This is a genomic window from Aliivibrio wodanis (genome assembly GCF_052920805.1).
The window spans coordinates 2,018,496-2,133,838 of record NZ_JBREXA010000002.1; the positions used below are offsets into that span (position 1 = coordinate 2,018,496).

Consider the following 115,343-nt stretch of genomic DNA (forward strand, 5'->3'; position numbering starts at 1 on the left):
ATATCGACCATATTACAGAACCATTTGGTGAGGAAGTCTATCGAGCAACACCAAAAACCATCTGTAAAAATTATTGCTCACATCAAAATGATGAAGAATCACCTTACGCTAAACAAGTAATTTCAGCTCAAAATGCCTTCTTAACTAAACAGATGATGTATAGCAATATCTGGGGTGGTGGTGTTTGGCGTAATGGAACCGGTTGGAATGGTACTGGCTGGCGTGCACAAACCCTAAAGCGTCGAGATACTGGTGGTAAAACGGGCACAACTAATGACTCTGTTGATGCTTGGTACAACGGTTATGGACCAAATATCGTAGCAACTGCTTGGGTTGGCTTTGATAATCCATCACGTCGTTTAGGCTATACCACTAAAAATAGTAATATGAAAAAATCAGAAATGGCGTCTGGCGGAGAAGCCGGTGGTAAAACAGCTATTTATGCATGGATTGATTTTATGAGAGTTGCTCTGGAAGGTGTTCCTGAACAAAGAGAGCGCACACCTGCGAATATCATAAAAGTTAAGATCGATCGAGAAACGGGTTTACTTAGCAACAAAAATGACGCGACTAGTATGTGGGAGTATTTTGCAGAGGGTACAGAACCAACAGAATACGTAGAGCAAGACTTCCAAGATACTATTTATTCATCAAGTGATGGTAAAGAAGACGAAAGTTTATTTTAGTTATTCACTAACTACAATAATTTGAGTAATTCAATTAAAGAGGGCGCTAATCACTGTGCCCTCTTTTTTTATTATACTCATGCCAATTATTAGAATATCTAGTTTAATTACATTGATATAAATCGAGTGAAGAAAAGATCAAAAACGTATGTAAAATTTTCTTAAATTACCATCAACATTTTCTGCTCAATTTCTTTTGCAAGACCTTCATAACGAGACCTTAACGGTGAGCCTGGTCGATAAGCGAGTACTATCTGGCGATGCGGTACCGGATCACTTGCGGGTAAGTAACAAACACCATCTCGTATTTTCTCTTTTGGCACTGATAAATAAGGCATCAAAGTAATACCACCGCCTGCAGCGACCATATTACGTAATGTTTCTAAACTGGTTGCTTTAAAGTGATCATCATCTTTTGCTCCTGCGGCAAAACAAAAGCCTAATGCCTGATCTCTTAAACAGTGACCATCTCCTAACATTAGAACAGACTCACCATTCAACCGAGACATATCAATTGAGCTTTCATTTGCCCATTTATGATCGATAGGAACAGCAAGGACCATAGGCTCATCGTAAACAGGAACCTCAATAAATGCACTGGTCTCATTTACTGACGCGAGGATCATGCAATCAATTTTCCCTTCTTCTAACATTTGAACTAACTGATGTGTTTGAGCTTCATGTAGATATAAGTTTAAATCAGGGAACTTTTCTTTCAGAGTTGGAATTATCCAAGGAAGAACATAAGGCCCAACAGTAGGAATAAAACCCAAATGTAGTGGGCCTGCCATACCCTTTCCTTGCTGATTAGCTAGCTCTGAAAATCGCTTTACTTCAAGTAATATACATTTCGCTTGCTCTACTAACTGTAAACCTGCTTCAGTAAATAACACCTTACGACTGGTTCTTTCTAATAAGGTTAACCCAACCTCTTCTTCTAGCTTCTTGATTTGTCCACTTAACGTCGGCTGACTAACAAAACAAGATTCTGCCGCCTTACGAAAATGTTTATGCTCAGCAAGTGCGACCAAGTACTCAAAATCACGGATATTCATGTATTACACTCCTGACAGCTTTGATTCATAATATGACAATATAGTTGATAGATTTTAACGATTGAAACGATAACACCAAACGATTAGAACTATCAAGCAAGCTTTTGCATAATAGCTACATCAACCGGGCAGACCCCGAATAAGAAATTCAAAATTAATTAAAATTTAAAGGACATCATTATGTTTACATCTAAAGAAGGTCAATCAGTTCCTCAAGTTACTTTTCCAACACGTAAAGGCGATGCTTGGGTTAACGTAACAACAGAAGAACTATTTAAAGACAAAACCGTTATCGTATTTAGCCTTCCAGGTGCATTTACTCCAACGTGTTCTTCAAGCCACCTACCTCGTTACAACGAGCTGCATTCTGTATTTAAAGAGAATGGTGTAGATGACATCTTATGTGTTTCTGTAAACGATACGTTTGTAATGAACGCATGGAAAGCAGACCAAGAAGCAGAAAACATTACGTTTATTCCAGATGGTAACGGCGAATTCACAGATGGCATGGGTATGCTAGTTGAGAAAAATGACATCGGTTTTGGCAAGCGTTCATGGCGCTACAGCATGCTAGTTAAAAACGGCGTAGTTGAAAAAATGTTTATCGAAGAAGATGTTGCAGGCGACCCGTTCAACGTATCTGATGCTGATACGATGCTGAACTACCTAGCTCCTGAACACAAAGAGCAAGAGTCAATCACAGTATTTACAAAACCAGGTTGTCCTTTCTGTGTGAAAGCAAAACAAAACCTAATCGACAAAGGTCTTAACTACGAAGAAGTTGTATTAGGTAAAGATGCAACAACAGTAAGCCTACGTGCAATTACTGGTCGCACTACAGTTCCTCAAGTATTCATCGGTGGCAAACACATTGGTGGCAGCGAAGAGCTAGAAACGTTCCTAGGTTAATCTATTAAGATAGACCATCAACTAGCCCACCACTTTGTGGGCTAGTTGATCACTTCAAAGATTAGAAAACACAGCAACGCCAAATACTCAAACTAACCTATTATTCTGACTGACTTAAAAATAATAATAAAAGTCGGAGGGGTTCGTTCACTCAAAATAAAGCGATTACGAGAGAATTATTATGAAACAAGTCAATGTAGATGTAGCTGTTATCGGTGGTGGTACAGCAGGTTTAGGCTCTTACCGTGCAGCAAAAGCACATACTGACAGTGTTGTTATGATTGAAGGCGGACCTTATGGTACCACTTGTGCTCGTGTTGGTTGCATGCCATCAAAGCTATTAATTGCAGCAGCAGAAAGCGTTCATCAAATTGAAAAAGCTCCTCAATTTGGTATTCACCCTCAAGGTGAGATCGTGATTAACGGCCGTGAAGTCATGGACCGAGTAAAATTTGAACGTGACCGTTTTGTTGGCTTTGTTTTAGAAGGCGTTGATGAAATACCAGCAGAAGATAAAATCTCTGGTTACGCTAAATTTTTAAATGACAATACACTACAAGTTGACGACCACACTATCGTCACTGCAAAACGTATTGTTATCGCAACAGGCTCTCGCCCTGCTTACCCTGCAGTATGGAATGAGTTAGGTGATCGTTTGATCATCAATGATGATGTATTTAATTGGGATGATTTACCTAAATCAGTCGCTGTATTTGGTCCTGGCGTAATTGGCCTTGAACTTGGTCAATCACTTCACCGCCTTGGTGTTGAAACTAAATTGTTTGGTTTAGGTGGTCAAGTTGGTCCGGTAACAGACCCTGAAGTGATGGCGTATGCCAACAAAGCCTTCAACGAAGAATTCTATCTTGATGCTGATGTGAAGATTGAAAGCATGAAGCGTATTACCACTGAATCTGGTGAAGACCGTGTTGAGATTATGTTCATCAATAAACAAGGTGAACTAGAAACTAACCTTGTTGAATATGTATTAGCAGCAACAGGTCGTCGCCCAAATACCGATAAATTAGGTCTAGAGAATACCTCTCTTGAACTAGATGCTCGCGGTGTACCAACGGCTGATCACTATACGCTACAAACATCACAACCAACTATTTTCATTGCGGGTGATGCAAGTAACCAGCTGCCACTATTACACGAAGCAGCAGACCAAGCGCGAATTGCGGGTGATAATGCAGGTCGTTTCCCTGAGATCCGTGCAGGCCTTCGCCGTTCGAAAATCTCAGCAGTATTTTCTGATCCACAAATTGCGATGGTTGGTGAAACGTATAAAGAAATTACAACCCGTTTAGGTACTTGTGGTTGCTTCGCAACAGGCGAAGTCTCTTTTGAAAACCAAGGCCGTTCACGAGTAATGTTACGTAATAAAGGTATTTTGCATGTCTACGGAGAGCAAGGAACGGGTCGCTTCCTAGGTGCCGAAATGATGGGGCCAAATGCAGAGCATTTAGCGCACTTATTAGCTTGGGCACATCAGAATAAAATGACAATATCAGACATGCTCGATATGCCTTTTTATCACCCAGTGATTGAAGAAGGCGTGCGTACTGCACTTCGTGATTTAAATGCCAAATTACATTTAGGCCCAGAAACAATCAAGCACTGTATGGATTGTGGTCCTGGCTGTTAATCGCCTTTAGAATTAAAAGAATACAAGACCAATGTTTGCGCATTGGTCTTTTTGCATTTAAAGTTCGTTTTTATTTATTGTTAATCGAGCATTAAAATCATGTCATGTAAAACTTGTCGCTCAGACATCTTTAAGCAAAAATTAGGTCGCTGCACTCGTTGCATGAAACAGTTAACCTTTCTTTCTATCGGAGGCTGGCTTACATGGTTAGAGTTTTTCCAAGCAACGCCTTACCAAATAGAGGCTATTACAACCTTTATGGTTAGTTCTGCATTTAGTGGCTTACTTACTCTGCACTTGATTATGATGGGATATTATCGATGGATTCGTCCTTCAGACAAAAAGACGTCATATAAAAAATAAAACCCCAATATCAATCAAGATGATATTGGGGTTTCTTAGAATCTTTCTAAGAAAAAGCAGTATTAATAAGATTAGTACTTAATTAAAAAGTTCACCACTTTTTCTTTTTTTCTTCTGCTTAATTAGTTAAGTGTATCGCATAACTATTTTTAGTTAACGTTATGCTACATTCGTTCTAATAATTACTTGCTCTTGAAGATTTACCTCTAGAGCAACTTCATCACATGCATGCTGACGAGGGCACTGATCACAATCTTTTAGCACTTTTTCAGGCAGCAATGAACGAGAAGTTGGAATAAAGTCTTGCTTCATAAAGAACTCAGGAACGCGAGTTAATACAAAGACCTTCTTAATCGCCATCTCACGTGCTTTTTCAACCAAATGCTGAACAATGGCTTTACCTTGACCTTGACTCTGCCAACCCGCTTCAACACCTAGTGAACGAATTTCGGCCAAACCTGAGTCATACACATATAAAGATGCACAACCAGTCACTTCACCATGATGCTCAGCAACAGCAAACGAACCAATATCTCGCACTAATTCATTACGATTACGCGGTAAGTTTTCACCAAGACCAGCCCAATAAGTCACCATGCCTTCTAGTGCGTCTAAATCGGTTAATCGTGCAGGACGAACTTTAACACCCGTTGAATCACGCTCTTCTAAACGCTTACCCGCTTGCTCAACTGCATGAGCAACCTGCTCTGGTGCAACCCCACCAAGCGCATTACGTTTTGCAAGACACGATTCAATCGTTAATATTGCATACACATCATCTTCTATCACTTCAGAGAACGCTTTTAGCTCAGCAATAGAAAGCTCTTCTAGTGCGCAACCTTTTTCAATCGCTCCGACAACAGCCACACCTACAATATGGTGCGCTTCACGGAATGGAATACCTTTCGCTACCAAGTAATCCGCAAGCTCTGTTGAGTTTGCATAGCCTTGTTTTGCAGCTTCAAGTGTACGCTCACTATTTATTTTAATGCCTTCAAAACACAAAGCTGCCATTTCGATACAATCAGACCAACTGTCTAACGCATCAAATAAGCCTTCTTTGTCTTCTTGCATATCCTTGTTATAAGCCAACGGCAGCGCTTTCACTGTCATCATCATGCCAGCCAATGCTCCGTAGACACGGCCACATTTACCACGAATAAGTTCTAATGCATCTGGGTTTTTCTTTTGTGGCATTAACGATGAACCTGACGTTACCGTATCTGCCAACTCAATGAAATTTGATTCACCTGAGTTGTAAAAAATCATATCTTCAGCAAGACGTGATAAATGAACCATTGAAATAGAAGCAATCGACATTAACTCCATCACATGATCACGATCCGATACCGAATCTAAACTGTTACGCGTTGCACGTTGAAAACCAAGATTACGAGCTAATTTCTCACGATCCATTGGATAAGCGGTACCCGCTAGAGCACCAGAACCTAATGGGCAAGTATCTAAACGATTGATCGCATCTTCAAGACGAGAGTGATCACGCTCAATCATTTCAACGTAGGCTAAACACCAATGTGCAAACGTCACAGGTTGTGCTCGTTGTAAGTGCGTATAACCCGGCAGTACTGTTGCTTGATGCTCACTCGCCACATTAACCAATTGGTTAAGAAGTAAATCAAGAGTACGAAGAAGTTGATGGCCTTGTTGACGACACCAAAGTTTTAAGTCCGTCGCTACTTGGTCATTACGAGAACGACCCGTGTGTAATTTTTTACCCAAATCACCCACTTTACCGATCAGCTGTGTTTCAACCCAACTGTGAATATCTTCTGCATCAGAAAGTAAGATCTGCTCTGGATCTTCCATTACTTCCAATTTTAGTTCATTCAGTGCTAACTCAAGTCTTTGCTGCTCAAGCTCTGAAATAACATTGACAGAAAGCAGTGCTTTAGACCATGCAATAGAGCCAACAATATCTTGTTCTGCAAGGCGATAATCGATACGAAGTGAATCGTTAAACTGTTTAAATCTTGTGTCTGCTGCCTGACTAAAACGTCCGCCCCATAATGCCATGGTGTTTCTCCTAAATGCACAGTGCTCACTGCTTTTTGCAAATATTAATTCTGATTCAATTCAGTATTTTTCTTGATGATTTAAACTTACGGCAATTCACGATAAAAATAAAGGTTTAATTCACTTTATTTACATACTTATTCATTAAACCGTAAGTCATCTTCATTATAATCGTTTAGACAAAAAAAATCGAAGCGCATTTAGTAACTAAATGCGCTTCGACTAGTGTAAATCAAATTGTTTATCAGTTGTTATTAATTATATGTTAACCACTAAGGCCTGTTAATGTGAGCCTTAGCTTACTTACTATTTAGTGCACGAATGCGGCTTGATAGTGAGTAAAGACGAATAAAACCTTCAGCATGGCTTTGGTCGTACACTTCATCAGCACCAAACGTTGCAAACTCTTCAGAGTATAAACTGTTATCAGAACGCTTCTGAGTTACCGTTGCTTGACCTTTATATAGCTTAATCACAACATCACCATTCACATCTTGTGCTAGCTCTTCAGTCGCCGCTAAGATTGATTTACATAGTGGAGTGAACCAACGACCATCATAAACAAGATGAGACGCTTTAATACCTAGCTCTTCACGGAACTCAAATGACGCTTTATCTAGAACCAATTGCTCAACAGCACGCAATGCTTCATTAATGATCGTACCGCCCGGTGTTTCATAACAGCCACGAGATTTCATGCCTACTAAACGGTTTTCGACGATATCAATACGACCAACGCCATGCTTAATGCCTTTCTCGTTTAGGTAAACAACCACTTCATAAGGTGTCATCGTTTTACCATCAACAGCAACCACTGCGCCTTTTTCTACTTTAATTGACACTGTTTCTGATTCGTTTGGTGCTTGTTCTGGATCAACCGTCCATGCCCAGCAATCATCATTTGGTGCATTCCATGTATCTTCAAGAACACCACCTTCTGTAGAGATATGCCATGCATTAGCATCACGAGAATAAATCTTAGTTAATGATGCTGAACAAGGGATATTACGCTCAGCAAGGTAATCAAGACACTCTTCACGACTCACTAAATCCCACTCACGCCATGGCGCAATTACGTGTAGATCTGGTGCTAATGCAGCAAAGGCACCTTCAAAACGGATTTGATCGTTACCTTTACCTGTACAACCGTGACAAAGTGCATCAGCACCCACTTGGCGTGCTACTTCTACTTGTGCTTTTGCGATAATAGGACGAGCCATTGAAGTACCTAATAGGTATTTACCTTCATAAAGCGCACCTGTTTTTAGTGTTGGGAAAATATATTCTGACACCATTTCTTCTTTTCAGAGATCAGCGATATAACATTCAGAAGCACCCGATGCGATAGCTTTGGCTTCAATTCCCTCAAGCTCTTCTTCACCTTGACCAACATCCGCAACAAAAGCGATAACTTCACAGCCGTAGTTTTCTTTTAACCATGGAATAATTACTGACGTATCTAGACCACCAGAGTATGCAACAACAACCTTGTTTACTTCTACTTTCTTGCTCATTCTATTCTCCTTGATCCGCATACTCGCGGTGACTGTATTCTTAAAATTTAAAACTAAAAAAAGTATTCATTGCCTATTTAGGCTGAAACTGTGTGCCAATGCTGTTTCCAATAAACAACTCAGCTAATTTTTCTGGAGAGCGCCATGAAGCCACTTCTATCGCTCTTCCTAATTCTTGTGCCGCTTCTAGTGCCGCACGAACTTTCACAATCATGCCATCGGTAATTACATCTTGTTGGATCAGTAACTCAGCTTGCTCTGAATCCAAATGGGTGATCAATTGCTTTTCACTATCCAAGACACCAGCCACATCCGAAAGTAAGACTAAATCAGCATCTAATACCGCCGCAACAGCGACTGCGGCTTGATCGGCATTGACGTTCATTAACTCACCTTGAGCAGTAATACCAATCGAGCTAATAATAGGGGTGACTTTCGTTGCTAAAATAGCATTCAACACGGTTGCATCACCTGCGGTCGCTAAACCAACATTACCTAGCTCAGGATTCAGTTGACTGATATGACATAAACCGCCATCAGCCAAACTCAAGCCAATTGCACTTACGCCATTCTTCATCGCTTGGCCTTGAAGCATTTTATTTGCCGTACCAGCCAGAGCTCCGGTGATATAACCAATTTGATCTTTTGGTGTAACGCGTAAACCTTCTTTTTTAATGGTTTCAAGTTGAAGTTTATCCATCAACTCATCCACTAAATAGCCACCACCATGAACAATAACCAACGCACGATTTGCTTTCTGTTGATAGCTTGAAACCGTTTTAAACAATTGTGTTAACGTTTCAGTTGATGACAATACGGCGCCACCTAACTTAATAACTAAAGGACGTTGCTTCATACTAAATACCATACTTTATATTAAAGACGTTAACATTGGAAAGCCAAAACGAATATTAATGCACTGCATTGCTTGGCTTGAGGCACCTTTTAATAAATTATCAATCGCAGAGACAACAATTAAATGCTCACCTTGCACTTTCCAGCCAATATCACAAAAAGGCGTTTTTTCAACAGATTGAATTTTTGGCATTTCATTTCCAAGTAAACGAACCGCAGGCGTTTCTGTATAAGCGTTATTAAATGCCTTTTGAATGTCCGCTTCTGTTACGCCTTTTTCTAACTTAGTGGTAATCGTCGCTAAAATTCCGCGCTTAAAATTACCAAGATGAGGCGTAAAAATAACATCACAGCCTAAATTCGCTGCAATTTCAGGCTGATGACGATGATTAAATACACCATAAGGCTGAAGACTAACCTCACAAAAGCTACTGGTTAAATTAGCTTTACGACCCGCCCCAGTAACGCCACTGGTTGCATTAATAACAGGCCATTGATTTTTATCTAATAAGTTAGATTCTACTAATGGTTTTAGTGCTAATTGTGACGCCGTTGGATAACAACCCGGAACGGCAACCAATTGAGCCTGAGCAATCGCTTCCTCATTCCATTCAGCCAAACCATAAACGGCTTTATCTAACCACTCTTCATATTGATGTTCAAAACCATAATACTCAGAATAGAAACCCTCTTGTTTTACACGGAACGCACCAGATAAATCAAAAACTACACAATCATGCTCTAAAAACGTCGCCGCTAAATCGTGGCTAACTTCATGAGCTGTCGCAAGCAACACAACATCAGATTCTTTAGCAACTTGAGTAATGTCCAACAACGGCTGTAATGCGTCATCGACAATACCCTTTAGTGAACCATAAAGATCACTGATAGCTTTTCCTTTATCCAAGCTATTTTCTGATACGTACAAACCCGCTAAAGGAAAAGGTGTGGGTGCTTAAATATCATCAGTGCTAATTCTGCACCTGTATATCCGCTTGCTCCGATGATGGTTGTTTTCAACATAATACGTCCGTTTATCTCTTCATCTATTGAAGGAAAATGCCATTCAAGGTAACTTGAGCGTTACACATATTCGATACTGACTTTCCTTTTTATAATTTAGTTTATTCATTAAAATTAAACTAAACTGTATTTCTATTCACTTTATGTGATTTAATATGTGTTTTACAGGGTTCTATCTTTTGTGTCAACAGTGGATGTATGAATAAATGAAATTTCCAGAATTTAAAGAGTATTATCAGCAACTCATTTCAACCTCATCGATCAGTTCGACCAACTCAAGCTGGGATGAAGGCAATGCCGAAGTCATCCATAAGCTAGCGCAATGGTGTGAAGATTTAGGGTGCGAAGTAGAGATTGAAGAGATTGAAAAAGGCAAACTCAATCTATTGGCTAAATTAGGTTCAGGCGAAGGTGGGTTATTACTCGCAGGACATACAGATACTGTGCCTTATGACCAAGGACGTTGGAACTATGAGCCTCATGCCTTAACCGAAGCTAACGATAGATTCTATGGCCTTGGTACTGCTGATATGAAGGGCTTTTTTGCTTTCATCTTAGAGGCGGTTAAAAATATCAATTGGAAAGACCAATCTAAGCCCCTTTATATTCTGGCAACCTGTGATGAAGAAACCACCATGCTAGGGGCTCGTCATTTTGCTTCAAATACTCAAATCAAACCGGATTACTGCATCATTGGTGAACCGACGAGCTTAAAGCCTATTCGTGGCCATAAAGGTCATGTTGCTAATGCCGTTCGAGTTACAGGAAAATCAGGACACTCTTCTGATCCTGCTCATGGAGTCAACGCCTTAGAGATCATGAATGAGATCATGTTCGCCTTAATGAACTTAAAAAATAAGTTAGTTAAGGAATACCACAACCCCGGTTTTTCTATTCCATATCCAACCTTAAACCTTGGGTCATATCCATGGCGGAGATAGCCCTAATCGTATCTGTGGCTGTTGTGAATTGCATTATGATGTTCGTCCATTACCAGGGATCAGCCTTGATGGCTTAGACAATATGCTGCGCGATGCACTAAAAGAGGTTGAAGCAAAATGGCCTGGTCGTATTGATATCACCCCACTTCATGACCCTATTCCAGGTTACGAATGTAGCGCAGACAGCCCAATTGTGACCAGTACTGCTGATATTTGTGGTCAAGAAGTAGAGACAGTGAACTATTGTACCGAAGCGCCTTTCTTACAAGATCTTTGTCCAACGCTCGTTTTAGGTCCTGGGTCAATAGAGCAAGCTCACCAACCTGATGAATTCTTAGCATTTTCTTTTATTGACCCAACTATTAATGTATTGACTAAATTAATGTATAAGAACTGTTTCTAGCTGAAATTAATTTACAAAACTCGTCAATCTAAACATAGATATTCGATGATCTACGGCAAAGTATTGTTTAAAAAACCATCGTTTATTCTGCAATATTTGACGTGACGCGGTAAATTCGGATAGATTGGATGTAGAAAAAATTTAGGATGTAACAAAATTACAGTATAGGAAGTATGTATGAATGAAAAGTACGCTGCTTTAAAAAGCAATGTAAGCATGTTGGGTCATTTACTTGGTAATACGATTAGAGACGCACATGGTGAAGAGCTATTAGCTAAAGTTGAAACCATTCGTAAGCTGTCTAAAACAGCACGCGCAGGAAGCGACGATGACCGTAATGCACTTATTGAAGAAATTAAAAGTCTTCCTGATGATCAACTCACTCCAGTTGCTCGTGCATTCAGTCAGTTCCTAAATTTAACCAATATGGCAGAGCAGTACCATACGATTTCACGTCATTGTGAAGCGCACGTATGTGAACCAGATGCTATTAGCACCCTATTTTCGAAACTAAGTCAAAATGACATTAGCAAATTAGATACGGCACAAGCTGTTCGTGAACTCAATATCGAACTCGTATTAACTGCGCATCCAACCGAAATTGCACGTCGTACTATGATCAACAAGTTGGTGAAAATCAACGAATGCTTATCAAAGCTTGAGCTTGGTGATATTTCTTTCTCTGAGCGTGAGAAAACTGAACGTCGCCTTGAGCAACTGATTGCACAAGCGTGGCACTCTGATGTTATCCGTCAAGAACGCCCAACACCATTAGACGAAGCAAAATGGGGCTTTGCCGTTGTTGAGAATTCACTATGGCAAGGTATTCCTGACTTCTTACGTGAGTTTGATCAACGTTTAACAAGTCACTTAGGCGAAGGTCTTCCAATTGATGCTCGCCCTGTTCATATGTCTTCTTGGATGGGTGGAGATCGCGATGGTAATCCATTTGTTACCCACACAATCACACGTGAAGTGATGCTTCTTTCACGTTGGAAAGCCGCTGATCTTTATCTAAAAGATATTAATGAATTAATCAGTGAATTATCCATGGTGAAATGCTCTGATGAAGTTCGTGAGCTCGCAGGCGATCAACATGAACCTTACCGTGCAATCCTCAAACAACTTCGCGTTCTTTTAGGTGATACATTAGAAAACCTAGATGCACAAATGAAAGGTGAAGTAGTATCAAGCAAAACGATTTTGACCGACGCTGCACAGCTTTGGGATCCTTTGTTTGCATGTTACCAATCTCTGCATGCTTGCGGTATGGGTATTATTGCTGAAGGATCTCTACTTGATACACTTCGTCGCGTAAAAGCGTTTGGGGCTCATCTTGTTCGTCTTGATATTCGCCAAGAAAGTACTCGTCACTCAGATGTATTATCAGAGCTGACTCGTTACTTAGGCATTGGTGATTACGATCAGTGGAGCGAACAAGACAAAATCTCTTTCCTTGTGAACGAGCTAAGCTCTAAGCGCCCTCTTCTACCTCGTAATTGGGAGCCATCTCCTGAGGTTCAAGAAGTTATCGATACCTGTAAAGTCGTTGCTGAGCAATCTAAAGAAGCGTTAGGCTCTTATGTTATTTCAATGGCTCGTACTGCATCTGATGTATTAGCGGTTCACTTATTACTTCAAGAAGCTGGTTGTCCATTCCGTATGGATGTTTGTCCACTGTTTGAAACGCTAGACGATTTAAACCGCTCAAAAGAAGTGATGGAACAGTTATTCTCCATTGATTGGTATCGTGGATTTATCCAGAATCATCAAATGGTCATGATCGGTTATTCTGATTCTGCAAAAGATGCAGGTGTAATGTCAGCAGGTTGGGCGCAATACAGCGCGATGGAAGCACTGGTTGAAGTGTGTGAGAAAGAGAGCATTGAGCTTACTTTGTTCCACGGCCGTGGCGGTACTATTGGTCGTGGCGGCGCTCCAGCACATGCAGCTCTTCTGTCTCAGCCACCGAAAAGTTTAAAAGGCGGTTTACGCGTAACAGAACAAGGGGAAATGATCCGCTTTAAATTGGGTCTACCTGAAGTTGCTGTAAACAGCTTTAATTTATACGCAAGTGCAATACTTGAAGCTAACCTTCTGCCACCACCAGAGCCAAAACAAGATTGGCGTGATCTGATGGAAGTGCTTTCTGAAGTGTCATGTGAAGCCTACCGTAATGTGGTTCGTGGCGAAAAAGACTTTGTTCCTTACTTCCGTGCAGCAACACCGGAGTTAGAGCTAGGTAAACTTCCGCTAGGTTCTCGTCCTGCTAAGCGTAATCCAAATGGTGGCGTTGAAAGCTTACGTGCGATTCCATGGATATTCTCATGGAGTCAAAACCGTTTGGTTCTTCCTGCGTGGCTAGGTGCTGGTGAAGCAATTCAATATTCAATTGATAAGGGTCACCAAGAGCTATTAGAAGAGATGTGTCGTGAATGGCCATTCTTCTCTACTCGTCTTGGTATGCTTGAGATGGTTTACACCAAGTGTAATCCACAAATGTCTGAATACTACGATCAACGTTTAACAGACAAATCTCTATGGCCACTAGGTGAGCGTCTACGTAATCAATTACAAGCGGATATTAAAGCGGTATTGAACGTAGAGAACAGCGATCACTTAATGGAAAGTGACCCATGGGGTTCAGAGTCAATCAAGCTACGTAATATCTATGTTGATCCACTAAACATGCTACAAGCCGAACTGCTGTTCCGTACTCGTCAACAAGAAGAGACATCACCAGAGCTTGAAGAGGCCCTAATGGTTACGATTGCAGGTATTTCTGCAGGTATGCGTAACACTGGTTAAGCCTAATCATTAAAACAACCTTCCTATTATTCAAAGGTCACTTCGGTGGCCTTTTCTTTTATCTTTTAGACAAATACCGACGACACAAAAAAACCGCTACAGTGAGCGGTTCTTCATAAATTATTCTTAGAAGGAGCTTAACCTTTAGGGCGAACACCTAATGTATGACAAAGCGCATAAGTGTGTTCTGCACGGTTTAGCGTATAGAAATGGAAGTCTTTCACACCTTCACGGCTTAAGATACGCGTCATATCAATCGCATGGCTCGCACCTACCATTTGACGAGTCACTGGATCATCATCCAAGCCTTCAAACTGCTGTGCCATCCAACCTGGGATCTTCACATTGTTCATTTTGGCAAAGCGAGAAGCTTGTTTGAAGTTTGAAACGGGTAAAATACCTGGAATGATCTCAACATCAATACCAGCAGAGACACAGCGGTCACGAAAACGAAGGTAACTTTCTACATCAAAGAAGAATTGAGTAATAGCACGATTCGCACCCGCATCCACTTTACGTTTTAGGTTTAACAAATCAGCTTGTGCACTTTTTGCTTCAGGGTGAACTTCAGGAAATGCCGCTACTGAAATATCAAAGTCATGTTGAGATTTCAACAATTCAACCAAATCTGATGCATACATTTCAGGTACACCACCTCCTGCTGGAATATCACCACGTAAAGCCACGATATCTTTAATACCATTTGCCCAATAATCATTAGCAATATCTACAAGCTCTGAGCGGCTTGCATCAATACAGGTTAAATGCGGGGCTGCAACCAGACCTGTTTGTTCTTTAATTTCTTTAATGATTGAGTGAGTGCGGTCACGCTCGCCAGAGTTAGCACCGTAAGTTACCGATACAAATTTTGGTTTCAGTGTTTTTAAGCGGTGAATAGAGTTCCACAGTGTTTCTTCCATTTTTTCTGAACTTGGTGGAAAAAATTCAAAAGAAACATTAATACTGCCATCTAGTTCAGCAATATTTTGATTTAGTGACTCTAAGTGGCTTGCGTGTGAATAGGCCATGTCTTGCTCTCCCTGTTGTAATGCAAAAATGTGGCATTACAAAATATATCATCCGTGGCGACATCATTTAGACGTCTATATGTCTACAGAATGTATGTTATGGAGTTCAAAGTCAAGAGGCTGATTATGAATTTTTCTCAAGTAGCTATTGAGTTATTTTCAAGATGAAATAAAGAATATGAAAAAGAAGGGAGTTAAGCAAGATAATTGATAGATAAAAAAAACGCCAGCACTAGGCTGACGTTTAAATTATTAGTTGGCTATTGATTACTCAGCAGCAACAACTTCTAATTTCAATGTAGCAAATACTTCAGAGTGAAGTTGGATGCTAACTTCGAAAGAACCAGTAGTACGTAGAGCGCCTTCAGGAAGACGAACTTCGCTTTTCGCGATTGCAACGCCAGCAGCTGTAGCAGCGTCAGCGATGTCACGATTACCGATTGAACCGAATAGTTTACCTTCGTCACCAGATTTTGATGCGATAGTAACTTCTAGAGCGTTAACAGACTCAGCGCGAGCTTCTGCAGCAGCTAGTTGCTTAGCAACGTTAGCTTCTAGTTCAGCACGACGAGTTTCAAACATCTCTACGTTAGCTTTAGTTGCCATAACAACCTTACCTTGTGGGATAAGGAAGTTACGTGCGTAACCAGCTTTAACGTTAACTTGGTCGCCAAGGCTACCTAGGTTACCGATTTTATCAAGTAGAATAACTTGCATTATCTTAGTCCTCTATAAACTTATTAAACCGCTATCGACTTACAGATGCTTATCTGTGTACGGTAGAAGTGCAAGGTAACGAGAACGCTTGATAGCGCGAGCTAGCTGACGTTGGTATTTAGCACGAGTACCAGTGATACGGCTAGGTACGATTTTACCAGCTTCAGTGATGTAGTTTTTTAGAGTTGCTACGTCTTTGTAGTCAATCTCTTGTACGCCTTCTGCTGTAAAACGGCAGAATTTACGACGACGGAAGAAACGAGCCATGGGCTATCTCCAGATCTAAATTAATTTAATATGCTCAGCATGTAACACTACTCTCGCCACGCCATTTCGGCCTGTCTGATAAGTGATAAAACCACCTACCGTAACGTTACTGCTTTGAGCCAAGTTTGCAGTTAAAGCTTGAGACCCTTGTCCACTAACTACCACGTTCATTCTGCAATAGACTTCACGTGATAAGCCAGCTTCCTGTTTAATCGAACGATGCTCAATGACAAAATGACAATGAGGTATGCCCGCAGGACTTAGACTTCGAACCGGAGCCTTAGCGATAATACCGCTCAACTCCAATCGATTGGTCATCAAATCAATTACTCAGCAGCAGCTTCTTCAGCGCGTGGTGCAGCGTCTTCACGCTTAGCAGAACGCTCTTCTTTAGCTTTCATCATTACTGATGGCTCAGTGATCGCAGCTTTAGTACGCATGATCATGTTACGTAGAACAGCATCGTTGTAACGGAATGCAGTTTCTAGTTCATCAATTACAGACTGCTCAGACTCAACGTTCATAAGAACGTAGTGTGCTTTATGCAGTTTGTTGATTGGGTAAGCCATTTGACGACGACCCCAATCTTCTAGACGGTGGATAGTACCACCAGCTTCTGTGATTGAACCAGTGTAACGCTCGATCATGCCAGCAACTTGCTCGCTTTGATCAGGATGCACCATGAATACGATTTCATAATGACGCATTGGTTGCTCCTTACGGATTATTCAGCTTCCACGATTGGCTCAGTCATCCCAAGGGAAGCAAGGAACTAAAAATAAGACTGAGAATTAAGAACGGCGGATAGTATAGAAAAACAGCGTTATTGGCAAGAAAAAGATACCTAAATCACAAAAATATTTTCTTTGATTCAGTAAAAAAAAAGAAGGCAATGAAATACTCACTACCTTCACTCTTAGCCACTTGTTTTATAGACTATTTAAGCTTTATAACGAACGTTGACGTACCGCTTCAAATAAACAGACACCTGAGGCTACAGAAACATTTAAGCTGCTTACAGAACCTGCCATAGGGATTTTAATCAAGTCATCACAAGTCTCGCGAGTTAAGCGACGCATACCGTCACCTTCCGCACCCATAACAATCGCTAACGGGCCTGTTAATTTAGCTTGATAAACATCATGCGTCGCTTCACCAGCAGTACCAACGAACCATACACCTTTCTCTTGTAATGCGCGCATAGTACGAGCTAAGTTAGTTACACGAACCAAAGGAACAACTTCAGCTGCACCGCAAGCCACTTTGCTTACTGTCGCCGTCATTGATGCCGATTTATCTTTAGGTACGATAACCGCCGCGACACCAGCACCATCAGCATTACGCAGACAAGCACCAAGATTATGAGGATCAGTAACACCATCAAGCACTAAGAACAATGGGTTCTCAGTCTTGTTAATGATGTCATCTAAATCATGTTCATTTAACTGCTTAGCAGGAGTAACACGAGCAATAATACCTTGGTGATTAGCACCATTTGCTTTGTCATCCAACGTTTTACGTGGTAACTCTTGGATTTTAAATCCAAGATCAGTCAACTCTTTGATAATAGGTAATAAACGATCGTCTTCACGGCCTTTTAGTACAAATATTTCAATAAAACGGGCAGGGTCACGCTCTAGTACTGCTTTGGTTGCGTGGATACCAAAAAGAAATTCATTACTCATGTTATCGCTTCTTTCTATTACAAATTAGTGGTTCTAATGAGGCAAGTTTACCTCATTATCGAAGGATTGCTTATTCTGCTTTTGGTTTAGGCTTTCGTGCGCGCACTTTTTTCTTGTGCTTTGGTTTTGGCTTTCTTTTTGCCTTAACCTCTTCAGCAGAACCATCTGGGCGTTTCGTAGGTTCAACCATGGCTTGAGCTTTTGATTTCACTTTGCCCTTACCTTTGGACTTACGATCACCTAATTGACCACGACCTTTTGGCTCAGATTTATCACCTTTTGCCTTTGGTTTAAAATTTGGGTCACGACGAGGCGCTTTTTTATCATCACGCTTTTTCGCATTGTCTTTGGCAGTTTTACCTTGACCACGCGCTTTACGCATTGAGGTCGTGCATTCAAAGTCAATGTTTCGATCATCTAAATTAACGGCAAGAACTTTAACTGTAACTTGATCACCCAAACGGAAGATTTGACCCGAGCTTTCACCCGTTAAGCGTTGACCTGCAGCATCAAACTGATAGTAATCATTTGCTAACGATGAAATATGAACTAAACCATCAATATGCAAATCATTTAATCGAACAAAGAAACCGAAGCCGGTGACATTCGCAATCACACCTTCTAGTTCTTCACCGATATGATCTTGCATGTATTCACACTTCAACCAATCAGCAACATCACGTGTCGCATCATCCGCTCTACGCTCTGTCATTGAACATTGCTCACCAAATACATCCATATCATCGAATGAATAATGGTAACCACCTGTTGGGGTCCAACGGTCGTTGTTTTGGCCTTTCTCTTTGGCAATTAAATATTTAATTGCACGGTGTAACAGTAGATCTGGGTAACGACGAATTGGCGACGTAAAGTGCGCATAACGCTTCAATGCTAGACCAAAGTGGCCTTGATTATCTGCGTTGTATACTGCTTGCTTCATTGAACGCAGCAGCATAGTTTGAATTAATTCTTTGTCAGGGCGATCGGCAATCAAATGCACCAATTGACCATAATCTGTTGGTGATGGTGTTAATCCACCAGATAAGCTTAAACCAAGCTCACCTAAGAAATCACGGAAACCTTGCAGACGTTCTTCACCTGGAGACTCATGCACACGGTACAGCGCAGGCTCTTTGGCTTTTTCTACAAAAGAAGCAGAAGCGATGTTCGCCAGAATCATACACTCTTCGATGATTTTATGTGCGTCATTACGAATAACAGGTTCAATACGATCAATCTTACGATCAGCATTAAAAATAAACTTGGTTTCTATGGTTTCAAATTCAATCGCACCACGTGCTTCACGCGCTGTTTTCAGCACCTGATACATGTTGTGTAATTCTTTAAGATGCGGAACTAATGGCTCATAACGTTGAGTTAGCTCTTCATTTCCATCAAGAATATCACTTACTTTATTGTACGTAAGTCGTGCGTGTGAGTTCATCACCGCTTCATAATGTTTAAAGCCTGACAGTTTACCTGACGCAGAGATAGTCATCTCACACACCATACATAAACGATCGACTTGTGGGTTCAATGAGCACAAACCATTCGATAATACTTCTGGCAACATTGGAACGACTTGCGCAGGAAAGTAAACCGAGTTACCACGTTGAATCGCTTCTTTATCTAATGCGTTATCTGGGCGAACGTAATAACTTACATCGGCAATCGCTACCCATAGACGCCAGCCACCAGAAGCTTTCGCTTGGCAGAATACCGCATCATCGAAATCTCGTGCATCTTCACCGTCAATAGTGACTAGTGGTAATTCACGAAGATCAACACGGCCTTCTTTTGCTTCTTCTGGTACTTCTTCTGCTAAGCCTTCAACTTGTTTTTCAACCGCTGTAGGCCATACATGAGGAATATTGTGAGTACGCAGTGCAATATCGATCTCCATTCCTGGCGCCATATTCTCACCAAGAACTTCAATAACCTGACCAGACATACCACGAGCACGGCCACCACGATCAGTAATATTAATCACAACGACATTACCCATACGAGCACCCATTTTGTGCTCATTAGGAATAAAGATATCTTGGTTAATACGTGAATCATCAGGTACAAACAAAACCTTGACCATCTTCAATAAAGAATCGGCCAACAATTCCGTCATTGTGAGGTTCTAATACACGTACTACACGACCCTCTTTACGGCCTCGTTTATCTGTACCCGTTGGCTGAGCGAGTATCACATCACCATGAATGAGCTTCTTCATTTGGTGGAAAGGTAAAAGCACATCGTTGTCTTTACCAACGCTACCTTCAGGACGGATCCAACCGAATCCATCACGGTGTCCAAGTACAACACCTTTTAATACTTCAATTCGCTCTGGTAATGCGTAACACTGGCGACGTGTAAAGACTAATTGTCCGTCACGCTCCATCGCTCTTAAACGACGACGTAAGCCTTCATAGTTATCTTCACCAGATAAACCTAGGGCTTCGAATAAGTCATTACGATTTAAAGGCGCTTCTGCTTTTTGGAAAAATTCAAGAATGAACTCACGGCTTGGAATTGGATTCTCGTATTTTTCTGCTTCTCGATCTTTGAAAGGATCGTTTTGAATAATCTTAGACATAGGCTGACCTGCTTAGTCGGAGGAGATAATAAGGTAATTGTACCTGAGTATAGAAACAACAGATAGGAAAGGATCTGGAATTACAAGCTTAAACTCGCTTTAACAAAATCAGTAATTCGCTGTTATCTGTAAGCATATCCTGAATTGTATAATTATCTAACTCATCCAAAAATGCTTGCTTGGCTTTCGCCAGTGCACTCTTCAATCGACACGCGGATGTTATATGACAGAAATCAGGTGCGCAATTAACCACTTGTAATGGCTCAATAGAACGAATGACATCACCGATAATAATCTGCTGAGCAGGCCTACCTAAGCAAATTCCCCCATTCTTTCCTCGAACGGTTTTTACGTATCCTTCTTGCCCCAATTTATTTATTATTTTCACCATGTGATTGCGCGAAACATCAAATGTTTCGGTCACAATAGTAATACTTGTTAATTCATCCTTAGGCAATGAAGCTAGGTATATCAAGGCTCTCAAGCCAAAGTCAGTAAAGTTTGTAAGCTGCATATCCTCTCCTTAGTCTCTTTTTCATTGTAATTCTTCTCTTGACTAAAAGATATATTTTAGATACAACTTATAACATATATAATAAATACACCTTTAAAGGTAACTACTATGCTCAACAAAAACACTATCGATATCATCAAATCAACCATTCCATTACTGGCTGAAACTGGTCCTGCATTAACCGCTCATTTTTATGATCGTATGTTTACTCACAATCCTGAGTTAAAAGATATTTTCAATATGAGCAACCAACGTAACGGCGATCAACGTGAAGCGTTATTTAATGCGATCTGTGCTTATGCGGGTAATATTGAAAACCTAGCAGTTTTACTGCCTGCAGTTGAAAAAATAGCACATAAACACACCAGCTTTATGATCACAGCTGAGCAATACAATATTGTTGGCGGTCACCTAATTGCAACGCTTGATGAGATGTTTTCTCCAGGCCAAGAAGTATTAGATGCATGGGCTGAAGCTTACGGCATTCTTGCTAACGTATTTATTCAGCGTGAAGAGCAAATCTACCAAGAAAATGACCAATTAAATGGTGGCTGGCGTGGATTACGCGAATTCGAATTAATCGCAAAAGAAAAAGAGAGTGAACACATCACTAGTTTCACTTTTATGCCGACAGATGATCAATCTGTTTCACATTTTAAACCAGGCCAGTACATTGGTATTTACTTAAATCCTGAAGAGTTTGAAAACCAAGAAGTTCGCCAATACAGTTTATCTTCTGCGCCTCAAGAAAAAACATATCGCATTTCAGTAAAACGAGAAGAAGGCGGTAAAGCATCAAATTATCTACACGCCTCACTCAGTATTGGCGATAAGGTAAACCTAACAGCACCTGCTGGAGATTTCTTCTTAGAAGTTGAAACATCAACACCTGTTACGCTTATTTCTGCTGGTGTTGGCTTAACTCCGACTCTTTCTATGCTAGAAACACTTACCCAACATGAAGAAAAAGTAACGTGGTTACACGCAACGGAAAATGGCTCTCAACATGCATTTAAACAACACATTTCTGCTTTAGCTGAGAAGCATGAGCATATCTCTGCCTATACTTGGTATAACCAAGCACAGGAAACAGATACGCTAAATCAAGACTTCCAGTTTAACGGTTTAATTAATTTAACTGAGGTTAAAGAAGAGATCGTCTCTGATAATGGCCACTACTACTTCTGTGGTCCTGTTGGCTTCATGCAACATGTCGCGAAACAATTGATTGAACTGGGTGTCACTGAGGATCGTATTCATTATGAGTGTTTTGGCCCTCATAAAGTTCTATAGATTTATATAAACTAAAATGCAAAAACGGCCAGTGATAATTTATCACTGGCCGTTTTTTAGAGCTGATGAAATTACATATCTAACAAAAAATAGTTAAATACTAAAACTTAGGTTTTACCAGAAGGTATCTCTTCTTTTTGCTCTCGCAATCACATTGCCAGGCATACGCATTTCTAATCCATTCCGAAGATTAGCAATACGTTTATGTTTTCGTCCATCTGCTGTAACTGTGTTATATAGCCATCGATAGGCATCTTCATAGTCTAACGGGCTACCGTAATCACTTAAGAGCAGTTCAGCTAAATGGATCCGAGCGTTTACGTTCCCCATCGCGGCGGCTTCACGCAAGTATGGGATCGCTCGCTCTCTATCTTGCTGCACTAATGTACCCTTGGCATAATATCGACCAATTTGCTCTAATGCGGCAGGTAAGCCTTGCCTCGCGGCATTTTCCATATAATACAAACCAAGATCTACATCACGATCAACACACACCCCCCACGCTAACATATCTCCATAAAGAAATTCATACGCAGGTGAATCAATCTTGGTTGCACGGGCAACAATATCTTCAACTAACTGACAATTATCCACTTTCTTCACACGAGTTAAGTGTGAATTAGTCTCAAACAGCCGAAATAGTTGGTTTTCGGTATAAATAGGGATCGGCTCCCCGATCTCTTCACTAGAGGCATGCATAGGCACTAATGCTACCATGCAAGCCGCTACGAGATTTCGTAGTTTCATAATTCATCAACTCTTTATAACTGTAATCATTATATCGACGTAAGCGGCAATATCTTTAGACAAAATTTGCCCTAAGTGGCAATTTTTTGCCCATACTTTATAAGCCATTGATTAATCGTTGATCAAATAATTGATGGAAATATGAATTGGAAGCTCAAAGCCTCAAAATTTAGGTACAAAAAAACCAGCTACATGAGCTGGTTTTTCTTCATTCTCTAAGCGATTAAGCTTGGAATGGGTGTACTTTGATGATTGTCTCGTTACGGTCAGGACCAGTAGAGATAATATCAATAGGCACGCCTGTTAATTCTTCGATACGCTTAACGTAATCTAGAGCTGCTTGTGGAAGCTCTTCAATTGTTTTCGCACCAAATGTATTTTCAGACCAACCAGGCATAGTTTCGTATACTGGCGTTGCTTCTTCAAATGCCTCAGCAGCCATTGGAGAAACTTCTAGTACAGAACCGTTATTCATCTTGTAACCAGTACAGATTTTTAGTTCTTTTAGGCCATCTAATACGTCTAATTTAGTTAGACAGATACCAGATAGTGAGTTGATTTGAATTGCACGGCGCATAGCAACGGCATCGAACCAACCAGTACGGCGTAAACGGCCTGTTGTTGCGCCAAATTCATGACCAACATCGCCTAAGTGCTTACCAACTGGGTCTTGTTTTTCTAGACCGTCATATAGCTCTGTAGGGAATGGACCTGAACCAACACGAGTACAGTATGCTTTGGTAATACCTAGAATGTAACCTAAGTGACGTGGACCAAAACCAGAACCAGCAGCAACACCACCAGCAGTAGTGTTAGAAGACGTTACATAAGGGTAAGTACCGTGGTCAATGTCTAGAAGCGTACCTTGAGCACCTTCAAACATGATCTTGTCACCGCGCTTACGTGCAGCATCAAGAGTATCAGTAACGTCAATAACCATTGAAGTAAGTAGGTCAGCATAGCTCATTGCTTGCTCAAGTACTTCTTCATAGCTTACAGCGTCTACTTTGTAGTAGTTAACTAATGCAAAGTTATGGTATTCCATTACTTCTTTTAGTTTCTCAGCAAAAGCAACTTTATCAAACAGATCGCCAACACGTAGGCCACGACGAGATACTTTATCTTCGTACGCAGGACCGATACCACGACCAGTTGTACCAATTGCTTTATTACCACGTGCGATTTCACGCGCTTGGTCTAGCGCTACGTGATAAGGAAGAATTAGAGGACAAGCTTCAGAAATGAATAGGCGTTCACGAACTGGAATACCACGCGCTTCAAGTGGCGCCATTTCTTTTAGTAAAGCATCAGGTGAAAGCACTACGCCATTACCGATAATGCATTCAACATTATCACGTAAAATACCTGATGGAATTAAGTGTAGAACGGTTTTTTGACCGTCGATAACTAGAGTGTGGCCTGCATTGTGACCGCCTTGATAGCGAACTACATACTTTGCATCTTCAGTTAAAAGATCTACGATTTTACCTTTACCTTCGTCACCCCATTGGGTGCCCAGAACGACAACGTTATTTCCCATCTTTCCAAGTCTGCTTGTTAGTTAAAAATGGATTCTAGCACTGATAGAAAAATCTTTCAGGTATTTTTAATCGAAATCTCATTTTCACTATCAAAGCACTATCAATATATCGTAACTTACTATTTCTTTTTCTAATTAGATAAAAAGCAAGTTTACCATTATCCATTTGGCTCAAAATTCAAAGCATCACACTACAAATAACGACACCGGCAACAACCAAGCATCCACCAATACGACGCAAGGTATTATCCGGTTGTTCACTCAATTGAGCGACCATGTTACGCCAGCCATTTGGAGCAATTAAAGGGCCTAGACCTTCAACGATAAGTACACCACCAATAGCTAACCATACTGCATTACTCATCACTTACCCTTTTAATAGTTATCTAGCCAGAAACAAAACAAGGCCCCGAAGGACCTTGTTTAAATTAGAGTGAACTAAAGTCTAAAACTAGACTTACTTCCCACCCATTGGATCATTCATGTATTTAAAGAAGTCAGTCTTAGGATCAAGTACTAAGATGTCATTCTTACTATTAAATGATTTTTCATATGCACGTAAAGAACGAATAAACCCAAAGAACTCAGGTTCTTTATTAAACGTATCAGCATACAGTTTTGCTACTTTTGCATCCGCATCACCACGAGTAATCTGTGCTGTTTTATCTGCTTCTGCAATGATTGTTGCTACTTCAAGTTCTGATTGAGCACGAATAACTTCTGCTTTTTCACGACCTTGAGAACGTAGTTTACGAGCAACTGCTTCACGCTCTGCACGCATACGACGGTAAATCGATTCAGAAATCTCTTCTGGTAGGTTGATTTTCTTGATTCGTAAATCAATTACTTCAATACCTAAATCACCCGTACCTTCTTGAGAATCAAGAAGTACAGTTGCCATGACTTGTTCACGCTTCTCAGAAACGATCTCTTTCACCGTTTTACTACCAATCTCAGCTCGTAAACCATCAGATACACGACGTTGTAATAAAGACTCTGCCGTTAAGATATTACCACCACCAGTCGCTAAGTAGAATTGACCCAAAGTCTTTGATCTTCCATTTAACGTATGAATCGATGATAACGTCTTTTTTCTCTGATGTTACAAAACGGTCTGATTGATCATCCATAGTTTGAATACGAGCATCTAACGTATTAACACGATCGAACATTGGCATTTTAAAGTGCAAGCCAGGTTCATAAATACGTGTAATTTCGTTATTGTCTTTAATTAAACGACCAAATCGAGTAACAATACCGCGCTCGCCTTCTGGGATCACAAACAGTGACATTAAGAAAATAGCGATAACAACGATAAGCGTTGGGATCATTAACTTACGCATGATTAATATCTCCCTTCACGAGTTGAGTTACGACCAGTTGTATTAGTCGATGATTCTGGTTGTCCATTCTTCTCTAACTCAAAATCATAATTTTTAGATGATGATGTTGATGTTTGAGGAGCTGACTGCACTGAACCTTGTTGATTACCTGTGATTTTATCTAATGGAAGATATAACAAGTTACCATTTGATTCAGAATCAATCAGGACCTTACTTGTATTACTGTATACTCGTTCCATTGTATCTAGGTACAGACGAGTACGAGTAACTTCAGGCGCTCTATTATATTCAGGCAATAGCTTTTCAAACTGTGCAATCTGACCTATCGCTTCGTTTACTGTACGCTCTGTATAACCTTGAGCTTCTTTCTTCAAACGCTCAGCACGACCTGTTGCTTTTGGTAGAATATCATTGCTGTAGGCTTCCGCTTCACGAATGAAACGCTCTTCATCTTCTCGAGCAGCAATCGCATCATCGAATGACGCTTTCACTTGTTCTGGTGGGCGAGCTAGTTGGAAGTTGACATCAACAACAATTAACCCCATATCATACTTATCAGTAATACGATTCAGAGTTTCTTGAGTACGTTGACGGATCACTTGACGACCACTGGTCAAGATATCATCCATTTTCGCATCACCAATTACAGCACGAAGTGCAGAATCCGTCGCTTGACGTAAGCTGTCATCAGCATTGACTACGGTGTATAAGTATTTATGAGCATCAGCAACACGGTACTGAACACCCATCTCAACAGTAACTACGTTTTCATCTTTCGTTAGCATTAAGCCTTTTGAGTTTAATGAACGAATTGCTTGAATGTTAACTGGCGTCACTTGATCAATAAAGGTTGGCTTCCAGTTTAGACCTGGGTCAACCATACGATCGTATTGACCAAAGCGTAATACTACACCTCGGTCACTTTCACCAATAGTATAGAAGCCAGAGAATACCCAAATACCAATAGCCACTACAGCAATAAGACCTAAGCCAATTGCGCCGCCATTACCAAATGAAGGTAAACCGCTACCACCTTTATTATTTCCGCCTTTGTTGCCACCACCAAACTTACCGCTCAGTTTTTGACTTAGCTTGTTAAATACTTCATCAAGATCTGGTGGACCTTGATCACGACCGCCACGATTTTTATTACCCCAAGGGTCTTTATTATCGCCACCGCCACTCTTATTGTTGTCGTTATTGTTGTTATTTCCAGGCTCATTCCACGCCATTAGAAAACTCCAAAGTAATTATGAAGATAAAGAATTCTGTGAACTCTCATTAGTAATAATAAAATTACTTAATGGAGTCTCTTCACGTTTTTCTAACTTAGACCAATCAACTTGCTGCATACGTATATCAATCAACAAGCTGCCATCATCCTGATATTCTTCTTTTATAATGCTATGCATTTGAAAGAATTTACTTCTAAAACGCCCAACCGACTCAGGTGGTAGTAACAATGTATGCTCTACCATTTGCCCTGCTAATCGTTCCGTTAATGCTTGAAAAAGTAAATCAATGCCTTGGCCTTCCATTGCTGAAACCCAAACACACTGAGGAACCCCTTCCTCATCACGTTCAATTCGTGGTTGTTGATCTTCTAAGTTATCAATCTTATTCATTACGAGAAGATAAGGCACCTCATGGGCATCAATCTCTTCAAGAACAATATCTACTGCTTCAATATTCTCACGAAAACGCTCATCACTGGCATCAACAACATGTAACAAGATATTAGCTTCTTGCGTTTCTTGTAATGTCGCTTTAAAGGCAGCAACAAGATCATGAGGTAAATGACGGATAAAACCGACGGTATCAGCAAGTATTGAAGTACCAACATCTACAACTTCAATCTTACGGAGCGTTGGATCAAGCGTGGCAAACAATTGATCAGCGGCATAAACCCCTGCTTCAGTAATTCGGTTAAATAACGTAGATTTCCCTGCGTTGGTGTATCCGACTAACGAAACGGTTGGGATTTCAGCTCTGATCCTGGCTCGACGGCCTTGTTCACGCTGTTTTGCAACTTTACCCAATCGACGCAAAATTGCTTTGATACGATCTCGCAATAATCGTCTATCAGTTTCCAATTGAGTTTCACCGGGGCCACGTAAACCTATTCCACCTTTTTGGCGTTCAAGATGTGTCCAACCTCGGATCAATCGAGTAGATATATGACGTAATTGTGCTAACTCAACTTGCAATTTACCTTCATAGGTTCGTGCGCGTTGAGCAAATATATCCAGTATTAACCCAGTACGGTCTATTACTCGACATTGACATAATTGTTCTAAATTTCGTTCTTGAGCAGGAGAAAGCGCATGATTAAAAATCACTATATCGGCATTCTTAGCTCGAACTGCTTCGGCAATTTCTAGTGCCTTACCCTCACCTACATAATATTTAGGGAGCGGAGATTGACGGGTACCCGTCACAACACCTAATGTGTTTACCCCCGCAGAAGATACCAACATTTTACATTCGTCGAGATCTTCAACATCCCCTTCATAAGTAAAACTAATATGCACAAGAATCGCCTGTTCACCGGATTCATAACGGTCAAACAAGCATTAACTCCTTAGTCGATTGTCTATTCAGATAGAATAGAACTAATCTTCTGTTTTTTCTTGTGGACGCTCGCCTTGTGGTCGATCACTTGCAGTGTGATGGCTTACAGCACGAGCAGGAACTACAGTAGAGATCGCATGTTTATATACCATCTGGTTTACTGTGTTCTTCAATAGGATAACAAATTGATCAAATGATTCGATTTGTCCCTGTAATTTAATCCCATTTACTAAATAGATAGACACTGGAATCCTTTCACGACGCAGCGCATTCAAAAATGGGTCTTGCAACGATTGCCCTTTAGCCATTTTTTGTTCCTTTTTGGTTTGTAATTGTAATTTTATTTAGCTATTAGTCTTTAGCTTATGACTAAATGCTCTGAAGTTAAACAACATTGATACGTTTTTGTGCTTATTTTCTCTCTAAACGATCTGAGATCGTTAGTAGGGCACCATCAATGTCATCACTATCCAGCCAAAGTTAGTTCTTTCCAGCTACGTAGCCAGGTAATTTGTCGCTTGGCCAATTGACGAGTCGCACACACTCCACGGAAAACCGCATCATCTAACGTGCCCTCCCCATCAAAATAGTCCCACATTTGTCGATAACCTACGCAACGAATAGAAGGAAGGTCAGCATGAAGATCATCACGCTCATACAATGCACGAGCTTCTGCTTCAAAACCATCCTTCATCATATATTCAAAACGCAGTTCAATACGACGGTGAATTTCCGCTCTCTCTTTCGGTGCTATTGCAAATTGATGCACTTCATAAGGTAGAGGCTCACCTTTAATCTGGGTTAATTCTGTTAATGTTTTACCCGAAATTCGAAATACTTCCAACGCTCGGGAAAGTCGTTGTGGATCATTTGGATGAATTCTCTCAGCTGATACAGGGTCAATTTGTTTTAATTGATCATGCATAGCCTCCCATCCAAGATTCTCCGCTTCTTGCTCAATTTGAGCTCTAATGTCAGCATCCGCTGCTGGTAATGGCGAAAGGCCTTCAAGTAGTGCTTTGTAGTACAACATTGTACCACCGACTAATAAAGGTATCTTTCCTTGAGCAACAATGTCTTCCATTTCTTTCAGTGCATCACGGCGAAATTCAGCCACTGAATAGCTTTCCGCCGGATCTAGAATATTAATAAGACGATGAGGAGCCTGTAAAAGTTCATCTTCGTTTGGTTTTGCTGTACCAATATCCATTCCCTTATAGATAAGGGCTGAGTCTACGCTTATCAACTCTACAGGAAAACGTTTTCGTAATTCAATGGCTAAATTTGTCTTTCCTGACGCTGTTGGTCCCATCAAAAAGATGGCTTGAGGTAATGCTTTATTCATGACTAAATGCTTGTATCACTTGAGTAAGATCGATGTTTTTAAGCAATTTATTATTAAATTGGGATAAGTTTGAACCCCATAATTGCTCTAATTCCATCACTAACTGTATCGCTTGAGCGGTACTATAACTGGCTTCTTCATGCTGAATTTGATGAGAAAGCCAAATTATCACCTGTTCAAGAGATGGATTAATGCTATCCAGATACCTTAACAGATTCGGTATCAATTGTTGTAAATTCTGCTGCCTGATTGGCTGACAAACCGCCATAATGATCACGTTAGTATTATTTTTTACTTTTAAATCAATTCCAAGAGGTTTTAATACTGAAGTATAACTCAATACTTTATTACAAATAGTTTCTTCAATACCAACAGAAAGAGGGATCAATAATGGTTGTGCTCTCAGTGGCTCAATATGCACACTATTAAGTTGACCATAACTTTTTACAAACTCAGCATAACGTAAATCCAACAGTTGTAATTGTTCTTGATGCTGCAATAAAGAAAAAACCTTTTCGACAATACCTAACACCTTCCCTAAAGGTTGAGGTTGATTATTTCTTACGAGCGGTGTTGGAATAGATTTACATTTTTCTATCAAAGTAGATTGAACAGGACTACTAACATGCATTTCATTAATTTGATGATTTACAGAAACCCTCTCGTCATCAGAGGTTTTTAGCAATGCTTGATAGTTATTCAGCTCTTTTGAGGAAGGCTTTTCACTATTAAATGTGTGAGCCCTATTAGCAATTCGCGCTGCAGAACCAGATGCTCCTCTCGAGGATAACGAGCTTGAAGGCCAAGAATCAGAAGCTGCTTTATTTGGATAATCAGGAGTCGAATCTACCGCATTTTTTAGCTGTTCTGCTTTAGAGTCTGCACCTATTAAAGAATGCTCTTGTTGATATTCTTGCTGTTGATAATCATTTTGATTCGGTTGGCGAACATATTCTTTCATAGGAGGAAAATACGCTTCTTTATCTTCAATAAACTCCCCTGTTTGTCCATCAACCTGAGCTTTTGACAATAGTGCACTTTGCTGTAGCGCACCATAAATGGCTTGATAGATAAAATCATGCACTAAACGAGCTTGATGAAAACGCACTTCATGTTTTGCAGGGTGCACATTTACATCAACATCGTGCGGATTTATTTCAATAAATAAGATATACGCCGCATATTGATTCGCTAACAAAGAAGTTTCATAGCCTTGTCTAATCGCATGATTAATTAACTTATCTTTCATCATACGACCATTCACATAGCAATATTGAATATCACCTTGCGCACGGGCTCCTTCTGGTGCAGAAATCCAACCGTGAAATTTAAGATCACCATGCTCTAGTTCAACCTCTAATGCATGCTGTAGAAAATTAGAACCACAGACAGCAGCAAGACGCTTTTCAACTTGAATTTTAGTTTGGGCAGCACGATATTGACGAATTGATTTGCCGTTATGACGCAGATTGATCGTAATATCCAATCGACTCAAGGCTATTCGCTTTAATAACTCATCAATATGGGTGAATTCTGTTTTATCAGTACGAAGAAACTTTCGACGAGCAGGAGTATTAAAGAAGAGATCAACCACATCTATTGTTGTACCAATAGGATGCGCTGCAGGTTTTAGCTTTACATCCATATCTCGACCTTCAGCATAGGCTGACCAGGCTTCTTCTTGAGCTACCGTTCGAGAGGTTAATGTTAAGCGTGAAACCGAACTGATCGAGGCAAGCGCTTCACCACGAAAGCCAAGACTAACAATAGCTTCTAGATCATCAAGAGTGGTTATTTTAGAGGTGGCATGACGGCTTAAGGCGAGAGTTAATTCATCTTTTGCAATACCAAAACCGTTATCACGGATACGAATTAACTTACTACCACCTTTTTCTATATCAATATCGATGCGAGTCGCCCCCGCATCGATACTATTTTCAACTAACTCTTTTACAACAGAAGCTGGGCGTTCTACAACCTCACCCGCCGCAATTTGGTTGGCTAATCGAGCTGGTAAGATTTGAATAGGCATGCCTTTTCCTTATTATTTATTTGGAATAATAAGCACCTGTCCTACAGCTAATTTATCAGAACGCAGCTTATTAACAGCTCTGATACTAGATACAGATACTCCGTATTTAGTTGCAATTTTACCTAAGAACTCACCACGTTTCACCGTATGTTTCTTTACTGGAGCGACAATACTTACTTTCAATTTTTGGCCAACGAATAAAGTATCCGATTTCAATTTATTTAACGAACGAATACTACTGGTTGATACTTTATATTTAGCCGCTATTTTACCTAAATATTCACCAGAGCGAACCTTATGGGTAATCGTAACTCGTGTCGATTGAGAGCTAGATGTCTTTTTAGCGCTAGGTTTCGTCTTTGGTGCAACATAAACTGGGCGATTTCCAGGAATAAGTAAAATCTGGCCAATAGCTAAACTAGTACTTTTCAGTTTATTTTCACTCTTAATTTTTGCAGCAGTAGTACCGTACTTTTTGGCAATTAAAGAAAGTGATTCACCAGGGTTTACTTTATGTTTTCTCTGTTGCTGCTTTGCTGCTAATAGCGTTCCTTGTGGTGGATTATCATTAAGATAACGAATAACTGCTTTTGAGATAGCACGAGAAATTTTATCCTGATGGCCACGTTGGAACAGTTGCTTCTCTTCTATTGGGTTAGAAATAAAACCAGTTTCAATTAATATTGATGGAATATCTGGTGATTTCAATACCGCTAAGCTCGCGTTCACAGGTTCTTTTTTATGTAGCTTAATCACTTTACCCATTTCAGATAAAACGTCTGTTGCTAATTTATAGCCCTCTTTTTGAGAATGACTAAACTGTAAATCCAACAATGTTTGGCTAACATTTCTATCATTACTATTCTTAGCTAATACATCACCTGCACCGCCTAACAGTTCAGATTGTTTCTCATGTTTTTCTACCCAACGACCAATTTCAGTATTTGCTCGGCGCGTATTAAGCACAAAAACAGAACCACCTCTTGGTTTAGGAGAGCGGAAACTATCAGCGTGAATAGACACCAATAGGTGAGATTTATTTTTTCTCGCAATATCAGTTCGTTTATTTAAGTTAACAAAGTAATCACCACTACGAGTCATTACTGCTCTCATACCTAGCTGAGCATTGATTAATGCGACTACTTTTTTAGAAATAGCGAGAGTAGCGTGCTTCTCATATTTTCTTGTTGGACCAATTGAACCAGGATCTTCACCGCCATGCCCAGCATCAATAGCAATAATTATTTCACCGTTACCTATAATATGATTCGAATTAGAGTTAATTACAGGTTTTGAGGGTGTCGTTGGTCTACTCTGAGTTGGTGTAGATTTCGAAGTTGAAGAGTGAGGTAAATCCATCACTAGACGATGCCCGTACTGGCCACCGGGGGTCGGTGATAATTTAAATACCTCAGCCGTAACCGAATGCTTCAATTCAAAAACAAGTCGAGTCGTTCCTTTTGATGGTGCAGAGCTTTTGCGTATTTTTGACAAAACCTTACTGTCACTGACCGTTAACGGCAGCTTTGCTTTCACATTGGTATTTTTAAGATCAACCACTAAACGATAAGGACTACTAAGCGTAAAATAGCTATAGTTTGCTTCAGAATTTAGATCTATAACAATACGAGTTTCATCTGGCGATGGCCAAACTCGAATTCCCTCTAGGGTATTAGCAGATACAAAAAAGCTACTTGCTGATAAAACAACAAATAGCGTATACCAAATAACTCGAAAATATTTACCGATTAACACAAATCCAACCGCTGCACTAAACTACATCCATATTCATTATTGCCAGTAATCACAACATGACGAGCTTCACCATCATAGCGAAGTTCAATATCAATATCGGGACTAGGTAATAACCCTTCCCCTCTCTCTGGCCACTCAACTAAACAAATTGCATCATCAGTAAAATAATCACGGATCCCCATAAACTCTAGCTCTTCAGGATCAGCCAAACGATACAGATCAAAGTGATACACTTGCCATTTATCCAATTCATAAGGTTCAACTAGGGTATATGTTGGGCTTTTTACATTACCAACATGACCTAATGAACGAATAAAGCCTCGGCTAAAGGTTGTTTTACCCGCACCAAGATCACCATGTAAATAGATGGTGGTTTGTTGAGTACAAGCTTGAGAGAGCTGTCTACCAAATTCAACCGTGTCGTCTTCAGTAGCTAAATTAAATTCAAAGCGTTCCATTATTCACTAATTTCACTATTTTAATTGTCTAAATTGGTGGACTTGGTATCAAATTCACAATTTATATGTGAAATAGTTAGACACAAGTAACCATGAGTTGCGTTAATTCAATGTCTTTTCATTGCATCGAAGTACGTCTTATCAATCCTATATGATAAACTTTTACTTATCATACTGTAATAAAAAAATGTAATCTCTCTGTGAAAATTGACTATCAAGCACTCGCTACTAACATCAAACTTTGGGCACAAGAACTCGGCTTTCAGAAGGTCGGAATTTGTGATGTCGATTTATCTCAGCATGAAGCGGCTTTAGAGCAATGGCTTGATGCTGGTTACCATGGTTCGATGGACTGGATGGCTCGTCATGGCGTCATGAGAGCAAGACCTAATGAACTTCACCCTGGCACAATTAGAGTCATCAGTGCCCGTATGGATTATTTACCTCCTCAAGCTGGTTTTGCAAGTAATTTAAGCGACCCTACACAAGCTTATATCAGTCGATATGCGCTCGGTCGTGATTACCACAAACTGATCCGAAACCAACTCAAAAAACTAGGTCAAAAAATCGAAGCCGAGGTAGAACAACTTGGTTATCGCCCTTTTGTAGATTCAGCCCCGATATTAGAGCGACCTTTAGCAGAAAAAGCAGGGCTTGGTTGGACAGGCAAACACTCACTGCTACTTGATAAAGATGCGGGGTCTTGGTTTTTCTTAGGTGAACTTTTAGTTGATATCCCATTACCGGTTGATTCCCCTGTTGAGAACCAATGTGGTAAATGTACCGCCTGTGTCACGTCATGCCCAACGAATGCAATATTAGAAAATGGAGTCATTGACGCCCGTCGTTGTATTTCTTACTTAACCATCGAAAACAGCGACGTTATTCCTGAAGAGTTTCGTTCATTAATGGGAAATCGAATTTATGGTTGTGATGATTGCCAACTCGTTTGCCCTTGGAACCGTGAGGCAGATATAACACAACAAAGCGACTTTCATCGTAGAGAGTCTCTAGACAACGCTAACTTACTCTCTCTTTTTGCATGGGATGAAGCTACCTTTTTAAAAAATATGGAAGGCTCAGCAATTCGTCGCATTGGTCATCTTCAATGGTTGCGTAATATCGCAATCGCTATGGGAAACGCCCCACACTCTAAGGATATTGTTTTATCCTTACGTGATCGACTTGGATTAGATAATAACTTAGATATTCATATTCTTTGGGCTATAGAGCAACAAAACTCTAGGCCTATAAATAAAAACAGAAAAGAGCAACGTTTGATTCGAATTATAGAAAAAGGGCTACCACGAGATGCTTAATCTGTGTGTATCTAATTAGCGGCACTACGATTAGAAATAGTCAGATAAATTAACCACAGGCATATTTAGCTATTAAGAATGTGGAAAACATTATTTTGAAGGGTAAACAATACAAAAAATAGAAAAGTTAAACACAAGACGGGAATATGACCAGGATCAAAGAAGTCAAGCAAAAAGATCTTTTAAATCATTAAAAAAAATGCATAGGCTAATAAAAGAACATAAATATCAACAAGATATAGCTAATGTGTTTTTTTTCGATCTATAAATACCAATAAGATCTTTATTACTTACTTTTTTTATTCTGTCAATATTAAATAACTAACAGAGTTATCCACAATTATATCGGTGTGGATAAGTGTGTTAGTTATATGGTAATTAATAGATATAACTAACCCTCTGCTGTTATATTTCGTTAAAAAATACAATAAATACAGATATATAATAGACTGTTTGATTCGTTGATTAGGTATGAATCAGAATATTCTAAAGAACAGGATTTTTACGTGGGGTTAATGCTTCACAGCATTAATTTTAAAGAAAATAAAAGCGCTGAATATAATTCAGCGCTTTTATTTTGTTTGGAGCGACACACGAGGCTCGAACTCGTGACCTCAACCTTGGCAAGGTTGCGCTCTACCAGCTGAGCTAGTGTCGCATGATCAACGCTTATTAAAGCATTCAATCTAAATGTGGTTGCGGGAGCAGGATTTGAACCTACGACCTTCGGGTTATGAGCCCGACGAGCTACCAAACTGCTCCATCCCGCGTCCGGATGCATTGTTTAAGACAATGAGACTATAAACCAATTTCAATTTTCGAGAAGTACTTCATTAAGTACTAAAAAGAAATTGGAGCGACACACGAGGCTCGAACTCGTGACCTCAACCTTGGCAAGGTTGCGCTCTACCAGCTGAGCTAGTGTCGCATGATCAACGCTATAAAGCATTCAATCTAAATGTGGTTGCGGGAGCAGGATTTGAACCTACGACCTTCGGGTTATGAGCCCGACGAGCTACCAAACTGCTCCATCCCGCGTCCGGATGCATTGTTTAAGACAATGAGACTATAAACCATCTTACTCTTCAAGAGAGAAAATGGAGCGACACACGAGGCTCGAACTCGTGACCTCAACCTTGGCAAGGTTGCGCTCTACCAGCTGAGCTAGTGTCGCATGATCAACGCTATAAAGCATTCAATCTAAATGTGGTTGCGGGAGCCAGGATTTGAACCTACGACCTTCGGGTTATGAGCCCGACGAGCTACCAAACTGCTCCATCCCGCGTCCGGATGCATTGTTTAAGACAATGAAACTATAAACCAATTTCAATTTTCAGAAGTACTTCATTAAGTACTAAAAAGAAATTGGAGCGACACACGAGGCTCGAACTCGTGACCTCAACCTTGGCAAGGTTGCGCTCTACCAGCTGAGCTAGTGTCGCATGATCAACGCTATAAAAGCATTCAATCTAAATGTGGTTGCGGGAGCAGGATTTGAACCTACGACCTTCGGGTTATGAGCCCGACGAGCTACCAAACTGCTCCATCCCGCGTCCGGATGCCATTGTTCAAAGTACAATGGGAACTTATTATCCAATATCTCTTTTCGAGAAGAACCTATAAGGCTCTTAAAGAGAAAATGGAGCGACACACGAGGCTCGAACTCGTGACCTCAACCTTGGCAAGGTTGCGCTCTACCAGCTGAGCTAGTGTCGCATGATCAACGCTATAAAGCATTCAATCTAAATGTGGTTGCGGGAGCAGGATTTGAACCTACGACCTTCGGGTTATGAGCCCGACGAGCTACCAAACTGCTCCATCCCGCGTCCGGATGCATTGTTTAAGACAATGAAACTATAAACCAATTTCAATTTTCGAGAAGTACTTCATTAAGTACTAAAAAGAAATTGGAGCGACACACGAGGCTCGAACTCGTGACCTCAACCTTGGCAAGGTTGCGCTCTACCAGCTGAGCTAGTGTCGCATGATCAACGCTATAAAGCATTCAATCTAAATGTGGTTGCGGGAGCAGGATTTGAACCTACGACCTTCGGGTTATGAGCCCGACGAAGCTACCAAACTGCTCCATCCCGCGTCCGGATGCATTGTTAAGTACAATGAAACTTTATCCTATCATTCAATTACATTGAACAATACGTTTTAATTTTTTGGAGCGACACACGAGGCTCGAACTCGTGACCTCAACCTTGGCAAGGTTGCGCTCTACCAGCTGAGCTAGTGTCGCATTCTGATAAGGAGTAGCTCCTCGTTCAGAGGCTGCGAATTATACGAGTAAAACGTGATGATGCAAGCGGATTTTGAAAAAAAAACGAAAATTCTTTAAAATCCGCAGCTTTCGCTCAACAAATAATCAAATTTATTAAATTGTGAATATGTTTTTACGGTAATACTGTAATTCAGCAATGGATTCTCTAATATCATCCAATGCTAAATGTGTTCCTGTTTTTTCAAAACCATCAAGTACTTCCGGTTTCCAACGACGAGTCAGCTCTTTAATTGTACTCACATCAACACAACGATAGTGAAAATACTCTTCTAATGTCGGCATATGCTTATATAAGAAGCGACGATCTTGACCAATGCTATTACCACAAATTGGGGAAATACCTTTTGGTACCCACTTTTCAAGAAAAGCGATTGTCTCTTCTATCGCGGTCGTTTCAGTATGTTCACTCACTTGTACACGAGCGACCAGTCCACTATTGGTATGTGTATTTGTACACCAATCATCCATCTTAGCCAACTCTTCTTCTGACTGATGAATAGCAATAACAGGCCCTTCTGCTAAAATATTTAGCTGAGCATCAGTTACAATGGATGCGATTTCGATGATTTTATGAGTTTCAGGATCCAATCCTGTCATCTCCAAATCAACCCAAATCAGGTTTTGATCATTAATTGCCATAGAGAGTTGCCTATTTTGTAACTAAAAAGGGTATGATACTCGGGCCGATTTATCTTTCAACATAAAACTGAAAGCCAACCTACAAGTGAAATCATTTCGTGGCAAAAAAGACAAAGTTAACTAAAGGCCAAGTTCGCCGAGTACGTTCTAATCAAAATAAACGTATAGAAAAAATAAAGACCACCGTTGAGTGGGATGAATCCTCATTAGAAGCTGCTAAAGAAGGGTTAGTAATTACTCGCTTTGGTCAACATGCGGATATCGAAGATCCAGAGAGCAAAGAAATACATCGCTGTAACTTACGTCGAGGTATTGAAAGCTTAGTATCTGGTGATCGTGTTATTTGGCGTCCAGGTACAGAAGTACTTGCAGGTATATCTGGTGTTGTGGAAGCAGTTCAACCACGAACATCAATGTTAACTCGACCTGATTATTACGATGGCATTAAACCGGTTGCAGCCAACGTTGATCAAATGGTCATCGTCTCATCTATCCTTCCAGAACTGTCACTGAACATTATTGACCGCTATCTTATTGCCTCAGAGACTTTACAGATAAAACCATTAATCGTATTAAACAAAGTCGATTTGTTATCAGACAAAGAATTTATCGATGTTAGACAAATTTTAAGTCTATATGAAGATATTGGCTATAAGGTAAAATTTGTCAGTAAAGAATCAGGTTATGGCATCGAAGAATTAGAAGCTGAGTTAAAAGATCATATCAATATCTTTGTTGGTCAATCTGGCGTAGGTAAATCAAGCTTAGTAAATGCATTGATGCCTGAGCTTGAAATTATGGAAGGTGCAGTATCTGAAAACTCAGGTCTTGGTCAGCACACCACAACTGCCGCCCGTTTATACCACTTCCCTCACGGTGGCGATCTTATTGATTCTCCTGGTGTTCGTGAGTTTGGTCTATGGCATTTAGAAAAAGAAGAAGTTACTGAGTCATTTGTCGAGTTTAAAGACTTCATCGGCGGCTGTAAATTTAGAGATTGTACACATAAAGATGATCCTGGTTGTATCCTTCAAGAAGCCGTATCGAATGGTAAAATTGCCAAACTTCGTTTTGATAGCTACCATCGAATCATTGAAAGCATGTCAGAGAATAAGGCTAATCGCCAATTTTCTCGCAGCAGAAAAGCCGATTAATAACAAAGTAAAGATGTGGTAATATCCACTATTATTGATAACTAGTAGGCAAAGAACGTGTCAGATAATTTAAAAATTGGGTTACAATATTTAACCCCAAAACATGCACTTACTCGTTTGGCTGGCAAATTAGCATCAGCAAAAATGGGTTGGTTAACAACAGCGGTAATAAAGTGGTTCATCAAACAATATAAAGTTGAAATGAGCGAAGCTAAAAACCCAGATCCTGCAGCATATTCTACATTCAACAACTTCTTTGTTCGTGAATTAGAAGATGGCGCACGCCCAATTGATGACAATGATAATGTGATCTCCCATCCCGCGGATGCTTGCGTAAGTCAATTTGGTCCAATTACTGATGGTCAACTAGTTCAAGCTAAAGGTCATGTATATTCTGCTCAAGAGTTACTTGGTGGCGATGCTGAATTAGCTGATGAATTCATGGGCGGCGAATTTGCTACTCTGTATTTATCACCACGTGATTATCATCGAGTTCACATGCCATGCGATGCGACATTACGTAAAATGATTTACGTTCCTGGCGACCTCTTCTCTGTAAATCCATTAACTGCAGAAAACGTACCAAATCTATTCGCTCGTAATGAACGTGTTGTCTGTATTTTTGATACTGAATTTGGCCCAATGGCTCAAGTTCTTGTTGGTGCAACTATCGTTGGTAGTATTGAAACTACATGGGCTGATACGGTGACTCCACCTACTGGCCCTGCGGTTAAAACGTGGCATTACCCACTTTCTGGCGATGATATGATTTGCTTTAAGAAAGGCGAAGAAATGGGTCGTTTTAAATTAGGCTCAACCGTTATTAACCTATTTGCACCAAACTCAGTGAAGTTTGATGCCTCAATGGAAAACGGAGCTCCAACTCGAATGGGTACTCCATTTGCTCATATCGCAAAATAATTAATTCCATTAAGAAATCATTAAATAGCGAACCTTGTGTTCGCTATTTTTTTAGTTATTGCTAAGCTCTATCAAAAGGAAAAGCCATAACTTGATCGATGTGCTTTTCTCCCATTGCCAACATGATCAAACGGTCAATACCGAGAGCAACGCCCGCACAATCAGGAAAACCAGCTTCTAATGCCGCAATCAAATGATAATCGATAGGCTGTTCAATTAAGCCCATTGACTTACGTTTCGCATTGTCTTCTTCAAAACGGGCAAGTTGTTCCTTGGCATTATCTAACTCATGAAAGCCGTTCGCTAGCTCAATACCTTTAAAGTACACCTCAAAACGCTCAGCTACTCGCGAGTCCGTCGGATTAATCTTAGCAAGAGCTGCTTGAGACGCTGGAAAATCATAAACAAAAGCAGGAACGTCTAAACCAATCTTCTCTTCTACACCCATACTGAATAACAATTGCAGTAATGTATCTCTATCTTCTTCGATGTCCGCTATATCTGATAGCCCCAACGGAGCTGCAACCGCTCTTAATTCATCCATAGAAGCCTCTAATGGACAAATACCAAGCACCTTAATAAACGCGTCTTGATATGTCATTCTCTCGGAATCACCACACTGTAGCACTAGTATCAGCAGTTCATTCATTTCATCCATCAATTGATGATGATCGAAGCTTGGTCGATACCATTCCAACATCGTAAATTCAGGGTTATGAAAACGCCCTGCTTCTTCATTACGAAATGCCTTATTAATTTGGTAAATCGCACCACTTCCAGCCGCCAATAATCGCTTCATATGAAACTCGGGACTGGTCATAAAATACAAATGAGCACCATCAGCATAACCCGGTCCAACAAAATCCGTTTGGAAAGTATGAAGATGCACGTCCGTCACAGTCGCATGACTCATCGCTGGTGTATCTACTTCCATCACTTTTCGCTCAGAAAAAAACAAACGAATCGAAGCAAGAATATCAGCGCGTTGCTGTAATTGTTCAATTGATGCGCTAGGCATCCAATATTGACTAGTCATAATTTTACACATTAGAAAAACTTATCCAAAATAATACCTGATAACCCATTTTAAGGTTACCTATTTTTTAACTTCAAAAATACCCTTAACCATCAAAGGGATACAGGTCCGATAAGAATCATTATCATATATAAAGCAACAACTTACATACAAATAGTAGAGAATATTAACAGCTTTAACTAGTTGATAGAGATCACACTATCCGCAATAAACTGCCCCATTAGTGGTACTTGCTCTACAAAACTTTATCCATATCAATTTTTATTACAAAAGCTCACATAGAATAGGTAACAGAATTTTTCAGTTACTATTTGCTCTTTTTTGTCATATGAGCAGGCTAGATTCTCATAATTAGTCACAATCAAGTGATTAGTTTAATTTTTTATCTTTTATCCCGGAGGATAACTGTGAAAACTATAACCACAGATATCGCAGTAATCGGCGCGGGCGGTGCAGGCCTACGTACAGCCATTGCAGCTGCAGAAGCTAACCCAGAGCTAGAAATTGCTCTGATTTCAAAAGTATACCCAATGCGTTCACATACAGTGGCTGCAGAAGGTGGTTCCGCTGCCGTGACCAAGGAAGAAGATACACTAGACAATCACTTCAACGATACTGTTGGCGGTGGTGATTGGCTGTGTGAACAGGATGTTGTTGAATACTTTGTAAAAAATGCATACCGCGAGATGACTCAACTAGAACAATGGGGTTGTCCTTGGAGCCGTAAAGAAAATGGCGAAGTGAATGTTCGCCGTTTTGGTGGTATGAAAGTTGAACGTACGTGGTTTGCTGCCGATAAAACGGGCTTCCACATGCTTCATACTCTATTCCAAACTTCAATGAAGTACCCTCAAATCAATCGTTACGACGAGTATTTTGTTGTTGATATTTTAGTTGAAGATGGTCAAGTTCAAGGTCTGATTGCTATTCATATGGCTGAAGGCGAACTTATCTGTATTAAAGCAAAATCAGTTGTACTTGCAACGGGTGGCGCAGGTCGTGTTTACCACTGTAATACCAATGGCGGTATCGTTACTGGTGATGGTATGGCAATGGCATTCCGTCACGGTGTACCTCTGCGTGATATGGAATTCGTACAATATCACCCAACAGGTTTACCAGGTACTGGCATCTTGATGACTGAAGGTTGTCGTGGTGAAGGCGGTATCATGGTAAATAAAAATGGTTACCGTTACCTACAAGATTACGGTATGGGTCCAGAAACTCCTATCGGTGAGCCAAAGAACAAATACATGGAACTAGGTCCTCGTGACAAAGTTTCTCAAGCGTTCTGGCATGAGCAGCAAAAAGGCAACACTATCAAGCACCCTCTTGGTGATGTAGTGCATTTGGATCTTCGTCACCTAGGTGAAGAGTACCTAAATGAGCGTCTACCGTTTATCTGTGAGCTATCAAAAGCCTACGTTAACGTTGACCCTGCAAAAGAGCCAATTCCAATTCGTCCTACTGTTCACTACACCATGGGTGGTATTGAAACGGATAAGAACAACGAAACAAACATCAAAGGTCTATCTTGCTGTTGGTGAATGTTCTTCTGTTGGTCTTCACGGTGCAAACCGTCTAGGTTCAAACTCACTTGCTGAGTTAGTTGTATTTGGTCGCCTTGCAGGTGAAAAAGCCGCTGAACGTGCCGCTGAATTCACAGTTTGGAATGACAACGCTATCCAAACACAGATTGAAGAAGTTCAAGGTCGTATTGATGCACTACTAGCTCAAGAAGGCGATGAAAACTGGGCTGACATCCGTACTGAAATGGGTCACTCAATGGAAGCTGGCTGTGGTATTTACCGTAAAGAGCACGAGATGCAAGATACGGTTGATAAACTGGCTGAGCTGAAAAAGCGCTACAAAAACATCAGCATCAAAGACAAAGGTAAAGTGTTCAACACAGACCTATTGTACGCTATCGAAATTGGTTACGGTCTTGAAGTAGCTGAAACAATGGCTCATTCTGCAATTCTGCGTAAAGAGTCTCGTGGTGCACACCAACGTCTAGATGAAGGTTGTACTGAACGTGATGATGTGAACTTCCTAAAACACTCATTAGCGTACTACAACAAAGATGCAGCACCGACGATTAAATACAGCGATGTAACCATCACTAAATCTCAACCAAAAGCTCGCCTATATGGTGAAGCGGCAGAAAAAGCAGCAGCGGCAGAAGCTGAAGCGGCGAAAAACGCAGAGGAGAAAGCATAATGACAGCTGGCAATAGAGTCCAAAAAGTAAACATTATGCGTTACGACCCAATGGTAGATGAGAAACCTTATCTACAAGCATTTGACGTACCTTGTGATGATACAACCTCTGTACTTGATGCAATTGGTTACATCAAAGATAACCTAGACAAAAACCTATCTTACCGTTGGTCTTGTCGTATGGCGATCTGTGGTTCTTGTGGCATGATGGTAAACAACGTACCAAAGCTTGCATGTAAAGCATTCTTACGTGATTACCCAAATGGCTTAACACTGGAACCATTAGCGAACTTCCCTATCGAGAAAGATTTGATTGTTGATATGACGCCGTTCATCGAGCGTTTAGAAGCAATCAAACCTTACATTCTTGGTAACGATCGCACTCCAGAGCAAGGCCCTAACACCCAAACTCCAGAGCAAATGGCTAAATACAAACAGTTCGCTGGTTGTATCAACTGTGGCCTATGTTACGCAGCCTGTCCTCAATTCGGCTTAAACCCTGAATTTATCGGTCCTGCAGCACTGACTCTTGCACACCGTTACAACCTTGATAGCCGTGATAATGGTTCTGCTGAACGTATGAAGCTTATCAATGGCGACAATGGCGCATGGGGCTGTACGTTTGTTGGTTACTGTTCTGAAGTATGTCCAAAACACGTTGACCCTGCAGCAGCAGTTAACCAAGGTAAGATCGCATCGTCTCAAGACTTTGTTATCGCAATGCTTAAACCTCAGGAGGCATAAGGATGAGCAACCGTAAACCTTACGTTCGCGAAATGACACGTACTTGGTGGAAAGATCACCCTTTCTACCGTTTTTACATGGTTCGTGAAGCGACAATTTTACCGCTAATTTTCTTTACTATTTGCTTACTTGTTGGTTTAGGTAGTTTAGTAAAAGGTCCTTTAGCTTGGGCTTCTTGGCTAGATTTCATGGCAAACCCTATTGTGGTTGCTTTGAACATTGTTGCTTTAGCGGGTAGCTTATTCCATGCTCAAACTTTCTTTAGCATGATGCCGCAAGTAATGCCTATTCGTATCAGTGGTAAAACACTGGATAAAAAAGTAGTTGTACTTGCACAGTGGGCTGCTGTTGCAGCAATTACATTACTTGTACTGGTTATCGTTTAAGGAGAGTCATTGTGGTAAATCGTAATCCAAAGCGTTCTGACGAACCTGTATGGTGGGGCTTATTCGGTGCTGGTGGCACTTGGTTTGCAATGCTAACACCAGTAACGATCTTAGTTCTTGGTATCTTAGTTCCACTAGGTGTGATTGGTGCTGAATCAATGAATTACCTACGTGTTGCTGGCTTTGGTTACTAGCATCATTGGTGCGTTATTTGTTATCGGTTCTATCTCTATGCCAATGTGGCATGCGATGCACCGCCTACATCACGGCATGCACGACCTAAAATTCCACATCGGAACAGCTGGTAAAATTGCTTGTTACACAACAGCAGCAATCTTTACTGCTCTTTCTGTTGTATTCATCTTTATGATCTAATCTAAAGCTGAAGCAATAAAAAAGGTTGGCTATGATGCCAACCTTTTTTATATCTACAATATAAATAACCTAATAAAAAAGGCCACCGAAGTGACCTTTTCTTTGACGTGTAAATATCAATAATAATTGATATTACTTAACACGACCTACGTATTCACCCGTACGAGTGTCTACTTTCACTACTTCACCGATAGCGATAAATAGTGGAACACGAACAACAGCGCCTGTTGCTAATGTTGCTGGTTTACCACCAGTACCTTGAGTATCACCTTTCAGACCTGGGTCTGTTTCAGTCACTTCAATCTCAACAAAGTTTGGCGGTGTCACTGTAATTGGATTATCATTCCAAAGAGTCACTGTACAAGTGTTGTTTTCTATTAACCATTTAGCCGTGTCACCAACCGATTTAACATCAGCAGCGATTTGCTCAAAGCTTACGCTGTTCATGAAATGGAAGAATTCGCCATCATTGTACAAGTAGTCAAGTTCTACATCGACAACATCAGCAAGCTCAAAGCTTTCACCTGATTTAAATGTTTTTTCTAGTGTTTTACCAGAAAGCAATTTGCGAAGTTTTACACGGTTGAATGCTTGGCCTTTACCAGGTTTAACATATTCATTGTCGATAATTGAGCATGGCTCGTTATCAAACATAAATTTCAAACCGCCTTTGAATTCATTGGTACTTACTGACGCCATGATTTCCTCTTAACATCGTTGAGTTATAAATAATGTCACACATAATAACCCGAAATGACGCTCCTGTTGAGCAAAACTGGCTCAAAGAGATCTCAAATGCGACCTCAGATCCTCATCAACTGCTTTCAACTCTAGGGATTGATAGCTCTCCGTGGGAGAAAGGATTAGAAGCGAAAAAGTTATTTGCGTTACGTGTGCCGACAAGTTTTGTCGATCGAATGGAGTTTGGCAACCCTTTTGATCCTTTATTACGTCAAGTATTGCCTTTAGATCAAGAATTCGAAGTACATGACGGATATTCGAACGATCCTCTCGATGAGCAAGACAACGAACAGCCTGGATTACTGCATAAATACAAAAACCGTGTTTTGCTAATATTGAAAGGAGGCTGCGCTGTAAATTGTCGTTATTGTTTCCGTCGTCACTTCCCCTATCAAGACAACAAAGGCAGTAAATCGGTTTGGCAAAAATCCATTGATTATATTGCTGAGCATCCAGAACTGAATGAAGTGATTCTTTCTGGGGGTGATCCATTAATGGCAAAAGATCACGAAATTGAATGGTTAATAAAACAAATTGAAGCCATTTCACATATTAAACGGCTACGTATTCATTCTCGTCTACCTGTCGTAATACCCAAGCGTATTACTAATACATTATGCAATTTATTTGCAAAGACAAGACTTCAGGTAATTTTGGTTACTCATATTAACCATGCAAATGAAATTAATTCTGAGCTAACAAATAAAATGATCCTGTTAAAACAGTCAAACGTCACTCTATTAAATCAAAGTGTATTACTTAAAGACGTCAATGATACAACAAAGGCTCTCACTGATTTAAGTGAGGCATTGTTCGATGCAGGTATTCTGCCTTATTACCTTCATGTGTTAGATAAGGTGCAAGGGGCGGCTCATTTCTTTGTCTCTGATAAAGAAGCAAAGCGATTAATGGGAGAGTTAATTGAAAACGTTTCAGGCTATCTAGTGCCTACTTTAGCGCGAGAGGTGGGAGGAAGAAAAAGCAAAACCCCACTCGACCTCTATTTAGAATAAAGAAGTGATACCAATTTATAAATGAGTTAAAACACATCATTTTTCAAACATAAAAAACACCGAAGCCTAAACTTCGGTTTTCTTTTATAGCATTAACCTTATTCTAAATTAGAATAACTCTTCCGCTACTTTATAAAGTTCTAGCTTCTCAGGACGACGCATGTTTTCGATTGCATCGATGATATCGTGGTGAACAAGTTGTTCATTTTGGATACCAACACAACGACCACCATGGCCCTCAACAAGCAATTTAACACCGTAGTTACCCATACGAGAGGCTAAGATACGGTCAAATGCACCAGGTTGACCACCACGCTGAATGTGACCCAGAACTGTCGCACGAGTCTCACGACCTGTTTCAGCTTCGATCTCTTTTGCTAATGCGTTTGTATCTGTCATTAACTCAGTAATCGCGATAATTGCGTGTTTCTTACCTTTCGCAATACCATCTTGAATATTCTGAATCAGTGCTTCTTTGTTTAAGCCAGTCTCTGGAGTAATTACGTACTCACAGCCACCTGCAATTGCAGCCATTAATGTTAGATCACCACAGTGGCGGCCCATAACTTCTACAATTGAGATTCGTTGGTGAGAAGACGATGTATCACGTAAACGGTCAATTGCATCAATAACTGTGTTTAATGCCGTTAAGTAACCGATAGTGTAATCAGTACCTGCGATATCATTATCGATCGTACCTGGAAGACCGATACATGGGTAACCCATTTCAGTTAGCTTCTTAGCGCCCATGTAAGAACCGTCACCACCGATAACGATTAACGCATCGATGTCGTGTTTCTTAAGGTTTTCAATCGCTTTTTCACGAACAGCAACTTCTTTAAATTCAGGAAAACGAGCTGAACCTAAGAATGTGCCACCGCGGTTGATCATATCAGATACGCTATGGCGCTCTAACTTCTCGATACGATCTTCAACAAGACCTAAGTAGCCATCATGAATACCAAATACTTCTAGGCCTTCGGTTAATGCTGTACGAACAACACCACGAACTGCCGCATTCATACCTGGCGCATCGCCACCACTTGTTAAAACACCAATCTTCTTGACCATGGTTACCCTCTAATATGGTTGGGAATTTCAATTTCAATTTCTAATACAGCAAGCAGACTCCCTAATCTTCTCACCATTAATAATCTGTAATTTTTTTTCTTATGTAAGAGTATTACCATTTTACTGAAAAAGTTCGTTGATTCACATCAGAATCAATCACGACTATTTCATTTTTCTGTTACGAAAAAACAATAATTGCTAATAATACTACTAATTCTTACTGGTACTGAGTTTGCTCTCTGTCTGAGTCTAGCACAACTGAAAGCGGGTCTTGATGAATAATAATATCAGAATGTGGGAAAACTGTTAAAAGTTCATCTTCTACTTTGTCAGCAATTCGATGCGCTTCAACCAATGGCATTTGATCTGGCAGCTCTAAATGCAACTGAATAAATCGTGTAGGTCCAGCAAGACGAGTTCGTAAATCATGTATCCCTTGCACTCCATCTACTCGACAACAGGCTTCTCTAATCTGCTCTAACTCTTCTTTTGGTAGCTGCCTATCTAATAATAATTGAATTGCTTCGTAGGCCATCTTAAAGGCACTAATTAAAATATAAACGCCAATGACTAAAGCAAAAATAGCATCTGCTTGATGCCATCCATACCAGCTTAACGCAAGTGCTAACATAATAGCGGCATTCATAAATAGATCGGTTTTATAATGTAATGAGTCTGCGGCAATCGCTTGGCTTCCGGTTTGTTTAACCACCAATTGCTGAAACATAACAAGGCCAAAGGTGAGAACAATGGCAAACCCACTGACATAAACGCCCAGTTCAGGTGCAACTACATCTTGAGGACGAAAGAAACGTTCAACACCATTCAATAATAAGAAACAAGCCGATCCCGAAATAAACATCGCCTGAGCTAAAGCAGCTAAAGATTCAGCTTTACCATGCCCAAAACTGTGCTCTTCATCGGCAGGTTGCAAAGCATAACGAACAACCAATAAATTAGTAATCGACGCGCCCATATCAAGTAAAGAATCAACCAATGAAGCCAGTAAGCTTACCGAGCCGGTTACCCACCATGTTCCTAATTTGAATAACATTAAAATTGTCGCAACAATGGTTGCAAGCCATGCAGCAGTGGTAACTAAAGAGGCATATCGTTGAGTCATTTCTTTTCCATTCACCTAAAAATCAACTCTTAGTATAAAGCCTTAATCCAATGACCGTTATTCCATTTATTAATATATTTACAACAAAAAAATCATGAACAAAAAAACGGGCCTTTATTTTTCATAAAGACCCGCTTTAATTTATTAAACTTTTTGAAGATTATTTAGCGCAATCTGCAATGTATTTATCTTGGTTCGCTTTAAACTCTACTTTTTGCTCAGGCGTTAGGATATTCATCATTTCATGACGTTTTTTCATCATCTCAACACGACGATCAATTTGACGCTCTGACATTTTTTCAGCTAAATCACGCACTGCTTGCTCATCAAAGTTGTCAGCTAACATTAAGTTTTGCATTGCTTCATGATCCGCTTTCATTTCAGCAGTTGGTTGACGTTTTTGGCCTTTTTTAGCTTTATGCTCCGCTTTACGAGCATCACGCATTTCATCAAACTTATCTTCTTGAGCATCCGTTAAATCAAGAGCTTTGAATGCTTTTTTATTAGCCTTCATCATACACTTGCCGCCTTCCATGCCTTCACCACGCATGCCACCATGATGATCCTTACCACCCGCAGCAAATACCGATGCTGACGCTAAAGAAAGAGGAAGGATTACTGCGCCTAAAACCATTTTTTTCATCATGTTCATTGTGTTATCTCCGTTACAGAAAATTCATTTTTCATCAAGAGCAGCTCGTTGCTGCTTGGTATGCCATAAGAATAGCCCAACCAAAGTAAATGAGTGTATTTTGAGCGTAAAGCAACGTAAAGGTCATTTTCAAGGTTGGTATTCACCGAGGTATTTGGCGATACTGTAGTTATAGAATATTACGTAGGTAAAAAATAATGGCAAAGATTTTATTAGTTGATGATGATGTTGAACTAACGTCATTACTCAAAGACATTTTAAGTTTAGAAGGTTATAACGTTGTAGAAGCTAGCAATGGGCTTGAGGGTTTAGCAGCGGTAACCGATGATCTAGACCTTATCCTTCTTGATATCATGATGCCAAAAATGAATGGTATGGATATGCTACGAAAACTGCGTGAAACCAATGAAATCCCAGTCTTAATGCTGACAGCAAAAGGGGAAGAGATTGATCGAGTGATTGGTTTAGAACTTGGCGCAGATGATTATTTACCAAAACCATTCAGTGATAGAGAATTACTAGCTCGTATTCGTGCCATCTTACGCCGAACACAAACTAAAGCTAAAGAAAGTAATAGTAGCAATAGCATTAACTATCAGGGAATTGAAATATTTATCGGCAAACAAGAAGCCTATAGCCATGGTGAATTATTAGATTTAACTGGTACAGAATTTGGCCTACTGTCGCAATTTATTCAAAAACCAGGAGAGATCATTTCAAAAGAAGAGCTAAGTCTAGAAGTATTAGGTAAACGTCTTGCTCCTTTTGATCGTGCGATTGATATGCACGTATCTAACCTGCGTAAAAAATTACCTCCATTATCAGAAGGGAAACCACGTATCAAAACCTTACGTGGCCGCGGCTATTTATTTGTAGAGGAATAAGCCTTGTTTACCAAGAAAATAAAATTCCCTCTGGTTTCAAGCCTGTATGGTCGTATCTTTGCTATCTTTTGGTTCACCCTTTTATTGGTGCTTATTGGGGTCGTTATTGGCCCCAATTTTGATCCACGATCGCGTCATAACATTGCGACAGAACATCTAAATAAAATGACAGAAGTTGCTGCTTACATCACAGGAAAATACTCAGAGCGAGAAGGGTTAAAAACAACACTAAAAGAGATCAGCCATAAAGCTCATGATCATGATGAAAATCTAGCTCTCTTTTTTACAACCCCTACCGGTGAGATCCTAGATAAGCCTAGAGAATTGCGAGGACGAAAAAAAGCACTACTCAATTTTTTAACTCTGTCAGATGACCCAGAGCTGCCACAACAAAAACTTTATGGACGAACCATGATGGCTGGCCCTTTCGATATCATCATCGCTCAAGAAAAAGTCTATATGTATGTCGGAAGGTACTGGAAAAAACCACCACCATTTATTCTTCGTATTTTAGATAAACCAATACAACTTCTCTTAGTCACCATGTTGGTTAGTACCCCATTTTTACTTTGGCTTGCTTGGGCATTAAGTCAGCCAGCTAGACGACTACAAAAAGCAGCTGAACGGGTTGCTAGAGGCCAATTTGAAAAAGATGAAGCACTAGAGAAAGGACCAAGAGAGTTCAGAAAAACAGGCCAAAGCTTCAATCAAATGGTTGGGTCTCTAAACACCATGATTTCAGGACAACAAAGATTACTTTCCGATATTTCACATGAATTGCGTTCACCTCTGACACGCTTAAGAATGGCAACCGCACTGGCGACTCGTAAGCAAGGAGAAAGTGCCGAATTATCTCGTATTGATATGGAAGCAGATCGCCTTGAACAGATGATATCTGAGTTATTAGAACTATCACGGATCCAAGTGAACAGCCATCAAGAGCGAGAGAAAACTGACGCCTATTCACTATGGTTTGATATTTTAGAAGACGCCAAATTTGAGGCTGAACACATGAATAAGGTACTTACCTATTCAGGCTTAATTGAAACCCCTATTTTTGGTAATCCTAATCTACTAATGAGCGCCGTAGAAAATGTGATTCGAAATGCCATTAAATACGGCAATGACATTATTACGGTTAATCTAGAGCAGACGTCCAATCACTTTATTATTCATGTCGATGACAACGGCGAAGGTGTTCCTGAAGATGAATTAAAAGATATTTTCAAACCTTTCTATCGTGTTTCTACCGCTCGAGACAGAAGCAGTGGCGGAACGGGGTTGGGGCTTGCGATTACAGAAAGTGCGATACAGCAACACAGCGGAACCATCATTGCGAGCAAAAGTCCTCTTGGTGGATTACGTATGACAATTACTTTACCTATCGAACAATAATAACCTCTGACAACCTGGCTAATCTCAACCTAAGCCAGGTTGTTGTGAGTACGCCCTACCCCGACACCAATCAATTAGATATACTGCGTTTAATTTCCTTTTATTCAAGAGTTCATTATGTTTGAGATTGCGCTGTACGAGCCTGAAATTGCCCCAAACACAGGTAACATTATTCGACTGTCTGCTAATTGCGGTGCTAACCTGCATTTAATTGAACCATTAGGCTTTGATTTAGAAGAGAAAAAACTACGTCGCGCGGGTTTAGACTATCATGATCTAACTCATGTAAAGCGCCACAAGAACTATGCAGCTTTTCTTGAATATTTAGAAAATAACAGTGATTTAGAGCACCGTATTTTTGCTTGCACCACTAAAACCACAGGCCATCACACCACCCCAAGCTATCAAAAAGGGGATGTATTATTATTTGGTCCAGAAACTCGTGGGTTACCTGCTGATTTGATTGATGGCTTACCAATGGAGCAACGTGTTCGTATTCCTATGATGCCAGACAGCCGCAGTTTAAATCTGTCTAACTCCGTTGCTATTATTGTATTTGAAGCATGGCGTCAGATGGGGTTTGAAGGCGGGTTATAACTTCTCGTTTTTCATCGTCCAAATACAAAAATAGCCACTATAAAGTGGCTATTTTTATTAATAAAAAACAAGTAATAAAATGGATTAACTGGATCTAATATTAAATTCCATCACCAGAGATAAACGTCTGGGATTTTCCATTGAATTGCTGGTCCATATCGAAAGACGGTTTTTCTGTACTTGGTCTACCTACAATCTTAGCCGGAACACCTGCAACAGTTGTATGAGGAGGAACTGCTTGAAGCACAACAGAACAAGAGCCAATTTTCGCTCCCTCTCCCACTTCAATGTTACCTAAAATTTTTGCCCCTGCACCAATCATAACCCCTTCACGGATCTTAGGATGACGATCGCCACACTCTTTGCCAGTACCACCAAGAGTAACGTCTTGCAAAATAGAAACATCATTTTCCACAACCGCAGTCTCACCAATGACAATACCTGTAGCATGGTCAAACATGATCCCTTTACCAATTGTCGCAGCAGGGTGAACATCTACCTGACAAGCCACTGAAATCTCATTTTGCAAATAAGTAGCAAGCGCAACACGACCCTGTTTCCACAGCCAATTAGACACTCGGTAACCTTGCAGAGCATGGTAGCCTTTCAGGTACAATAATGGCATTGAATACATAGCCACCGCAGGATCTCGTGTTACCGTCGCACAAATATCACATGCCGCAGCATCGGTAATACTTGGATCTGAAGCAAATGCTTCTTCAACCACTTCACGCACAGCCATAGCAGGCATTGAAGCTGTTGCTAACTTGTTTGCTAGAATATAACTTAACGCTGCCGCTAAATTTTCATGTTTAATAATGGTGGCATGATAAAAGCTTGCAAGCATGGGTTCTTGCTCTGATTGCTCACGCGCTTCCTGAACAATTTTTTCCCAGACTTTATGTTTCTTACACTCATTCATTTTCATACCATCCTTGAATTACGATTCTGACTTTTTATCTCGCGCTAATAAATCTTGCGCTGCCATTCTTGCATCTTTTCCTTGATACAATACTTGATAAATTTGTTCAACTATAGGCATTTCTACACCCATACGCTCTGCAAGTAAAAAGACTTCTTTAGTATTTCTATAGCCTTCAACCACTTGACCAATTTCTTCTTGTGCACTATTAACATCGCCGCCCTGACCTAACGCCAAACCAAAACGACGGTTACGTGATTGGTTATCGGTACAAGTTAATACTAGATCACCTAAACCAGCCATGCCCATAAAGGTTTCAGCTTCTGCACCTAATGCAACACCTAGACGTGTCATTTCAGCCAAACCGCGTGTAATTAACGCCGTACGAGCATTAGCACCAAAGCCAATACCATCAGACATACCCGCGCCAATAGCGATAACATTTTTCACCGCACCACCAAGTTGCATGCCAGTAAAATCATTATTTGCATATACTCGGAACGTCTTTGAACAGTGAATCTTCTCTTGAAGATCTTTTACAAATTGCTGATCAGGTGACGCGACAGCAATTGCTGTTGGCATACCAGAAGCAAGTTCTTTAGCAAAAGTAGGTCCAGAAAGTACAGCCAATGAATGAGATTCACCCAAAGCTTCAACTGCCACTTCTTTTAATAAACGACCTGTTTCAGGCTCTAACCCTTTTGTCGCCCAACACACACGAGAATCTTCACGTAAAAATGCTTTTACATTACTTAGAACTAAACCAAATACATGGCTTGGAACTACTACCAACAAATCACGGCTTGCTTGTACTGCTTTTTCAAGATCAGTCGCCATGATCAGTGACGGTGGAAAAGGTACACCAGGTAAAAACTCTTCGTTCGCACGATCGGCCTCTAAGCGAGCCATGTGTTTTTCTTCATGTCCCCATAAAATCACTTTTGCGCCATTACGAGCAAGAGATATTGCCAGAGAAGTTCCATATGAACCCGCGCCAAGTACGGTCATTGATACATCAGAATAATCTGTTTGTGTTGTCATTATGGTCATCCAAATAAGTATTGAGAATACAAGGAGTGATAAAAGAAAAATGCACCTATTATCACGATATAAGATTCATATAAATATAGAACGTATATCAGATAAAAAGTGCATTTATTCTCTACAAGTTAATCAATAGCGCTAAGTTAATTAAAACTTAAGCTATCAATTATTAAGCTTCAGCTGGTGCTTCTGCGTTTTCTTGAGCTTGGTTTTGTAGGTAGTTCATAAACAATGCATCAAAGTTAACTGGTGCAAGGTTCAATTGTGGGAACGTACCTTTAACCACTAGGCTAGAGATTGTTTCACGAGCGTATGGGAAAAGAATGTTCGGGCAGAATGCGCCTAGGCAATGTGCTAGTTGAGCTTCTTCCATTTTACCAGCAGTAAAGATACCGCCTTGCTGAACTTCACAAAGGAAAGCGGTTTCTTCTTCGTTTTTAACAGTAACTGTTAAACGTAGAATAACTTCGTAAACGCCTTCACCTAATTCACGGCTTTGAGTATCAAGGTCCAGCTTAACATCTGGGTTCCACTCTTTTTGAAACATAGTTGGAGAGTTAGGCGCTTCAAAAGAAACATCTTTTAGAAAGATACGTTGAATTGCGAAGTTTTGTTGTTCTTGTTGTTCTTGTTGTGCAGCTTCAGCCATGAGAAAGTCCTTTAATGTATAATAAATATAGAAGCAGAATAACGATGTCTTATTACTCTGCATGTGTGATATCTAAAAAATGAGCCAGATATCACATCAAAATGAATCAGTTGCTTAGGAAATGGGCAATTACTTTTTGTTTTTTGCCGACTTCGCTTTTACTAACGGTAAGTTAGCTTCATTCCAAGAGATCAAACCGTTCTTAAGAAGTTTAACTTGCTCAAAGCCAGCTTTATGCAAATCGTTAGCAGCAGCTTGAGCCGTTTGACCTGTTTTACATACAACAATAATTGGGGTTGTTTTTGAGTTTTCAAGACCAGCTAAGTTACCTGCTTTAATATCGCTTGGTAAAATGTGACGAGCATCCGTAATGTGACCTGATTTGAACTCATCTTTAGAGCGAACATCTATAACGATCGCTTCTTCACGATTCATTAGGGTTGTTGCTTGTGCAGGATCAATCTCTTGATAGCCTGATGTTTTTTGCTTTACTACGTTTTGAATTAACGCAACAACAATACCAACCCAAACAACGGCTAAAATCATATTATTGGTTACAAAATCGATGATTGACGTTTCCATATTCTTTATCTCTAATGTGTAGATAAGCTGATGCATTCTAGCGATTCAGTTACCATTGGCTCTAAAATTAAGGCGAAAGTATACCCTAGGGTTTGTTTCGAGACTAGCAAGGATAAAAAAACTAACCAATCCAGCGAAAATGCTGTGATATTGGTTTTACAATTGAGAGCAAACACAAACTCTGCCTAGTCAGAAGGGACTCTATCTGAAATAATGCAGCGATGAACATATCTCGATTACATCTCTCTTTTTCTTATCGTCAATTCTGCCTGACAGCGGCAGTATGCTTGAACGCTTTTTCTTCCTACACAAAGTCATGCTAATGACGCAGAACTTAAGGGAATGAAACAAGAAATATCTCGTCAAAGTTCAGTTTTAATAAAGCAAAAAAAAGCGCTTTCTAATCTGCAAACTGATCTAAGGCAACATGAAACTTCTATTGCTAATGCTTCAAAAAAAGCACGTACGGCAGAAAAAGAGCTTACAACATTAAAAAAATCGATTACCGCTTTAAAGCAACAGCAATCAGAGCTTAATCAACAAAAGATTGGGCAGACTGAAGTATTAAAAGAGCTATTAGTTAACTATTATCTGATCCATCACAATAGTCCGTTATCTAATGTCCTTAGTGGCGAAGAAGCTACTCAAATAGATCGCATGACACAATATGCACAACGCCTTTCAGAGACTCGTGTTGCTGCAATATCTCAATTAGAATTTACGAACATGCAGTTGAAAGAGAAAGAAGCAGCTCTTCTTAAGCAACAACAGCGTCAAAGCCAGGTGATAAGTCAATACAAGAAAGATAAACGTCACTTACAAACAGCGCAAAATAAACGTAAGAAAACAGTTTCAAGCATTAAAAAACGTATTTCAAATGAAAACAGCTATTTAAGTGAACTGCAACAAAACGAAAAACGTTTAAAAACAGCCATTTCAAAAGCTAAGATAAAAAATAATGTACCTATGGATGGGCTTAAACGTCAAAAAGGCCGCTTACCTTGGCCTGTGAATAATGCCAAAACCCTACACAGCTTTGGCACTAAACAAACAGGACAATTAACTTGGAAAGGCATGGTGCTTGCCAGTGACTATGGAACCCCAGTTAAAGCTGTTTATTCAGGTAAAATAGTATTTGCTGATTGGTTACGTGGCTATGGATTAATGGTCTTAATTGATCATGGTAAAGGTGATATGACCTTATATGGCTACAATCAAAGCTTAATGAAAAAAGAAGGGGACAAAGTACGCGCAGGTGAAACAATTGCAGTGGTTGGTGACAGTGGTGGTCAAGACAGATCTTCGCTATATTTCGAAATACGCCGTAACAGTAAAGCGCAAAATCCTCGTTCTTGGTTAAAACGTTAGGGCTTAATTAATCAGTAAATTCAGACAGTAAAAAAGCCGCGTTCTCAATTCATATAGAAGGAGAGCGCGGCTTTTTTAATTCAATTTATATATCGGGTGATTATTTTAGGGTTTTATTCGGATCGTCTTCTTTACGCTGAAACTCGCCTTCAAATACATCGCCTTGCTGGTCATTGTGGTTTGTCTGATCAAATGGGTTGCCTTGATTAAAAGGCCTGTTTTGGTCAAATCCACCACCGAAACCTGCATGGAATCCACCTTGTGATGCTCCCATGCCATTAACTTTTACACGACTCATTAATTGTTTTGCTAAATATGCTCTTGGTGCCGGTAATAATACAAGCATACCCAGAGCATCTGTCATAAAGCCTGGCGTTAATAATAGTACGCCAGAAACGGCTAACATTACGCCTTCTACGATTTGCTGTGCTGGTAATTCACCCTGTTGCAATTTTGATTGAACAGACATTAACGTTTGAATACCTTGGCTACGCACCAATGATGCACCAACAAATGCAGTGACCAATACCAATGCTATGGTGGGCCACATTCCTAACATTCCACCGACTTGCACAAACAGCGCAATTTCAATGATAGGAACAAAAATAAACATCACTAATAAAATAGGAAACACAACACACCTCAATTGGATTTAATACGATCTTTCGCTTTCTTGCTTCGTGTCAGTGTAGCAGGCATTAATCACAAGCCACATTTTCTCTCTCTATTATGTTAGATGCGGCACATCCGTCCATTTTTCAAGAAAGAACTCTGTAAAAGAGTGTAAACAGACACTCAAATTATTAACGCCATACGCAAGTTATATAACGTATAAAGTCAAGATATTAACAACTGGTGAGAGCGCTATCTCAATTTGATATAATTTGCAAAAATGAGCACCAAAAGGTGATCAAGTTAACATTTTTACCACTAAAGAGGTGTATGATGACCTCAAAACAAGGCATCAGGTACGATATTGATCACCTTCTGACGAACGGACTCTACTCGCAGATATGGTCACTTGGACAAAATCCAATAATTAAAATATAGAACCTTAAAGGCTTACTATGACTCAGATGCTTGATTTAGAAAAAACAAATACCGCTACTCGTATTGAAGAAGATTTGCTAGGTGAACGTCACGTTCCTTCTGAAGCTTACTACGGTATTCACACCCTTCGCGCTATGGAAAACTTCAACATTTCAAATGTAACTATTTCAGATGTTCCTGAGTTTGTTCGTGGCATGATCTACACTAAGAAAGCAGCCGCTGTTAGCTAACAAAGAATTAGGTGCTATTCCTTCACAAGTTGGTGAGTACATCATCAAAGCATGTGATTTAATTCTTGAAACTGGCAAGTGTATGGATCAATTCCCATCAGACGTTTTCCAAGGCGGCGCTGGTACTTCAGTTAACATGAATGCTAACGAAGTAATTGCTAACGTTGCTCTTGAATTAATGGGCAAAGAAAAAGGCGAATACGACATCGTTAACCCTAACGATCACGTAAACCGCTCTCAATCAACTAACTGTGCTTACCCAACGGGCTTCCGTATTGCGGTATACAACAGCATCACTAAACTGATTGAAGCGATTGAATACCTGAAAGGTGCTTTCGATCTTAAAGATCAAGAATTCCGTAATGTTCTGAAGATGGGTCGTACTCAACTTCAAGATGCAGTTCCTATGACTGTTGGTCAAGAATTCCACGCATGGGGCGTTTTACTTCAGGAAGAAGTGAAAAACCTTAACTACACAGCGCAACTTCTTCTAGAAGTAAACATTGGTGCTACTGCAATCGGTACAGGCTTAAACGCTGCAACTGGTTACCAAGAAGCAGCCGTTCGCCACCTAGCAGCAGTAACTGGCCTAGAGTGTGTAGCAGCTGAAGATTTAATCGAAGCAACGTCTGACTGTGGCGCTTACGTAATGATCCACAGTTCACTAAAACGTACAGCAGTTAAACTGTCTAAGATCTGTAATGATTTACGTCTTCTTTCTTCTGGTCCTCGCGCCGGTCTAAATGAATTGAACCTTCCTGAGCTTCAAGCAGGTTCTTCAATCATGCCAGCAAAAGTAAACCCAGTAATCCCAGAAGTTGTAAACCAAGTATGTTTCAAAGTAATTGGTAACGACACAACAGTAACTTTCGCTGCTGAAGCGGGTCAACTGCAATTAAACGTAATGGAACCTGTAATTGGTCAAGCTCTATTCGAATCTATCGAAATCTTGAAAAATGCATGTGTGAACCTACGTGACAAATGTATCGACGGTATCACGGTAAACAAAGAAGTATGTGAAGCTCACGTATTTAACTCTATCGGTATCGTTACTTACCTAAACCCATTCATTGGCCACCACGAAGGTGACATTGTAGGTAAGATTTGTGCTGAAACAGGTAAAAACGTTCGTGAAGTTGTTCTAGAGCGCGGTCTTCTAACTGAAGAACAACTAGATGATATTTTCTCTGTTGAAAACCTAATGCACCCAGAATACAAAGCAAAGCGTTACGATTAATCGATAACATCTAAGAATGGCGAGCTCACTGAAGCTCGCTTTTTTTACCTCTTAATTACCTTACTGACAAAACACACAAAGTTATCATTCACCTTTTCATTTGGTCATCTTTGCCCTATTAGTAATGACAAATTTAGTAATGACAAATGTAGTAGTGGAAATTTGAATAATTATTTTAAAAAATCATACCAATAAAATTAATTAACTGGTCTATTTATTACGTAAAAACCACTTACAGCCAAAATAAGAATTATTATAAGCAATTGTTCTACAGTGCTAATTTTTCAATTTGACTATTAAGTGATTTCATCAGTAATAAGGAACAGGTAATGACTAGAATTGGTATTAAACTGGAGTAAACTTTATGATTGCTGTACAGCTTCTTGTCGTCTTACTGTTCATCTATTNTAGGTGCACGTATTGGCGGTATTGGTATCGGATTTGCGGGTGGTGCGGGCGTTCTTGTCCTTACCATGATTTTAGGTCTTGATGCGGGTTCTATCCCTATCGACGTTATTTTGATCATCATGTCTGTGATCACGGCTATTGCAGCAATGCAAGTGGCTGGTGGTATGGATTGGTTAGTTGATCTAGCAGAAAAATTCTTACGTAAAAATCCAAAACACATTACTTTCTACGCACCTATCGTGACTTATTTCATGACAATGCTAGCAGGTACTGGTCACACTGCATTTTCTACACTTCCTGTTATTGCAGAAGTTGCTAAAGAACAAGGTGTTCGTCCATCTCGCCCACTTTCTATTGCCGTTGTTGCTTCTCAAATTGCAATCACAGCATCTCCTATTTCAGCGGCGGTTGTATTCTTCTCAGGTATTCTTGAGCCACTTGGTGTCGATTATTTAACACTATTAGCAGTATGTATCCCATCAACATTCCTAGCATGTATGGTTGGCGCATTCGTTGCTAACTTCCTAGGCTGTGAGCTAAAAGATGATCCTGTTTATCAAGAGCGTCTTGAGAAAGGCCTAATCAAAATGAATGGCGCAGGTAAGCGTGAAATTTTACCTACAGCGAAAGCATCTGTTTATATCTTCTGTGTTGCTATCGTCGCTGTTGTCGCTTATGCAACGATGATCAGTGGCAGTGTTGGCCTTATTGAAAACCCAACCATTGGTCGTAACGAAGCTATCATGGCACTAATGCTAACAGCCGCTGCTGCTATTGTTACTTTCACTAAGATTGATGCCTCTAAGATTGCTAATGCAGCAACCTTCAAATCAGGCATGAGTGCTTGTGTTTGTGTTCTTGGTGTTGCATGGCTTGGTGATACGTTTGTCTCTTCTCACATTGGTGAAATCAAAGAGTTTTCTGCAGAGATCCTTGCACAATACCCGTGGATGCTAGCTGTTGTTTTATTCTTTGCATCAATGCTGCTTTATTCTCAAGGTGCAACAACAACAGCACTAATGCCAGCAGCTCTTGCGATTGGTGTTGCTCCAATCACTGCTGTTGCTTCGTTTGCCGCAGTAAGTGCACTGTTTGTTCTTCCTACTTACCCTACGCTTCTTGCGGCGGTAGAAATGGATGACACAGGCTCAACACGTATTGGTAATTTAGTATTTAACCACCCATTCTTTATTCCTGGTGTTGCAACAATTTCAACTTCTGTTGCTCTAGGTTTTGTATTTGGCGGTATTATTCTTTAATTACGAAAATACATGAATACCCTTCAATGGCAGCTAATTTAGCTGCCATTTTTTATATCAGGCTTTTTATGATGTAAGCGGAACCACCAAAATATCAATCGGAGAGTGCTGAATTAACGGACGAGAATAAGAAATAATATTACTTAAAAAATCATGATGATGACCGCATACAATTAACTCAATTCCATTTTCAGCAACGACCATACTAACCTTGTTACTCAAATCGCCTGTCCCTACCCAAAAACTCTCAATAGGGAAGTCAGTGTACTGCTGAAATTCAGTCAACCATGTATTTGACGGTTCATTTAATGGTTTTCGTTCAGGCTCCGATTTTATGTCGACTAGTTCAGGATAAATTTCACCATGCGTTCCATCTACATGAATAAAAGAGACTTTTGCATTAATCAATTCAGCAATAGAGACAGCTCTATCAATCAATATATAGCTCTCTTTTGAAAGATCCAATGCGACAAGAATATGTTTGTACTTCATCACTATGTCCTTTTTATTTATAAATAAAATAAGCATAGTTTTAGTCATGAAAAAATAGTGTCGCAGAGATCTCGAAATGGTCATAAATCAAAAAAACTTCCTAATTGAATGAAAGAGAAATGAGCAGATCATTAAGGCAATTGATACTATACTTGCCGAACTCTTGACCATTTCGATAGTCATACTCGTATCTATTTTTATAAAGACTTTCACATGACGAATTTACTCCGATTTCGAACAGCCCTTTTATCACTCTTTATTCTGTTCACCACTTTTGCACCACAAGCATTGGCGGCATTTGATTTAACTAAATTACAGAACCCACAAAGCTCTTCCTTTGTCACCGTGGATGAAGCGTTTCCCTTTAATTTTATGCAACAGGGGGATCGTGTTTATTTAGATTGGCAAGTAAAGCCTGATTACTATTTATATCAACAGCGTATCTCTGTCTCTGCTAATGGGGCTGAAATTGCTGATTTAGTCATGGAGCAAGGCACACCTCATAACGATGAGTTTTTTGGTGACGTGAATATCTACACAAAACCATTAACCATTACGGTTCCATTAATATCTGTTAATGATAATTCAGAATTAACGGGTTCGTTACCAAGGCTGTGCCAAAGCCGGATTCTGTTATCCACCAGAGATCCGTAAAGTTCCTTTATCAGCACTCACTGCTCCAAGTTCGTATCAAGATGAAGCTGCAAATACTCATCTCGTTGCCAAAAGTGATACCGCGCCAGTTAGCGTAGAAAAAAATACAGCATCAGCACCAGAGCAAAAAGCCGTATCTCAAACCCAACAACAAGAGCTAGCAGATAACCTAGGTGATGCGTGGTGGACGCCCTTCTTATTCTTAGCGTTAGGTATTGGCCTTGCCTTCACTCCTTGCGTGTTACCTATGTATCCAATTCTTACAGGCATTGTTCTAGGTGGTGGAAAACTCTCTCACGGTAAGGCGTTTAAACTCTCTTTTGTTTACGTACAAGGCATGGCGTTAACTTATACTCTGCTTGGGTTAGTGGTTGCTTCGGCAGGTATGCAATTTCAAGCCGCACTACAACATCCTTATGTGTTAATTGGTTTGAGCATCATGTTTGTTCTGCTCGCACTGTCTATGTTTGGTGCGTATACCATCCAGCTGCCAAGCAGTTTACAAACTAAATTAAATGACATCAGTAACCAACAAAAAGGCGGAAACCTAGGTGGTGTTTTTGCGATGGGGGCTATCTCAGGTTTAGTCTGCTCACCATGTACTACAGCACCATTGTCAGGCGCGCTGCTTTACGTAGCAAAAAGTGGTGACTTGCTAACAGGTGCTATTGCTTTATATGCCTTAGCGATTGGTATGGGGATCCCATTAATTTTAGCGGCAGTATTTGGTAATAAATTACTACCAAAAGCAGGCGTATGGATGACTCATGTAAAAACGCTATTTGGTTTCATTCTGCTCGCAGTTCCAGTGTTCTTACTAGAACGCATTCTGCCTCATAGCATCACACCATTTATTTGGTCTGCTCTTGGGGTTGCTGCATTTGGTTGGTTATACCATGTCAAAGCAACCATGCCTCAATCATGGAAAACCAGTGTTGCAGGGATCATCGCGATCTTAGGTATTGTTGGTTCAGCAATTCCTGTAATTGATGCTATTTCAGGGAAAACCAATACAGAAATAAGCGCTAATACTCAGACTATTTCATTTAAGAAGATAAGCACCATTAATGACTTAAATCGTGAACTTGAGGCAGCAAAATCACAAGGGAAACCTGTGATGCTCGATTTTTATGCCGATTGGTGTGTTGCGTGTAAAGAGTTTGAAAAGTACACCTTTCATAATGAATCAGTAGAGCCTTTATTGACTGAGTTTGTTTTACTGCAAGCTGATGTAACTAAAAACAGCCCAGAAGATATTGAATTACTTAAACAACTTAAAGTACTAGGTTTACCAACCATCGATTTTTGGAATGCTGAAGGAAACTATTTATCTGACGCACGCTTAACTGGATTCATGAAAGCAGAACCTTTTATCAACCATTTAAGTACAAACGTGATCAATGTTGAAGAATAATGTTTCTTTATTGAGCAAAATCATTGGTGATACGCGAAAACTTATTTTATAATGCGAATTAATGATTTTTGATTCTACGACTTACGTTTTTTTTGAGGTATACAAATGAGATTAATCCCGCTAAATCGCGCAGAACAAGTTGGCGCATGGTCAGCACAACACATTGTTAACCGTATTAATGCATTCAACCCAACAGCAGATCGTCCATTTGTTCTTGGTCTACCAACTGGCGGTACTCCACTAAACACGTATAAGAAACTTATCGAGCTTCATAAAGCTGGCGAAGTAAGCTTTAAAAACGTAGTAACATTCAACATGGATGAATACATTGGCCTAGACGCTGATCACCCAGAATCTTACCGTACTTTCATGCATGAGAACTTCTTCAACCACATCGATATTCAAGCTGAAAACATCAACCTATTAGATGGTAATGCAGCAGATAACGAAGCAGAATGTCAACGTTACGAAGACAAAATCAAGTCTTACGGCCGCATCAACCTATTTATGGGTGGCGTGGGCAACGACGGTCACATCGCATTCAACGAACCTGCGTCTTCTCTAGCATCTCGTACTCGTATCAAAACACTAACTGAAGATACTCGTATTGCTAACTCTCGCTTCTTTGGTGGCGACATGGAACTTGTTCCTAAGTACTCACTAACTATCGGTGTTGGTACTCTGCTTGATTCTGAAGAGATCATGATCCTAATTACAGGCCACAACAAAGGTCTTGCACTGCAAGCAGCTGTTGAAGGTTCTGTAAACCACATGTGGACTGTATCTGCACTTCAACTTCACCCTAAATCAGTAATCGTGTGTGATGAGCCATCAACACAAGAGCTGAAAGTGAAGACAGTGAAATACTTCCAACAGCTTGAAGCTAAAAACATGGAAAACTTTTAATTTAAAGTGAGCATTCACTTAAATTTAGTTTAAAAAAAACCACCGATTAAACGGTAATGCCGTTCACTTAAGGTTATTTTGTTTGTTTTATGTACAAAATAAAATATCCCAGAAAGCAAAGAACCTAGCTATAGCTAGGTTCTTTAATTATCAAAAGCCTTTATCTATAAAGATTTCACGCTTAAGTAAATGGCATTACCACGCTCTAGCTATATTCTTCAATCTCACAATAACTGAGCTTATAAGCGAGGTAATATCGAACGGTTTCAAGAATGACTTCAGGAGGGAAATGACAGCCTTTAAATATAGGAGCGAGTACTTACTCGTTGGAAATAAGTTGAATTCTACCCGAAACGCTCAAATTTTGCGACAGAACAGGTTTAGGTCAGTCACGCACTCTTCTGACGTGAATTAAGCCGCTACTGTTCAGATAAGGAATCATTGAGATTCCTTACCTTCAAATTTAGTTTAATATCTTCCGGATTAATTTTCTTTGCTTTATTTAAAAGCTTATAACCCATCTCTATATCAGTGGATGAAATTAAGCTAGCAATTTCTTGTAGAACGAGTGGTGATTTACAGTCAGCTAGCATACGCGATAAGAATAAATAGAAAAATGACGTCCCAGTAAGCCCTTGATAGGCATGTAAATACTCTTTATTTAGTATGGTAATGTCAATTTCTTTAATGTGGTTTTCTAAATGGTGTATTTTATTAGTTCTAACGTGAGATAATATCTCTTGTAATTCACAGGTCTTAATGAATTGATTTAGTGATTCATAATATTCAGCTGGTGGAATATCTAATAAAGACAATGAATGTATTTCAAATCCTTTATGCCTATTTCTTTTTATAAATTCACCTTCAGGGTTTCCTCCGAATAATGTTGATATATATTCTCGTTCAGATCTCATCATTCTGTGGAGAATATAGTGCTCAAAACATTCTTTATGTGGCTGAGAAGAAATAATTTTATTTTTCTTTCTTGCTTTAAAGTTTCGCCCTCCAGCATCAATATGAACTTTGTGTTGTTCAGAACCAACACTAGGAACATGACAACCCATGATTACATCAGATCTATTAAAAAACTGTTTAGTTATCATTGACTTGACAAGCAAGCTGTAAACGAAGTTTACATTGTTAAATGGCGGACAATAAGCTTCTTGCTCTCCACCTTGACACAACCAATTGAACGAAATTATATCGTAATTGATTTTATCGTATTTGTTTAATAACGAATGAATGCTAGTAAAATCTTTAGAGAACCAAAATTCATCAACATCTAAATACATTAAATGTGATGCATTGTGTTCATTGAGTGCTTTTTGGGAGAGGTAAGAATAAGTAAGTTGTTGAATTATAGGGTTTTTATCTTTTGTTACTTTATCAATCCAGTCAACCACTTCAAAGGAAACATTTTGATATTGTTCCGTTATTTTAGTTAGAACTTTTAAAGAATCATCAGTAGTACTGATTAATCCCTATAATGATATTGTCAAAGCCCATATACAAATGATGGTGAATCCACTCATGTAAATAGCAAGCTTCATCTTTTGCTACAGCAATTAATGTTACTTGGTGGTCTTCTTTATTTATTTTTGTATTGTGCATTTAATTAGTACTTATAAATTAAAGTGTTATATGGAAATCGTGAAGTATATAGTGGAAAAATATACTATTTTGGAATTAGTGTATAGTCTTATTGGGTAATTTACGGGGGTTCTGTCACGGCTAGCGCATTTTAATCCCCGATTCTAGCAGGGTTGAGCGATAATCATCATCTAGTCCTGCCATTTTCTTTTTACGCGTCATACTCGCTGACTTAGTTTTATCTTGCTTGAATAGAGTCATCACTATTTTTCTTAGCATATTAAAAACTATGGGACCTTTCCCTTTTCGGATACGCGATTCATCTTCTCTAAATGTCATATCTAATGTCCAGTGCATACTCTCAACTTGCCAGTGTGAACGGACACTATGAAGAGCTTGCTTTGCACCAAGTACTAAAGAACTGATGTACCATCGAGTTTCTTTTGTTACCTTTCCAACGATATTTTGTTGCTAACCACTGCGTGTCGATTAATAATCGTTGGCTACATCGACTTTCTATACGACTATGATTGAAGTCATTATCGATAAATTCATCGTAATTATTTTTATTAAAACCTTCCCGTTGACACTTATGCCACCATGCTTCTAGCTCAGCTTGAAGCCCTGAATGGTTTCCTTTTAGTTCTAATACATAATCAGCATTTTGATGAATAACCTGCTTAGCAATTTCTTTTTGGCAACCCATCGCATCAAGCGTGATAATGGTATTCTCAATATCAAGCATACTGAGAAGTTCTGGTATCGCCGTTATTTCATTACTCTTGTCATCAACCTCAACTTGTCCTAAGACAAGTTGATCCTCGTAGCTCCATACACTCACAACATGTAATGCATTTTTTCGCTCTTTCGTTGCAACATCGTCCACATTTCCTTTCCATGTAAACTCGCCGTCGCTCCCTCCCATGATTTCCAACCAAGGGCCTTGCCGCGTTTTTTGTTTCAGCCAACGGTGGCTTTGCTCCACTAATCGAGTAGGAGGAGGCCTCGCGGCCTCCGTCCTCTCACACCACCGTACAAGCGTGGGTCGCATACGGCGGTTCCGAATACATTTTTAGTACCTTATACCCATCAAGTAATGAGTATAATCCCATCTCTCTCAGTTTTACGTTTGGAAGAGCATGATTCACTTGAGGTGTTCTTGAGAGTCTCCACCAACCTTTATCTGACATCGCTAATTTCCAAGCATTTCGCTCGCTTACACCTTCTTGGCGTAACCACATCGCTATGCTGTATCTTCGCTTTCTCTGTTTCAGGCGGTAGCTCCGAAGTCGGCGTCTTATCCAACTGTCTAGAGTTCCCATTACACTCGGTTTTAAAGCCAGTTTAAAGTAGTATTGCCATCCTCTAAGGTATTGAGTTAATTCTTTTATTATTGCCTTTAACTCTCTTCCTCGATTTCGTTTTGTTATCTCTCTGACCCGCTTTTTCATTCTTGCTTTCGCCTCTTTTGATAGACGGATCTGACCTGAATAACTAAAACTGTGACTTAGATAACTGCGCTCCGTTATTCTTGTCGCCGCACTTTTCTCTCGGTTGACCTTGAGTTTCAGCTTATGCTCTAAGAATACTGTGATCGAGTCTTTGACTCGTTCCGCCGCTTCCTGACTACTCACGTAGATTTGACAATCGTCTGCATATCGACAGAACTTATGCCCTCTACGTTCTAACTCTTTATCTAGCTCATCTAATACTATATTGGATAACAAAGGTGACAGAGGACCACCTTGTGGAGTTCCTCTTTGTCTGCGCTCTATTATCCCATTTCGCATCAGTCCACTTTGTAAATATGACCTAATTAACTTCAAGACTCGTTTATCTTCAATGTCTTGTGCTAAACGATGCATCAGTCTATCGTGATTAACGGTATCGAAATACTTTTCTAAATCTATATCTACAACGTATCCTCTTCCTTCTCTGATGTATTGACTCGCTGTCGCTAAGGCATTGTGAGCGCTACGCATTGGCCTAAAACCAAAACTACTCTTTGAGAATTTTGGATCATAAACTTCGGTTAACACTATCGTGATAGCCTGTTGGACTATTCGATCTAGAACCGTTGGTATTCCCAACTGTCTTACACCACCTTTAGCTTTCGGGATCTCAACACCCAAGACTGGTTGAGGTTGATAACTACCTTCTAATAAGGATTGACGCAGTTGTTGTCCACTATTACCTTGTTTCAGTTTATCAATGGTCGCTTCGATGTTGAGTCTATCAACTCCCGCACACCCTTTATTACTCTTCACTCGGCGTAATGCTGCGTTCAAATTAGTTGGAGCGCTAATGCGCTCTAGTAGTTGAGAGGTATTCACCAAGACTCGCCTTTCTTTCTACGCCAGATACGTTTGTTACGCTTTGTCACCGTCAGTGCTACTTGCGGTTTTACCAACTGGGACAGAGTGATGGATTTCATCGTTGCTGTTACTCCACGTATTTGAGTGTTTAGCGGCTGCTTCTTGATATATTCGGTTCAGGCCTTCCTTTAAACTGTACTGGTTTAAAGTACTATGCCGTCGGCTGACTTCTTAACTTCCGTCGAGTGACATCACTGCCGCTCTAGTCTCTTTGAGACAAAGGCTAAGATCTCCCGAGGTAAGACGCTGTTCTTTCCCATGGTCATGCCTGATTTACTGCGACACACTTCTCGTCGAAACATAGGGTTATTCTATCTATAGCTAGGTTACCCAAGTTGTCACAGCCTACTATCAGATTTCTGTTCGTCACCACCATGTTTTGCCATTTGCTTCCTTCAGATTTCACCTCACGGTGAACACCCTTGCATAGGCTAACGGTTCTCGTTCGACTGAGCCCGTAGAGGACTTTCACCTCCTAGAACAACGCCATGCTCGGCGCACTATTATTCAGATATTTGATGTCCAATATTTCTATTAGAGAGAGCATAAAGACACCACTCAGCCAGAGCTAAACATTCATCGAGTCAAGAGCCGCATAGTTGCTTTTACTCCCATCAATGACCACTTTTTCAGGCAACCCATTTTGGGAGATGGCTTTATTGAAAAAGGCTTTAGCCGCCGCTTCATCACGTTTAGGTGTTAGGTAATAATCGATAACATCACTAAGCTTATCAACAGCTCGATAATAGTAGACCCACTTACCTTTGACTTTGATATAGATTTCATCCATTCGCCATGAGCCTGATAGCGCTTTCTTTCTGCGTCTCAGGTTATGCTCTAATATTGGGGTGTATTTGATAACCCAACGGTTGATGGTGGCATGGTCAATATTAACCCCACGCTCTAGCTAATACCGTTCACTTAAGTTTGTTTTACATACAAAATAAAATATCCCAGAAAGCAAAGAACCCAGCTATAGCTAGGTTCTTTAATTATCAAAAACCTTATCTATAAGAATTTCAGGCTTAAGTGAATGGCATTACCAATTAAACAGTGGTTTTTTATATATGAAGTTTATTTGAGCTTAGGCTTTTATTCTCTTTGGCAACTTTATCGATATCAAAGTAGTTAGTACCAAGAAACCAAACGATACCCACAAGCATGCTGCAAACCCGACAATTTGAAATACCAATCCAGATAAAACAGTACCGATTAAACGCCCCATTGCGTTAGCCATATAATAAAAACCAACATCCATCGACACTCCATCGCCTTTGGCATAACTGACAATCAGGTACGAATGCAGCGAAGAATTAATCGCAAATACCGCACCAAAAATCAGCAAACCAATCACAATCGTATATTCAGCCTGCCACTCTATCTGAATGAGATAAGCGATAATTCCTGTCACGACAGTAAGTGCTATAACCCACACTAACGCCGATTTACCATCTGGCACATGACCTTTCGCTTTGCCTGTAATTTTCGGCGCGAAGACTTGCACAAATCCATAGGCAATAACCCATAACGCTAAGAAACCACCAACAAGAGAATGATCCCAACCAAACACACTGCCTAAATAAATCGGCAATGCCACCACAAACCAAACATCTCTTGCACCGAATAAAAATAAACGTGCAGCTGATAGCGTATTGATCTGCTCTGATTTTGAAAACAGCTGAGTAAATTTAGGTTTGGATTTAGCTTTGCCCATATCACCATCAAGCAAAAAAACACTACAAAGAAAAACAATAAAAAGAACCGTAGCCATTGCAGTAACCGCCAGCTGAAAACCAATGGTTGTTAGTAGCAAACCACCTAAAAAGAACCCTGCCCCTTTAAGTGCATTTTTAGACCCAGTAAGAATCGCAATCCACTTATAGAGCGCTCCCTCTTGATCGCTAGGAACTAAGGTTTTTATTGCACTTTTGGCACTCATTTTATTCAGATCTTTGGCGATCCCTGAAAAAGCTTGCGCTGCCATCACCCATGGGATCGTTAACCAAGAGCTCGGTAATGCCAACATTAACAACGCAAATACCTGCATTATTAAACCAACATTCATGGTTTTATTTAGCCCCAATCGAGCCCCTAACCACCCTCCGAGTAAATTCGTTACCACACCAAAAAATTCATAAAACAAAAAGAGAGAAGCTATCGCTAAGGTGCCGTAACCTAAATCATGAAAATAGAGTACAACCAGCATACGCAACGCACCATCAGTAATGGTGAAGTTCCAGTAATTGAAGGTCACCAACATGTACTGGCGTACACTATGGCTTAATTGAGAAAACATAAAATTCATCCGTTCAAATAAAAAAGCCCCAGAAGATAATCACTTTCTGAGGCCTTATCTACAATTGATTATTTACTAGCAAGCGCATCAATGTATTCAATTTGCACAGGTTTTGTGAAAGCACCTGGACGTAGCGCTTGAACCTGCTGCTTAATCACATCTAAATCCCAGCCTAAATCCAATAGTAAATGTCCTGCAAGTAACCCTGTACGACCAGAACCGCCCATACAATGCATTGCTACTTTGCCATTATTTTCTAACACTTGTTGCAGTTCAGGCGTTGCTGATTTCCATTGTGCTGCAAACTCATCACCCGGTGCACAATCGTCTTCAATTGGCAAATAAAACCATTTCATACCTAGACGTTGCACTTCTTCACCAAGAGAGCCTACGCCTTTTTCTGCTAACTCATCTTGGTTTAATGCGGTTACTACCGCTTCTACACCTTGTGCTTTTAATTGCTCTAGAGAAGCAACTAAATCAACACCTTTTGTTCCCGGACAAGGCGTTAAAATCAATGCGCTATTAGTTCCTGTTACTGGTAATTCCCAAATAGGATGTGTCATTTTAAATTCCTTAAATCACGCCAATAATATTAAGCCAAACCAACATTTCTAACTAATTCCGCAGTACGGGTTGCGTAACCCATTTCGTTATCATACCAAGCATAAATTTTTACCATTCGCTTACCAACAAGCATGGTAGATAAGGCATCAACAATAGTTGAACGTTGGTCACCTTTATAATCAATCGAGACTAATGGACGCTCTTCGTAACCTAAAATACCTTTTAGATCACCATAAGCCGCATCCTTTAGTAGCTGATTTACTTCTTCAACGGTGGTGTCTCTTTTTACTTCAAAAATAATGTCAGTAAGAGAGGCATTCGCCAAAGGAACACGTACCGCATGACCATCGATTTTATTTTTAAGCTCAGGAAAGATTTCTACAATCGCCTTAGCAGAACCCGTTGTTGTTGGGATCAAACTCATACCACAAGCACGAGCACGACGAAGATCTTTATGCGGCGCATCTAAAATGGTTTGCGTATTGGTCAAATCATGAATAGTGGTAAATGCCGCATTTTCGATACCTAACTCTTTATTGATAACTTTAACAATTGGAGCAAGGCAGTTAGTAGTACAAGACGCAGCCGTTACGATTTGATGCACAGCTGGATCAAAAATATCGTCATTCACACCAACAACAATATTCGCAACGCCCTCTTCTTTAACCGGAGCAGACACAACAACACGCTTAACGCCCTGCGCTAAATATTTATCTAAAAATGAACGAGAACGATGGACACCTGTCGCTTCAATTACGACATCACAACCAGACCAATCAACCGCATCAATTTCTTTTTCTTGCGTGGTTTTAAGCTTTTGGTCACCGATGATCATAGTACTGCCATCGGTAGTCACTTCATGGTTCCAACGCCCTTGAATTGAATCAAACTCAAGTAAATGCGCTAATGTATGGGCATCACCCGCTACATCATTAATCTGTACAAATTCCAGTTCAGGCCAATCGAATGCCGCTCTTAATGCCAAACGTCCAATACGGCCAAAACCGTTAATTCCTACTTTAATTGTCATCGTTTTCTTTTCCCTAAATGAAGTTAGCAACACGCTTTCATTGCGTTTAATTTATCGGTGTCTTTTTTGTATTGAGCCTGCAAACAATTGGATTGCTTCAAGCCCAAAATAATTTTGTTTAACCAACCTGGTAATTCGGTACTGATTTGGTAATACACCCACTGACCTTCACGCGTATCAACCAACACTCCTGATTGGCGCAGTAGTGCTAAATGACGAGAGATCTTCGGCTGGCTTTCATCTAATGCTTCTGTCAGTTGATTTACACATAAACGGCTTTCACGAGCGATAAGCAACAAACAGCGCATGCGCGTTTCATCTGAAAGCAATTTAAAAAATTGATGAGGTAACATAAAAAGCCTTAAATATGGATATATGCATTTCCATATATATTAAACTGAGAGATAGAAAGATCAAGACCAAAAGACAACCTGTCACAAAAGATTCATACTGAGTGATTTTTCTTATTTCACAAAACTAAATTCAAATAAAAACACTAATTTAATTTATACTCATAAGATAGTGAGATAAATAGTATGGAGAACGAAATGATGGAATTAAACAAATTTTGCTTATCACAATTTAATGAGGCTCTTATTGACCTTAATAAATGGCAAGAATTGGTTGATCTCATTACTGACATTTTTGACGCTGATAGCAGCACTATCGTTAAATTTAATGATCAAACTTTCAGTGTTTTCGTCACCAGTTGCAATGAAAATAACTTCCTCTCATTAAATGATGAATGGTCTTACGAAAGCCAAAGGTTTTTGCCGTGCTATTGTCGACAATAAACAGCAGTTATATATCCCAAACGCACTGGAGAGCGAACAATGGAAAAACTCGCCTCCTGTTGTAAAAGGTCCTGTTCGCTCTTACTGTGGTGTTCCTATTTTCTGGCCAGGTAATGACCTTGTATTTGGCACTATCTGTGCTATCGACACAGCCCCAACCAATTATAAATCTAGCCTCACCAAGCTTTTAACCCAGCTATCTAGGTTAATCACTGCTGATCTTCAAATGGCTTATGACATGGAAATACACCGACAAATGTCGATAACTAATTCAATGACTGGATTATTAAACCGACGAGGACTAGAGGTATTAGCCGAGCAGAAACTTCAAGAAGCGAAAAGAAAGCAGTGCTCAATTGGTAATGCCGTTCACTTAAGGGTGAACGGCATTACTCCTAAAGACCAATAATTAAATAAAAATGGCGATACCCATAATGAATATCGCCATTCTAATTCGGTTTATACCAATGTAATCAATTCAACTAAGTAAACTCTACTCAACCGTTACCGCTTTTGCCAAGTTACGCGGCTGATCGACATCTGTCCCTTTAATTAAAGCAACATGGTAGGCCAATAACTGCATTGGGATGGTGTAATAAATTGGGGCAGTAATATCACTCACATGCGGCATGGTGATAATCTTCATGCTTTCGTCCGCTTCAAAGCCTGCTTGTTCATCAGCAAACACATACAGTAAACCACCACGAGCACGTACTTCTTCTACATTTGATTTTAGTTTTTCTAATAGATCGTTGGTTGGTGCAACCACAACCACTGGCATATCGGCATCAATTAACGCTAAAGGACCGTGTTTTAGTTCACCTGCCGCATACGCTTCAGCATGAATATAAGAAATTTCTTTCAGCTTTAAAGAGGCCTCAACCGCGATTGGATAAAACTCACCACGACCTAAAAACAGCGTGTGTTGCTTGTCTGCAAAGTCAGGTGCTAAGGCTTCAATTTCTTTATCAAACGACAGTGCTTTTTCAATTTCATTTGGCAGTGCATGCAAGGCTTCAACAATCTCTTTTTCTTTCTCTTTTGAGATACGATTTTGTTGTTTACCTAGAGCTGTCACTAACATCAATAATGCTGCAAGTTGTGTGGTGAAGGCTTTCGTTGATGCCACACCTATCTCTGTTCCTGCACGAGTCATGAAGGCAAAATCAGACTCACGAACCAATGATGAACCCGCTACGTTACATACCGTCATTGCCCCCATGTAACCACGCTCTTTTGCAAGACGAAGGGCAGCTAACGTATCAGCCGTTTCACCAGATTGAGATAAGGTAATTAACAAGCTGTTTGGACGAGTAACAAATTTACGGTAACGGAACTCAGAAGCAATCTCGACATCACAGCTCACGCCTGCTAATGATTCAAACCAATAACGAGCCGTCATACCTGCATTATAAGAAGTACCACACGCAATGATTTGCACGTGTTCTACTTTGTTTAGGATCTCAACCGCATTAACACCAATACTTTCAGTGACAACAGAGTCGTTGGTAATACGGCCTTCCATTGTGTTGATTAGTGCTTTAGGTTGTTCGAACACTTCTTTCTGCATGAAGTGACGGTATTGCCCTTTGTCACCGGCATCATGTTCTGCGTTTGATTCTGTTACTTCACGCTCAACTTGCTCGCCACGCGCATCAAATACACGAACATCACGACGCGTAATTTCAGCCACATCCCCTTCTTCAAGGTACATAAAGCGACGAGTTACATTTAATAACGCCAGTTGATCTGATGCTAAAAAGTTTTCACCGACACCACGACCAATCACAATTGGGCTACCAGAACGAGCAACAACTAAACGCTCAGGATCACGACGATCCATTGCTACTGTGCCATACGCGCCATCAAGTTGAGTCGCTGTTTTTTGTACCGCTTCAATTAATGAATTAGAAGTACGTAATTCCCACTCGACTAAATGAGCGATAACTTCAGTATCGGTTTGAGATTCAAATACATAGCCACGTTCTTTTAATAGCGTACGTAGTGATTCGTGGTTTTCAATAATGCCATTGTGAACAATAGTAATATCGCCAGAGACATGAGGATGCGCATTAATTTCAGAAGGTTCACCATGGGTTGCCCAACGAGTATGGGCAATACCAGTACCACCGACTACGTGTGACTCTTCCACCGCATTCGCTAGTTCTTTTACTTTACCCAAACGACGTAAGCGTGTGTAGTTACCATCAGCATCAACCACGGCAACACCCGCTGAATCGTAGCCGCGATATTCTAAACGGCGTAACCCTTCCACTAAAATTTCAGCAACGTCTCTTTGTGCAACAGCACCTACGATTCCACACATGGCAGTACTCCATTATTATATTTTTAAATTCAGTTATACCAATCATTCTAATGCGATTGGTCTAGATAATGAGCTGGCAACAAAAAGCCCATTATTAATATTCTTTATTGAGGAATTAAATCACTGAGCTCTAATGACTCGTACGTTATGTGATTCAATTTTTTTCTGATGTTCTTCGCTTAAATCATTATTGGTGATCAGTACATCAATGCTATCCCATGGCAATTCAACGTTAGGGATTTTTCGGCCAATTTTTTCTGACTCCACCATTAAAATCACTTCACGAGCCACTTCAGACATCACGCGACTTAAACCCACTAATTCATTAAATGTGGTTGTTCCGCGTTCCAAATCAATCCCATCAGCACCAATGAACAGCTGATCAAAATCATAGGATCGTAATACGGATTCTGCCACTTGGCCTTGAAATGAGTCAGAATGACTGTCCCATGTTCCACCTGTCATTAATAACGTTGGCTCATTTTCAATCTCTTGCAATGCGTTGGCGACTGGCAATGAATTTGTCATCACTACTAAGCCATTTCGTTTCGATAATTGATTAATTAATGCCGCTGTTGTGCTGCCACTATCAATAATGATCCGGTTATGATCTTTAATCAGTTCAACCGCTGAAATGGCCAGAGGTAACTTTCGATTCGAAACTTCTTCACTGGTATCTTCTTGAATAATATTCGAAGGCATTAATACCGCCCCACCATATTTACGCATTAGTAAGCCATTCTTCTCTAACTCTGTTAGATCCTTACGAATAGTCACTTCTGAGATATCAAAGAGTTCGGAAAGCTCTTCAACAGTAATTTCACCCTTCTCTATTAATAAAGATAGGATCATATGACGGCGTTGTTTGGTGTTTCTCTTCGACATAAAAAACTCAATAAGTTTCGATTTGAAAGAAGTTTAGTTTCGTTTCGTTTAATTGTCTAGAGCTGGAAATTAATTCGTTTTAAATAATAAGATCTCGGGATCAGTTCTGTTTTATCGAAAACAAGAAGTGAGTTAGAGAGGCAGCGCAGACTTTAGCGTCTAAAAATTGCTCAGGAGGACGTAAGGTGTTAATTTTATTTTATAACTTATGAGGAATATTGTAGCCATGGACGACAACTACACCATTATTATCGCGGATGATCATCCCTTATTTCGCAATGCACTTTTTCAATCCATTCATATGGCACTTAGTGGCGCAAACCTACTCGAAGCCGACTCTCTTGATGCGTTACTTACTGTATTAGAAAAAGAGCCCGATCCAGATTTACTGCTATTGGATTTAAAAATGCCCGGCCAGTAACGGCATGTCAGGATTAATTCATTTACGATCCCAATATCCTGATTTACCGATTGTGGTGGTCTCAGCCAGTGAAGAAGCTAGCATTGTCTCTCAAGTAAAAAGTCATGGCGCATTCGGCTTTATTCCTAAATCAAGCGACATGAAATCTCTTATTTCTGCCCTCAATCAAATTTTGGATGGTGACTCTTATTTCCCAGAAGGCTCAATTAAGAACTCAGCCGCGTGCGATGATCTCGCAACTAAAATAACCAGTCTTACTCCTCAGCAATATAAAGTGCTTGGTATGCTGTCTGATGGCTTGCTCAATAAACAAATCGCTTATGATTTAGAAGTATCAGAAGCCACGATAAAAGCACATATGACTGCAATATTTAGGAAACTAGGTGTTAAGAATCGTACTCAAGCGGTTATTTTGCTACAACAAACAGAAAGTTAACCTTGATATAACACTCTAGCCGTTAAAATAAGTTAGGTTACCTACTCATATTTTAATCCCTCTGCGTAACCTAACCTCTGGGAGAGCCCATGATAAGTATCCTCATTACTCAATTCGTTGTTCTTTGGGCAGTTATCGATCCTATCGGATCAGTGCCTGTCTATCTTTCACAAACCCAACATCTAACCGCTAAGCAACGTAAAGTAGTGGCTCTTAAAGCTGTTGCAATTGCGACTTCTGTACTGCTATTTTTTCTTATTATTGGCCAACTTCTCTTAGAAGCAATGCAAATTCCTCTACCTGCCTTTCAAGTTGCCGGTGGATTAGTACTATTAATTTTTGCGCTAACAATGATTTTTGGTGAAAGCAAGCCAGATCAAGAGCAGAAAATGAGTGAAGATATTAGCCACTCTGATCTGGCTGATTTAGCCGTTTATCCTTTAGCTATTCCATCAATAGCTTCGCCTGGCGCAATGATGGCCATCGTTATGCTAACGGATAACTCTCGCTATTCTTTTATAGATCAATCAATTACTGCCGCGGTAATGATTGTAGTTTTGGTCATTACCTTATGTTTATTACTTGGTGCAACCTTTATTCATAAAATCATTGGCAACGTTGGTGCTGCAATAATTAGTCGCGTAATGGGATTGATTTTAGCAGCGGTGGCAGTAAATAATCTTCTTATGGGTATTAAAGATTTCTACTTTTAATGATTTATAACGCCTTAGACCTTGGTATTAATTAACATAAACTCAACATAATAAATTTCCTACATACCTCACATAAAACGCTCATATTTTGGGCGTTTTTCTTTATCTGCTCGACTAAAGTTGCACTGTTTTCTTACTCACTCACTGCTAATCTCTTTTTGGTTACATTCTATTAACATCAAAAAGGAGCCGGCTATGGCGTTCGAAACAAAAGAACAAGCACAAGCCTATTGGAAGGAAAATCTAGGAATAATGGGAGGGCTACTCTTCGTCTGGTTCGCCGTCTCATTTGGCGCAGGCATTTTATTTGTAGATGCTCTGGATACGATTCAAATTGGTGGCTTTAAATTAGGCTTCTGGTTTGCACAACAAGGTTCAATTTATACCTTTGTTGCCCTGATCTTTATCTATGTGGCTCGCATGAACGCACTAGATAAAAAATACAACGTACAAGAAGACTAGAGGAATTAGCATGGATATCCAAACTTGGACGTTTATATTAGTAGGTATCACTTTCAGCCTTTATATCGGTATTGCGATATGGGCTCGCGCTGGATCAACCAGTGAATTCTATGTTGCAGGTGGTGGGGTTCACCCAATAGCCAACGGCATGGCAACCGCCGCTGACTGGATGTCGGCTGCGTCATTTATTTCAATGGCGGGTATCATTTCCTTTGTTGGTTATGATGGCGCTGTATATCTAATGGGTTGGACTGGCGGCTATGTATTATTAGCACTTTGTCTTGCCCCTTACCTGCGTAAATTTGGTAAGTTCACTGTGCCCGACTTTATCGGTGAGCGTTACTACTCACGCACTGCTCGTATGGTTGCTGTATTCTGTGCCATCTTTGTCTCTTTCACTTATGTGGCAGGGCAAATGCGTGGGGTTGGTGTTGTGTTCTCTCGATTCCTAGAAGTTGACATTAACATCGGCATCATCATTGGTATGGGGATCGTATTTTTCTATGCGGTATTAGGCGGCATGAAAGGCATCACTTATACGCAGGTAGCTCAATTCTGTGTTCTCATTTTCGCCTTCCTTGTTCCTGCTGTTTTCACCTCAATCATGATGACGGGTAATGTATTCCCTCAAGTTGGTATGGGCTCTACAGTTACCGGTTCAGAGGTATACCTACTGGATAAACTCGATGGCTTGACTACTGAGCTAGGGTTTACACCTTATACCGACGGCTCTAAGAGCATGGTTGACGTATTCTTTATCTGTGCTGCACTAATGGTAGGTACTGCGGGTCTTCCTCATGTAATTATTCGTTTTTTCACTGTACCTCGTGTTAAAGATGCACGTATCTCTGCAGGTTGGGCGTTACTGTTTATTTCATTCTTATACACAACAGCTCCTGCGGTTGCCGCGTTTGCTCGTGTAAATATGATTGAAACCATTAATGGAACCGATAACCAAGGTGTTGCAGCTGCGGATGCTCCGAGTTGGTATAAAAACTGGGAAGACACGGGTCTAGTTGGTTGGGAAGATAAAAATGGCGATGGTAAAATGTTCTACTCTGGTGATGAGCGTAATGAAATGGACATCAACCGAGATATTATCGTTCTAGCATCACCTGAACTAGCAAACTTACCAAACTGGGTTGTTGCCTTGTTGGCTGCCGGTGGCTTAGCTGCTGCATTATCAACGGCTGCAGGCTTATTACTGGTAATCTCGACTTCTATCTCTCATGATTTACTGAAAAAAGGCTTTAAGCCAAACATGACTGATAAACAAGAACTACTCGCTGCCCGCCTTGCAGCCATCGTAGCCATCATTGGGGCTGGTTATTTAGGGATAAATCCACCAGGCTTTGTTGCAGAGGTGGTTGCCTTCTCGTTCGGCTTGGCTGCGGCCTCTTTCTTCCCTGCTATTATCTTAGGTATTTTCTATAAGAAGATGAATAAGGAAGGCGCGATTGCAGGTATGGTCGCTGGGGTTACCTTTACTACGGCTTACATCGTTTACTTTAAGTTCATTAATCCTGCTGCAAGCACACCTGACAACTGGTGGTTTGGTATCAGCCCAGAAGGGATCGGTACGCTAGGTATGTGTGTGAACTTCATAGTGTCGATTGTAGTAAATAAAGTAACCGCAGAAGTACCAAAAGATGTTCAAGATCTAGTTGAGTCTATTCGTTATCCTAAAGGGGCAGGTGAAGCTCACGATCATTAATACTTAAAGCAGCATCAAGTTAACTATTCACTCGATTCAACCATCATCAAAATAAACCCTCCCCTTATTAAGGGGAGGGAACAGTATTATAGATCGCTTTACCTACAACGATCACCCCTGAACCCTTTAAGCGCAGCGCCTGAAACCTGTATTTCAAGCTCTTACCCCTCCAACAACCCTAACAGCTGCTGTGGGTCTAACGTCTTACTGCTCGAACTTGCCGACAACACTTGATCAGCCAGATCACGCTTATCATGATGCAAAGCGATGATCTTCTCTTCAATGGTATTATTAGTCACTAAACGATAAACCGTTACAGGCTTTTGTTGACCCATTCTATAGGCACGGTCACTGGCTTGATCTTCCACCGCAGGGTTCCACCAAGGATCAATGTGAATCACCGTATCAGCTTCCGTCAAGTTCAACCCTGTACCGCCGGCTTTTAAACTGATCAAAAACACTGAATTAGTGCCATCTTTAAACGCATCAATTGCCGCCTGACGCTTTTTAGTACTCAATTTTCCATCAAGATAACTGAACGAAATATTCGACTCTGTTAACTGCGCTGAAAAGCGTTGCAAAACTCCAACAAATTGACTGAACACCAATACCTTATGATCACCATCTAATGCTTCTTCTATCAAACTCTGTGCTTCAGCTAACTTGGTGCTTGTTTCCTCTTTCATCGAATCAAAAACCAAACTCGGATCACAACAGATCTGACGCAATTTGGTTAGTGCCGCAAACACCTCAACCACACCACGGCTTGATTCACTCTTTAAATTAGCTAAAGACTCTTTTCTTACCGCTTCATAAGCCGTACGTTCTTTATTTGATAACTCAACATGATGAACCACTTCTGTTTTTGCAGGTAACTCTGTTAATACTTCCGCTTTGGTACGACGCATAATAAATGGGCTCACCAAGGCTTTTAATCTCAACATATCTTGCTGTTGCTTCGCAGCTTGTGAGTATTTAGAACGGAACGATTTAAGATCACCAAGCAAACCAGGGTTTAAGAAAGAAAACAGGCTCCACAACTCAACTAAATGGTTTTCAACAGGCGTTCCCGATAAAGCAAAACGGTGCGCAGCTTGTAATCCAAACACCACTTTTGAACGCTTCGCTTGTGGGTTTTTAATCTGCTGAGCTTCATCAAGCACCGCACAATTCCACTCAATATCATTTAATGCTTCAGCTAAACGCGTCACTAAACCATAACTAAGAACCACCACATCACTTGGGCCAGCCGCTTTAATTGCCGCTAAACGATCATCACACGCTTCTAAATCAATCATCACTAAATTAGGTGTAAAACGTTCTGCTTCTTGTTGCCAATTGGTCAATACCGATTTAGGGCACACCACCAAACTTGGGCCTTGCTCACGGTAATGACTCAATAAGGTTAACCCTTGTAGCGTCTTACCTAAACCCATGTCATCAGCAAGACAAGCACCAAAACCATGTTGTGATAAATGCGCCGCCCACAGCACACTCTCTGTTTGATAATCTCGTAATGGCAGTAACAAATCAGCATCTAACTCTGGTTTTACCCGCCATTCATTAACTAATTGATCCCACGCGTCATCACTGTTGGCCGACATCGACTCGACCAATTTTTGCAACGGATACGCCATGCGTTGATCAACCAAATGATCGTCATTAACCAAGCTATCCAATAAACTCAATTGGCGACGTAACTGCTCAGAAATTAATACCGTTAATGACGAATTATCAGAACTCACGAAACCAGTACGGTGATGCGCTAATAATTGACGAAGATCCATCTCTAAATCGCCATCAATATTGACTCGACCATCAACCTCAAACCAATTCTGCTTTTGATTGATCGACATTGAAAAATTATCAACCCCAATCACCTTTACTTGCTGACTGTCCGCTTTCCAATGCAAAGCCGCACTTAAATCACCATCAATTTGAGTAATAAACTCTAATGCTGATTCACCTTTAATTTGCCAAGTAAACTCTTTGCTTTTTTCTAAACCTAGCTCTTTAACTAACAATTTGGCTTGACGCTTTTCACTAGCAAGATCACGTTGATACCAAATGCCATTAAAACCACTTTCCCACTCAGCTCCTTTACCAGGAGGCCAACTCACGCTGTTATCTTGCGAACCATATTCAATGGCGACATCCAACGACAGTCCATTCCAAGCTAGCCACAGTTGAGGCTCAGTAACACATTCACCTCGTTTGACCGTCCCTTGCTGTTCATCAGTATCAAACCAATGTACGTTATCACCCAAAACAGAAATTAACTCTGCCGTTTGAGTAGCAGGAAAATGCGGATCACGATCTCTTAACTCTTCCAAAAACTCGGTTAACTGCTCAGGCGCATCAATAAAGCGAAACACACTGCCATCAGATTTATACAACCAAGGCTGAGCACAAGTACGCTCGGAATAATAAGGGTATACCTCAAATGCCAACTCTTCACCGACTGAGTGCCACACTAATAGAGGCGTATCTCGATAAAAAGAGACTTGTTCACCATTATGATCATAAAGATTATCAGCATCACACAAGGCATGAGCAACCGGCTTAGTCACTTTTGAGCCACCACCCCATATCATACCGTCATAAGAGGCAGCAGAAAGAATTGCCGTATCACTTGGGCTCAACAGCTCTTTATGTTTATAACCAAACTTATCTAAAGCGACTTTTCGTCCCTGACTCCAACCACGCTTATTCTTAACCTGTATTTTGGCATCAACCTTCATTGCTAACGGCTCAAGTTGCCAAATTAACCGTTCTTTACTTGCAACTTGAGTATTTAATACACCATCAATACGCGTTAGCCACTGCTGCCAAGGAGAAGCGACATGAATTAATGGGGTTTCTTGATCAACCAATCTTGCTAACGCATTCTTGGCTACCTGCGCCAACGCAAAGTTCTCAGTAGACTCAAGTAATGTAGTCACCACTTGATTCTTAGCCAATGTCATTAAGCCAATCCATACATCGGTATTATCACGTAAACGATAAGCTATAATCGACTCAATCAACATTCGCCCCCATGCGATTTGGCCTTGTTTATTTCCTAACGTTTGCTTAGTTACTAAAGAAGCCAACCAACGATCAGGATTTTCAAAGTGTTGAATTAATACCTCATCACTCGCAGTAATAAAGTCAATCGATTGTTGCCAATAGGTCGCAGACAAGGGCGGCATATGATGAAGCGCCATCGTTAAATTCTCTTTTACTTTAGGTAATAAAGAAGGGTCGAGAACACTAACTAAAGCCAAGTCACATAAATGAGTAAAAGAGAGCTTTGATGATTCTAAAGGACGAAATTGGTTTCGATGAGTAAGGTAAGCACTATCAAAGTGAGGTGAATCAAATAGGTGATTACTTTTTATCTTGTTCGCAAAGCACCATTTATCAAATGAAAAATTCACATCAAATTGATTGAGATGCCAATCACCGAGTACCTCTAAAGCCACTTCAAACTCATCTTTATTGGGGCGTTCCATCATCAAGCAATACCAGTTACTCATCATGATTTGAGCAAACATGGTTTCCCACATATAGCCATTTAAATGCCAGCTACTTGAGTCTGAACACAAACTCAAAGATTGTTCGGTTAATTCTGAAAATAAAGTCAGTAACTTGCTTGAAGTAACAAACCAATCATGCCCTAGTAAGAAAGCAAATAGACCAGCATAAGGAGCCTTATCGGTGCCTGCATTAGCCCTCATCAAACTGTCTATACTCTCACTATCAACATGAGCGACAGCAATCAACCCTTTAGCAAATCCTTGAGGTGTGAAAACTATTTTACTCCCCTCTTTCTGCAATAATTTCTGTTCAATTAACTCATCTAAAGCCTGAACAACTTCATTTTCATCCAATGGCGATAGCTGCACAGCGGTTTTTTTTACGTTAGCTAGTGTATTTGATTCACAGCTCAAAACAGAAAAGATCACCATATGTTCAAATGATGTTTGTTGTGCAAAAAGTATTGGGGGAAGCGACATGGGTAAACTCACAAAATAGCCTAAGACCTTGGGAGAATAGCAGAAGGAGTGGCGCAAAAGAAAAGTAATTGACTATTTGTTTACATAATGAAATGGATTTACGCTCCTTCTAATAAACAATCAATGATATAATTATCCGCTTGCTTGAAGGGTCTTCATTGATACCTTTCTCCTTTTATTTAACGCTAACGCTGTAATTTATTATGCTATTAGATTTAAATTTTGTATTCATTTCCTCTTTAGCGTATCTCTTTATCTTACGCAAAGCTGCCCGTAAAATTGGCTTAGTTGATAAACCTAATGAGCGAAAACGGCATATAGGTCAAATTCCACTTATTGGAGGAATTTCCACCTGCTTGATAATCGTTCAATACTTGTATAATAATCCAACTTTATTGCCCCATTCTGAACTTTATATTTTTTGTATTTGTGCTCTCACTTTCATCGGTGCTATTGATGATAAATATGATATCAGCTTTAAATTTAGATTCTTAATCCAGACAATTATATCTATCTTAATGATGTACTTTACTGATACAAATCTAGAATCATTAGGTAATATGTTTGGTTTTGGAAATGTTACATTAGGACATTCTGGCTATATTATTACTGTTTTTGCCGTCATTGGCGCTATTAATGCCTTTAATATGGTAGATGGAATGGATGGCTTACTTGGGGGATTATCTAGTGTTACCTTTGGGAGTTTAGGTTTTATACTGGCATCTCATGGAGAGCAGTCATTAGCTTATTTTTGTCTTATCCTTTGTATCGCAACACTACCGTATATTTTATTTAACCTGGGGGCTTTTGGAAAAAAAAGAAAAGTGTTCATGGGGGATGCTGGCAGCATGTTAATCGGTTTTACCGTGATCTGGTTATTATTGTTATCAAGCCAAAATAACAGTCAACCACCATTACGTCCAGTAACTGCACTGTGGTTAATTGCAATCCCTTTAATGGATATGACGGCAGTAATGATTCGCCGTATAAAACAAAGAAAATCGCCTTTTAAACCTGATAAAGAACATTTACACCATATTTGCCAGCACCTAGGATTAAGCTCTTCAGCTTCATTATTTCTAATTTGTACTAGTGCTTTATTATGCGCAACGTTTGGTATTTGGGCTGAGTCTGTTGAAATATCAGAAAGCATAATGTTCTATTCATTCATCTTATTATTTGGTATTTACTATCTTTGTTTAGCTTATATTTGGCGACTAACTAGTTATATTAAGAAACTTATCGCTAAATTTTAAACACAAAAAAGCTCGCTGATATAGCGAGCTTTTTTTGGTTCATAGTAATCTAAGTAGTGGTTTATTTAGATCTCACCACAACCCCATTCAGGAAAATGTTTACGAACATATGCATTCAATTCTTTTTCAGCAGAAGAATAAGTTCGAGAAACTAGATCCGAAGACGCTTCGCTTCGAAGAGCAGAAACCATGCCTGCACCAACAGTAACATTCGTGTGACGGTCAATAACAACAAACGCCCCTGTTTGAGGAAGGTTTTGGTATTCATCAATCGCTACTTTATCAGTTAAACTAATTGCAGCTAATGCGATTTCATTTAGCTCTAAAGAATCATACTTCTCGATGTGCTGCTCAAGTGTATTCACATCAATTTTATGTTCAAGTTGTGAAATTTTGCCCGCGCAAGATTTAGTTGCAAACTTAAAAGTATATTCTTTCTGTGTACGTAATGGGTTTTCATCCATCCACACAATATGAGCATCAAACTCACTCGTTGTCGATGGTTCATGGCCTTTATGCACTAGCATATCACCGCGAGAAACATCAATTTCATCTTCAAGGGTAATAGTAATTGCTTGCCCTGGTTGAGCGGAATCCAACTCACCATCAAAAGTATAAATAGATTTCACTGTTGATGATTTACCAGAAGGAATGGCTGTCACTTCGTCGCCGACTTGAACAAGACCTGAGGCTAATGTACCGCAGAAACCACGGAAATCTAGATTTGGACGATTCACATATTGAACAGGGAAACGCATGTGCTCAAGATTTTTATCTTGATCAACTTTTACCGTTTCAAGCAGTTTCATTAGTGTTGCACCTGGATACCAATCCATCGCTTCACTTGGGTTCACTACGTTATCACCATTCAAGGCTGAAATAGGTACAAAACGAATATCATCAATATTAAAGCTTTTCGCCATTTCACGGTAATCAGCTTTAATCTGTTGATACACTTCTTGGCTATATTCCATTAAATCCATCTTGTTGATCGCAACAATAATGTGCTTAATACCTAGCAAAGAACAAATATAACTATGACGACGAGTTTGCGTTTGAATACCACGACGAGCATCAACCATTACAATCGCTAAATCACACGTTGATGCACCAGTAACCATGTTACGAGTGTATTGCTCGTGCCCTGGAGTATCTGCAATAATAAACTTGCGCTTATCTGTAGAGAAATAGCGGTAAGCCACATCAATGGTAATGCCTTGCTCACGTTCAGATTGCAGACCATCTACTAGCAGAGCTAAATCAAAGTCACCATCTGTTGTATTAAACTTTTGAGAATCTTTCTCGATAGCCGCCATTTGATCTTCATAAATTAATTTTGAATCAAATAACAGACGACCAATTAGTGTTGATTTACCATCATCCACGTTACCGCACGTTAAGAAACGCAGTAGATCTTTATTTTCATGTACTTTTAAATACGCTTCGATATCCGTAGCGATGAGTTCTGAAGAGTGAGACATTGTTCCTCCGGAATAGAATCGAGAGGCGAGAATCGAGAGACGAGGTGTCATTCGATTCAGCCATAACGTTCCATTAAACTTTTATTAGATAGGTTAAAGTCTTACTTAACCTATCAATTAATATTTCGAATTAGAGCACCAAGAATTTTAGATATTTCTTCGCACTCATCTTTTAATTTGTAAGAAAGCTCTGGCGGTATATAACCAATTCTTTCTCCGATAATAATTTGAGTTTTTAGATCCCGGATAACTCGTTCCTCGTTTCCGGGATGACGACAACTACCATCGCCATAGCGCAAGTGTCACATTAGAACGTAATCCGTCATTCCGGAAGTGAGGGACGAACTATCCGGAATCTGCTTTTAGATCTCGTAATAAAGGTCAGATAGATTAGGGTTAAAATCCAAAATCAACTTATCCTTCCAATCTCGCTTCCACTTTTTCAGCTTTTTCTCTCGTAGAATAGCATTTTCTAATAAATCAAATACTTCATAGTAAACAAGGTCATGAACATGATATTTGCTTGTAAATCCTGGAGTAACACCATTTTTATGCTGCCAAACCCTTTGTTTCAACTGAGTTGTGACTCCAACATAAAGCACCTGTTTATTTTTTGACATCAGAATATAAACATAAGATTCTTTCATACTTATACTCCTTTAGATCCCGGATAACTCGTTCCTCGTTTCCGGGATGACGACAACGACCATCGCCATAGCGCGAGTGTCACATTAGAACGTAATCCGTCATTCCGGAAGTGAGGGACGAACTATCCGGAATCTGCTTTTGCTCTCTCTCGTTTCCGGGATGACGACAACGACCATCGCTATAGCACAAGTGTCACATTAGAACGTAATCCGTCATTCCGGAAGTGAGGGACGAACTATCCAGAATCTGCTTTTGCTCTCTCTCGTTTCCGGGATGACGACAACTACCATCGCCATAGCGCAAGTGTCACATTAGAACGTAATCCGTCATTCCGGAAGTGAGGGACGAACTATCCGGAATCTGCTTTTGCTCTCTCTCGTTTCCGGGATGACGACAACGACCATCGCTATAGCACAAGTGTCATATTAGAACGTAATCCGTCATTCCGGAAGTGAGGGACGAACTATCCGGAATCTGCTTTTGCTCTTCCCTCGCATCTCGAAGGACGAAGTCCACTCTCGCTTCTCGCCCCCTGCTCTTAAATATATTCTTTTGTTATTAATGCGCTAACAATTTGCTCAGCACACTCTTCAATTGATTTGTTCGCTGTTTGTACATGGATCTCAGCGTTGATTGGCGCTTGATATTCTGAATCAATACCGGTGAAATGCTTGATCTCACCTGCGCGAGCTTTTTTGTATAAGCCTTTTGGATCACGTTGCTCACACACTTCTAAAGGCGTATCAATAAACACCTCTAAAAATTGGTCTTCACTGAGTAATTCACGTACCTGAGTTCGATCAGCAATAAACGGAGAAATAAACGCCGTTAACACAATCGCACCAGAATCAACAAACAGCTTAGCTACTTCACCAATACGACGAATGTTTTCAACACGGTCTTTATCACTAAAGCCCAAGTCTTTATTTAATCCATGACGAACATTATCGCCATCAAGTAAATAGCTGTGCTTACCTAGGCTTAACAATTTACTTTCAACCGCATTAGCCACTGTTGATTTACCTGAGCCACTAAGCCCGGTGAACCAAAGTACCACTGGCTTTTGGTTTTTCTGTTTAGCGCGATCTGCATGGGTAACCGTAGAGTTATGCCACACCACATCATCGCTAACTGAATCGTTTTGTTTTACTTCATATGGAGTCATATTGAGAACCGAGATTTGAGATCGCTTCGCTGCGAGAAGCTAGTGTCAAACCTCATTAATCCTTAATTAATTGATATCATTCAAAAAACAAAGCTCTTTGCTTTTCCTCGCCTCTCGCAGGACGAAGTCCGTCCCCGCTTCTCGCCTCTGCTCTTAAAAATACCCTTCGCGCTTTTTCTTCTCCATCGAGCCAGAAGAATCATGATCGATTGCTCGGCCTTGGCGCTCAGATGTCGTAGTAAGTAGCATTTCTTGAATAATTTCTGGAAGCGTTGTCGCTTCAGATTCAACCGCACCCGTTAATGGGTAACAGCCAAGAGTACGGAAACGTACCATCTTCTCCTCAGCAACTTCGCCTTCTTTCAGCTCCATACGCTCATCATCAACCATGATTAACATACCGTCACGCTCAACAACTGGGCGAGGTTTTGATAGGTATAACTCAGGAATTTCAATGCTTTCTAGGTAGATATACTGCCAAATATCAAGCTCAGTCCAGTTAGAAAGAGGGAATACACGAATACTCTCGCCCTTATTCACTTTACCGTTATAGATGTTCCATAACTCAGGACGTTGATTTTTCGGGTCCCAACGGTGGTGTTCATCACGGAAAGAGTAAACACGCTCTTTAGCACGAGATTTCTCTTCATCACGACGTGCGCCACCAAAAGCCGCATCAAAACCGTTCATATCCAATGCTTGTTTTAAGCCTTGAGTTTTCATGATATCAGTGTGCTTAGATGAACCGTGAACAAACGGGTTAATACCCATTTCAACACCTTCAGGGTTTTTATGAACAATCAGCTTCATACCCACTTTTTCCGCCATGTAATCACGGAACTGGATCATCTCTTTAAATTTCCACGTAGTATCAACGTGCATAAGAGGGAAGGGAGGAATGCCAGGTGCAAACGCTTTTTTTGCTAAATGCAGCATAACCGAAGAATCTTTACCAACAGAGTAAAGCATTACCGGGTTATCAAACTCTGCAGCAACTTCACGAATGATATGAATCGACTCCGCCTCTAGCTGCTTTAAATGTGTCATACGTGATGGTGAAATGTTCATTCACTGTCCCTAATCATTAAAAATTGAATTGAAAAAATTATAACCCAAACACCCATAAAATAGCACTGATAGCAGCTACTCCATAAACCAAACTTAGAGGAAACCCTATTTTCATAAAGTCTCTAATACTATATTGCCCCGCATTAAAGACCATTAGGTTTGTCTGGTAACCATAAGGGCTAACAAAACTGGCACTAGCACCAAATGCCACCGCCATAATAAACGCCATTGGATTTGCATCTAAACTTAGCGAGACTCCATATGCGATTGGAAACAGTAACGCAGCTGCCGCATTATTAGTGACTAGCTCTGTTAACCACCACGTTAATACATAAATAATAATTAACGCTGCTAAAGGAGACAATGAACTAGAGTAATGGCGTATTACCTCATCAAGCATCGATAATAAACCGCTATTACTTAAAGCTTGGGAAAGACATAAGGCCGAAGCAATCACCACCCAAATGTTCACTGGTAAACGGCGTATAATTTCAGATGGGGATAAACATGAACTAACCAAAAAAACACCAAGCAATAAAAACATCGCTTTAAATAATGAAACCACACCAAATGCAGCTAATGCGATCGCCCCAAAAAAACCACCTACCGCTAGCCATTCTTTGGCACCACTAAGCATGCTATCAGGTTCAACACCACTTACGACGATAAAGTTCTTACTCACATTTTTACGAGTTTTAAAATCCTTACCAACGGCTAGTACCAAGTAATCACCCGCCTGAATAATAACATCGCCTAGCTTACCAGAAACCGGCTCACCATCTCGCTTAATAGCCACTACCGCGGCATCAAACAAAGCACGAAATCCGGCATGCTTTAAACTCTTTCCCAATAGAATACTTTCAGGACGAACGACCACTTCCGTCAAATTGGCTAGTGGTAAGCCATTCTCATGCGCAAATAAAGATAAGCCATCGAATTGATTAAGTTGCATCACTTTAGTGACATCACCACTAAATACTAAACGATCACCTTCTTGAATTATCTCACTAGGAGCTACCGGGCTCAGCAGCCTCTCTTGTCGAATCACCTCAACTAAAAATAGAGACTCTAAATGCCTTAGTCCATTATCTTCAATGCTTCTACCAATTAATGAAGACCCTGATTTAACTTTCGAATCTATTAAATAATTTTCTACATCTTCACTAATAACATTATGTTCAGGTAAAAATCGACTCAATAACAGCAAGACAATACCACATGATAAAACAACACAGCTTCCCACTAAGGTAAAGTCAAAAAATCGCAGCGAGGGAAGGCCAGCATCAATAACTAAACTATTTACAATTAAGTTAGTAGAGGTTCCTACCAGAGTTAATGTACCACCCAAAATAGCAGCATAAGAAAGAGGAAGTAATAATTTACTTGCAGCGTGATAAGGGTTATTACGAATTGGCGCTAACATAGTAGAAACAACAGCAGTATTATTTAGCAGGGCTGAGGCTATCGTCGTTAACCCGAATAACCGAATCCAGGTCGTGTAATAATTGGGTTTGATAACAGCTTTAGCAATCAACCTGAGAATGCGAGTTTTTTCTAATGCTAATGAGCACACCATTAATAAAATAAGCGTCAATAGCCCTCGATTAGAAAAACTGCCAATGAGCTGCTCCGTTGTTACTGATTCGGAGATATAAAGAACCAACAATGTCGCTCCAAAAATACGCTCAGGGTAATTTTGAAATTTAATAAGGCCCGCAATAGTAACAATAAAGACACATAAAACAAAAATAGACATTATTACAACTCTTGATAAACCGTCAGTGCTTCTTCTAAATCACCATAAAAGGTCAATTCACCTTGATGTAAAATAATCGCGCTATCACAAAACTCTCTGATTTCATCCATATCATGGCTTACCATGATCACATTGGCTGTTTTACTTTTATTCAGTAAGGCTTGCTTTGCTTTGCGTTTAAATTTTTGGTCACCAACCGAAGTCGCTTCATCTATTAAATAAACGTCAAAATCAATCGCAATACAGCAACCAAATGCTAAGCGAGATCTCATACCACTAGAATACGTCTGAACAGGTAGATCATATTTAAGTGCTAGCTCAGCAAATCCCCTCACCTTTCTTTCATATTCATCTAAATCAACTACACCATTTACTCGTCCAATAAAACGAGTATTCTCTCGACCAGTCATTTTACTATGAATCCCAGTAGCAAGAGCAACAGGCCAAGAAATAGATTTATCGGTAATCACTTTTCCTTTATTAGGGTATTCGCTACCAGCAAGAATGCGAAATAAAGTAGATTTACCTGCACCATTTGAGCCCAAAATAGCAATATTTCGCCCTTCAGGTAAGGTCATGGAGATATCTTTAAAAATATACTGATTACCCAATTCAGAAGGGTAATACTTTGTTAAATTACGTAATTCAATCATCTCTTAATCACAATAGTTTTAATTGCTGACGGGTTCCTGATACATAAATCACTAAAGAGTTAAGATCATCGATTGCAGATACATCTGAAGAAAAAGCGACATGGGATAATCTAGGTAATAACAAATCAAGCTCTGTCTTTGCCGATTCCTTTGCTGTTAACTTCTCGATTACCACACCATTTACCTCTAACTCTAGCTCTACAGGAGTTTCTGATTTAGAAAAATAAGCGATTCCTGATAAGACCGAATCATCTAGGGAATAATAGCCATGAACCCACTCATATTTACGATGGGAAAAAACCTCATACCGAACAGTAAACAGCAGCTTTGCTTTCCGGTACAAGTTAACATCATCCATATTCTTACTTAGAACAAGATCAAGCAAATCTTTATCTAGATCTTGTGATGCTACTGTTTTGCTATTGTTTACATTGCTACTTGAATTACACAAATTTAAGTTAAAGTGATGATTAATCATATCAAGAGATTCAGAATACCTTTCTTGAATTCCAACACATCCTAGCAACTCAATAGGAACACCAGAAAGGTACTTAGATTGAACATTACAAAAACGACTCTCGCCAATAAAATGCTTCAACCCTTTGTTGTAATTTGAATGCGTAACAAAATGATTATAATGAGAGAGAACTTGCTCAACGGGATCTCTTAAGAAAGTACATACTGCAAGAGGCGAATAAATTGAACTGTACTTCCTAAACGATACATGACCAGCTAACCAGCTATTTTCTACTTTTAATTCTTGAAAGAAACTGTACTTATCTTTTTTGTCATAAATAACTCGTTTTACCATTTCTGACTGTGTTTTAGGATAATCAGTAAATACGTTGACTTCATTCTCTAGACTTTTTCTAAAGCTAGTGCCTGCAGTTTTTGGTATATGAACAAAAAAACCTCCAGCAGATTTACGACTCTTCTTCGCAATTATTTTTTTAAAAAAATCAAACACACGGACACCTACTGTTTATTTAGTCAACGGTTATTTTTATACAACAAACCACGTAATACACTAGTTCCTTTAGTTAACTGCTTAGAAAATTGACTTACTTTCTGCTCTGTTAAACCTTCCATTTCCATTGTCGGTTCACTCTCCCAATTTAAGCGAACAGGAATATAGCCTTGCTGCTTAAACTCTAGTTCAACCTTTTCCAAGAAAATGTTCGGAATACAGGAATCCAATACAAATGATTGATGCTTTGCTAAATCAACCCAACATGCCACTAATTCAGCCTCTAGTTGGGATTCTAATAGACGCTGAGTTAAACGATAAATACGGTTAGGCTGAAAATCCTCTTTTATTACAGCATCAGACTGTTCACTTATCGCTACTCTTCCTTCAAAAATGTCTTTATACGTTTTATCGCCCGAAATAATAGGCAGTTCAGACGCAGAAAAACAAGAAGAAGCTAATGTAGATTTCCCTGTTCCTGGTGATCCCGTTAACAAGAAAACATAGTTTTTTTTCACTTGAATATGATAAACACAAGAGGAATCACACCCTGCAGCTAACTTTCTACCATGGCTATTAATGACCTTTTTTGCAAAATCATTCAATAAACTAAATACCCTTGCCTGCCTATCTTTCACACCAAACAACCAACGACTATTCTTAGGAAAATCAACACATAACAAGGACGATGGAGAGAGCTTCAACAAAGACAGATGTAACAAATTAGAATAAATCGCATTTAACTCATCACTATATAGCATGATGATGATATCAAACTGAGAGCCTTCACTCTTCCAATGTTCTAAAAATGATTTCAAATCATTATCAAACTTAAGTCCATCGAAAAGCACAACACTTAGTGCATCATCAAAGTAATAGAATTTCTCATAAATAGAGAGGTCATTACCAATAATCGCAAGACGTTTTCCTGATACATTGGCAATACGTAACGATTTAATGCGCTCAGCTATATCATGCTTACTTCTCATGCTTACTTCTCATGCTTACTTCTCATGCTTACCAGACTGTGCTTGCATTCTAATAGGATTAACTAAAGTTAACGCAAGTTCATTGGTTGGATTAAGTTCAATTGCTTTATTAATCAACTTCTCTGCCATCTCACTCTCACCAGATTCAAGCATAAAATCAGCCATTGCAGCATAAATCATAACCTGATTAACACTTGTTCCCATATTCAGACGTTTTCTAAGGTGATTAAATGCAGACATATCAGGAGTTGAAACAGTGGGTTCAGAATAATTTCTTTTCGTTTTCTTTAATAAAAAATAATCTCTTTTTCTTAATTTATCCTGCTCAAACAAACCAAAGAACGCCTGCTCACCTACATAAATAAATGGGTTTAAGCTTATAATTTGAGCTAATTTTGAAAAAAACACAGGATCATGCTGCTTTATTTTATTGGCAATTTTTTCAAGATCATCCAACAAGCACACTGGCAATGCCTTCACTTTCATGTCACTTTCAAGCTTAGACAACCAAACATTCACTTCATTTAGCCATAAACCCTGATTGTTCTAATGAATACTTTGCTTGTATAGAGGAAAGCTTAAGCTTCATTTTAGCAATATGATGACTATATGATGTATAAGACAAAAGTGAATAATCTCTTTCTCTTCCCTCTAGCTCTTGCAGGATAGAATCTAACTTCATTTCAATTTTTTCAATCGGAAAGAAATTACATAGCCGTTTAAACTCTAGCGCAGCAAACGAATAAGATTCATTTATTCTGGTGCTTTTCTGAAAATTCACTCGTAGAGATAAGTCAGGTTTCACAAAGTTTAAGAAATCAGAAACTAAATCGTTAGATCCAGAAAGTGATACGTCATAAGGTCGAATAAAAATCCGATCACTCTCTACATTTAACATTAATCTATCCATTAAATTTAAAATTGGATAATTAATGTGAGATCGAATTTTATAGGCATCACTGCACTGATGTCGTTTTACCTTCTGAATATAAGACGACTGGTGCAGTTCAATTGGGTCTCGAAAATAAAGGAGAATATTACTATTATCCAGTAACTTAAGTAGCTCTGGGATATGCTCAACAAAATACTCAGAAGATAATAATAGACAATCACAACCGCTAAGCTGAAACTCAGACAGCAACACATTAAGCTTACTCTCATCTATAATGTATTTTTGTTCTTCATTTCTTTTTGCTATTAAACCAATGTGCCCATTACTTACTTTATTTTTATCTAAAGCATGTTCTGGATAAAAAACACCATTTTTCTGTAATATTTCACGATGGCTAACACACCAATACTGTATTGCCGACGTTCCCGTTTTACCTGGACCTGCATGAATAATTATTTTTTTCATTTATCTTTTTCATTACCTAAAGGTAAAGTCTTCCCTATCCAAGGTGAGCCACTCACTATAACAAGGATCATGAAGTAAACTGTCTCCCCATGAGGTCTTCATAAAGTTAACCTCACTTGTGAATCTAGCTTGTTTCTCGGGGGTATCTTCAGCTCCTCTGCTAATTGATTCATGGTGAACCATTTCAACATAAGGAGACCAAACGTTATAATAGCCTTTCGCTTGCACCTTTAAACAGAAATCCACATCATTAAATGCAATAGTTAGACTCTCTTCGTTTAAGCCACCTACCTCTAAAAAGACAGATTTACGAACAGCCAAACATGCCGCAGTAACAGCAGATAGATTTTGAACGACTTTCAATCGTTTGAAATAACCGGGGCTATTTTTAGGGAAATACTTATGAGAATGTCCAGCAACGCCACCAAGCCCAATAATTACACCACCATGCTGTATTTTACCATTAGGGTAGTAAAGCTTCGAACCGACACAGCCCACTTCATCCCTAGAGACTAATGACACCATTTCAGATAGCCAATTTTCAGAGATTACTTCTATGTCATTATTCATCAATACTACGATCGAACCACGCGCTTCAGAAACCGCATAATTATTAATCGCAGAGTAATTAAAAGCATGGGGAAAAGAAAGCAGACGAATCTTCCCCTGAGACTCAAGTAGAGAAAAATAATCGATACTTTCTTTCTCATCTGACTGATTATCAACTAATAATACTTCAAATTCAGCATAGTTATTTTTTTCATAAACAGATTGAATACACTGCTCAACCAACGCCTTGCCATTCTTAGTTGGCATAATAATAGAAACCAGTGGGTTACTGTCAGGTAAAGGCCAATTTACTTTATAAGTATTAGGTAATAGCCCTAGCTCAACATTTGCTCCAGATGAAGAAACATGATCTTGTAGCGCTCTTAATCCTGCATTTTCAGAGTATGATTTTTCAGATTCAGCAAACGCTGTTGAGCCTCTTAACGCTCTCCAGTGATATAGAACATAAGGAACATGAATAATATCGCTCGCTTGGCATAATTTTACACAACGCAAAAGCAGATCGTAATCTTGGCTACCTTCATAACCTTCTCTAAAACCTCCCACTTTCATGACTAAGTCACGCTGATACAAACCCAAATGCGATACATAATTCATTGAATACAATAAATCAGGATTCCATTTAGGCTTAAAGTGAGGAGATACTCGCTGTCCTTTATGATTAAACTTATCTTCATCACTATAAAGAACTTGAGCTGTTGGTGTTTTAGTTATCGCAGCTGACATCGCTTTTAATGCATGAATATGAAGCTCATCATCATGATCTAATAAAGCTATATAATCGCCTGTAGCCACAGACAAACCGGAGTTCGAAGCCGCTGAAATATGACCATTAGTTTCACGCTCAACGACAGCAATTCGCTCATCACTTTTCAACTCAGACAAATAAGCAGAAAGAGACTCATTGTGAGATGCGTCATCTACAATAACCAATTGCCAATTAAGATGACTTTGGTTACAAACAGATTGAATCATTTTTTTAAACAGAGAAAGATCAGGGTTATACGTAGGAACAATCAACGAAATACTAATGTCATTGTTACCTTCAACCTTATCTAACATAACTTGTTGATGCGCTACAATCTCATCATAGCTACCATCTAAAGGCATGTTAATAACATACTTTCGATATAATCTAGCTAACCAATCTATGCTTCTTAGTGTTTCACGTAGTCGTAATGGCAATAATCTAATCATAATATTTAACAATTACTTACTGTTTCGTTTGTTATTTAGCTTGTTATATTCGTCATTGATCCAAGGACCAGTAGGATGCACTTTCTTTGCTAACGATATATAAATAAAAGCTTCATCTTCATCATAAAAAAAAGTATCGTTATAAAAATGCCTTAAGTCTTGCAATGTATATCTTTTTGACTCAATAATATCCATACGATACGATTTAAATAGCACTCTAATTTCATCTATTTCAACACCAAAAAAAATAGATCGTAAAATATTATAATTACCATGAATGCTATTTTTTAGTGCCTTGATTGAATCACTATAACGCTGGGTAACAAACGCCTTCGCCTCTTCTATCTCTACAGAATAATCACAACTCTGCTGAAATTTTAAAAAAGAGTTTTGATAAGTCACAAAGTTAACTTCATTTAACTCTACTGTCTGAACAAAATCATTACCAAATGTTTTTATACCTTTTCGGTTTTGCTTAAACGGATGATCATCCTCAGGGTTACCCTTAAGAAGTAAAGAAACATACTCAAAATGAGATCGAATTGAGCGATGTAAAATAAAGTAATCTTTAATCTTTTCAATATCTGTTTGCACTGCTTGTTTCATTCCCTCTTTTCGAGAGGCAATAGAGCCATCCGCCAATAATATAGCAGGCGTTGCTTCAGCAAAAATTGGTAAATGAATATCAATATGCTTTACCACAGAGTTTAAAGGCACTAGTGTTTTTACTAAATTAGATTGCACACCAGATAATGTCTGCGATAACGTTTGAAAAGGCTCTATTGCTGGTGATTCATTTAACCACTCAAAGGCGATTGGGTTATCACAGCCAATCTCATTAATACAGTCAGCAATTTTCTTATTAAAGTCTTTCGAAATCCAAAATTCATCGATATCAATAAACAGTAAATGCGTGAACTCCCCACGCTCTTTTTCTTCAGTAAATGCCTTAGCATAAGTGATATATTGCATAGCAGATCGCACAGAAGTCGAACACGTATCAATCCAATCAGCATTTTTAACTGAGACTTGAGGGTAAGCTTTGCTAATTTTATCGAGCACTTCAACAGAATTATCCGTTGTACGATTAACATACACATCAATGGAATTCACCCCCACAAATAAATGGTGGTGAACCCATTCTGAAAAATAAGCCGCTTCATCTTTAGCTATTGCAACTATTTTTACTTTATTCATATTAGTTTATTTTTTATCTCTTCAGCTAACGCATTCACTTTTAAATAACACTCTTCATTTAAAAACCACATAGTATTAGGAATAGTGATATTTTTAACTATTGTGCTCTTTTCATAGTTAAAAATATTATCTAAAAAGTGATGTGTCATTTGAGCATCTGCACGGTGATCTATAAAATAATTACCTACAGAAATTGATGTCATTTGGCTTTTTCATATGTTCTTTTAAAAAGGAGCCATGAGAGGCCATTAGTCCCTCATAATTTCTGAGAATACACTCTCTTACCGCACTACCAAAAATGCCATATTTTTTCTCACAAATACTATTTAATACGCGAATAAGCTCAACATCTTCAGATGATAACGAGACATTACTGGCCTTTGACCTTTCAGGTTCTGGCAGTAAATTAGCAGGCAAACCAACTAGGCTTAACATATCAGCAATTAAACTCTTATTTTTTGCAGATGCGTCATAATCCAATACTTGAATATTATTCTTACCAAACACATCAGAGAACATTTTTACTTTAAGATCAGCGCTAAGCATTTGGCTCTGCCCAGGCTTTGCAAGATGATCATAGTAGTATTCGTAAAAAGTTTGACTACCACCATGTTTAATAATTTCTTGCCAAATCGAATACATTTTCAAGCTAGCACGACGCCATGAATAAATAATAACAATATTCATGGCAGACAAAGTATCTCTTAGGTACTCAAAATCTGGCTTATTTAAAGAAATGAAATCTTCGCTTGAGATAAAGAAGTCATGCTTTGATTGATGAAAAAAATCAATATCTTGCTGATTTAACGTTCTTTTTTCTAAACGATCACGAAATTTATGATGCCCAAAAATTGCCATGTAGTTTCTAGGGTAAATCACCCCATTTTTAGCAAGAGTATCGCTATGATCTAAAAAGTGTTTTTGTAGTAATGTCGTCCCTGTTTTATGAGGGCCTACATGTAAATATATCGTTTTTTTCATCACTTATTCCCCCAAGAACGGATAACGACCAAAGTTACTGACCAAAGGCCCCCATTTTATGATCTCTTTCTCATTTAATGCATTCTCACCAACAAATGGGTTATCCCATCCAGCAGCTTGCCATTTATCAAGAGGATTCAAAATATGAAGATTTGCCAGACCAAAGTCACCAGGAATTTGAGCATCTGCGACCGCATTATCACCTACATGCACAAAAGAGGTTTTATTATTGTCACTCAGTTGCTTACTAATAAATGCCCACATGGTGCCACTGTCTTTACGTAAACCCAGCTCAGAAGAGACGTAAAGTTTATAGCCATTAGTCACACCCGCTTTTCTCAGCATAAGAACTATCTGCGCTTCGGTATAGTAGGTATCTGAAATAATATAAATCTCTTTACCCGCTAAAAATAAGCTGTTCAAGATATCAACCATTTCATCTTTACTTTCGATCATATCAAGATCGTAAGCAAACTCCATATCTGCATATTGTTTAGCTTGCTCTTCAGACCATGACAGTGACGATGCTAATTGTTGATAAGCTTCATAAATAGTGACATCACCTTGAAATTGCTTTGCCTTACGAACTTCAAATTCAGACGTATTACGTAACTTCACAAGCTCATGAGCATTATTCACTAGCCCCTGACTGACTAAGTATTGACCTAGCTTTAATTTGGCATAATCAGGCACATGATGACTTCGGCGAACCAAGGTATCAAACACATCAAAAGAAACCGTTTCAAAAGGTCGCAGTTTATTGGTTAGTCGCTCTTGAGAGTTCACATAATTTGAGAACATGAAATCTTGTTGATAAGTAAATTTACCTAAAGATGGATAATAGAACAGTTGTTTATAGCCATTTTTTTCTGCTAATAGCCCGATACAACGCTCTAAAGCATGTAGTTCAGAACCATCATTTGGTAGTGGTTCTTCAGGGAAATCTTCATATTGATACTCTTTATCAAGCAACTGAGTTAAGGCTGCCGGTCTAGCCCAAAACATACCGCCCACAGGATAAGCAAGGAACTCAGTATTAATGTCTAAGCCCCACTCTTTAGCTAAAGCACTTGAAAATGATTTATTCTTCAGCCAATGATTCACCCAATCAGGCATCATCCAAAATGACGTTGGGTAATAGATACCACACTCAGGATCTTCAACAAACTGGTTCAACATTCGAGTAATAACTTGATTATCTTTAAGCAAATATTCGCCTAAATAATTAGCCCATTGTTTTTGCTCCGTACCCGAATACAGCGATTTTTTAGAGTGTAAATGACAGAATAAATCATACTCTTGTAAGTCTTGAGCAAACTCAACCAACATAGGACCAAAGTTACGCCCTCGGTTTGGTACTACCGCTGTTTTGATGTTTTTAACATTTTTAACCGTACCAAAACGCTCTACTGCGGTATCCACAAATTCTGGTTTACTTAGGCTAATATAAACATCTACATTGGTTGGAAAGTGGTTCAAACAATGTACGTAATAATCGATAAAGTCTTCATAAAAAACGTGTAAACATACTGCAATTTTTAATTCTTTAATCTCAGACACTGTTGTAGATGGCAATAACTTATCTTTAGGCTCAAATTTAGGCATAAAGCTTTCATTGTGCCTTCCTTCATATTGCCCTGTCGTTAGATAATGAGTTAAAGGGCTACCACCAGAATGATATACATCCATATTACTTTTATGATATGTCTCAGTACAAAATGCAGGAGAAGGGTTGGCGGTCGAGAATGTACTTTTATATAGATAATCAGCAAAGGCCGCTTCTTCTGTCAGAAACGTCGCTTGTTGATGCTCACAATACCATTCAAAATTAAATAAACCATGTTGCTTAGCCATATTAAGGATATGGTGCTGCTCTGAAGTTAATACTGCATTAGTAACTTCCTGAGTGCTTATTTTATTGACTATTTTTTTAACTATTTTTGCTAACATCATCAAAATTCTACTTTTTTGTATGTTCTTTATTACCCAAGGGTGATTTTTTTTAATCGTCTCTTGAAATCTCATTACTTTAGACCAAAGAATGCCAACGGCTCTACCGTGCCATAACTTGAGATATCATCATCAATAGAGAAAAGTGGCCAGCTCGATTTAGGTAACATGCCATTTTTAGTCACAAATGACGTATATAAGAGCTCAACTTCTTCTTTTGTAAATGTAATATCATTTTCTGCATGACAACGAAGTGTCTCTAATGCGCCTTCACAAATCTGCTCAAGTAAATGGAAATTATGTTGGGTTGCTACTTTTCGACCATAGTAATAATCAAACTCTCTATCTGGCAATAAACTAGGTCGAATATCCTGAAACTGCCCTACAGGTGCTGTTAGTAAGGATTCCCAGAACATAGAGCGATCAAGAGGAAGATATCCTTCTGTCAGCTTCACCCCTTCTTTCAAATAACCAATCATTTCCATTGAATGACCATTACATATTGATGAACCAGGGTTAGATGCGATCAAATAATGACCTACCGTGTTTTTATTAAACAACATTGTAATCAATTTTTGAATTGTACCGCTATAGCCAAGATCAACCATATGAATAGTCTCTTGCTCAAAAAAACCAATGCCCGTTAAATAGGTAAAATAAGTTGAGCGAGTTTCTTCAGTCACTTGAGTTAACTTCTCTAGGCGACTTTCTAAATAAAGGCTTACCATACTTATGTCTGTTGGTAGCTCTACTGTTTGCTTTTGTTCTTCTTCAGTAAATACTTCATTAATGCTTAAATTACTTAGCATAAAACGCGCACGCATAAGATCATAAAGCGTACCTTTAAACTCACCTTTTAATGAAATAGGGTAAGATTCAGGATTAGAAAGCCCAACCTTAAAAAGAAAAGCACGAGAAACTAAAAGATATTGACTGTTATCTACCTCTTCTTTTGCGGCACTGTAAGTTTGATAAGCCTGTTGTAACCAATAGCCTTCACGGGCTAAGAAAAAGACTTTATTACCTTTAGGTACACTTTGAGAAACTTGCTGAGAAAGAAAAGATAAGCTTGGAGAAAGGAGCGTCGAACCAAGGTGATGCAATGAAGTTGTTGTCATAATTAGTTGCTCTTTATGAGAAATTTTAAGCATTTACGTATTGATATCTCGTTAATATGGCAATATGTAAATGCTCATCGTTATAAATTTAAAAAGCAGACCGATAAGGTCTGCTTAAAAACAGGCATCAATTATACATGAAATAGAAAATTGACTCATTAGGTTTATATGATAAGGGAGGGTGTGTAGTGGTAAATAAGTAACGGACTACCCATTTAGTTTATTTAAATCCACTCCATATTCTTTAATATGAGTAAGTAAAGATGAAGAGTTGATAGTATCTATATTAATAAGATCAAAATAATAAGGTAGTGTGGACTCCTCATTAAGTAAATAAGATAACTCATTAATAATAGCGTAGCTTACCGCAGAACCAGAGATGGCAAGATCAACATCGGATCCTACTTTATGTGTCCCTTTTGCTCTAGAACCAAACAGTATTACTTTGTCTATTGCTGTAAAACGTTGGGTGAACTGTACTATCTCAATAATATTAGCCTTCGATAGTCCGGTTTTTTCTATACTCATGTTTTACTCAATTTTTTGTTAAAATCGATATACAAAGATTTTAATATCGGATAATAACGTTGTTTAATGTTGTTCTCTACTTTCTCTGCGGTTTCTTCATCATAAGTATGAGTTGTCAAATTACGATCTTTAAGTGCCTCTAACCAAATATCTGCATTTTCAATAAAACCATACTGAAAAGCTGTTTTTATCGCATCTCGAGGGCTCTTTACAGTAAAACCCTCTTCTTCTAAAAAGTCTTTTAATACCTTCCAAGATTGCTCAAACGCCACCTCAAAAAACTGAATCATACCTGCCCGTTCAATCACACTTGGATGATCAAGTTCAGTCCCCTTCTCTAACAATAAAAAAGAACGGCTGAAATTTTGAAAGCGTTGCTCCCAACGTAATTCATAAGACGTCATAAATACCTACCAATTAAAATTAGGGTTAAAGATTTTAGCTTTTCTGAAACTATTTTAATTTTTCCCAATGAGATAAACAACGAATCATAAAATCCTCCTCAGCCTGAGCTGAATCGAAAACTTTACATGAACTCGCTAACCACCCCAAGGTATTTTTACCTGCTAATTTATCTTTTACGGTATTAAAGTAGTGTGTTTTGCCTTGAGCCACATCTCTTTTTAGCATTAGACGAGATAACAAATTAGTAACATTCGGGTTTAAAGTTTCATCGAAAAAATCTTGTGCTATTTTAATCGCTTCTTGCGTTCGATCTGTTTTATCTAAAAACTCACAATAAGGAATAATACACGCTAATTGTTTGTTACCTTGTTGATAGCCTAATTCAAACTGATTTTCAGCTTCATTATCTCTATTTAATGACAATAATAATTTAGCGTAATTAGTATAAAAAATAGGGTTATTAGAATTAGCAACAATGGCTTTTTTAAGGCGTTGTTGATCAAATCAGTTTCTGAGAGCGATCTAACATGATACTCAGAATCGACTTTCCATTGAGCTAGGTTGTTAGCTTTCAACGCCGATACCACATCGTTTCTCGGATGACCACCTTCAATATCCTGCATTTTCCCTCGGGGGATAAGAGGAGTTATCCCTTTGCGCTGTAAGACCTTATGACATTCTTTGGTATCATAAGCACTATCAGCAGATATTTCTCGAATCTTTCGGCGTAGTGGATTGAGTAACGTAGGAAGCACTTCATTGTCACCAACATTCACTAAGCTAACTTCTGCACCTATGATTTCATACGTATCAACATCAACGGCCAGGTGAAGCTTTCGCCAAGTTCTCACCGCAAACGCATGAACGTTTTTTAACCAAAAATTAGCTTTTCTCTGTACTCATCATTCATTAATGATTTCATTTGAGCTAAATTCACGCTGTCTTTACCTTTATTTTTCTTCAGTAAATTAAGCGCTATATGTCGAAAACGTGCAAAATTTTGACCGCCATTTCCAAGTAATATTTGGCATTCATCTTCTCGCATACTGACATCTAAAGACCAGTGCATCGATTCTATACCCCAATGACCACGAGCAGAATGAGCAAAGCTCTCTGCATCTAATTCAGCAGAGCTGATATAGTAACGAATACTTACTTCACCTGCTTTATCGTCACCTTCCATTCGATGTGAAACAGCAATACTAAGTGTTTTTAACTCTGGCCATTTCATTGCTAAATCAACAAGTTCATCGAAAGGTTAACAAGTAAACTACATTCTTTTCTCTGTTCTACCGTGTGCTTTTTTTTCTGTAGAATAGCTTGGGCTATCATACTTACTTAAAGTAACAACATTGAAATGTTGATTAAACGCTTCGTTTAATCTGCCTTGATTTCCCTTAACCGCAAGAAGATAATCTCCTTTTTGATCAACAATTTGCTGTGCTATTTTAACTTGGCAACCCATCGCATCAAGCGTTATAATGGTATTCTCAATATCAAGCATACTGAGAGGTTCAGGTATCGCCGTTATTTCATTACTCTTGTCATCAACCGCAACTTGTCTTAAGACAAGTTGATGCTCGCAGCTCCATGCACTCACAACATGTAATGCATTTTTTCGCTCTCTCGTTGAAAATGACCGCCTTGCTGTTTTGCCATCCATAGCAATAACGTTGCAACCAGTATTAATAACTAATAATGAAATCCATGATTGGAAAGCAGATTCAATTTCGTCAGATTTGAGTCGGCAAATAACTCTAGCAATCGTGTCTTGGTATGCCTGACTTAAAAGGTCGATACTGGCGTAACCAGTCTAGCTTTAAATGACCAAAATCTTCGATATCTTCCCATCCTTCAGCACCAGATATAACCGCACAGATGGCCAATAAAAGGATATCAAGTAGGTCATGTTTTTTGCAACGTTCTATGCGAGAGTCAGATACTAGTTTGAAATGCGTTAAAAAAGAATCATTCATAATAGATCACCAAGATTTACTTTAAGGTTGTCGTGATCTGATCGTAAGTTTATCAATTAGTTCAATTTATAATGATCTTGCCGTGGGGTCAACACCATGATTAGTAATGTAAAAAACTCAATGCATGGGACTTACCATGCAATAAACAAGAAACATCTACCTCGTTACTTGGGAGAGTTTTGTTTTAAGTTCAATAGGCGCTTCAATCTTGAAAAGATGCTTGAACAGCTTATTTATTCAAGTATTCAAACTGCACCGATGCCAGAGCGGTTGCTTAAGCTGGCTGAGGTTCGATAGTAATCAGGAATACTTAATAAACCCTATTTTTGTATTCACTTTTTAACCACCCCTATAATCTCATTAGAGTCCTTAACTAAAAGAAAATTAACATTATTACGTTCCATCATTTCAAATGCTTGAGACATATTTGCATTAATATCAATATTTATCGGATTTTTATTAACAAGATCTTTTGCTTTATATAAGAATGATTTTTCTTTTTTACTTTCAATAAATCTACGTAAGTCTCCATCGGTTATTATACCGTAGCTATTATTAACAAGAACAAGAACAACACCACATTCACCAATTGTAATTGCAGTAACAATATCAATAAACGATGTATTTTGTTCAATAATTGGAAGTTTTTCTGAAAACATAATATCTTTAACTTTAGATAAAAGCTTACGTCCCAGAGCTCCTCCTGGATGAAAACGCGCAAAAGTTTCAGGTTGGAAATTTCTTTCTTCCATTAAAGCAACAGTCAATGCATCCCCCATCACAAGAGTTGCGGTTGTCGATGAGGTTGGCGCAAGTTGTAATGGGCAAGCCTCTTTAGGGACATAAACATCAAGATGACAATGAGAATTAGTGGCTAATGTTGATTCTTTTTTTCCCGTAATAGAAATAACAAAATTACCATTATCACGTAAGAAAGGAAGCAACTTAAGAACTTCATCCGTTTCGCCTGAATTAGAAATTGCGATAAACACATCTTCAGGCTTAACCATTCCTAGATCTCCATGAAAGGCTTCACCCGGATGCATGAAAAAACTAGGCGTTCCTGTACTAGCAAAAGAGGCCGCTATTTTTTTGCCAATAATTCCAGACTTACCCATACCACAAATAATAGTACGACCTTTCGTGCTAATAATGGCTTTAATCGCTTCATCAAATTCATGGCTTAAATTTTTAGCCATATGATCTAAGCCTTCAATTTCAATTTTAATTACTTCTTTCGCTATACGAATAGAATCTGACATACTATTACTTTTTCTCCATTAAATTTTTAATATCTTCATAGTCCTTTAAAGTGTCTACTCCATGCGGAACTTTACCTTGATAGATAATTGATCCAATTGACATTCCATAACTAAGGGCTCTTAATTGTTCCAATTTCTCATAATTTTCTAATTCATCATTACCTAATGCACAAAACTCATTTAATGCAGAAACTCGATAACTATAAATACCAATATGTCTTTTAGCTAATGACAAGTCAGCAGGGTTATCACGATTAAGGGGTGCAGAAGATCGAGTAAAATATAATGCTCTCCCATTACTTCCCAAAATAGCTTTAACTACGTTTGGATTATTAAAATCATCCATAGAATTAATAGGAACAACCGCTGTAGTTATATCAAAATCAGGATTATTAAGAGCAAACTGACCAACCGATTTAATTAACTTAGCAGGTATCATAGGCTCATCGCCTTGAACATTTACCACGATATCATCATCAAGCCATTTATATTTCACTGCAACTTCATGAATTCTGTCTGTACCTGAATTATGGTTAATCGATGTCATGACCACTTGAACATTTTCACTATTTAATTCAGAAGCTATTTTAATATCATCCGTTGCAACAAAAATATTTTCAGCCAAAATACCCGCTTCAAGACACCTTTCAACAACATGCAAAACCATTGGCCGCCCTAAAATAGGAAGTAATGGCTTACCTTGAAGACGAGAAGAACCAAACCGGGCAGGAATTACAACTTTAATATTCACTTTCTATTGCTCCAAAAATAAGACGTCATCATTTTTTATTTTATCAAGCATCGGCTTATAAATTTCCATCAAGGTTAAACCTAACTTATTAATTAATAATTCATCTGTAAATTCCCGAACCATGCCTTCCCCACCTCTGGATGTTGTTATCCAATCGGCATGCTCTAAAGCCAAATTATGAGCGTCGGAAGGAGCAACTGAAATACCTATTTCATCAAAAATAGGTATATCCAAAACATCATCACCAAGAAATGCGACATTATCAAACTGAAGTGAATACTTACTACAAATACTCAACAGTGCAGGTAATTTATTCTTACAACCAGTAACGATCTCATCAAAGCCTAGCTGTTCACAACGCTTAGTTAAGGCTAAACTCGATTTACCAGAAATTACCCCGGTTATAATATTATGACTTCGTAATAACTCAATGGCTAAACCATCTTTCACATTAAATGATTTAAAAAACTCACCGCTTTCGTTTATATAAATAGATCCATCAGTCATAACGCCATCCACGTCAAATAATACAATTTGAATATTTTTACATTTATCTGGTAAGGACATTTGATTATCTTAATTTAGTCTCAATTGAAGGACGACGATGAACAATCTCATCTATTTCTAATAATGTTTCTAGTAATTCTTCCATATGCTTTAAAGGAAGCATATTAGGCCCATCACAAAGGGCATTATCTGGGTCTGGATGCGTCTCCATAAATAAACCATCAATACCAACAGCCACGGCAGCTCGAGCTATTGCAGGGACATGATAGCGGTTTCCACCCGTTGAACCATTTAATGTTCCTGGCATTTGAACACTATGAGTTGCATCCATAACTACTTTGCAACCCGTTTCCTTCATTATGGTCAAACCAGGCATGTAATTAACTAATTGACCAAAGCCAAAACTAGTACCTCGATCACACAACCAAATGTCTTTATTTCCTACAGCGTGACATTTTTCAACGACAGGAGCCATATCTGCCGGATGCATCCATTGCCCTTTCTTAATATTTACAGGCTTCCCCATCGATGCAACACGTTGAATAAAACCAGTTTGACGAACCAAGAATGCTGGTGTTTGTAGAACATCAACCACTGATGCTACTTCATCTAATGGAGTGTCATCATGTACATCAGTGATAATTTTAACCCCTAGTTGATCTTTGGCTTTTTGAAGAATTTTTAAACCTTCATCAATCCCGAGTCCAGTAAAAGCCGAAGCTGACGAGCGATTCGCTTTAGTAAAAGAGGATTTGGCAATATATTCGATACCAAATTTATTTGTTATTTCTTGTAACTGTGCAAAAGTATCTAAAACTAAAGATTCAGATTCAATGACACAAGGTCCTGCGATTAAAAACATCTTAATTACTCCTAAATAGTAATGAATGAAATCAAATAACCTAAAAAAAGAAGAGGTTATTTATCCCTTGGAAAAGCATAAATTAAATGTCACATACTATATATTAAAAATATAAGCACCAGCTTATTACGACTAATTTAGTATTTTAATTTATCTACTTTAATTAATTTAACATCATTAAATTTAAGTATTAAACTGTTAATCTCAAATATATCCTCAACCACTTCAAAATAAAACCCATGAGACTTATCAAGTATACCTCGAGAAATATATGTATCAAATAAATTTGAGCTGGCATCTAAAAGTTTTTTGTTCATTTTATCCATAGCATGCTCACCATAAACAACAAAACAACTTCCTGGTTTTTTTTCATAATCACTAATAGATATATCTAATGAACAAACATTAGATAATGTATTCTTTAGAGCAGGCCATGCAAAAGCATAAGACTCATTTAAATTAACCTGAGGATTATTAACTATAGCATTACAACCAATCATTCTAGAAAATAATAATGCCGCATAACCTGACATAGATGTTCCAAATAGACTTACATTGATAGGATCATAATCTTTAATTAAATACTCAAAAAAAGAAAAATATCCTTTACCATCATCCGAATCTAAATAATATGAATTTTTTGGGTCGGTAACAAATATTACATCTGAAGATCTTTCCGTGCACTCTGAAATTTTATTAAATAAAAAATATCTATCCTTTTGGTTATGAGTACTCATTATTATTATTAGTGATTTACTTTCTTCAACACATTTATTAGAAGGAAGGGAGTAATATTTTTTACCTAAATAACTCAATTCTTTTTCCATTAATCAATACCCTAATTTTTTATAATCATCTTTATAGTAACATTTAACAATTCTCAACATCTCATTATTATAGTCTGATTTATTATCAATATAAGAAATTAACTTCGTATCATTTACATGTTCAAGAGGCTTATATTTAACCCCTAAAATATTAGATAATTCCTTCCATGAATTATTTAAATCCTCAAACCTACCAATAAAAGAAATCTTATTATTTTCTGTATGAGTCCACAATGTTTGAGGGTAAAAATGAGCTATCTTAAATTTTTTAAAACCACTATCTAATATAAACTTTTTAAAGTCACTTCCGTATTTTTCTTTTAATGAAATAATTTCACTTTCAAAGTTTGTTGGGTTATTTTTATCAATTAAGTCATAAAACTCAATTAAATGAAAAAATGCACTTTTTAAACGTTCAGCAGGATTACGAACAAAGCAAAAAGTAAATATTTCAAGGTCTGAAAATAAAACGTCTATATTTTTATTTGAATGTCCTAAATCTGTAAAATCAACTTGATGTTTATTTAATGCTAATCTTACAGATTTCCCTGCCGTTTTAGGAATATGGATAAATACATTATTCATGATTATATAAACTTTAATACGATATAATCGTCGCATACATTAAACCAACCTAGATGGTCACACAACAAGTCCAATGTAAAACTCTTACCAATTAAATACTTTCCACAATTTAAATTAATTTTTATTCTATTGGCACCAATAACTATTTCTTGCTCCAATCTAAATCTAAGTACCTCACACTCTTCACCATCAATATTCTCTTTAATAGCTATAAACATGTTACTATTTGTTACTAATTCTTCAGATAGAAAACGTTCGTCATTAATCAACATTACATTTAAACAAATTGATTGTTCTTTTTTTATTATCTTTGGAAAGATAAAATCCAACTTAATATTATTTAATGGCTGTATTAATTTTTTAGTCTCATAATTAACATCCATATTATTAAAATCCAATAGAGTGTTATCGTATGCATTTATATGCTTTTCAAACACTTGCTCCCATGTTAATAATGATTCTGTTGACTCCCAATTTTTTAAAATATTTTCTGTAATCTCATTATTATCATAAATACGTTTAATTAATAATGCATCCTCTTTAGATTTACCAGAAAGAATAAATCCATTTTTTCCATCAATAACAAGATCTGAAACTAAACCAATATCGAAAGATAATACAGGTGTTTTACTTCCTAATGCTTCTGGAATATTAGCAGGACCACCTTCTGAGTCACTGCACATAAGTAAATAATCTATTTTAGAATATAGCGATAATAATGTTACATATGGTAAATATTCATAGCACTCAACCTCAAATCCTAAAGAGCGTGCTAAAATAGTTTCCTCTCTTCTTCCCGCTCCAACAAAAATAAATTTAACTTTCTGTGGACTTAACTGATTAAGTATTTCTTCAAGATACACTTCACCTTTAACTCTTCTACCATATCTTTTCGATATAAATCCAATCGTTAATTTAGAATCCTTATTATATGAAGAATCTATTAATGAAAGTTTATTATCATATCCATGAGGGATAACCATTACATTAGGTATATCATAATTCTTAAGATAATTTTCTTGATTTGTATTTAGACAAATAGTTAAGTTAGCTTTCTCATATTCCTGAATAAATATTTTTTCATCTAATGATAAATCTGTATCATTTAAGTCATGATGAATAGTTACAACTGAAGGGTGATGCGTTATACCTTTAAATTGAGGTCTATGGTAATGATATAAATCAGCATTATCTATTGGTTGCTCCGTAACCGTTAAGTAATATTTATCTGGACATTTTATTGATAAATAATTAGAAAATCGAGTAAATATATCATAAAATATCTTACTCTTATTATCTTTTCCTACAACATAGTTAATAATTTTCATTATGTACCTTTAATTATAAAATGGACTAATTGATGTTTCATTAATAGCTCTATGATACTCAGCAAGCTTTGCTGGTGACGAAAGCAGCATATTTAATTTATTACTTGATTGGCGTTCATTAAAAATGCACATATAATCATAAGCAACAAAAAAATCTAAAAAATCACTGAACTCATCTATATTCAAATCACCACTACCTTCTAAAAGATCTGGAATATCTGAAATATCACTATAACTTTTAGTAAACCCACATTTAGCATAAGAACACTCATCATTAACGATTACTTTCTTCCCATATAATGCAGCTTCAATACCGGATTGAGAGCAATATGTTAATATGTGATCAATATTAGAAAATAAATGATATATATTAACGTCATCATTTATATATATTCTTCCCTTATAACAATCATCTAATCCTAAAATGAATTCATCAATTTTATTTAATGTCATAGAATTATATAAGTGGATTTTTTTTCTTTCCCAAGGATGCGTTTTAATAACCATATTATAGTCTGTATTATGTAATACCTCTAATATAATACTCTTATAGTGCTCTATAGAATTAACTACTTTTTCACTTTCTAATATTGAAAAATCATTAACTACTTGGCAAACTAATAAAACACTCTTCTTAGTTATATCATTAAATCTAGGAATACTGTCAGGCCTTGGTTGATTTACATTTTTATTGTTCATAGCCATGAACTTATTTAATGATCTACTTCTAAGGTAATCAAGTTTATCATTTTCATCTTTAATTAAAATTGTTGATCCAGCCTCTGCTATCGCTTTATTTCTTCTATTTTCATATTGATGAAGGTAATTATTCGATAAATGTTCGTACTGCTCATCGCAATAGAAACTAATACCCATAAATGTAGACTCTATAACATATGCTCTAACTGGGCTTTTTTTAAGCATAGTAAGCAATACTTTTGTGTATATATAGCTTCCAGAAAAAACAAAAGCAGCTTTACACTTCCAAATATCACTTTCCTTTGATTTAAAAACATCAATCCAATAACAAGCGACGCTATAAGCGAGTATTAAATCATCTACATAATGTTTATAGTGAAAGTCAAATAAACCATCACTATTATATGGGTAAGTAACATCATTATTATATGATTCGGATATAGTAAAAGCAGATAGTTCAGACTTAACTAATGGCCATAATTCTATGCTTTTATATTTAAAACTATATAGCTCATCCCTATTTTTATTATCAATAGCTTGCTCTATAATAGAAACATAATTACTCATTCTAATATCTTTAGCACAAGATCTATAGTTTCCAACACGACCACAAATAGGATTTGATTTCCATTCATCTGCAAATGTAAAACTATTAATTTTTTTCTCATCAAAATAATCAAATAGTGCTTTAAAATTTCTTTCATTTATATGAAAGTCATCAGATATAATTATCATTATTTATAACCTTATTGATTTAAGTAAATTTAAAGAGGGGCCTAAAATTAAGAATGTCGTATTATCTAAATTTTTTGGGTGATAGTTGAATTTCAAATCATTTACTATAGCTCCAGATACTATAACTCCACAATTCACTTCAAATATAAAAAAAGGTTTATTACATACATCATAATAAGTTTCTACAACAAGAATATCATCTAACATATAGGAATTTATTTCATTATTGGAGTATTTAATATCTTCACAAAATTTAAAATCATTTATTTTTTTATTCATATACGATGATAAATTACCATGTCCACCTTCACTTGATTTAAATTCATTTTTTAGACCCCATTTATCTAACATATTTTTTAAAAAAGTTTCAATTTCATTATTTTTAAAGAAGTAAAAATCCGAAAAAGATAGAACCCTCTCTTTTTGAACAATCTCATTAATCTCATTAATCTCATTAATCTCATTAATCTCATTAATCTCATTAATCTCATTAATCTCATTAATCTCATTAATCTCATTAATCTCATTAATCTCATAACTTATGATAGATTTCTTATAACAAGAATCACCTAATATAAACACTTTCTTATTTATTACAGCAGCTTCAAAGCCAACAGAACTATTAACCGTAACGACTGAATCAAAATAGTTAAGATATTCACTATCTTTTTCATTATATAAAATAAAACCTTTTGATATTGCGTAAGAAATGGCTTCGTCTTGCTTCTCTACATTTATATTTCTATATTTAGCACCGGGATGTCTTTTGATATATTTTTCATACAAACAAGAGTCAAACTTATCTTCAACATAATCAATAACTTCAAACAAATCATTAAATGGTGAAAAAATTTTAGAGTTTAAATCATCATATAACTGTAAGGGCAGTAATAATTTATCTTTATCTTTATCTTTATCTTTATCTTTAACAATGGATTTATTTCTTATATTTTTTTCATTTATAAATATTGATTCACAGTCACCATTAACGCCACTATCACTAATAAACAAACCTTCAAAATAAGGTTTTCTTGTTGGTGTTAGTTCTACGTAAACAACCTTGATGCCAAGATTTTGTGCTAATTTTCTAATCGTATTGTTTTTACCCCAGATAACTATAACATCATAGTTAAAAACTGTATTTTTCACCTCATAGAGATAATTTAATAATATTTTATTTGACTCACTACTGACATAGTTAACCCAACGATTTATATCACTCTCATCCCATTTAGAATCAAAGGCATTAATCCATGAATTAATTTCATTTGTTAAAGGTATTCTTTGTGAATACTTAATAACATTATTTCTATATAACTTACTATAAATAAGATCATTGCAAATAATTCTAGAATCAAATTCTTTAATATTAGAACAAAATGTTTTTGCCACATTAAGATATTCTAAGTTATTATTTCTAATTGGATATAATTCACAATAATATAAGATTTTCACTACTACCTACCTTAATATCAACCACCAATCTTCATTACCTAAATACCATTCAACGGTTTTCTTGATGCCCGTTTCAAATGATTCTACTGGTTTATAACCTAGTTCATTATTAGTTTTAGTGGCATCAATCGCATAACGGCGGTCGTGACCTGCACGGTCGGTAACGTAGGTGATCAGCGATTCACTCTTACCCTCAGCGGCAGCAACTGCCAATGGGAACTTCTCTTTTAGTTCTGAGGAAGACAGGTTAAAGGTTAAAGGTAAAAGAGAAGAGCTAGAGCCGGTAAAGTACTCGTTCATTAGCTTGCATACCACGTTTACGATATCGATGTTTGCCCACTCGTTGTGCCCACCAATATTGTAGTTTTCACCAATACGACCTTTATTTAGTACTAATTCAATACCGCGCGCATGGTCAGTTACGTATAACCAATCACGAATTTGTTGACCGTCACCATAAATTGGTAAGGCTTTATCAAATAAGATATTTGTAATAATTAATGGGATTAGCTTCTCAGGGAAGTGGTATGGGCCATAGTTGTTTGAACAGTTAGAGGTGGTTACTTCTAA

At 38.7% G+C, this 115,343-nt stretch carries 93 protein-coding genes, 13 tRNA genes and 18 pseudogenes (2 of these 124 cut by a window edge); 30 read left to right on the forward strand and 94 right to left on the reverse strand.

The window, feature by feature from the left end:
- Window positions 1-686: the final stretch of a penicillin-binding protein 1A gene (locus tag ACU5DF_RS17175; protein WP_446713652.1), read on the forward strand. Its footprint begins 1,801 nt before the window's first position; 686 of the gene's 2,487 nt are visible here — the last part of the coding sequence; the start codon falls outside the window, past its left edge; it ends in the stop codon at window positions 684-686.
- Window positions 687-847: 161 nt separating this feature from the next.
- On the opposite strand, the gene oxyR is transcribed toward ACU5DF_RS17175, so the two are convergent.
- Window positions 848-1,741 carry a DNA-binding transcriptional regulator OxyR gene (gene oxyR / locus ACU5DF_RS17180; RefSeq protein WP_045101104.1) on the reverse strand — a complete coding sequence of 298 codons (894 nt, stop codon included), beginning with the start codon at window positions 1,739-1,741 and terminating at the stop codon, window positions 848-850.
- A gap of 180 nt (window positions 1,742-1,921) precedes the next feature.
- Between oxyR and ACU5DF_RS17185 the strand changes: the two genes are divergently transcribed.
- From ACU5DF_RS17185 to ACU5DF_RS17195, 3 genes are all read left to right on the forward strand, one after another.
- A complete protein-coding gene (locus ACU5DF_RS17185) occupies window positions 1,922-2,650 on the forward strand; it encodes a glutathione peroxidase (protein WP_045101103.1) in 729 nt (242 codons plus the stop codon).
- Between the two features lie 181 nt (window positions 2,651-2,831).
- A complete protein-coding gene (locus tag ACU5DF_RS17190; RefSeq protein WP_446713653.1) occupies window positions 2,832-4,298 on the forward strand; it encodes a dihydrolipoyl dehydrogenase in 1,467 nt (488 codons plus the stop codon).
- A gap of 99 nt (window positions 4,299-4,397) precedes the next feature.
- Window positions 4,398-4,661, forward strand: coding sequence for a DUF3624 domain-containing protein (locus tag ACU5DF_RS17195; RefSeq protein WP_446713654.1), 264 nt, complete (start codon window positions 4,398-4,400; stop codon window positions 4,659-4,661).
- A gap of 159 nt (window positions 4,662-4,820) precedes the next feature.
- Here the strand turns inward: ACU5DF_RS17195 and argH are convergent, their stop codons facing one another.
- The 4 genes and pseudogenes from argH to argC all read right to left on the reverse strand — a co-directional run bounded on the left by argH (window position 4,821) and on the right by argC (window position 10,087).
- Entirely contained in the window at window positions 4,821-6,695 is a 1,875-nt protein-coding gene (gene argH / locus ACU5DF_RS17200; RefSeq protein ID WP_446713655.1) for an argininosuccinate lyase, read from the reverse strand.
- 299 nt (window positions 6,696-6,994) lie between these two features.
- Window positions 6,995-8,209: pseudogene (locus ACU5DF_RS17205) on the reverse strand (argininosuccinate synthase).
- 73 nt (window positions 8,210-8,282) lie between these two features.
- Window positions 8,283-9,065, reverse strand: a complete 783-nt coding sequence (argB, locus tag ACU5DF_RS17210) for an acetylglutamate kinase (protein WP_446713656.1) — start codon at window positions 9,063-9,065, stop codon at window positions 8,283-8,285.
- Between the two features lie 15 nt (window positions 9,066-9,080).
- Window positions 9,081-10,087 (reverse strand): annotated as a pseudogene (gene argC / locus ACU5DF_RS17215) (N-acetyl-gamma-glutamyl-phosphate reductase).
- 206 nt (window positions 10,088-10,293) lie between these two features.
- On the opposite strand from argC, the pseudogene argE reads away from it, so the two are divergent.
- Together argE and ppc are read left to right on the forward strand one after the other, a co-directional pair.
- Window positions 10,294-11,431, forward strand: a pseudogene (gene argE / locus ACU5DF_RS17220) (acetylornithine deacetylase).
- A gap of 177 nt (window positions 11,432-11,608) precedes the next feature.
- On the forward strand, window positions 11,609-14,239 hold the full coding sequence (ppc, locus tag ACU5DF_RS17225) for a phosphoenolpyruvate carboxylase (protein ID WP_446713657.1): 2,631 nt from the start codon (window positions 11,609-11,611) through the stop codon (window positions 14,237-14,239).
- Window positions 14,240-14,376: 137 nt separating this feature from the next.
- Here ppc and metF read toward each other — a convergent pair whose 3' ends face one another.
- From metF to nsrR, 8 genes and pseudogenes are all read right to left on the reverse strand, one after another.
- Window positions 14,377-15,267, reverse strand: a complete 891-nt coding sequence (gene metF, locus ACU5DF_RS17230) for a methylenetetrahydrofolate reductase (protein WP_446713658.1) — start codon at window positions 15,265-15,267, stop codon at window positions 14,377-14,379.
- A gap of 267 nt (window positions 15,268-15,534) precedes the next feature.
- The gene (gene rplI, locus ACU5DF_RS17235; protein WP_045101093.1) at window positions 15,535-15,984 is read right to left on the reverse strand and encodes a 50S ribosomal protein L9; all 450 of its coding nucleotides are present in this window, start codon (window positions 15,982-15,984) and stop codon (window positions 15,535-15,537) included.
- A gap of 39 nt (window positions 15,985-16,023) precedes the next feature.
- Window positions 16,024-16,251: a 30S ribosomal protein S18 gene (gene rpsR, locus ACU5DF_RS17240; RefSeq protein ID WP_005421136.1), complete on the reverse strand. Its 228-nt coding sequence runs from the start codon at window positions 16,249-16,251 to the stop codon at window positions 16,024-16,026.
- 15 nt (window positions 16,252-16,266) lie between these two features.
- Window positions 16,267-16,569, reverse strand: coding sequence for a primosomal replication protein N (gene priB / locus ACU5DF_RS17245; RefSeq protein WP_045101092.1), 303 nt, complete (start codon window positions 16,567-16,569; stop codon window positions 16,267-16,269).
- A gap of 8 nt (window positions 16,570-16,577) precedes the next feature.
- On the reverse strand, window positions 16,578-16,958 hold the full coding sequence (gene rpsF / locus ACU5DF_RS17250; RefSeq protein ID WP_045101091.1) for a 30S ribosomal protein S6: 381 nt from the start codon (window positions 16,956-16,958) through the stop codon (window positions 16,578-16,580).
- A gap of 240 nt (window positions 16,959-17,198) precedes the next feature.
- Window positions 17,199-17,936: a 23S rRNA (guanosine(2251)-2'-O)-methyltransferase RlmB gene (gene rlmB, locus ACU5DF_RS17255; protein ID WP_045101090.1), complete on the reverse strand. Its 738-nt coding sequence runs from the start codon at window positions 17,934-17,936 to the stop codon at window positions 17,199-17,201.
- 70 nt (window positions 17,937-18,006) lie between these two features.
- Window positions 18,007-20,524, reverse strand: a pseudogene (gene rnr, locus ACU5DF_RS17260) (ribonuclease R).
- A gap of 88 nt (window positions 20,525-20,612) precedes the next feature.
- Complete coding sequence (gene nsrR / locus ACU5DF_RS17265; RefSeq protein WP_045101088.1) at window positions 20,613-21,038, reverse strand: nitric oxide-sensing transcriptional repressor NsrR; 426 nt, start codon at window positions 21,036-21,038, stop codon at window positions 20,613-20,615.
- A 108-nt stretch (window positions 21,039-21,146) separates the two neighbouring features.
- Here nsrR and hmpA point away from each other — a divergent pair, with 108 nt between their 5' ends.
- The gene (gene hmpA, locus ACU5DF_RS17270; protein ID WP_446713659.1) at window positions 21,147-22,331 is read left to right on the forward strand and encodes an NO-inducible flavohemoprotein; all 1,185 of its coding nucleotides are present in this window, start codon (window positions 21,147-21,149) and stop codon (window positions 22,329-22,331) included.
- A gap of 114 nt (window positions 22,332-22,445) precedes the next feature.
- Here hmpA and motX read toward each other — a convergent pair whose 3' ends face one another.
- From motX to tsaE, 11 genes and pseudogenes are all read right to left on the reverse strand, one after another.
- Window positions 22,446-23,078 carry a flagellar protein MotX gene (gene motX, locus ACU5DF_RS17275; RefSeq protein WP_045101086.1) on the reverse strand — a complete coding sequence of 211 codons (633 nt, stop codon included), beginning with the start codon at window positions 23,076-23,078 and terminating at the stop codon, window positions 22,446-22,448.
- Window positions 23,079-23,301: 223 nt separating this feature from the next.
- Entirely contained in the window at window positions 23,302-24,618 is a 1,317-nt protein-coding gene (locus tag ACU5DF_RS17280; protein WP_446713660.1) for an adenylosuccinate synthase, read from the reverse strand.
- Between the two features lie 178 nt (window positions 24,619-24,796).
- On the reverse strand, window positions 24,797-24,982 hold the full coding sequence (locus ACU5DF_RS17285) for a DUF2065 domain-containing protein (RefSeq protein ID WP_045101084.1): 186 nt from the start codon (window positions 24,980-24,982) through the stop codon (window positions 24,797-24,799).
- 93 nt (window positions 24,983-25,075) lie between these two features.
- A pseudogene (hflC, locus tag ACU5DF_RS17290) lies at window positions 25,076-25,961 on the reverse strand (protease modulator HflC).
- Window positions 25,962-25,963: 2 nt separating this feature from the next.
- A complete protein-coding gene (gene hflK, locus ACU5DF_RS17295; RefSeq protein ID WP_045101082.1) occupies window positions 25,964-27,193 on the reverse strand; it encodes an FtsH protease activity modulator HflK in 1,230 nt (409 codons plus the stop codon).
- 18 nt (window positions 27,194-27,211) lie between these two features.
- Complete coding sequence (gene hflX / locus ACU5DF_RS17300; RefSeq protein WP_446713661.1) at window positions 27,212-28,531, reverse strand: ribosome rescue GTPase HflX; 1,320 nt, start codon at window positions 28,529-28,531, stop codon at window positions 27,212-27,214.
- Between the two features lie 42 nt (window positions 28,532-28,573).
- Entirely contained in the window at window positions 28,574-28,840 is a 267-nt protein-coding gene (hfq, locus tag ACU5DF_RS17305; RefSeq protein ID WP_045101080.1) for an RNA chaperone Hfq, read from the reverse strand.
- A gap of 103 nt (window positions 28,841-28,943) precedes the next feature.
- A pseudogene (gene miaA, locus ACU5DF_RS17310) lies at window positions 28,944-29,877 on the reverse strand (tRNA (adenosine(37)-N6)-dimethylallyltransferase MiaA).
- Complete coding sequence (gene mutL, locus ACU5DF_RS17315; protein ID WP_446713662.1) at window positions 29,870-31,909, reverse strand: DNA mismatch repair endonuclease MutL; 2,040 nt, start codon at window positions 31,907-31,909, stop codon at window positions 29,870-29,872. The pseudogene miaA and the gene mutL overlap by 8 nt, the downstream one beginning before the upstream one ends.
- A 12-nt stretch (window positions 31,910-31,921) precedes the next feature.
- Window positions 31,922-33,664, reverse strand: a complete 1,743-nt coding sequence (locus ACU5DF_RS17320) for a LysM peptidoglycan-binding domain-containing protein (protein ID WP_446713663.1) — start codon at window positions 33,662-33,664, stop codon at window positions 31,922-31,924.
- Complete coding sequence (gene tsaE / locus ACU5DF_RS17325) at window positions 33,658-34,122, reverse strand: tRNA (adenosine(37)-N6)-threonylcarbamoyltransferase complex ATPase subunit type 1 TsaE (RefSeq protein WP_446713664.1); 465 nt, start codon at window positions 34,120-34,122, stop codon at window positions 33,658-33,660. Before tsaE ends, ACU5DF_RS17320 begins: the two co-directional genes overlap by 7 nt.
- Before the next feature lie 206 nt (window positions 34,123-34,328).
- Here tsaE and queG point away from each other — a divergent pair, with 206 nt between their 5' ends.
- A complete protein-coding gene (gene queG / locus ACU5DF_RS17330) occupies window positions 34,329-35,441 on the forward strand; it encodes a tRNA epoxyqueuosine(34) reductase QueG (RefSeq protein ID WP_446714269.1) in 1,113 nt (370 codons plus the stop codon).
- Between the two features lie 582 nt (window positions 35,442-36,023).
- Here queG and ACU5DF_RS17335 read toward each other — a convergent pair.
- The 14 genes from ACU5DF_RS17335 to orn all read right to left on the reverse strand — a co-directional run bounded on the left by ACU5DF_RS17335 (window position 36,024) and on the right by orn (window position 38,367).
- Window positions 36,024-36,099, reverse strand: a tRNA-Gly gene (locus ACU5DF_RS17335).
- Window positions 36,100-36,134: 35 nt separating this feature from the next.
- Window positions 36,135-36,211, reverse strand: a tRNA-Met gene (locus ACU5DF_RS17340).
- Between the two features lie 82 nt (window positions 36,212-36,293).
- Window positions 36,294-36,369: transfer RNA gene (locus ACU5DF_RS17345), tRNA-Gly, on the reverse strand.
- 33 nt (window positions 36,370-36,402) lie between these two features.
- Window positions 36,403-36,479: transfer RNA gene (locus tag ACU5DF_RS17350), tRNA-Met, on the reverse strand.
- Window positions 36,480-36,539: 60 nt separating this feature from the next.
- A tRNA-Gly gene (locus ACU5DF_RS17355) sits at window positions 36,540-36,615 on the reverse strand.
- Between the two features lie 33 nt (window positions 36,616-36,648).
- Window positions 36,649-36,726, reverse strand: a tRNA-Met gene (locus ACU5DF_RS17360).
- An 81-nt stretch (window positions 36,727-36,807) separates the two neighbouring features.
- A tRNA-Gly gene (locus ACU5DF_RS17365) sits at window positions 36,808-36,883 on the reverse strand.
- Window positions 36,884-36,917: 34 nt separating this feature from the next.
- Window positions 36,918-36,994 (reverse strand) — tRNA-Met (locus ACU5DF_RS17370).
- Between the two features lie 87 nt (window positions 36,995-37,081).
- Window positions 37,082-37,157 (reverse strand) — tRNA-Gly (locus ACU5DF_RS17375).
- Between the two features lie 33 nt (window positions 37,158-37,190).
- Window positions 37,191-37,267 (reverse strand) — tRNA-Met (locus ACU5DF_RS17380).
- 82 nt (window positions 37,268-37,349) lie between these two features.
- Window positions 37,350-37,425: transfer RNA gene (locus ACU5DF_RS17385), tRNA-Gly, on the reverse strand.
- A 33-nt stretch (window positions 37,426-37,458) separates the two neighbouring features.
- Window positions 37,459-37,536, reverse strand: a tRNA-Met gene (locus ACU5DF_RS17390).
- Between the two features lie 74 nt (window positions 37,537-37,610).
- Window positions 37,611-37,686, reverse strand: a tRNA-Gly gene (locus tag ACU5DF_RS17395).
- Between the two features lie 135 nt (window positions 37,687-37,821).
- The gene (gene orn / locus ACU5DF_RS17400) at window positions 37,822-38,367 is read right to left on the reverse strand and encodes an oligoribonuclease (protein WP_045101075.1); all 546 of its coding nucleotides are present in this window, start codon (window positions 38,365-38,367) and stop codon (window positions 37,822-37,824) included.
- Between the two features lie 98 nt (window positions 38,368-38,465).
- On the opposite strand from orn, the gene rsgA reads away from it, so the two are divergent.
- The gene (rsgA, locus tag ACU5DF_RS17405) at window positions 38,466-39,521 is read left to right on the forward strand and encodes a small ribosomal subunit biogenesis GTPase RsgA (RefSeq protein ID WP_045101074.1); all 1,056 of its coding nucleotides are present in this window, start codon (window positions 38,466-38,468) and stop codon (window positions 39,519-39,521) included.
- 57 nt (window positions 39,522-39,578) lie between these two features.
- A complete protein-coding gene (gene asd / locus ACU5DF_RS17410; RefSeq protein WP_045101073.1) occupies window positions 39,579-40,442 on the forward strand; it encodes an archaetidylserine decarboxylase in 864 nt (287 codons plus the stop codon).
- Window positions 40,443-40,503: 61 nt separating this feature from the next.
- Here asd and epmA read toward each other — a convergent pair whose 3' ends face one another.
- Window positions 40,504-41,478, reverse strand: coding sequence for an elongation factor P--(R)-beta-lysine ligase (gene epmA / locus ACU5DF_RS17415; RefSeq protein ID WP_446713665.1), 975 nt, complete (start codon window positions 41,476-41,478; stop codon window positions 40,504-40,506).
- A gap of 407 nt (window positions 41,479-41,885) precedes the next feature.
- On the opposite strand from epmA, the pseudogene frdA reads away from it, so the two are divergent.
- The 4 genes and pseudogenes from frdA to frdD all read left to right on the forward strand — a co-directional run bounded on the left by frdA (window position 41,886) and on the right by frdD (window position 45,202).
- Window positions 41,886-43,698: pseudogene (frdA, locus tag ACU5DF_RS17420) on the forward strand (fumarate reductase (quinol) flavoprotein subunit).
- The gene (locus tag ACU5DF_RS17425) at window positions 43,698-44,441 is read left to right on the forward strand and encodes a succinate dehydrogenase/fumarate reductase iron-sulfur subunit (RefSeq protein WP_045101070.1); all 744 of its coding nucleotides are present in this window, start codon (window positions 43,698-43,700) and stop codon (window positions 44,439-44,441) included. Before frdA ends, ACU5DF_RS17425 begins: the two are co-directional and overlap by 1 nt.
- A 2-nt stretch (window positions 44,442-44,443) precedes the next feature.
- Window positions 44,444-44,827 carry a fumarate reductase subunit FrdC gene (gene frdC, locus ACU5DF_RS17430; protein ID WP_045101069.1) on the forward strand — a complete coding sequence of 128 codons (384 nt, stop codon included), beginning with the start codon at window positions 44,444-44,446 and terminating at the stop codon, window positions 44,825-44,827.
- An 11-nt stretch (window positions 44,828-44,838) separates the two neighbouring features.
- Window positions 44,839-45,202: pseudogene (frdD, locus tag ACU5DF_RS17435) on the forward strand (fumarate reductase subunit FrdD).
- A 132-nt stretch (window positions 45,203-45,334) separates the two neighbouring features.
- Here frdD and efp read toward each other — a convergent pair.
- On the reverse strand, window positions 45,335-45,901 hold the full coding sequence (efp, locus tag ACU5DF_RS17440; protein WP_045101067.1) for an elongation factor P: 567 nt from the start codon (window positions 45,899-45,901) through the stop codon (window positions 45,335-45,337).
- Window positions 45,902-45,933: 32 nt separating this feature from the next.
- On the opposite strand from efp, the gene epmB reads away from it, so the two are divergent.
- A complete protein-coding gene (gene epmB / locus ACU5DF_RS17445; protein WP_446713666.1) occupies window positions 45,934-46,956 on the forward strand; it encodes an EF-P beta-lysylation protein EpmB in 1,023 nt (340 codons plus the stop codon).
- 108 nt (window positions 46,957-47,064) lie between these two features.
- Here epmB and pfkA read toward each other — a convergent pair whose 3' ends face one another.
- The 3 genes from pfkA to ACU5DF_RS17460 form a co-directional block, all read right to left on the reverse strand.
- Window positions 47,065-48,027, reverse strand: a complete 963-nt coding sequence (gene pfkA, locus ACU5DF_RS17450) for a 6-phosphofructokinase (protein ID WP_122033786.1) — start codon at window positions 48,025-48,027, stop codon at window positions 47,065-47,067.
- Window positions 48,028-48,244: 217 nt separating this feature from the next.
- Complete coding sequence (gene fieF / locus ACU5DF_RS17455; RefSeq protein WP_446713667.1) at window positions 48,245-49,150, reverse strand: CDF family cation-efflux transporter FieF; 906 nt, start codon at window positions 49,148-49,150, stop codon at window positions 48,245-48,247.
- Between the two features lie 160 nt (window positions 49,151-49,310).
- Window positions 49,311-49,802: a CpxP family protein gene (locus ACU5DF_RS17460; RefSeq protein ID WP_045101063.1), complete on the reverse strand. Its 492-nt coding sequence runs from the start codon at window positions 49,800-49,802 to the stop codon at window positions 49,311-49,313.
- A 197-nt stretch (window positions 49,803-49,999) separates the two neighbouring features.
- Between ACU5DF_RS17460 and ACU5DF_RS17465 the strand changes: the two genes are divergently transcribed.
- The 3 genes from ACU5DF_RS17465 (at window position 50,000) to ACU5DF_RS17475 (ending at window position 52,678) form a co-directional block, all read left to right on the forward strand.
- Window positions 50,000-50,686 carry a response regulator gene (locus ACU5DF_RS17465; RefSeq protein WP_446713668.1) on the forward strand — a complete coding sequence of 229 codons (687 nt, stop codon included), beginning with the start codon at window positions 50,000-50,002 and terminating at the stop codon, window positions 50,684-50,686.
- A 3-nt stretch (window positions 50,687-50,689) separates the two neighbouring features.
- A complete protein-coding gene (cpxA, locus tag ACU5DF_RS17470) occupies window positions 50,690-52,081 on the forward strand; it encodes an envelope stress sensor histidine kinase CpxA (protein ID WP_446713669.1) in 1,392 nt (463 codons plus the stop codon).
- A 117-nt stretch (window positions 52,082-52,198) separates the two neighbouring features.
- Window positions 52,199-52,678, forward strand: coding sequence for a tRNA (cytidine(34)-2'-O)-methyltransferase (locus ACU5DF_RS17475; RefSeq protein ID WP_045101060.1), 480 nt, complete (start codon window positions 52,199-52,201; stop codon window positions 52,676-52,678).
- Window positions 52,679-52,778: 100 nt separating this feature from the next.
- Here the strand turns inward: ACU5DF_RS17475 and cysE are convergent, their stop codons facing one another.
- The 4 genes from cysE to ACU5DF_RS17495 all read right to left on the reverse strand — a co-directional run bounded on the left by cysE (window position 52,779) and on the right by ACU5DF_RS17495 (window position 55,875).
- Window positions 52,779-53,600 carry a serine O-acetyltransferase gene (cysE, locus tag ACU5DF_RS17480; RefSeq protein WP_045101059.1) on the reverse strand — a complete coding sequence of 274 codons (822 nt, stop codon included), beginning with the start codon at window positions 53,598-53,600 and terminating at the stop codon, window positions 52,779-52,781.
- 18 nt (window positions 53,601-53,618) lie between these two features.
- Window positions 53,619-54,650 (reverse strand): NAD(P)H-dependent glycerol-3-phosphate dehydrogenase, encoded by a 1,032-nt coding sequence (gene gpsA, locus ACU5DF_RS17485; RefSeq protein ID WP_446713670.1) that lies wholly within the window; start codon window positions 54,648-54,650, stop codon window positions 53,619-53,621.
- A 163-nt stretch (window positions 54,651-54,813) separates the two neighbouring features.
- Complete coding sequence (gene secB / locus ACU5DF_RS17490) at window positions 54,814-55,293, reverse strand: protein-export chaperone SecB (protein WP_446713671.1); 480 nt, start codon at window positions 55,291-55,293, stop codon at window positions 54,814-54,816.
- 129 nt (window positions 55,294-55,422) lie between these two features.
- Complete coding sequence (locus tag ACU5DF_RS17495; protein WP_446713672.1) at window positions 55,423-55,875, reverse strand: rhodanese-like domain-containing protein; 453 nt, start codon at window positions 55,873-55,875, stop codon at window positions 55,423-55,425.
- 342 nt (window positions 55,876-56,217) lie between these two features.
- On the opposite strand from ACU5DF_RS17495, the gene ACU5DF_RS17500 reads away from it, so the two are divergent.
- Window positions 56,218-57,243, forward strand: a complete 1,026-nt coding sequence (locus ACU5DF_RS17500; protein WP_446713673.1) for a murein hydrolase activator EnvC family protein — start codon at window positions 56,218-56,220, stop codon at window positions 57,241-57,243.
- Window positions 57,244-57,343: 100 nt separating this feature from the next.
- Here ACU5DF_RS17500 and ACU5DF_RS17505 read toward each other — a convergent pair whose 3' ends face one another.
- Complete coding sequence (locus ACU5DF_RS17505) at window positions 57,344-57,877, reverse strand: FxsA family protein (RefSeq protein WP_446713674.1); 534 nt, start codon at window positions 57,875-57,877, stop codon at window positions 57,344-57,346.
- Window positions 57,878-58,310: 433 nt separating this feature from the next.
- Here ACU5DF_RS17505 and aspA point away from each other — a divergent pair.
- Together aspA and ACU5DF_RS17515 are read left to right on the forward strand one after the other, a co-directional pair.
- Window positions 58,311-59,760: pseudogene (gene aspA, locus ACU5DF_RS17510) on the forward strand (aspartate ammonia-lyase).
- A 364-nt stretch (window positions 59,761-60,124) separates the two neighbouring features.
- Window positions 60,125-61,427, forward strand: a pseudogene (locus ACU5DF_RS17515) (anaerobic C4-dicarboxylate transporter).
- Window positions 61,428-61,493: 66 nt separating this feature from the next.
- Here the strand turns inward: ACU5DF_RS17515 and ACU5DF_RS17520 are convergent.
- Window positions 61,494-61,919 (reverse strand): universal stress protein, encoded by a 426-nt coding sequence (locus ACU5DF_RS17520; protein WP_446713675.1) that lies wholly within the window; start codon window positions 61,917-61,919, stop codon window positions 61,494-61,496.
- A gap of 213 nt (window positions 61,920-62,132) precedes the next feature.
- Here ACU5DF_RS17520 and ACU5DF_RS17525 point away from each other — a divergent pair.
- Together ACU5DF_RS17525 and nagB are read left to right on the forward strand one after the other, a co-directional pair.
- Window positions 62,133-63,987, forward strand: a pseudogene (locus ACU5DF_RS17525) (protein-disulfide reductase DsbD).
- A 105-nt stretch (window positions 63,988-64,092) separates the two neighbouring features.
- Window positions 64,093-64,893, forward strand: coding sequence for a glucosamine-6-phosphate deaminase (gene nagB, locus ACU5DF_RS17530; protein WP_446713676.1), 801 nt, complete (start codon window positions 64,093-64,095; stop codon window positions 64,891-64,893).
- A gap of 214 nt (window positions 64,894-65,107) precedes the next feature.
- Here the strand turns inward: nagB and ACU5DF_RS17535 are convergent.
- The 9 genes and pseudogenes from ACU5DF_RS17535 to ACU5DF_RS17575 all read right to left on the reverse strand — a co-directional run.
- Window positions 65,108-65,200 (reverse strand): annotated as a pseudogene (locus ACU5DF_RS17535) (IS6 family transposase); the annotation flags it as partial.
- Window positions 65,201-65,312: 112 nt separating this feature from the next.
- Window positions 65,313-66,296, reverse strand: coding sequence for a hypothetical protein (locus ACU5DF_RS17540; protein WP_446713677.1), 984 nt, complete (start codon window positions 66,294-66,296; stop codon window positions 65,313-65,315).
- A 328-nt stretch (window positions 66,297-66,624) separates the two neighbouring features.
- A pseudogene (locus ACU5DF_RS17545) lies at window positions 66,625-67,534 on the reverse strand (ISAs1 family transposase).
- On the reverse strand, window positions 67,506-68,816 hold the full coding sequence (ltrA, locus tag ACU5DF_RS17550; RefSeq protein ID WP_446713678.1) for a group II intron reverse transcriptase/maturase: 1,311 nt from the start codon (window positions 68,814-68,816) through the stop codon (window positions 67,506-67,508). Before ltrA ends, ACU5DF_RS17545 begins: the two are co-directional and overlap by 29 nt.
- Window positions 68,817-69,333: 517 nt before the next feature.
- A pseudogene (locus tag ACU5DF_RS17555) lies at window positions 69,334-69,762 on the reverse strand (IS6 family transposase); the annotation flags it as partial.
- Between the two features lie 180 nt (window positions 69,763-69,942).
- Window positions 69,943-71,154, reverse strand: coding sequence for an organoarsenical effux MFS transporter ArsJ (gene arsJ, locus ACU5DF_RS17560; RefSeq protein ID WP_446713679.1), 1,212 nt, complete (start codon window positions 71,152-71,154; stop codon window positions 69,943-69,945).
- A 68-nt stretch (window positions 71,155-71,222) separates the two neighbouring features.
- Window positions 71,223-71,720, reverse strand: coding sequence for a cyclin-dependent kinase inhibitor 3 family protein (locus ACU5DF_RS17565; protein WP_446713680.1), 498 nt, complete (start codon window positions 71,718-71,720; stop codon window positions 71,223-71,225).
- 29 nt (window positions 71,721-71,749) lie between these two features.
- A complete protein-coding gene (locus tag ACU5DF_RS17570) occupies window positions 71,750-72,751 on the reverse strand; it encodes an ArsJ-associated glyceraldehyde-3-phosphate dehydrogenase (protein ID WP_446713681.1) in 1,002 nt (333 codons plus the stop codon).
- Between the two features lie 23 nt (window positions 72,752-72,774).
- Window positions 72,775-73,104: a metalloregulator ArsR/SmtB family transcription factor gene (locus tag ACU5DF_RS17575; protein ID WP_446713682.1), complete on the reverse strand. Its 330-nt coding sequence runs from the start codon at window positions 73,102-73,104 to the stop codon at window positions 72,775-72,777.
- Window positions 73,105-73,489: 385 nt separating this feature from the next.
- Between ACU5DF_RS17575 and ACU5DF_RS17580 the strand changes: the two genes are divergently transcribed.
- The gene (locus tag ACU5DF_RS17580) at window positions 73,490-73,954 is read left to right on the forward strand and encodes a GAF domain-containing protein (RefSeq protein WP_446713683.1); all 465 of its coding nucleotides are present in this window, start codon (window positions 73,490-73,492) and stop codon (window positions 73,952-73,954) included.
- A gap of 84 nt (window positions 73,955-74,038) precedes the next feature.
- Here the strand turns inward: ACU5DF_RS17580 and glmS are convergent, their stop codons facing one another.
- The gene (gene glmS, locus ACU5DF_RS17585; protein ID WP_446713684.1) at window positions 74,039-75,871 is read right to left on the reverse strand and encodes a glutamine--fructose-6-phosphate transaminase (isomerizing); all 1,833 of its coding nucleotides are present in this window, start codon (window positions 75,869-75,871) and stop codon (window positions 74,039-74,041) included.
- 120 nt (window positions 75,872-75,991) lie between these two features.
- Entirely contained in the window at window positions 75,992-76,756 is a 765-nt protein-coding gene (locus ACU5DF_RS17590; RefSeq protein ID WP_045101040.1) for a DeoR/GlpR family DNA-binding transcription regulator, read from the reverse strand.
- 226 nt (window positions 76,757-76,982) lie between these two features.
- Between ACU5DF_RS17590 and ACU5DF_RS17595 the strand changes: the two are divergent.
- The 4 genes and pseudogenes from ACU5DF_RS17595 (at window position 76,983) to ACU5DF_RS17610 (ending at window position 80,502) form a co-directional block, all read left to right on the forward strand.
- Window positions 76,983-77,613, forward strand: a pseudogene (locus ACU5DF_RS17595) (response regulator).
- An 89-nt stretch (window positions 77,614-77,702) separates the two neighbouring features.
- Window positions 77,703-78,326 carry a MarC family protein gene (locus tag ACU5DF_RS17600; protein ID WP_045101038.1) on the forward strand — a complete coding sequence of 208 codons (624 nt, stop codon included), beginning with the start codon at window positions 77,703-77,705 and terminating at the stop codon, window positions 78,324-78,326.
- Between the two features lie 195 nt (window positions 78,327-78,521).
- Window positions 78,522-78,788 carry a DUF4212 domain-containing protein gene (locus ACU5DF_RS17605; protein ID WP_045101037.1) on the forward strand — a complete coding sequence of 89 codons (267 nt, stop codon included), beginning with the start codon at window positions 78,522-78,524 and terminating at the stop codon, window positions 78,786-78,788.
- Between the two features lie 10 nt (window positions 78,789-78,798).
- Window positions 78,799-80,502 carry a sodium:solute symporter family protein gene (locus ACU5DF_RS17610; protein ID WP_446713685.1) on the forward strand — a complete coding sequence of 568 codons (1,704 nt, stop codon included), beginning with the start codon at window positions 78,799-78,801 and terminating at the stop codon, window positions 80,500-80,502.
- A 161-nt stretch (window positions 80,503-80,663) separates the two neighbouring features.
- Here the strand turns inward: ACU5DF_RS17610 and ACU5DF_RS17615 are convergent, their stop codons facing one another.
- Window positions 80,664-84,500, reverse strand: a complete 3,837-nt coding sequence (locus ACU5DF_RS17615; protein ID WP_446713686.1) for a DEAD/DEAH box helicase — start codon at window positions 84,498-84,500, stop codon at window positions 80,664-80,666.
- A 203-nt stretch (window positions 84,501-84,703) separates the two neighbouring features.
- Between ACU5DF_RS17615 and wecA the strand changes: the two genes are divergently transcribed.
- Window positions 84,704-85,756 (forward strand): UDP-N-acetylglucosamine--undecaprenyl-phosphate N-acetylglucosaminephosphotransferase, encoded by a 1,053-nt coding sequence (gene wecA, locus ACU5DF_RS17620; RefSeq protein WP_446713687.1) that lies wholly within the window; start codon window positions 84,704-84,706, stop codon window positions 85,754-85,756.
- A 65-nt stretch (window positions 85,757-85,821) separates the two neighbouring features.
- Here wecA and cysN read toward each other — a convergent pair whose 3' ends face one another.
- The 23 genes and pseudogenes from cysN to ACU5DF_RS17735 all read right to left on the reverse strand — a co-directional run bounded on the left by cysN (window position 85,822) and on the right by ACU5DF_RS17735 (window position 105,762).
- A complete protein-coding gene (gene cysN / locus ACU5DF_RS17625) occupies window positions 85,822-87,237 on the reverse strand; it encodes a sulfate adenylyltransferase subunit CysN (protein WP_446713688.1) in 1,416 nt (471 codons plus the stop codon).
- Between the two features lie 113 nt (window positions 87,238-87,350).
- A complete protein-coding gene (locus tag ACU5DF_RS17630; RefSeq protein WP_446713689.1) occupies window positions 87,351-87,536 on the reverse strand; it encodes a four helix bundle protein in 186 nt (61 codons plus the stop codon).
- A 63-nt stretch (window positions 87,537-87,599) separates the two neighbouring features.
- Window positions 87,600-87,884 (reverse strand): GIY-YIG nuclease family protein, encoded by a 285-nt coding sequence (locus tag ACU5DF_RS17635; RefSeq protein WP_446713690.1) that lies wholly within the window; start codon window positions 87,882-87,884, stop codon window positions 87,600-87,602.
- Between the two features lie 539 nt (window positions 87,885-88,423).
- The gene (gene cysC, locus ACU5DF_RS17640; RefSeq protein WP_446713691.1) at window positions 88,424-89,050 is read right to left on the reverse strand and encodes an adenylyl-sulfate kinase; all 627 of its coding nucleotides are present in this window, start codon (window positions 89,048-89,050) and stop codon (window positions 88,424-88,426) included.
- A gap of 153 nt (window positions 89,051-89,203) precedes the next feature.
- A complete protein-coding gene (gene cysD, locus ACU5DF_RS17645; RefSeq protein ID WP_446713692.1) occupies window positions 89,204-90,118 on the reverse strand; it encodes a sulfate adenylyltransferase subunit CysD in 915 nt (304 codons plus the stop codon).
- 37 nt (window positions 90,119-90,155) lie between these two features.
- Window positions 90,156-91,874, reverse strand: coding sequence for an SLC13 family permease (locus tag ACU5DF_RS17650; protein ID WP_446713693.1), 1,719 nt, complete (start codon window positions 91,872-91,874; stop codon window positions 90,156-90,158).
- Window positions 91,875-91,876: 2 nt separating this feature from the next.
- The gene (locus tag ACU5DF_RS17655; protein WP_446713694.1) at window positions 91,877-92,527 is read right to left on the reverse strand and encodes an ABC transporter ATP-binding protein; all 651 of its coding nucleotides are present in this window, start codon (window positions 92,525-92,527) and stop codon (window positions 91,877-91,879) included.
- Window positions 92,528-92,534: 7 nt separating this feature from the next.
- Entirely contained in the window at window positions 92,535-93,494 is a 960-nt protein-coding gene (locus ACU5DF_RS17660; protein WP_446713695.1) for an ADP-ribosyltransferase family protein, read from the reverse strand.
- A gap of 23 nt (window positions 93,495-93,517) precedes the next feature.
- A complete protein-coding gene (locus ACU5DF_RS17665) occupies window positions 93,518-94,483 on the reverse strand; it encodes a P-loop nucleotide/nucleoside kinase family protein (RefSeq protein ID WP_446713696.1) in 966 nt (321 codons plus the stop codon).
- Between the two features lie 15 nt (window positions 94,484-94,498).
- Entirely contained in the window at window positions 94,499-94,990 is a 492-nt protein-coding gene (locus ACU5DF_RS17670; RefSeq protein ID WP_446713697.1) for a tetratricopeptide repeat protein, read from the reverse strand.
- Window positions 94,991-95,003: 13 nt separating this feature from the next.
- Window positions 95,004-95,840: a hypothetical protein gene (locus tag ACU5DF_RS17675; protein ID WP_446713698.1), complete on the reverse strand. Its 837-nt coding sequence runs from the start codon at window positions 95,838-95,840 to the stop codon at window positions 95,004-95,006.
- A gap of 12 nt (window positions 95,841-95,852) precedes the next feature.
- Window positions 95,853-97,607: a glycosyltransferase family 2 protein gene (locus ACU5DF_RS17680; protein WP_446713699.1), complete on the reverse strand. Its 1,755-nt coding sequence runs from the start codon at window positions 97,605-97,607 to the stop codon at window positions 95,853-95,855.
- A 12-nt stretch (window positions 97,608-97,619) separates the two neighbouring features.
- On the reverse strand, window positions 97,620-98,804 hold the full coding sequence (locus ACU5DF_RS17685; RefSeq protein WP_446713700.1) for a glycosyltransferase family 92 protein: 1,185 nt from the start codon (window positions 98,802-98,804) through the stop codon (window positions 97,620-97,622).
- Window positions 98,801-99,007, reverse strand: coding sequence for a hypothetical protein (locus tag ACU5DF_RS17690; RefSeq protein ID WP_446713701.1), 207 nt, complete (start codon window positions 99,005-99,007; stop codon window positions 98,801-98,803). The genes ACU5DF_RS17685 and ACU5DF_RS17690 overlap by 4 nt, the downstream gene beginning before the upstream one ends.
- Window positions 98,985-99,785 (reverse strand): hypothetical protein, encoded by an 801-nt coding sequence (locus ACU5DF_RS17695; RefSeq protein WP_446713702.1) that lies wholly within the window; start codon window positions 99,783-99,785, stop codon window positions 98,985-98,987. Before ACU5DF_RS17695 ends, ACU5DF_RS17690 begins: the two co-directional genes overlap by 23 nt.
- Before the next feature lie 3 nt (window positions 99,786-99,788).
- Window positions 99,789-101,738 carry a rhamnan synthesis F family protein gene (locus tag ACU5DF_RS17700; protein ID WP_446713703.1) on the reverse strand — a complete coding sequence of 650 codons (1,950 nt, stop codon included), beginning with the start codon at window positions 101,736-101,738 and terminating at the stop codon, window positions 99,789-99,791.
- Between the two features lie 71 nt (window positions 101,739-101,809).
- Window positions 101,810-102,853 carry a hypothetical protein gene (locus ACU5DF_RS17705; protein WP_446713704.1) on the reverse strand — a complete coding sequence of 348 codons (1,044 nt, stop codon included), beginning with the start codon at window positions 102,851-102,853 and terminating at the stop codon, window positions 101,810-101,812.
- Between the two features lie 207 nt (window positions 102,854-103,060).
- Window positions 103,061-103,381 (reverse strand): nucleotidyltransferase domain-containing protein, encoded by a 321-nt coding sequence (locus ACU5DF_RS17710; protein WP_446713705.1) that lies wholly within the window; start codon window positions 103,379-103,381, stop codon window positions 103,061-103,063.
- Complete coding sequence (locus tag ACU5DF_RS17715) at window positions 103,378-103,785, reverse strand: nucleotidyltransferase substrate binding protein (protein WP_446713706.1); 408 nt, start codon at window positions 103,783-103,785, stop codon at window positions 103,378-103,380. The genes ACU5DF_RS17710 and ACU5DF_RS17715 overlap by 4 nt, the downstream gene beginning before the upstream one ends.
- 49 nt (window positions 103,786-103,834) lie before the next feature.
- Window positions 103,835-104,209, reverse strand: coding sequence for a hypothetical protein (locus ACU5DF_RS17720; RefSeq protein ID WP_446713707.1), 375 nt, complete (start codon window positions 104,207-104,209; stop codon window positions 103,835-103,837).
- An 83-nt stretch (window positions 104,210-104,292) separates the two neighbouring features.
- Window positions 104,293-104,634, reverse strand: a pseudogene (locus ACU5DF_RS17725) (transposase); the annotation flags it as partial.
- 23 nt (window positions 104,635-104,657) lie between these two features.
- A pseudogene (locus tag ACU5DF_RS17730) lies at window positions 104,658-105,584 on the reverse strand (ISAs1 family transposase).
- Window positions 105,544-105,762 (reverse strand): transposase family protein, encoded by a 219-nt coding sequence (locus ACU5DF_RS17735; protein ID WP_446713708.1) that lies wholly within the window; start codon window positions 105,760-105,762, stop codon window positions 105,544-105,546. Before ACU5DF_RS17735 ends, ACU5DF_RS17730 begins: the two are co-directional and overlap by 41 nt.
- An 87-nt stretch (window positions 105,763-105,849) precedes the next feature.
- On the opposite strand from ACU5DF_RS17735, the pseudogene ACU5DF_RS17740 reads away from it, so the two are divergent.
- Window positions 105,850-106,059 (forward strand): annotated as a pseudogene (locus ACU5DF_RS17740) (transposase); the annotation flags it as partial.
- Between the two features lie 35 nt (window positions 106,060-106,094).
- Here the strand turns inward: ACU5DF_RS17740 and ACU5DF_RS17745 are convergent.
- The 10 genes from ACU5DF_RS17745 to rfbB all read right to left on the reverse strand — a co-directional run.
- Window positions 106,095-107,024, reverse strand: a complete 930-nt coding sequence (locus tag ACU5DF_RS17745) for a KpsF/GutQ family sugar-phosphate isomerase (RefSeq protein WP_446713709.1) — start codon at window positions 107,022-107,024, stop codon at window positions 106,095-106,097.
- A 4-nt stretch (window positions 107,025-107,028) separates the two neighbouring features.
- Window positions 107,029-107,775 carry a 3-deoxy-manno-octulosonate cytidylyltransferase gene (gene kdsB / locus ACU5DF_RS17750; protein WP_446713710.1) on the reverse strand — a complete coding sequence of 249 codons (747 nt, stop codon included), beginning with the start codon at window positions 107,773-107,775 and terminating at the stop codon, window positions 107,029-107,031.
- Window positions 107,776-107,778: 3 nt separating this feature from the next.
- Window positions 107,779-108,342, reverse strand: a complete 564-nt coding sequence (locus tag ACU5DF_RS17755) for a KdsC family phosphatase (RefSeq protein WP_446713711.1) — start codon at window positions 108,340-108,342, stop codon at window positions 107,779-107,781.
- Window positions 108,343-108,346: 4 nt separating this feature from the next.
- Entirely contained in the window at window positions 108,347-109,144 is a 798-nt protein-coding gene (gene kdsA, locus ACU5DF_RS17760) for a 3-deoxy-8-phosphooctulonate synthase (RefSeq protein ID WP_446713712.1), read from the reverse strand.
- Between the two features lie 137 nt (window positions 109,145-109,281).
- Entirely contained in the window at window positions 109,282-109,971 is a 690-nt protein-coding gene (locus ACU5DF_RS17765; RefSeq protein ID WP_446713713.1) for a hypothetical protein, read from the reverse strand.
- Window positions 109,972-109,974: 3 nt separating this feature from the next.
- Window positions 109,975-110,556, reverse strand: coding sequence for a sulfotransferase family 2 domain-containing protein (locus ACU5DF_RS17770; RefSeq protein WP_446713714.1), 582 nt, complete (start codon window positions 110,554-110,556; stop codon window positions 109,975-109,977).
- A gap of 2 nt (window positions 110,557-110,558) precedes the next feature.
- Window positions 110,559-111,884: a glycosyltransferase family 4 protein gene (locus tag ACU5DF_RS17775; protein ID WP_446713715.1), complete on the reverse strand. Its 1,326-nt coding sequence runs from the start codon at window positions 111,882-111,884 to the stop codon at window positions 110,559-110,561.
- Window positions 111,885-111,893: 9 nt separating this feature from the next.
- The gene (locus tag ACU5DF_RS17780; protein ID WP_446713716.1) at window positions 111,894-113,318 is read right to left on the reverse strand and encodes a capsular polysaccharide export protein, LipB/KpsS family; all 1,425 of its coding nucleotides are present in this window, start codon (window positions 113,316-113,318) and stop codon (window positions 111,894-111,896) included.
- Window positions 113,319-113,321: 3 nt separating this feature from the next.
- Entirely contained in the window at window positions 113,322-114,773 is a 1,452-nt protein-coding gene (locus tag ACU5DF_RS17785; RefSeq protein ID WP_446713717.1) for a capsular polysaccharide export protein, LipB/KpsS family, read from the reverse strand.
- A 6-nt stretch (window positions 114,774-114,779) separates the two neighbouring features.
- On the reverse strand, window positions 114,780-115,343 hold the 3' portion of the coding sequence (gene rfbB, locus ACU5DF_RS17790; RefSeq protein ID WP_446713718.1) for a dTDP-glucose 4,6-dehydratase. 555 nt of this gene lie beyond the right edge of the window; 564 of the gene's 1,119 nt are visible here — the last part of the coding sequence; the start codon falls outside the window, past its right edge; its stop codon occupies window positions 114,780-114,782.

Bases quoted from the DNA above. Each gene is read 5' to 3' on its own strand.
- oxyR (WP_045101104.1), bottom strand. From the start codon at position 1,741: ATGAATATCCGTGATTTTGAGTACTTGGTCGCACTTGCTGAGCATAAA.
- ACU5DF_RS17185 (WP_045101103.1), top strand. From the start codon at position 1,922: ATGTTTACATCTAAAGAAGGTCAATCAGTTCCTCAAGTTACTTTTCCA.
- ACU5DF_RS17190 (WP_446713653.1), top strand. From the start codon at position 2,832: ATGAAACAAGTCAATGTAGATGTAGCTGTTATCGGTGGTGGTACAGCA.
- ACU5DF_RS17195 (WP_446713654.1), top strand. From the start codon at position 4,398: ATGTCATGTAAAACTTGTCGCTCAGACATCTTTAAGCAAAAATTAGGT.
- argH (WP_446713655.1), bottom strand. From the start codon at position 6,695: ATGGCATTATGGGGCGGACGTTTTAGTCAGGCAGCAGACACAAGATTT.
- argB (WP_446713656.1), bottom strand. From the start codon at position 9,065: ATGAAGCAACGTCCTTTAGTTATTAAGTTAGGTGGCGCCGTATTGTCA.
- ppc (WP_446713657.1), top strand. From the start codon at position 11,609: ATGAATGAAAAGTACGCTGCTTTAAAAAGCAATGTAAGCATGTTGGGT.
- metF (WP_446713658.1), bottom strand. From the start codon at position 15,267: ATGGCCTATTCACACGCAAGCCACTTAGAGTCACTAAATCAAAATATT.
- rplI (WP_045101093.1), bottom strand. From the start codon at position 15,984: ATGCAAGTTATTCTACTTGATAAAATCGGTAACCTAGGTAGCCTTGGC.
- rpsR (WP_005421136.1), bottom strand. From the start codon at position 16,251: ATGGCTCGTTTCTTCCGTCGTCGTAAATTCTGCCGTTTTACAGCAGAA.
- priB (WP_045101092.1), bottom strand. From the start codon at position 16,569: ATGACCAATCGATTGGAGTTGAGCGGTATTATCGCTAAGGCTCCGGTT.
- rpsF (WP_045101091.1), bottom strand. From the start codon at position 16,958: ATGCGTCATTATGAAATCGTATTCATGGTGCATCCTGATCAAAGCGAG.
- rlmB (WP_045101090.1), bottom strand. From the start codon at position 17,936: ATGAGTAATGAATTTCTTTTTGGTATCCACGCAACCAAAGCAGTACTA.
- nsrR (WP_045101088.1), bottom strand. From the start codon at position 21,038: ATGCAGCTTACAAACTTTACTGACTTTGGCTTGAGAGCCTTGATATAC.
- hmpA (WP_446713659.1), top strand. From the start codon at position 21,147: ATGCTCAACAAAAACACTATCGATATCATCAAATCAACCATTCCATTA.
- motX (WP_045101086.1), bottom strand. From the start codon at position 23,078: ATGAAACTACGAAATCTCGTAGCGGCTTGCATGGTAGCATTAGTGCCT.
- ACU5DF_RS17280 (WP_446713660.1), bottom strand. From the start codon at position 24,618: ATGGGAAATAACGTTGTCGTTCTGGGCACCCAATGGGGTGACGAAGGT.
- ACU5DF_RS17285 (WP_045101084.1), bottom strand. From the start codon at position 24,982: ATGAGTAATGCAGTATGGTTAGCTATTGGTGGTGTACTTATCGTTGAA.
- hflK (WP_045101082.1), bottom strand. From the start codon at position 27,193: ATGGCGTGGAATGAGCCTGGAAATAACAACAATAACGACAACAATAAG.
- hfq (WP_045101080.1), bottom strand. From the start codon at position 28,840: ATGGCTAAAGGGCAATCGTTGCAAGACCCATTTTTGAATGCGCTGCGT.
- mutL (WP_446713662.1), bottom strand. From the start codon at position 31,909: ATGCCTATTCAAATCTTACCAGCTCGATTAGCCAACCAAATTGCGGCG.
- tsaE (WP_446713664.1), bottom strand. From the start codon at position 34,122: ATGGAACGCTTTGAATTTAATTTAGCTACTGAAGACGACACGGTTGAA.
- orn (WP_045101075.1), bottom strand. From the start codon at position 38,367: ATGGCAATTAATGATCAAAACCTGATTTGGGTTGATTTGGAGATGACA.
- epmA (WP_446713665.1), bottom strand. From the start codon at position 41,478: ATGACTAGTCAATATTGGATGCCTAGCGCATCAATTGAACAATTACAG.
- ACU5DF_RS17425 (WP_045101070.1), top strand. From the start codon at position 43,698: ATGACAGCTGGCAATAGAGTCCAAAAAGTAAACATTATGCGTTACGAC.
- frdC (WP_045101069.1), top strand. From the start codon at position 44,444: ATGAGCAACCGTAAACCTTACGTTCGCGAAATGACACGTACTTGGTGG.
- efp (WP_045101067.1), bottom strand. From the start codon at position 45,901: ATGGCGTCAGTAAGTACCAATGAATTCAAAGGCGGTTTGAAATTTATG.
- epmB (WP_446713666.1), top strand. From the start codon at position 45,934: ATGTCACACATAATAACCCGAAATGACGCTCCTGTTGAGCAAAACTGG.
- pfkA (WP_122033786.1), bottom strand. From the start codon at position 48,027: ATGGTCAAGAAGATTGGTGTTTTAACAAGTGGTGGCGATGCGCCAGGT.
- fieF (WP_446713667.1), bottom strand. From the start codon at position 49,150: ATGACTCAACGATATGCCTCTTTAGTTACCACTGCTGCATGGCTTGCA.
- ACU5DF_RS17460 (WP_045101063.1), bottom strand. From the start codon at position 49,802: ATGAACATGATGAAAAAAATGGTTTTAGGCGCAGTAATCCTTCCTCTT.
- ACU5DF_RS17465 (WP_446713668.1), top strand. From the start codon at position 50,000: ATGGCAAAGATTTTATTAGTTGATGATGATGTTGAACTAACGTCATTA.
- ACU5DF_RS17475 (WP_045101060.1), top strand. From the start codon at position 52,199: ATGTTTGAGATTGCGCTGTACGAGCCTGAAATTGCCCCAAACACAGGT.
- cysE (WP_045101059.1), bottom strand. From the start codon at position 53,600: ATGAATGAGTGTAAGAAACATAAAGTCTGGGAAAAAATTGTTCAGGAA.
- gpsA (WP_446713670.1), bottom strand. From the start codon at position 54,650: ATGACCATAATGACAACACAAACAGATTATTCTGATGTATCAATGACC.
- secB (WP_446713671.1), bottom strand. From the start codon at position 55,293: ATGGCTGAAGCTGCACAACAAGAACAACAAGAACAACAAAACTTCGCA.
- ACU5DF_RS17495 (WP_446713672.1), bottom strand. From the start codon at position 55,875: ATGGAAACGTCAATCATCGATTTTGTAACCAATAATATGATTTTAGCC.
- ACU5DF_RS17500 (WP_446713673.1), top strand. From the start codon at position 56,218: ATGAAACAAGAAATATCTCGTCAAAGTTCAGTTTTAATAAAGCAAAAA.
- ACU5DF_RS17520 (WP_446713675.1), bottom strand. From the start codon at position 61,919: ATGAAGTACAAACATATTCTTGTCGCATTGGATCTTTCAAAAGAGAGC.
- nagB (WP_446713676.1), top strand. From the start codon at position 64,093: ATGAGATTAATCCCGCTAAATCGCGCAGAACAAGTTGGCGCATGGTCA.
- arsJ (WP_446713679.1), bottom strand. From the start codon at position 71,154: ATGTTTTCTCAATTAAGCCATAGTGTACGCCAGTACATGTTGGTGACC.
- ACU5DF_RS17565 (WP_446713680.1), bottom strand. From the start codon at position 71,720: ATGACACATCCTATTTGGGAATTACCAGTAACAGGAACTAATAGCGCA.
- ACU5DF_RS17570 (WP_446713681.1), bottom strand. From the start codon at position 72,751: ATGACAATTAAAGTAGGAATTAACGGTTTTGGCCGTATTGGACGTTTG.
- ACU5DF_RS17575 (WP_446713682.1), bottom strand. From the start codon at position 73,104: ATGTTACCTCATCAATTTTTTAAATTGCTTTCAGATGAAACGCGCATG.
- ACU5DF_RS17580 (WP_446713683.1), top strand. From the start codon at position 73,490: ATGATGAATGGTCTTACGAAAGCCAAAGGTTTTTGCCGTGCTATTGTC.
- glmS (WP_446713684.1), bottom strand. From the start codon at position 75,871: ATGTGTGGAATCGTAGGTGCTGTTGCACAAAGAGACGTTGCTGAAATT.
- ACU5DF_RS17590 (WP_045101040.1), bottom strand. From the start codon at position 76,756: ATGTCGAAGAGAAACACCAAACAACGCCGTCATATGATCCTATCTTTA.
- ACU5DF_RS17600 (WP_045101038.1), top strand. From the start codon at position 77,703: ATGATAAGTATCCTCATTACTCAATTCGTTGTTCTTTGGGCAGTTATC.
- ACU5DF_RS17605 (WP_045101037.1), top strand. From the start codon at position 78,522: ATGGCGTTCGAAACAAAAGAACAAGCACAAGCCTATTGGAAGGAAAAT.
- ACU5DF_RS17610 (WP_446713685.1), top strand. From the start codon at position 78,799: ATGGATATCCAAACTTGGACGTTTATATTAGTAGGTATCACTTTCAGC.
- ACU5DF_RS17615 (WP_446713686.1), bottom strand. From the start codon at position 84,500: ATGTCGCTTCCCCCAATACTTTTTGCACAACAAACATCATTTGAACAT.
- wecA (WP_446713687.1), top strand. From the start codon at position 84,704: ATGCTATTAGATTTAAATTTTGTATTCATTTCCTCTTTAGCGTATCTC.
- cysN (WP_446713688.1), bottom strand. From the start codon at position 87,237: ATGTCTCACTCTTCAGAACTCATCGCTACGGATATCGAAGCGTATTTA.
- ACU5DF_RS17635 (WP_446713690.1), bottom strand. From the start codon at position 87,884: ATGAAAGAATCTTATGTTTATATTCTGATGTCAAAAAATAAACAGGTG.
- cysC (WP_446713691.1), bottom strand. From the start codon at position 89,050: ATGACTCCATATGAAGTAAAACAAAACGATTCAGTTAGCGATGATGTG.
- cysD (WP_446713692.1), bottom strand. From the start codon at position 90,118: ATGAACATTTCACCATCACGTATGACACATTTAAAGCAGCTAGAGGCG.
- ACU5DF_RS17650 (WP_446713693.1), bottom strand. From the start codon at position 91,874: ATGTCTATTTTTGTTTTATGTGTCTTTATTGTTACTATTGCGGGCCTT.
- ACU5DF_RS17655 (WP_446713694.1), bottom strand. From the start codon at position 92,527: ATGATTGAATTACGTAATTTAACAAAGTATTACCCTTCTGAATTGGGT.
- ACU5DF_RS17665 (WP_446713696.1), bottom strand. From the start codon at position 94,483: ATGAGAAGTAAGCATGATATAGCTGAGCGCATTAAATCGTTACGTATT.
- ACU5DF_RS17675 (WP_446713698.1), bottom strand. From the start codon at position 95,840: ATGAAAAAAATAATTATTCATGCAGGTCCAGGTAAAACGGGAACGTCG.
- ACU5DF_RS17680 (WP_446713699.1), bottom strand. From the start codon at position 97,607: ATGATTAGATTATTGCCATTACGACTACGTGAAACACTAAGAAGCATA.
- ACU5DF_RS17685 (WP_446713700.1), bottom strand. From the start codon at position 98,804: ATGAATAAAGTAAAAATAGTTGCAATAGCTAAAGATGAAGCGGCTTAT.
- ACU5DF_RS17690 (WP_446713701.1), bottom strand. From the start codon at position 99,007: ATGACATCAATTTCTGTAGGTAATTATTTTATAGATCACCGTGCAGAT.
- ACU5DF_RS17695 (WP_446713702.1), bottom strand. From the start codon at position 99,785: ATGAAAAAAACGATATATTTACATGTAGGCCCTCATAAAACAGGGACG.
- ACU5DF_RS17700 (WP_446713703.1), bottom strand. From the start codon at position 101,738: ATGATGTTAGCAAAAATAGTTAAAAAAATAGTCAATAAAATAAGCACT.
- ACU5DF_RS17705 (WP_446713704.1), bottom strand. From the start codon at position 102,853: ATGACAACAACTTCATTGCATCACCTTGGTTCGACGCTCCTTTCTCCA.
- ACU5DF_RS17710 (WP_446713705.1), bottom strand. From the start codon at position 103,381: ATGAGTATAGAAAAAACCGGACTATCGAAGGCTAATATTATTGAGATA.
- ACU5DF_RS17715 (WP_446713706.1), bottom strand. From the start codon at position 103,785: ATGACGTCTTATGAATTACGTTGGGAGCAACGCTTTCAAAATTTCAGC.
- ACU5DF_RS17735 (WP_446713708.1), bottom strand. From the start codon at position 105,762: ATGAATGATTCTTTTTTAACGCATTTCAAACTAGTATCTGACTCTCGC.
- ACU5DF_RS17745 (WP_446713709.1), bottom strand. From the start codon at position 107,024: ATGTCAGATTCTATTCGTATAGCGAAAGAAGTAATTAAAATTGAAATT.
- ACU5DF_RS17755 (WP_446713711.1), bottom strand. From the start codon at position 108,342: ATGTCCTTACCAGATAAATGTAAAAATATTCAAATTGTATTATTTGAC.
- kdsA (WP_446713712.1), bottom strand. From the start codon at position 109,144: ATGTTTTTAATCGCAGGACCTTGTGTCATTGAATCTGAATCTTTAGTT.
- ACU5DF_RS17765 (WP_446713713.1), bottom strand. From the start codon at position 109,971: ATGGAAAAAGAATTGAGTTATTTAGGTAAAAAATATTACTCCCTTCCT.
- ACU5DF_RS17770 (WP_446713714.1), bottom strand. From the start codon at position 110,556: ATGAATAATGTATTTATCCATATTCCTAAAACGGCAGGGAAATCTGTA.
- ACU5DF_RS17775 (WP_446713715.1), bottom strand. From the start codon at position 111,884: ATGAAAATTATTAACTATGTTGTAGGAAAAGATAATAAGAGTAAGATA.
- ACU5DF_RS17780 (WP_446713716.1), bottom strand. From the start codon at position 113,318: ATGATAATTATATCTGATGACTTTCATATAAATGAAAGAAATTTTAAA.